This window comes from Opitutaceae bacterium (assembly GCA_041395105.1).
Lineage (GTDB): Bacteria > Verrucomicrobiota > Verrucomicrobiia > Opitutales > Opitutaceae > B12-G4.
Map to the genome: position 1 here is coordinate 114,861 of JAWLBB010000001.1, position 115,343 is coordinate 230,203.

Sequence of the window (115,343 nt, forward strand, 5' to 3'; positions counted from 1 at the left end):
TCTCCCTCGACCCCGGCGCCTACACCGTGCGGGTGACCAACAATGGAGGCACCGCGGGAGTCGGCCTGGTCGAAGTCTACGACTGGGATCTCCTGACCGGCGACAGTGAGGCCAGCGATTCCCGGCTGCTCAATATCTCCACCCGCGGCATCGTCGGCTCCGGAGAAAGCGTCATGATCGGCGGTTTTGTCATCGACGGCACCGATCCCAAGACAGTCGCGATCACGGCCAAGGGACCGAGCCTCGCCCAATACGGCATCGCCAATCCGATCTCGGACCCCTCGATCAAGCTGCGCAAGGGGGCCGACCTCGTCGCCCAGAATGACGACATCATCGCCCTGCCGACCCAGAATCGCGACATCCTGGCCCAGGGCGGAGTCCTTCCATCCGATCTCTACGAATCCGCCCTCCTCGTCACCCTCGAGCCCGGGGCCTATACGGTGGTCCTTCAGAACGACGGCCCGACCGCCGGCGTGGGCATCGTGGAGGTCTATGACTGGGACCGCGCCGCGCCCTGATCTTAGCGGTCTACCCAAATCTCGCAGAACAGGAACGCCCCGCCCTCACCGGCGGGGCGTTCCTGTTGCTCTCGGCAAAGCCGAGATGCAATCCCCGTTCAGGCCCAACTGACGAAGGACGATCCAATCTGTTCCGATGAGATCGTCAGCATATTGACTAATAGTAGAATCCGGCTAGCATTGCTCTTTCTTATGACAAGCGGCGGGCCACTGACACGCAACTTACTCGCGACTGGAAGAAGAGCCGTGATCGGTGCCGTGGCAGTGATGACGACGGCAATCGGACTTGCCGGCACCGCACCCAACCCCGCGTCGGTGAGTGTAGTCCGTTTCGCCTATGCGCGGCAGCTTTCAAACGACCTCATCGAGGCACCGATTGCGGTCGTCAGTTTTCACGTCAGACTTTCGGAATTCGCCCTGACCGAAGCTCTGCTCAGGGATTCTAAGGGCACAACCAATTTCGACCATCCGGATTCCCTCAACTTCTGGTTAACTCGGTCATTTGACCAACTGTGGGAATCCGACGATGCCTACCCTCCAGGTGTCTACAGAATCGAGTTGGGCGGAGAGTTGAAACGAGGATTCGACTTCCATCTCGATGCCGACAGATACCCTCCGATGCCCCGGATCACCAATCTGAACGAAATCAGCTACCTGACGGATCCCCTAGAGACGACAATCCGATGGGATCTCGGGGCCGACTCCTTGGAATCGGACCTTTACCAACTGAGGATCACCAATGCTTCAGGGGAAATCATCCATGAATCTCCCCTCGCTGGCCAATACTTGACCGCCTTCGACCAGAAAGACGGACCGCGAACCACCGAAAGCCTCCATGAGGAACGGCTCAGCCTTCCCCCATTCACCTACATGATCGGCCAACTCATCGTGGTTCGTTTCTCCGAATTTCCAGCACCCGACGAAAACGGAACGATCATCGCCACCGGTCGATCAGCCGTCCTGGAGTTTCATTTTCAGAGCGGATCACTCAAGCCGGTCGGTCCCGAAATCACGACCCAACTATCTGAAGTTGAAGTCATGGCGGGAGAGCCGTTCTCTCTCAGCTTTGCCACCAATTCTGACGCGACCCAACCACTCTCCATTTCTTGGTACAGAGACGGCGAAATGATCACTGATCGAGCTGACCCTTTCACCTACGAAGTCCCGATCAGCCGGATGGAGGATGCAGGATTATACCACGTGATCGTCTCCAATACGGCCGGTCAGGTCACGAGTCTTCCAGCACGCGTCAGCATCATGCCGCGACCACTTCCCTCCATTACCCGGCATCTTACGTCAATGGTGCTTGCGCCAGGCGAACCAGGCCGGCTCGGAGTCCTTGTTGATGAGACCGAAGGCGTGAGCTATGTCTGGTACCGAAACGGGAGGCTTGCCCACTGGCTCAACCAGCCATTTTTCAATATCAGCCCAAGTGATACGGCGGGTGTTGCCGACTTCAGGGTCGAGATTTGGCGGGACGGTCGGTCGCTTCCCAGTGAGGAAGCCCGAGTCATTGTGGATGACACCCTCGTCAAACCTCCGGCATCCGAAGATCGCTTGAGAAACCTGTCGCTGCGGGCCCGGGCAGGCGGGAAGGAAGGCGCTGTCATCGTCGGATTCGTCCTGGCGGGAGAACACCCGGCATCTGTTCTGATCCGGGGCGCCGGTCCTGCACTGGCCCAGTTCGGGGTTTCAGATTTCCTTGCTGACCCGGTCCTCCAATTGCGCTCGGGGAATGAAATGCTGACCGAGAATGACAACTACCGCGACATTCGATCCACCGATCTGAGTAATCTGGAGCTGGCTCTCGGCACCTTTCCTCTAGACTCGGGGGACACCGACGCGGCACTCCTGATAGCCATCCATCCGGGAACCTATACCGCCCGGATCAGTGGTCATGGAGCGGAATCGGGTATCGCAATCGCCGAGATTTTTGAAGGCGACTTCACCACGCACACCATTCTCACCAATCTTTCGGCCCGGGCGAACGTCGGTCTCGGCGAAAATGTCCTCATTCCGGGATTTGTGGTCGGAGGTTGCAATCCACAGACCTTTCTCGTCAGGGCCATCGGTCCGGGGCTCGTGCCCTATGGAGTCCAAGACACGCTCACGGATCCGATCATCACTTTGAGGTCGGCCAATTCCACCATCCTGGCAAGAAACGAGAAATGGTCCGATGCCGACAATTACAAGAAAATCGCTTCGGTGTCACAAACGATTGGAGCGTTTGCTCTCGCGAATGACAGCCAGGATGCCGCGATTCTTATCTCGCTTGCGCCCGGAGCCTACACCGCAGTGGTCTCCGGCGCCCACGGCACCGTTGGAACCGCCTTGGTGGAGGTCTATGCGGTGCCGTCCGAATGAGTCCCGAAGACCGCCATAGGGCCAACCTTGGGACTTTCAGACGAGAGGTTACGCAGCGGCAAGCTGCCACGTCCGGCCGGCTCTTCACTCGATGCGTTCATCCCAGTCATACTCCATCGACCCCTCGAGCTTGACCCCGGAGGCCTCCATCGGCTTTGGTGGAGGTTTTCGATGCTCACCCTGGCCAATGTTTCCAAGCACTACGGAGCGCGCGAACTCTTCTCCGATATCTCCCTCTTTGTCGCGCGTACCGATCGGCTGGGCCTGGTCGGGGCCAACGGGGTGGGCAAATCCACCCTCTTCAACCTGATCCGCAACGAGGAGTCCAGCGATACCGGGACGATCACCTGGGAGCGCGGATCCGACTTCGGCTTTCTTCCCCAGGAAAGCGCCCCAACCGGCGACGAGACCATCCTCCAGATCGCCACCGGTGAGCACATGATGGACCTGGAGAGCGACAATCCCGATGACTGGGACATCGATTGGACGCTCGAGCCCCGGGCCAAGAAGATCCTGGCCGGGCTCAGTTTCAAGGAATCGGACTTCGATCGACCAGCCCGCTCCTTTTCGGGCGGCTGGGTCATGCGCGCCCATCTGGCCCGGCTTCTCGCCAGCGAATCCTCGCTCCTCCTCCTCGACGAGCCGACCAACCATCTCGACCTGGAAGCCCTCCTCTGGTTCCAGGACTACCTGCAGAACTACCCCGGGGGGCTCCTCATCATCTCCCACGACCGGGCCTTTCTCAACGCCCTCTGCAACGGAATCCTCGAGCTGCGCGGTCGCCGCCTTCACCGCTACACCGGCAACTACGACGACTTCCTCATCGAAAAGGAGGCCCGAAAAAGCCAGCAGGAATCCCTCTTCAAGAACCAGCAGCGGGAAATCGCCCATCTCCAGAAGTTTGTCGATCGATTCGGGGCCAAGGCCTCCCTCGCCACCCGGGCCAAGTCCAAGGAAAAGCAGATCGATCGCCTGAAGGACGATGCCATCGATGCACCGGAGGATGATCTCCAGAAGATTCACTTCAAGTTTCCCCAGCCGATCCGCTCCGGCCTCAAGGTGATCAAGCTGGAAAACGTCCGGCAGGCCTACGGCAATCACGTGGTCTACCGCGACCTCAACTACGTGGCGGAACGCGGCCAGCGCACCGTCCTGGTGGGCCCGAACGGTGCCGGCAAGTCCACCCTTCTGAAGATCCTCGCCGGAGTCATTCCGATCCAGGCAGGCGAACGCGAACTCGGCGCCAATGTCACCGCCGGTTACTTTGCCCAGGACCGGACCGACAGTCTGAATGCCCAGGCCAACGTCCTGGAAAACGTGATGGAACTGCGGACCTCCGCCAACGATCTGACCGAGCAGAAGGCCCGCACCCTCCTCGGGGCTTTTCTCTTCCGCAAGGACGACGTCTTCAAGCCGGTCTCGGTCTTGTCCGGTGGCGAAAAGTCGCGGCTCGCCCTTGCCCGCATGCTGGTGGACCCACCCAATTTCCTCCTGATGGACGAGCCGACCACCCATCTGGACATCGCCTCGATCGACGCTCTCGTTCATGCCCTCAAGCAGTTCAGCGGCACTCTCATTTTCATCAGCCACGACGTCTACCTGATCAAGGCCCTGGCTCTCGATGTTCTGCACGTTCACTCCGGCCGCCTCACGCCCTACGCCGGCAATTACGATTACTACCTCGACAAGTCAAAGGCCACCAACGAGCGGGCCGCTCTGACCGCCGGATTTGCCGACGCCCGTCCGCCGGGGCCGGAGGTCGAGGAGAAAAAGGAGGTCCATCCCAAGGCCAACCCCAAGGAAGTCCGGCGCCTCCGTTCGGAAGTCAGCAAGCTCGAAAAGGTGGTGGCCGAACTCGAGGCCCAGCAGGCGGAGATCACGGCGTCCCTCGAAGATCCCGCCACCTACACCGAGGCGGGCAAGGCCCTTCACCTCAATCGGGAGCTGACCGCAATTGCCGATCAGATCCAGAAGGCGACGGTCGAATGGGAGGCCGCCGCCCTCAAACTCGAGCAACTGGCGGAGACATGAGGATGGGAAATGGAACTGCGTGAGTTCGCCGAGCAAGTTCTCTTCTCCACCGACCTGGAGCAGAAGCTCCTCATTCCCCGATCTGTCACGGACGACCGCCCCGGAAGCGCTCTGGCCGTTCCCGCCATGCCCGGCCGGCCCAAGGAACTGGTCTTCAAGGCCCGGGGAGAAGGACGGGATAGCTTCCCCGGATTGAACCGGTTGGAAAAGGAATCGGAACGCGGACGGCTCCTTCACTTCTTCGCCAACCACGAGTTGCTGGCCACCGAGTTGATGGCCCTCGTCCTGCTCCGATTTCCCGATGCGCCCGCCGCCTTTCGCCAGGGAGTTTTCGAGACCCTGAAGGACGAGCAGAGGCACACCCGGCTCTATCTTAAGCGGATGAAGACCTGCGGCGTCACCTTCGGCGAATTGCCGGTCAGCGGCTATTTCTGGAACTCGATAGCGACGATGGAAAACCCGGTCGACTACGTGGCCGGACTCTGCCTGACCTTCGAACAGGCCAATCTCGATTTCTGCCGCCACTATGCCGAAGGATTCCTGACGGTCGGCGACACCGTCACCGGCCGACTGCTCGACCGGATCTACCGCGATGAGATCGGCCATGTCGCCTACGGCCTGAAATGGTTCCGCCGCTGGAAAAATCCCGATGAGAGCGATTGGGAGGCGTTCTGCCGCCACCTCAAATTCCCACTCTCCCCGCAGCGGGCCAAGGGGATCGGATTCAATGTTGAGGGCCGGCGCGATGCGGGTCTCGACCCCGATTTCATCACCCGCCTCGAAGTCTTCGCCCGCTCAAAAGGGCGGACTCCGACAGTGACAATCTTCAATCCGCTCGAAGAAGGCCTCCTCGCCCGACCCGACAGCGTCTCGACCTCGAATTCCCGACAGCATCTGGTTCACGATCTCGAAACCCTGCCGCAGTACCTCTGCCGGCAGGACGATATCGTCCTGGTCAGGGAGCAACCCTCCATTGCCTTTCTCCGCACGATCAAGCGGGCCGGTTTTGCCCTCCCGGAATTCATTGAGGGCGACGGACGTCCGGAATCGCTCGAACGGACCCTGGCCGATCGCAAACTGGGCGGATTCCGCCCCTGGGCCTGGGGCCCGCACAGTCGCCGTCTTTTCGAACCCCTCTCCGGTCTGATCGGAAAGAAAGCCCGGACCCCGGCGGAATCCTTTCACGAAGGCATCACGGAGATGTATTCGAAATCCTGGAGTGCCGGCTTCCTCCGGTCGATCCTCGCTCAAACGGAGCCCGTTCCCTGGCTCTGTCCCGTCGAGGCGGTCGGGACGACTGTTTCCTCAATCGCGCAGGCCATGTCGGCGATCGCGGAAATCCGGCACCGCGGGCATCACCGGATTGTGATCAAGGAAGCCTTCGGCCTGGCCGGACGGAATGCCGTCCGCCTCTGGGAGCCGGCTCTGACCGAAGCGCAGACCCGATGGATGGGAGACGCCTTCCGGGCCGGGCTGTCCCTGGTCATCGAGCCGTGGCTTGAACGCGTCATTGATTTCTCAATACAAATGGAGGCGGAGACCGACGGACTCCGGCTCTGCGGGCATACCGGCCTGATCACTGATCATCGGGGCCATTTCCGGGGCAACTGGGCCCACCCCAGGCACCACCGCCGCCTCCCTCCGGAAGTGACCCGGGCGATTCGTGACCAGGTCGGCAACCCCGATCGGATCCACGAGCTCTTTGAGACCATTCGTCGCCGACTCGAATCCGAGGTCAAGCGACACGGCTACGAAGGTCCCATCGGGATCGACGCCTTTCTCTACCGCGCAGCGGACGGCGGAATTCGTCTCAAACCGGTCGTCGAAATCAATCCCCGGCATACCATGGGGCGGCTCACGGTGGAGTTGATGCGGCAAGTGGCCCCGGGTCGCAGCGGCTGCTTCCGGCTTTTCAGCCTGGCCGAGATGAGGAAAACCGGTTTTTCAACCTTCCCGCAGTTTGCTTGTTCGCTCGAAGAGCGGTTCCCACTGACCACGGAAGGGGAACCCAAACGGAAAATCCTGGGCGGCGCCCTCTGCCTGAATGACCCGGCGAGAGCCCGAAACCGACTGGCGGTCTTTTCCGTCGTCCGTGACCGCACGGAACTCGGGATCCTTTTCCCGGGCCTCTTCTAGGCCGGCTTCGTCCCCTTCTTGCCAAGGCTGCCCGGATGGCCGATGCTCGGATCCTCATGTCCGCCGCCCAAGCCTCCCGTCCCTCCCTCGCTGATGTCGCGACGGCTTCCGCCATCCTCGACCGGGATGAGGAGCGACCGGCGGATGAGGTGGCCCAACGGGACCGCCGGATCGGACTGCACATGCCCCTTGCGGCAAGCCGCCTGGAAGCCACTCTGGGCTGGGTTGAAGCGGTTTGCCGGGAGGATGCCGCCCTGCGCCGGCTGCATCAGCAGGTGGACCAGGGTATGGCCTGGTGCGGCACCATCATCACCGGGCTCGGGCTGTTCCTCGGCTGGAGCGCTGCCTTCGGGGTCTTCTTTTTCGATGGTTCCGGCAGGGTCAACACGATCGGGATACTCGGCGTTCTTGTCCTCCTCCCGGCCCTCTTTCTCCTGCCCTTCCTCGTCGCGGCCCTCCCCGCCAGCGTGACAACCCGCATTCCGGGTGGCGCCGCCGCCGCCGCCTTGTCCCGGGGGCTCAGTCCGGGTCGGCTCGCCGCAGGGATCGTCCGATTCCTGCCGACCGGGTTCCGGCAGACCTGGGAGCAGGTCAGCGGCCGGGCCCACCGCCAGCAGACACTTTTCAGCGCTATCCATAAATGGACCCTTCTGCGCTGGTCCCAGCTCTTTGCGCTGGGATTCCAGGTGGCTGCCCTCAGCGCCGCGCTCAGCCTGATACTCTTCACTGATCTGGCTTTTGGCTGGAGCACCACCCTGACATCGGGCGACCCGGTCGCGGACGCCGCCACGGTGCACCGGCTCACCTCAACACTGGCAACGCCGTGGGCCTGGGCCTTTGAGTCGGCCGATCCCTCAATCGGCCTTATCCTCGACTCCCGCTACTTCAGGGCGGCCGAGGCGGTCCTGAATCCCGAAGAGGCCGCCCGACTCGGGGCCTGGTGGCCGTTCATGGTCCTGACCCTGCTGGTCTACGGCCTACTTCCGAGGGTTTTCACCTACACGATCGCACGGGCCCGGCTGAGCACTGCGTGTCGGCTCACACTGACCTCCCTTCCCGGCCTGTCGCCGGTGATCCACCGCATGCACCAGGCTCACGTCCAGACCACTTCGGACGATCCCGAGACCGGGAGGTCCGGACTGTCCTCTCCTGCGCCCACCCTTTCAACGGCGAACCGGCCGGAAACCTTCGGCGCCCTGATCAATTGGAGCGCGGTTCCGGTCGATGCCCGGATGCTTGAGCGGGCGTTCGGACCCATCGCGGTTCATGCCGCCGGAGGTTCGTCTCCAACCGCCCAGGACCGGCGCCTCGGCGCAATCCTCGCCGATCAACTCGGCCACGCGACCGGTCTCGGTCTTCTGGTCAAAGCCTGGGAGCCGCCCCTGATGGAATGGGTCGACTTCCTGAAAGACCTCCGCGCCGCCCTGCCCGCCCGGACCCCGATCGTGGTCCTGCCGATCGGGGTGGATTCGGAGACCCGCCTGACGGGCGGCACCCCGGAGCAGCTCGCCATCTGGATGGCGAAGATCCGCGCGGTTGGTGACCCCTGGTTGAGCCTCGGTACCGTCCCGGAGGTAACCGTATCATGAATACACCGGTCTTTGCGGTGGTCGGTCACCCGAACAAGGGAAAGTCCAGCCTGGTCGCCACCCTGGCCCGCGACCCGAGTGTGGCCATCGGGGCCGAACCGGGCACGACCGTCCGGACACGCCGTTTCCCCATGCGGGTAGCCGGGGAAACCCTCTACGAACTGGCCGACACGCCGGGATTCCAAAGGGCGCGGGCGGCCCTGGAGTGGATGAAACGGCATGAGGACGGCACCGCTTCCCGCCCCGCCGTGGTCGAGCGCTTTGTTCGCGAACATGCCGGTCACGAGTATTTTCGTGATGAATACGAACTGCTCAAACCCATCGCAGAGGGAGCCGGGATCATCTATGTGGTCGACGGAGCCGCCCCCTACGGACCGGAGTACGACGCCGAGATGGAGATCCTTCGCTGGACCGGTCAGCCGAGCATGGCCGTGATCAACCCGATCGGGACTCCACGCTTTGTCGACGCATGGACGAATGCCCTTGGCCAGTTCTTTCGGGTGGTGCGGGTGCTTGACGTGATGCGGGCGCCCTTCGATCAGCAGATCGAGGTACTCCGGGCTTTCGGGCAACTGAAGGAATCCTGGCGGGAGCCGCTGGAACGCGCGGTCCAGGCCCTGATCGCCGACCGTGACCGGCAGCTCCAGGACTCGGCCCGGGTCATGGCCGAAATGATCGCATCCGCCCTCAGTCATCAGGAGATCCGGGACATCGCCAAGAACGACGATCCGACCCGCTACACGGCAGAACTCGAGGAAAATTACCGGGCCCATCTTCGGCGGATAGAACGACGGGCTCGGGCCGAGGTTGAGTCGATCTACGGGCATCCCGGGATCGAACGCAGCGAGGCCGAAATGCAGCTTCTCGAGACCGATCTGCTCTCAAAGGAAAGCTGGCTCGCCTTCGGATTGACCAGGCGGGACCTGGTCACGGTCGGAGCGATCGGGGGAGCCCTCCTCGGCGGTATGGCCGATGCCGCCCTCCTCGGCGCCTCCTTTCTCACCGGTTCGGTGGTGGGGGGCCTGATCGGCGGAACGCTCGGCTATCTCTCGTCCGACAAACTGGCCGAGATCAAAATCCTTCACCAACCCCTCGGCGGCCGTCGATTGCGCTGCGGTCCGACCCGCAACCTCCAATTCCCGTTTGTCCTCCTCAACCGGGCGCGGCTCCATCATGCCGTCGTGGCCGGGCGGACCCATGCCCAACGGGGCATCCTTGAAGTCGATACGAAGGATGCCGCAGCCGGAGGGCTTCTCCCGATGCTGTCCGAAAGCGAGAAGCGCGGACTGGCCGGATCTTTTGACGCGCTCCGGCGCAGCGAAGCGGGAACCGAAAAGCGGAGGGCCGCCCTCGATCGTCTATCCGCCGCCGTCGCGCAGCTCCTCGCCGTCAACCAACCGCGGAAATCCGGGCACTGACCGGTCTGCTCAACCCGCCACCGCTTCCGCCCTCGGCAGATCCTTGAACGCGGTGCCGAGCAGGCGAATCGCCTCGGCGTGGGAAGTGGTCAGGAAGAAGCGGGGATCCAGGCTGTCCCACGGGTCGTCCACCCCAATCTTTTCCACCAGATAGCCGATCGGGTGGTAGTGATCGCCATAGAGGATATGCAGGTTTCCGGATCCCTGGTCGTGGGTATTGGGCAACGCCTCGGACATCCGAAGAGCGGGGACCAATGACTTGTCCATTTCAATGGTTGCAGGCATTTTGATTCGGGTTTGAGGTTTTTTCTCTTCAACCCGCCGGACGCCGCCGCCCACCATTTTCGACGGGAGCGGAAGACCCCCGACGGCCGATAAACCAAGTGTAAAGGAAATCTCCGGAATTTCAACCCGGAGACGTTTCGAATCTGCCGAATCGAGTGGCCCGGACGATCAGTAGTGCGGTGGACGCTCATCGAAGGGAGGCGATTCCTGGCCGGTCTCACTACGTGCCGACCGCCGGAGGGTGTCCCATTCCCGGCGCATCCGATCGAGGGATTCCCGCAGTTCGAGAATGACCTTGTCCTGCTGGCCCACATGCTCCTGCAGATGGGTGAAGGCTTCCTCAAGACGGGTGATCCGTTCTTCGGTGTTCATAGGCCCGCACATTCTGGCCGAAACCGCCGCGCTGTCAGCCCGGAATTGCCAGCCATGCCTCCACCGGGCAAAGACCACCCACCGCCTCTGCCAATGCAGCAATCAGAACCCGAGAAATTCCAACTCGCCGAATTCGACGCTGAAGCGCTCGTCCCAGGGAGTGACCCGTTTGAATTCCGTCCGGCGCTCGTCACGGCTGACACCCACCCGGAAGAACAGGATGGTCCCGGCACCCGCCACCTGGAGCTCGGTCACCGGAGCCGGATAGGTCGGGTCGACCGGGTTGAAGCGGGCGGACAATTCGCCCCGGTCGATGCGTGCAACCAGGGCCGCCCGGATGTGTTCGCGCAGGCGGAGAGAAACCTCCCGGATCTCTTCTCTCTCCGAATCCATGGTGATCCACAGTTGGAATTTCCCCGCCGGATAGGGGTTATCGTCGTTGGAGACGAGCGGAACCTCGTAGACGATTGATTTCCCTTTCCGCGAGAGGACAACGGCCTCATCCAGACGGATCCTGTCTTCAAGTTTCGAACCTTTCCAGGCCTCACGTTCCCGACGGAGCCGGTCCTTTTCCCGCTCTTTCTGGAACTTCCCACGCTCTTTTTCGGTCGGTTCACGGCCATCGATCGAAATGAGGCGCTGTCGCTGATCAAAGGCCTGGGACGGATCCACCCGGATGATCCGTTCTTCGATGATCTCACCATGGATATCCTTCATCACCTGGATCTGTGTGTAGGCCCAGCGGTTGGCCTCGTCCTGCGCCTTCCGGATACCCGTGACCAGCAGCTCGGGTCCGGCAGCAATCAGGCCACCCGGGACGCCCGTCAATCCGGCCAACAGGACGAGGCGCTTGAGGAATCCGCTTCGTTTCAGCGGTTGAACAGGTTGACACGGAGTCAAAGCAGGCAGAGGAAGACGCCATCCAACAGCTTGCGCCCAAATCCCTGCAACCGGCTTGCGGTCAGAAATGTCACTACGCATCGGGCTATTCCATCGGTTCATTCTGTTGACCTCCCTCGCCTCGTGGCCGGGTCTGGCTCAGACACCGTCCATCGCCCGGGTCGGCGATGCGGTTGCTGTCGACGCGTCGAACATCTTTGTTCTCGAGCCGTTTGAAGTCAATGAAGTGCGGCCATGGACTTATGTGCGGATCGACGGCTACGAGATTCTCTCGGTCATCGACGAGGTCGATACCCGGATCGTGGCGCAACGGATGCAAGCGGACCAGCGGTTCGCGCCGCTCTTCATCCCTGACGAGCTCCGGATAAACCAGACAATTCCCAACGTTCTCGTTCTCCAGCCTCTCGACGATCGCGAAGTCATCGCCAAATTCCGTACCCGGGTCCGCCCAGGGCAGCCCATTGATTTCGCCCTCTTCGACCAGGGAGACTGCTTCCATGCCTTTGTCTCCGGAGCGACGACCGATGTGGTGGTCAAGGGACGGCGCTCCGGCGCCAACTCCCCGCTTGCCGCGCACCTCATCTCCACCTTCACCCTGGTCCGCCCGGAGCCGCCCGCATGGTATCTGGAGGGGCTCAAGTACCTGCTGCGCAACGGCAATGTGGTCGGGGACAGCCTCACGCTGCACGGCCCCCAAAGGATCGCGCCCGGTCCGGTCCCGATCGAAGCGATTCTCAAGACAACCCCGGCGGAACTGGACAGGATGCGCCTCCAGGCGAAAGAGGAACGCGACCGTTTTGAGTGGTTGTCCGCGCTTTTCATTCACTGGGGGTTTTTCAGCGACGGAGGCATCCGAAGAGAGACCTTCCTGCGCTTCGTTGGACTCGCCAGCCGACAGAGCCTTTCGGATGAAGTGCTCAAGCGCAGCTTTGGAATCGGCTTCGACGATCTTTCGTGGACCCTTCGCACCTATAAAAACGTCTGGTGGCGTTCCAGGCGGACAATCGACCTTCCGGATGCGATGAAAACCGCAGACGAATCCGCCATCGAGGTCCGGCCTGCCTCGCAGGCCGAGGTCGCACGAATCCTGAGTGAAAGCTACATCGCGCTCGCCCGCGGCGATGTGGGCATTCCTCCCGACAGGAGATACCTCGGAAAAGCCCGCGAACTGCTTACGGAAGCGCTGGGCGCCTGGGGACAAACGAACGGCATCAAGGTTGCCTTCGGTCTGCTCTATGTGGCCGAAGGGCGATCGGCCGACGCTGCCGGCACCTTTGAGGAACTGGCGTTGACCGATCCGGATCTTCGACCTCGCGCCAACTACGAAATGGCACGCCTGCGCTACCGAGCCGCCCTCCGGGAAACGAGACCCGAGGGACTTCTCGACGCAGAGACGACCCGCCACATCCTCTCGTCCCTCAACCGCGTGCTGCAGGCTGATCCCAAGATGGAGATGGCGTTCCAGCTTGCCGTCGCGCTGTGGTCGCACTCGGCGGTCGGGCCCAGCTCCGGGGATCTGGCCTTGCTGGAAAGGGGTGCCCGCGCGTTCCCCGGGAATTCGGAGCTCATCGCGTTGCTCACAGCTCTGCCTACCGAAGAACCACCCCCGGGCCGTAATCCCGAATCCGAAGAATCCGACGATCCGACTTCCGGGGACCGATTCTGAAATCCGACCGCTACCGCCAGATCCGCTCAGCAGATCCTCCCCCGCTTGGCCCGCGGTCCGTGCATGGCGGGGTTCGGCCCCATATGCCGCTCATCAACCGGATCCGAGGCGAGCTGGTATCGGGAATCGGATGACAGGCGCAACTGCTGCGAACGATTGTCCAGCGAGGCATGGACAAGGAAGAGGGTGAAGACGAGAAGATCCCCCGCCTGAAAGTCAGCGGTCAGCCATCGGCCACCGATCTTCTGCCTCAGGGTATGGGCATCCCGCGCCAGTTGACCGGTCCATTGCCTATCCGCCCGCGCATAGGCCGCAGCATTGGGCCGGTTCTCACAGTATTCATCGACATCCCGGTTCGCATAGCGCTCCTGGATCGGCATCGAAAGATGGGAATTTTCTAGAATCATCAACCCGCCCCTTTCCACCGGCACGTCGACGTAAGGGACCCAGGCGGTAAAACGATTCCGGGTGCCGCGTCCCATATACACTGAATCGCAATGGGGAAAGGTGGCCTGACCCGGAGCAGTCACCCGTGTGTTCACATTGTCGAAGTGAAGCATGGGTCCACCGAGAAACCTTTCCCAGAACTCCCGGAGACGACCCGAAAAAAGAAAGCGTTTCAGCCCGGGGTTGTCCTTCGCAAGGTCCCCATGAATCCGGGACGAAGCGTTGATCGGAGCCGTATCCAGTCCCGGCCGCACCCAGAGCGACTCCGGCGGCCGTGAGGGATCGAGCCAACCCCGATCCGCGATGCGTTCGATCATCAGCCTGCGCCCTTCAACCACCTCATCGAGGGTCCAGAACCCCCGGATGTAGAGGTAGTTGTCGCAGGTCATCCTCTGCCGCAATGCCGCGGTGTCATCGAGAATCGGGCTCGAGTCCTGCAGACCACCCAATGCGTCTTCAGCGAGGTCGAGAAGACGTCCATTGCTGCTCAAACCGTGGAGATCCCTCGGAACCCATGCGACTGAAGTTGGCCTGATCACGCGAGCCGAACCATAGGGGCGCACGTCCTGCCGGCAAACCCAAATCCCACATGCTTAGCCTGCCGGATAACCCGGGAACAATCGGGCCCCTTGGAAACGCGTGGTAGGAAAGAAGGGGCGCACAAGGTGCGCCCCTCAAGATCGATCGGCCTGTCCGCCCGAACGGCGGGACTACATTGCGTAGGAGGAGAGCACCTTATCGACCCGCCGTTTCTGCAGGCGGGCAAACTGCGGTGCGCCATGCACATAGGGGATCTCAACCTCGCCCTGGATCAAAGGAAGAGCGTAGCGATGATACTGGAAATTCATGCTGATACCGTCCTCATTGACCCACTCGGCCGGCAGTTTCTTCACCCCGTTGGCCACTTCATGCAAATCCGCCAGACCCGTCTCGCAGACGTATTGGTCCGCGTCGCCCCGCAGGAGCGTCACCATTTTGCCGGATTCTCCGCCGACCGCGGCAATAACCGCCGCCTGACCCGCCAGATAAGCCTCATCCATGTCCGTCTTCGAGGCACAGTGCGCGGCCACCCGCTGGCTGATGCCCGGCTTGGCCGACCGGGCCTTGATCCCGAGATTGGCTTCGACCAGGCCCCGCAGATAATCCCCGACTCCGCCCAGCTGAACGTGTCCGAACGCATCGGTGGCGACCGACGAGGTGGTGATATAATTGCCGTCCGTGTCAATCAGGCCTTCACCCACCACAACCATGCAGTACTTTTCCCTTTTGAGGACCCGTTGGACATCCTCGAGGAATTTCTCGGGTGAGAAGAGGACTTCAGGCAGAAGGATGATGTGCGGGGGATCGTGCGGATGGTCGCGGCGCTTCGCGAGGGAGGCCCCCGCCGCGATCCAACCAGCGCTGCGTCCCATCACCTCAAGAATGGAGACGAGGTCATGCTGGCCCATGGCCTCATGGTCGCAGGCCATTTCCTGGACGGTCGTGCTGATGAACTTGATCACACTGCCATAGCCCGGGCAGTGGTCGATGATCGGCAGGTCATTGTCGATCGTCTTCGGGATGCCGATGACCCGCAGCTCGTAGCCCTGCTCAATGGCGAGCTCAGCCACACGGGCGGCCGTATCCTGGGAATCGTTGCCGCCGGCGTAGAAGAAATAGCGGATATTATGCGCCTTGAAGACCTCGAGTATGCGCTCGTAGTCCTGCTCGTTGCGCACCTTGTAGCGACAGGTGCCCAAGGCCGCCCCCGGAGTGTAACGGAGCGCCCGGATGGTCTGTTGCGATTCATCGGCCAGATCGATGAACTCCTCGTTCAGAATACCCAGCACACCGTTGAGACAACCGTAGATCTCCTCGATACACTCATGATTCAGGGCCTCGGTGATCGCACCGGCCATACTCGCGTTGATGACCGCGGTCGGGCCACCCGACTGTCCGATCAGACAATTGCCTACTAGTTCAGTCATGATGAAAAATTGCTTTGATAAATGGAAACGAACAGAAAGGAAAACGACATCGGATTTCCATTGGCAAATCATTTCTCCCGTTCGTCCCATCTGCCCGGGGAAGCGAGCTGCCATCTCAGGTCACTGATGCATGGGAACTTACCGCGCTGCCGGTCGCTTGGCGCCGACGGTCCCGGGCGGGCCGAGGCGATCCGGCGGAGAAAAAACCGGAGGATTGACCCGCGGGAGCGCCTCGGCCATTGAACAACGCCTTATGGCCAAGGCCGAACAAACGGGAAACCTCATGGAAACCCTCGTCGCTCTCTGCAAGCGCCGGGGCATTATCTTTCAATCGTCGGAGATCTACTCCGGGATCAACGGATTCTTTGACTACGGCCCCCTCGGCGTCGAGTTGCGGCGCAATATCAAGGACGCCTGGTGGAAGGACTTCGTCCACCGCCGCGACGACATAGTCGGTCTTGACTCCAGTATCATCCACCACCCGACCACCTGGAAGGCGTCGGGCCATATCGACAATTTCACCGATCCGCTGGTCGACTGCAAGGTGTCGAAACAGCGCTACCGGGCCGACCAGCTCTTCTTCGCCCCGGTCATGGTCGATGGCACGATGATCGGTTGCGTCTCTGCAATGGAGAACGAAACCACCGGGGAGGATCTCCAGAAGGCGGCCGAAACCCTGAAAAGGAAGAAGGGCGTCCAAGGCACACTCGAGCCGGTCCGCCCCCGGGACATGACCGAGGCGACCGAGGAGGAGATCGCCCTCATCCCATCGCCGGCAACCGGGGAACCCGGCAGCCTGACGCCGCCAAGGTCATTCAACATGATGTTCCAGACCCATGTCGGGGCCTTGCGCGATGAATCCTCGATCGCCTACCTACGTCCCGAGACAGCCCAGGGGATCTTCATCAACTACAAGAACATCGTCGACACCGGTCGAGTGAAGCTCCCATTCGGCATCGCTCAGATCGGCAAGGCTTTTCGCAACGAAATCAATCCGCGGAACTTCATTTTCCGATCGCGGGAATTCGAGCAGATGGAGATCGAGTATTTCATCGCTCCGGATGCTGACTGGCAACAGATCCACCGCGAGTGGATCGACCGCAGCCGGGAATGGTTCACCAGCATCGGCATCGATGAATCCCTGCTCAGCGAATATGAGCATCCAAAGGAAAAACTCTCCCATTATTCAAAGGGCACGATCGACATCATGTTCAAGTTCCCCTTCGGCGAGCAGGAGCTTCAGGGGATCGCCGCCCGCGGCGACTACGACCTCACGCAGCATCAGCAGACCAGCGGAAAATCGATGGAGTATTTCGACGAGGTGACCAAGAGCCGGTTCATTCCGCATGTCATCGAGCCGAGCGTAGGCGTCGACCGCATCCTGCTCGCCGTCCTCTGCGCCGGCTACCGGGAAGAGGAGGTCGAAGGAGACAAACGGGTTGTTCTCGGACTAAGCCCGCGGATTGCTCCGGTCAAAGTGGCGGTTCTGCCCCTCGTCAAAAACAAGCCCGAACTGGTCACCATGGCCCGCGCCCTCTACCGGAAACTCCAGCGCCGTTACGCCGTCTTCTTCGACGAATCCGGTGCGGTCGGCCGCCGCTACCGGCGCCAGGATGAGATCGGTACCCCCTGGTGCGCTACGGTCGACTTCGAGAGTCTTGAAACCGGCACCTTCACCGTCCGTGAACGCGACTCGATGGCACAGGTGCGAATGACCGAGAACGAGTTTCTTGCGATGCTCGACGAAAAGATCGACTGAAGCCGCACATGACGAAATCACTTCTGCCCCTTGGTCAGTTCGAGACACGCCATCTCCGGGCCCGCAAGCCGCGGCTTTCTGATGCGGCCATCGTTTTTGGGGCCTATGCGACTGACCCGGAAGTGACGCGTTTCCTTACCTGGAAACCCTACAAGGAGCTGCTTCCCCTGGAGCGTTTCTTCCACCACACCATCCAGGAATGGGAGAAAGGAAAGAGCTTTGCCTATATGCTTTGCCTCAAGGAGGCCGACGAGCCGATCGGCTCGATCCACCTGAGGATCGAGGGTTTCAAGGCCCATTTCGGTTACGCCCTGGCCAAAGCCCACTGGGGCAAAGGCCTGATGACCGAGGCACTCTCCTTTCTCGTCGACTGGGCCCTCGCCCAGCCCGGCATCTACCGGGCCACCGCTTTCTGTGACACGGAGAACCCGGGGTCGGCCCGGGTCATGGAAAAAGCCGGCATGATGTTCGAAGGGGTGACCAAGCGTGGCCATATCGCCCCGACCATTGGACCCGAACCCCGCGATTGCCTGGTCTACGCCAAGGTGCGTTGATCGATAAACTTTGTAACACAAAGTTTATCGTCTTTTCCTGATTGATCCAAAATTGGGATTGCGGACGGCTGCGAGCCAATCTCAAGATCCACCCCGTGTTGCGGACCCCATTCAGATCGATTGCCGTGGTCAGCCTGGTTTTTTCCTGGCTTCTGGCTTCGATTGCGCCCGGCCTGCTTGCTCACCTTTCCGTGGGGTCGCGCCTCCTGGCCGCGGCTTCGACGCATTCCGATGAGGTGGCCGCGATCGCTCTGGCCATGATCCGCGGTGAGCTCTGCGGATTGGCCACCGAGATCGAAAAGGCCGAAGGGACACAGTCGGATACGCCGTCCGCCGCGGAAATCCCGGCCGCCAAGATCCTTCTCGGTCTGGTCGAAGGCCGGACAGAGATCTCCCTTGCTTCACGTCCGCTACGGACCGCCATCCCTGTTCCCGAGACACACGGAATTGCTCGCGGTGCTCCCCCGAAACCGCCGCCCCGAGTGATCTGACCGCGCCGTCTGCGCCGGTCTCCGCAGGTCCACCCGCGACAGGTGGACCCTTCCTGCCCGTCTGCGGCAGTTTGCTTCAACGTCCCCAGCCGACTCCCGGTCCTCCACCCGAGGAAGACGGACTTCGGGACCGGGTCCTGAATACACAACCACTACCACCATGAATTCTTTCGCTCTCTCCACCACGCTTCTCACGCTTGCCGTCTCCTTCGCCGTTCCCATTGCTGCCCAGGTCATCTCCCCAGCCGACCCGGTCGCGCTTCCCCAACTTGAAATCTGGGGACGAACCGACGTCTTCCGCCAACAGGACACTCCTTCCGCCGACGGCGGGGAATACCTCGGCCGCCTTTCCGGTCTCTCCGGCTCCCGGATGGGCGGACACGGCACTGACATCCTTATCCGCGGCCAGAAGGACGAACGCAACACCGTCCTCCTCGACGGCGCTGCCATCCAGGGCGGTTGTCCGAATCACATGGATCCGGCCACCTCCTATGCCCCGGTTGAGTTCTATGACTCCGTCCGGGTGCTGAAAGGCCCCCAGACCCTCATTTACGGACCCGGCGGGACCGGGGGCACCGTCCTCTTTGAGCGGTCGGTCAAGCGATTCGAATCAGGCGAAAGGGCACGATTGTCATTGGACACCGGATACACGGACAACGCCGACTCCTGGTTTGTTTCCGTCGACGCCGCGGCCGGCACCGAAGATTGGCAGGCCCGGATCCTGGGCACGACCCGCTCAGCCGACGACTATGTCGACGGCGACGGCAACGAGGTCCGCTCCGCCTATCGGCAGGACGGCCTTTCCTTCATCGGCGCCTATACCCCGCAGGCGGAAACGCGGATCGAAATCGGCGCCGAGCACACCCGCGCGCTCGACGTCCTCTTCGCCGGCGCTGCGATGGACTCACCGGAAAGCACCAGTGACATCTTTCGCCTGCGCCTGCGCCACCAGCCGACCGGCGGAGCGGTTCGGGCGATTGAATTCGACAGCGGCTATGCGGAGGTCGCCCACACCATGGACAACTACTCGCTGCGCCCGGCCGGCATGATGTGGATGTTCGTCCCATCCGAGACGGCGGCCTGGACGGCACGGCTCAATACCCGCATCGAGGCCGGACCCGGCGAGATTCAGACCGGTTTCAATTTCCAACAGATCCAGGCCGACGCCACCCGCTACAGCGGACCGGCGGGCACCATCCCGACGACGGTCAATTCCTATATGTGGCCGGAGGTCGAAAGACAGACTGTCGGCGTTTTCACCGAATATCAGTTCAGTCCGGACCCCGATTCGAATCTGCTCTTCGGGCTGCGAGGCGATCGGTTTGATGCCTCGGCCGGGACAACCGATCTCGATCCCCCTGGCATGATGATGAGTCCGAATAGGCTTTACCAGATGTACTACGGAAGCAGCGCTCAGCGGGATCCGGTCATTGGCCTCGGGGCTCTCCTCCGCTACGAGCGCAGGATCGGCGACAAGGGCTTCAAGGCCTACGCCGCCGCCCAACGAAGCCTGCGCGATGCCGATACGACCGAACGGTTCATCGGCACGAACAACAGTGCGCCGGCCATGCGCTGGGTCGGCAATCCCGGCCTCGAACTGGAAACCCATAATCTGGCAGAGGCCGGGCTCCTCTACGAATCCGCAAAATGGTTGATCGCCGGATCAATCCACGGGGACTGGGTCAGTGATTTCATTCTGCGCGACCGCGCCCACGGCCAAACCGCGACCGGCATCGCCGACAATGCCTCGATCTACCGCAACGTTGATGCCCGCCTCATCGGATTCGAACTCGAAGTCTCCCACAGCCTGACCGGGAACCTTCAGGCCAACGCCCGACTCGCTTACGTGGAGGGAACCAACACGACGGAGGATCGCCCTCTCGCCCAGATTCCGCCGCTCGAAGGCGCGGTTGGACTGGACTACGTGACTGAGATCTTCCGGGTCGGCGCCATGCTCCGTTTCGCCGATGCGCAGGATCGGGTCGACGACAACCCGATGACCGGCAGCGGTCTCGATGCCGGTCCCACCCCGGGCTGGGCAACCCTCGACCTCGAAGGCCGCTACCGCGTCACCGAACAAATCGAGGTCCGCGGCGGGGTGCGCAATCTCTTCGACGAGACCTACGCCATCCATGTCAACCGCTCCAACGACTTTGACGCCACCCAAGCCCAGATCAACGAGCCCGGCCGCACCCTCTGGATCGCCCTCAACCTCAGCTATTAGGCAACATCTGACCAGGCACAAAAAAAGGCCGGCCCGCCGAAGCGGGCCGGCCACAAACGAGACCCGCCCCTGCGGGAGGGAGGGAGGGGGATCGGGACGGTATCTCGAAAATGATCTGGAAAAAGAACCCTGTCGGAGGATGGTGTTCCCGGACTCGACCTGACCGGCTCAATCGATCCATTTCACCAGTCGAATCAGACTTTCCCGAAACGATCCCCAACGTGTTACAAATGTGTGAACGTTGGTGGTTATTGCAAGCCTAAGATTTTCCACTATAAGATATTCTTTCTCTCCATCGCAAAAACGTAGATCATCAAACTGACATTCGATTTCGAATTGATCATGTAAGTCATTGTTTTTATTTGGTTTATGATACAAAGTGCCTCGATGGACCACTTCCTTCATTGCGTAAACAAGCGATCTGAAACCTAGGGGAAATTCCTATACACGAATCATGGATTGGGACCTATCCAGTTACTTCCCGTCGTTTGACGGACCGAAATACCGCCAGTTCCGCGATCGCCTGAATGAGGACCTCCGGATCCTCAACCGCGCCTTCCCTCCCGAAATCCCGGGAACCGATCCGGATCTTGATCCTCTGATCGAGCGGATCCTCGGTCTGGAGGACGCATCCGTCCGGCGCTCCCATCTCTCCTCCTACCTCGGTTGCCTGACCGCGGCCGATTCGGCCCATGAGGGCTACGCCGCCGAGGAGGCGGCCCTGGCCCTTACCGGTGCCGCCATCGACAATGCCCGGACTCTCATCCTTGCCCGGATGAGGCTCCTCGATACCTCGGGCCTCCAGAAATTGATCGGCGACCCCCGTCTGGCCGATGCCGGCTACGCCCTCACCCGACTCCATCAAGCCGCCTCCCGGCGGATGAGTGAAACCGAGGAAGCCCTCGCCTCCGATCTCGGAGTGGATGGATTTGAAGCCTGGGGTCGTCTCTATGACAATCTCGCAGGCAACCTCGAGTTCGAGATGGCCCGCCCGGACGGCACCCGGGAACGTCTTCCGATGTCGCAACGCCGGTCTCTCCTTGGCCACCCGGACCGACGCATCCGCCGGGCTGCATTCGACGGGGGCAACCACGCCTGGGACCAGGTCGCCCGGGTGGCGGCCTCCGCCCTCAACAGCCTGGCCGGCACCCGGCAGACCCTGAGAATCCGCCGAGGTCAGGAACACTTCCTCGATCCCGCCCTCTTCGATGCCCGCATCAGCCCGCCGTGCCTGGATGCGCTTTTCCAGGCCCTCAAATCGAGGAGGGAAAGTGCCTGGAACATGTTGCGCTTCCGGGCAGGGCTGATGGGCCTGGAGCGGATCGCCTGGTTCGACCTTGAAGCCCCGATACCCTCTCCCGACAAAGACGCGGTGGATCTCTCCTGGCCGGCGGCCTGCGCCTGGGTGCAGGATGCCTTCGATCGGAGCTATCCCGCATTGGGGACCTTCTTTCGGGCCGTGGTGGAGAAACAGTGGATCGACTGGCAGCCACGGCGCGGCAAGAGGCCGGGGGGGTTCTGCACCTCCTCGAATCTGTCCGGCGAATCCCGCATCTTCATGACCTACAACCAGACGGTCAATGACGTCATGACCCTTGCCCACGAAGCCGGCCACGCTTTCCACAGTCATCTGTTGGCCGACAAACGGGGACTCATCCGAAGCTACCCCATGACCCTGGCCGAGACGGCCAGCACCTTCGCCGAGCAGATCCTGATTGAAGGCATCCTGAGCGACCCCTCCGCGCCGGTTGGCCGAAAACGGCAAGTCCTTGATTCCCAAGTCCGTCACGCGGTCACTTTCCTTCTGGATATCCCGATCCGGTATCACTTCGAGCGTCGTTTCCATGAAGAACGGCAAACCGGCGAGGTCGGGGTCGGCCGACTCAAGACACTTATGACCGAAACCCAGCAGGAATGGCTCGGGGACACCCTCGAACCGGGTGGCGAGGATCCCCTTTTCTGGGCCTCCAAGCTCCATTTCTTCATCACCGGCCTTTCGTTTTACAATTTCCCCTACACCTTCGGATTCCTTCTCAGCCGCAAGCTCTATGCGCGACTCATGGCGGAGGGTCCGTCCTTCCTGCCGCACTACGAAGCCTTCCTCCGCCAGACCACCGTCCAGGATGCCGACGCCCTCATCCGCAACGCCCTCGGCGAAGACCCCGCGGACCCGGCCTTCTGGGCCGCCGCAATCGACTCTCTCCAGGAGCCCTTTGAGTCTCTTCGGAGTCTGGACGGCTGAATGGAGACCACTCGGAACTCCCGTCGCGGCCGGCGTCAATTGCCAGCCGGCATTCCTTTCTTGATCAACTCCATGTAGTGGCGTTTGCGGCGGTTGAACTCGCGCTCGTTGTAGACCTCCCCAAAGAGCCACCGCAGGCCGCTCTCGAGCTCGTCCACGCTCATCCTCCTGGGCTGGAAATTGACGTCAAAGAGTGTGCAACGATCCCAATAACGTTCCCTGAGCAGACGTCCCTCGCGCTGGAGCCGGCTGTAGAGCGGCGTCCCGGGAAAGGGCGTCAGGACCGTCAGCTGCACCTCGAGAAGCTCTGATCTCACGACGAAGTCCCTCACCTCTTCGAAAATCCCCGGGTCCTGGCTGTCGAGGCCGAGGATGAAGCATCCGTTCACGCTGACTCCGTGCGCCTGGATCTTCTCAATCGCCTCCAGGTAGCGGTCGCTCCGACGCTGTTTCCAGTTCCCCGGATCGATTCCGCCCAGCGCTTCTCCCGATGGACTTTCCAATCCGACCAAAACCTGCCGGCACCCGCTCTCGGCCAGGAGATCCAGCAATTCATCGTCATCCGCAATTGAGATGTCCGTCTCGGTGAACCAGTTGATCTCGAGAGGAATCAGTTTCTTGAGGAACTCCCGACCCCATCGCTTATTGATGAAGGTGTTGTCATCGGCCAACTCAAAGAACGGCTCCGCGGCCACCTGCCTGGCGGCCAGGATCTCGGCGATGACCAGGTCGACCGGCTTCTGCTGGAATGACGAGGTGATCCGTATGCTGGCGGCGCAGAATTCACAGTTCAGCGGGCAACCGCGCGAGGTTTGAATGGTCAATCGATTGTAGGGCCGGCCGCGAAGAAGCTCGAAACGGGGTTGGGCATAGTGGTTCGCCTCGAAGACGCCGGACCTCAGGCCCTGGTAAACTCTCCCCATCCGACCCTCCCGGAAATCCTCGACCAGGCGGGGCCATGCCCCTTCCGCTCCGTTCAGCACGATGGCATCGGCATGTTCGGCCGCTTCTTCCGGCATCAGGGAAACATGGATACCCCCCAACACGACGGGCGTCCCGGCCGCACGGTAGCGATCCGCCAACGCGTAAGCTTCGTCGATCTGGGCCGAAAACGACGAGATGCCGACAAGGTCGAAAGGCTCCAATTCCTGATTCGCCGCCAACTCTCCAATTTCCCGATACGCCACTTCGACATCGGCCGGAGTCAGCGCCGCCACGGTCAATAGACCCAGGCTCGGCAACGAGGCGATCACCTTCCCCCGATTCACGAACTGGGGCAGGGTGACGCCGAGTTCGGCCAGTTCGACCGTCTTCACCCGAACCCCGCTCATTGCGATCAATCCAATCTTCATGACTTTACTCCTTTCTTCCTCCCGTCTGCCCCGCGATGAAGGTCAGCAATTGGCGAAGCGTCCTGAACTCCGCCAGTCGCTCATCCGGGAATCGAACCCCGAAACACTTCTCGACCACCGCCAGCAACCGCAGGGACGCCAGGCTGTCCAGACCCAGTGCCGCGACGAGGTCATCATCAAGGCCCACCCCGGACAGGTCCCGACTGGCAAGACCATCCAGAGCGGTCCGCAACTTCAGTTCTGTCGAATTCATGGTCATTCCCCGGCAATTCTTCCCGGCAGGACTCCACCGCTCGCCCTGAGATCAGCCCGGCGGATTTTTCCCGTCGCGGTGCGCGGAAGAGGTTGATGGAGACGAACCCACCTTGACGCCCTGAAACGAGGTGGAGCAGCGGTTCGCAGTTTCGAAAAGACATCCTGACAGATTTCGTCCGCGATCTCTTCGTCGGACGGCACCACAAACAGGACCGGCTCATCATTGCCATCGGCTCCCTTGAGGCCGGCAATGGCAATCTCCACAAAACGGGGATGATGGTAATAGGCTTCCATTTCCTCGGGATCCAACGTCTCTCCCGTCGGGGAGATGATCACATCCTTCAAACGACCCGTCAGGAAAAGACAGCCATTCTCATCGATGGCGCCCAGGTCACCGGTCCTGAGCCACCCATCCGCAAAGGCCGCATTGGAAGCCTCCGGGTCCCGATGGTAACCGCGCATCACGTTGCCTCCGCGGACCAGAATCTCGCCCGCTTCCGAAAGTCGGACCTCAACTCCGGGAAGTGGTCGGCCGACCGACCCGACCGGATCCGCACCCAGGAGGCCCAGACTGACGATGGGGCCTGCTTCAGTGAGTCCGTAGCCCACTCCGACCTGGATGCCCGCGCCCCGGATCAGTTTGACAAGATCCTTCCCAAGCGAGGCACCTCCCACAATGAGGGTATGAAAGGATGGACCGATCACACTCCGCACTGAGGCCGCTGTTTCAGCAAGGCCGTGACATCCGCCGAAGTCTTTCCTTTGGGAACAAACCTCCTCAACCAGGCACCGGACCAGCCCCGGAACGGCCAGGGCATGTGTGACCCCGTGGTCTCGAAGCGAACGCACGATCCGATTGGGAAGGGGCGAAGGTTCGTAGACAATTCTCGCGCCGCAGGCCAAGGGGGCCAGCAGACCGCCCGTCAGCTCGAAGAGGTGAGCAAGCGGAAGCATCGACAACAACGAGTCGCCGGGACCGGCGGTTCCGACCGAAAGGACGGATCGCACATCCGCCATCAGGTTCCCATGGCTGAGCTCAACCAACTTCGACTGAGCCGTCGTGCCGGAGGTGAAGGCCAGCAATGCCAGGTCCTCCGGCCATCGGGTCCTCGGCATATCCAGCCGGCCGGAGTGCGTGAGCAGCGATTCAACGGGTATCTCGACAAATCCGGATTGCCGTCGAAAGGCGCCCCTGCCCCGACCCCCGGTCACGGCGACGCGGGCCCCGACTCGTTGCACGATCGCCGGAAGTCGATCACGGGGTGTATCCATCAGCAACGGGACGGCGACCAATCCCGCCATCTGTATCGAAAAAAACGTGACAACCCAATCCGGACCTGAATCGAGCAGCATGATGACCGCATCGCCCGGATCAGCCGGTATTGAGGCCAGGAGGGCTCCCCCCCGGCCGGCCAGATCGTTAACCGAACGGTAAGTCCGGATTGATTCCGGGCGACCGGAGAGCTGGATGGCGGGTTCCTCTCCATAGGCTCCCTCGGCCAATCGGAGGAGGTCCGGCAGCACCCGGATTTCATTCAGCGCGATCATGGGATCGGAGGTCCCGACAGACACCCCAGGCGACGATGACCAGCGCCACAAATACGAGGGTGGCCGGAACCGACATGAAATATTTCAGGGGACGAAAACCAGCAGCAAGAAAGAGGCTCAGGGGCAGGAAGATGTTGCCGAAATTCATCGCCATCAGCGCCACTCTTGCCAGCAACCGACTGAGGTGGATCCGGCGCAACTCGGCCACCACGAAAAGGTTGAGCATCCCGATGCCAAAAAAGGCAATGTGTCCGAGGCGGGCAAGGCGGCGGGATGTCTCTCCATAATCACCCAACCACGCAGGGACCCTGACCGGACCATCGAAGGACCAGATACCCATCACCAGTCCCGTGCCTGCTCCGAGGACGAGGCAGAACCAGGCCACCACACGATTGAGGCGGTCATCCACCAATGCACCACAATCAGGCTGAACCACGACCGAAGCAGGGTCGCGCAGCATTGTTTCTTCCTTCGTCAGGTTCCCCACAAAAAGAACATGCGCAGTCTTGCGACCCAAGGGATCATCAACCCACCGAATCTGCGAATTCGCCTTGAATAGACCCGAATCCGGAGCGGATCAGGCGCGCTCGCGGCCAGGCTTCCAGAGGTCGCATGCCGCACCGAATACGGTCCATCGTCACCTGATTTGTCGCTTGCCGCAGGCCGGCATTTCCTCACAATTCTCCCCCTGCCCGACGGGTGATTTCCCCTTTGCAATCCACCCGTTATTCGAAACCCAACCCGATCCCAATCCCCATGCCGATCCTCCTCATCATCCTCGCCATCATCCTCCCGCCCGTTGCTGTCTTCCTCAAGTCGGGTGCCGGCAAGGACCTCGTTATCAACATCATCCTCTGCCTCCTTTTTTACATCCCGGGCATCATCCATGCCCTCTGGCTGGTGACGAAAAAGTAAGTCGCCGTCGGGTCAGACCCGGGGCTCAGGCCTTTTCCGCTGGGCGACGGTGACGGGAAGCGACGCTTCCTGACGGCCGTCAATCGCCAGATCAAGGGTGTAGCGGTCAAAACGCTCAAACTTGAGCTGCTGCAGATTGACGATCAGGTTGATGGCCATGCTGTCCCGGCTGTCCGGGACGCGCACCTCCACGCTGGCCTCGATCGAAGGCACGACCAGTTTCCCGTCCGGATCGATAAGGTTGTAGCGGATATGGTGCCGCCCTTCCTCGACCTTGGCCACCCGGAGGCGGAGCGCCACCGCGCAGTGGGCATGCACGACCGGAGCCTCGCGGGCGAATATGCCGTCAAATGCGCCGAGCAGGCTGAGTTTTCCGCCGTAGTCGGCCGCGGAGTCACAAAGGGCAAAGATTTCAAGGTGCATGAAGTGACCGGAGTCTGCCCTCATCGCGCCCCGGGTTCCAGCAAAGAACGTCCATCCGACCCAAGGAAAAACCTGCTGGCTTGCGGCGCGCCGGAAACTGGGTGATGGATGGGGCGATGTCTGTCTCGCCTCCCCAGGTCCCGCCCGGCGTTTTTGCCTACGCGAACCGATCCCATTTTGATGAACTCGACGGACTGAACGTCGTCCATCATTCACGCTACCTCAAGCAGGTGGAGCGGGCCCAGCAGGCCATGTTTGATCGAATCATGGAAACCGACGGGTTCGATCCCGAGCGCTACCCCGATCTCTATGCCGTGGTCCGCCGACTCGACATCGAGTACCTGGAATCCATCCGCAGTGTCATCGACTACACGATCCTGCTCTCCGTCGAACGGCTCGGAGAAGCTTCCCTCACAACCCGGTTCGCCTTCCGCTCGCCCGACCATGCCATCCTCTACGCCCGGGGACGCCGCACCATCTGCCACTTGAGCAGCCAAACCCATCGGCCGTCCGGTTGGTCGGCCAGTTTCCGGGAGCGGTTCAGCCGCTGGGAATGCGACGGCAGGGACCTGAAATCGTTGTGATTGACCCGAATTTTATCCGATGAACACTCCCCGACTCTCCCACCTCGACCCGAAGGATCGCCCGCTGATGGTAAACGTCAGCGGCAAGAAGGTCACCCGGCGGACCGCGCGAGCCATCGCGGAGGTCCGCCTGCCGGACGATCTGGCCCGACTCTTCGACGGGCGGGAACTTCAGACAAAGAAGGGGCCGGTCTTTCAAACGGCCAGCCTGGCCGGGGTCATGGCGGCCAAGCGCACGGCCGACCTGATCCCGCTCTGTCATCCCCTTCCCCTCGATCATTGCACGGTCGAACTGGAAATGCATACCGACGGCCGGGTGGTGATCGAGGCGACGGTTTCGACCGAATCCCGGACCGGGGTCGAGATGGAGGCATTGACCGCGGCCTCGGTGGCCGCTCTCACCCTTTACGACATGAGCAAGGCCATCGCTCCGGGTATCGTGATCGAAAGAATCGGTCTGCTCGAGAAAACCGGGGGCAAAGCCGACGTCATTCGACCGGACCTCGATCATCCCTTGATCGAACCATGAACCCGACTCGAGGAGTTGTCCTGGCCGGCGGTCGAAGCCGGCGGATGGGTGAGGACAAGGCGTCGATTGTCCTCAACGGCCGGACGCTGCTTGAGCGTTCCGTCACCCTCCTGCGCGCACTCGATCTGCCGGTTACCGTCTGTGCCCGACGGGAACAGGTTCTTCCGGACTCGGGTTTTGCACGGGTGGATGACCCGGAGCCCGGCATCGGTCCGGTTGGCGGCCTGCTGGCCGCCATGACTGCTTGTCCTGGAGAGAGCCTCCTTGTCATTGCCGTGGATCTGCCCCGCCTGGAGGTTTACACCCTTGACCGGCTGCTCGACCAGCGGGATCCCGCGTATGCCGTCACCGCCTATCGGAGTCCCGGTGACACCCGGGTCGAGCCACTCTGCGCCATCTACGAACCCGCCGCCGAATCATTCATCCGTGCCGCGGTCGCCGCGGGAAGACACAGTCTGCGCCAGATTCTTGAAGATTCCGGAAGGCTCCGGATGATTGAGGCCGCTCATCCCCACCAGTTGATCGATCTTGATACACCGGGTGCCCTCGCCAATCTCATTTCCCGTTCCGACCCGACCATGCCATGCCAACCATCCACCTGAGCATCCGTTACTTCGCCCTCCTCAGGGAGCAACGGGGTCTGTCGGAAGAAACATTGAGCACCGCGCACACCAATCCGGCCGACCTCTACGAGGCACTTCGGCAGCAACACGGTCTCACCCTGACCGCCGAAAGCCTGCAGATCGCGATCAACGACGAATTCATGCCATGGAGCACCCGCCTCAAGGACGGAGATACCATCGTCTTCCTTCCACCCATGGCCGGTGGATAATACTCAAGGGCACAGATGATTTCCTTCACCCTCTCGACCGATCCGATCGACCCCGTCCGCCTTGGGGCAGAACTGGAGAACCATGAGGCCGGGGCCCTCGTCACCTTTGAGGGGCGAGTCCGCCTCTACAACGCTCAACGCGAGGTCACCCGGCTTGATTACGAGGCCTTCGGTCCACTGGCCCTCAAGGAAGGGACGCGGATCGTCGAAGAAGCCGCGGCCCGGTTCCCCATCCTTTCCGCCGTGTGCGTCCACCGCACCGGCTCACTCGGCCTGGGGGAGTCCGCCGTCTGGGTCGGCGTGATTTCCAAGCACCGCTCCGCCGGGTTCGACGCCTGCCGGATGATCATCGACGAGGTCAAGAAGCGGGTTCCCATCTGGAAGAAAGAACACTACGCCGACGGGGACTCCGGATGGATCAAACCCGACCCCCGGCCTTAGGTCTGACCGACCCGGAATCCCGGGGCTAAACTCCCGGCTCAAAGTGCCGATAGCCCTAAACAAGCCTGAAGGCTACCCGGATGAATCACTATATCGAGAGTCTCCCCACCGTCGGTGGCCTCCCCCTGGATGCTGTCGCCGTCTTCGTACTTCTACTGGTTGGAGTCCTGGCGATCCTTATCGCGATCAAATACACGTCCCGGGTCAATCCCTACGTGCTTCTCGCCTTCCTCGTTGTCGGATCAGCCGGTGTTTTCACTTCCTGGACCTACAACCGGAACGAGCCGGCCTTTGTCTCACCGGTCATCGATATCCTCGCCAACTGGCTGCCCCAGAAAGCGCCGGAACCGATGACCTACTGAAACGAGGGACGGGTGCCATCCGTCAGTCGGCTTCCGGCCGCCCCCACAGTGTTGGCGCTGCGCCTGAAGCGCCGGACTCCGCCTTCCGGCCGGGCTCAGCCCTTTTGACGGCATTCCTGCCCTCCGGGTCGTCAACCGCCTGACGGCAACCCACGCTGAAGCCCCGGGAAGTTTCCCTGATTCGGCCTTGAGCCTCCAATCGCGCCAGGCAGGATCATGGGCAACGCATGCCGGCCCTGTCTTCGAGCCCACACCAAACCGCCTCACCACCCGATATCGACGCGTTTTTCGACGCTCTTCAGGGTGAGGGATTCACCGGTGAGATCCGTCGCGACCTCGCCACCCGGGTTGTCCATGCCACCGACAACAGCATCTATCAATTCCTCCCGGCCGCCGTTGTCCATGTTCGTTCGGCCGACGATGTCGGCCGACTGCTCCGACTGGGCTCGCAGGAGCGTTTCCGGGGCCTGAGTTTCTCGGCCCGGGGGGGCGGGACCGGGACCAACGCCCAATCCCTGACCGAGGGAATTGTGGTGGACTGCTCCAAGTTTCTCAATCGCATCCACACCATCGATTCCGATGCAGGCTGGGTCGAGGTCGACCCGGGGGTCATCCTTGACAACCTCAATTCCGCCCTCCGGCCACTTGGCGCCTTCTTCGCCCCGAATGTCTCAACTTCCAGCCGGGCCACCCTCGGCGGGATGATCTCGACCGACGCCTGCGGCCAGGGCTCCCGCATCCACGGGCGGACGAGCAATCACACCATCGCCCTGCAGATCGCGCTGGCCGATGGATCCACCCACTGGATACAATCTTGGGAACCGGAGGAGCTGAGCGGCATCCTCGCGGGACACCCGTCCCTGGCTCGAATCGTCCGGACGGTGGAGGAGGTCGTCAGAACCCGGGCCGCCGAAATTGAGCGGGTCTTTCCCCGTCTCAACCGGTTCATGACGGGCTACAACCTGGCCCATGTCCGCAGTCCGAGCGGCCGCCTCAACCTGGTGCCGCTCATCTGCGGATCCGAGGGCACTCTCGCCATGGTGGTGCGGGCGCGTTTGCGTCTGACCCCGTTGCCGCGCTTCCGGCAGGTTGTCGTCCTGAAGTACGCCCGCTTCCTCGACGCCCTCGATGATGCCGGCCCCCTCTCCATCCACCAGCCCGCCGCGGTGGAAACGCTGGATGAGAAGATCCTCGAACGTCTGCGCGAGGACGAGATTTTTCCCCGGATTCGGGAATTGCTGGGCGAGGATATCGGCCGCGGCACCGGCGCTACCAACTTCGTCGAGTTCACCGGCGATGACGCCCGGGTGATCGAGGACGCGGTTGCCCGTCTCCTGCGTGCGCTTGACGCTGCGGAATCCCCCCATCCCAAGGTGATCGGTTATCTGCGGACGAAAAATCCCCGGGAAATCGCCGATCTCTGGGAAGTCCGGAAGCGCGGAGTCGGCCTGCTCGGAAACCTGCCCGGCCGACGCAAACCCGTCGCCTTTGTCGAGGATACCGCTGTGCCTCCCGAGGAACTCGCCGCATTTGTCCGCGAATTCCGCCAACTCCTCGACCGCCACGGACTCGAGTACGGCATGTACGGACACGTCGATGCCGGCTGCCTGCATGTGCGTCCCGCACTCGATCTGGTCGATCCCGCCGACGAAGCCCTCGTCCGGACCATCTCCGACGAAGTGGTCCGCCTGGTGAAGACGCACCACGGCATCATGTGGGGCGAACACGGCCGGGGACTCCGCAGCGCCTACACCCCCGAGTTCTTCGGACCCGAACTGCACCGCGAACTGCGCCGGGTCAAGGAGGCCTTCGACCCCGACAACCGACTCAATCCCGGAAAGATCGTCACCCCGCTTTCGCGAGGTGAATCCGTCCTGCCGGTCGAGTCACCCATGCGCGGCCAGATCGACCGCACCATCCCGTCCGGGCTCCGCACGGCCTGGGAGAAGGCCTTTGACTGCAATGGAAACGGCGCCTGCTTCACCGAGTCGGTCTCCTCGGTCATGTGCCCATCCTACAAGGCAACCCGCGACCGGATCCATTCCCCGAAGGGCCGGGCCATGGTCATGCGGGAATGGTTACGGCAGGGATTGCCGGTCAAGGGGCCATTCGCCGACGAAGTCAAAGTCGCCATGGCCGGCTGCCTCGCCTGCAAGGCCTGTGTGACCCAATGCCCGATCCACGTGGACATCCCCGATTTCAAAGCGCGCTTTCAGGAAGCCTACTTCCAGGAGAACAGGCGCACGCTGCGCGACTTCATTCTCTCGAATTTCGAGCGGGTGGCCGGACTCGCTTCCGGACTGGCCCCGCTGGCACGCGGAGTCGGCCAGTCCTCCATGGTCCAGGCGCTGATGCGGAAAGTCGGGTTGGTCGATATGCCGGAATTCAGCGTACCGGCGTTGAAATCCAGGATGACGCGGGCGGGCATTTCTTTCTTCAACGGTCGATCCGGCGGCGAACTCGTTCCGCCTTCGGACCGAACCGTCATTTTGCTTCAGGATGCCTTCACCTCCCTTTTTGAGCCCGAGGTGGTGATCGACGCCTGTCGCCTGATCCGCCGGCAGGGGTGCCGGGTTTTCGTGCATCCCTTCTTCGAAAACGGCAAAGCGCTCCACATCAAGGGCTACCTCGACCGGTTGCGGCAGGTCATCCGCTCGAATCTGGAACTGCTGTGCCCCCTTCAGGACGCCGGTTTCGAACTGGTGGCGATCGAACCCAGCGTTGCCCTGACCTATCGGGATGAATACATCCGTTTCGGACCGACCGAGGCCCGCCGGCTCAAGGTGCGGACTCTTCAGGAATGGTTGCTTGCAACCGTGAATGACCCCGTGGTTTCCCTTGCCCAAGCGGCCGCGCCAAGCGCGGTCCTTCTCCCCCACTGCATGGAATCGGCGGGGGATCCTAGTCTGACATCGGCCTGGAAGACCATCTTTGCCCGTTTTGGCCTTGAGTTGAAAATCGAAAGCGTCGGGTGCTGCGGAATGGCCGGAATCTACGGGCATGAAGTCGAACACGCCGCCACTTCCCATGCGATTTTCGACCAGCAATGGCGGCCCATCCTCGATAAGGTGCCCACGGAGATCCCGATCCTCGCCACCGGGTTCTCCTGTCGTCATCAGGCCTCCCGTTGCTCGCAGGTTCGAATCCATCATCCGGTGAGTTTCCTTGCGGAAACACTTGTCGGCTGAGGATGTTCACCGTTCTCCCTGCAATCGAGATTCCCTCCAGGCGTGCGCCTGGACCCGCTCATCCTCCGATCCGGATAAAAGCAACGCCAGCCTCTCCCGGCCATCGGGCCAATCCCGTCCGCCAACGAAATCCACCCGGTCGCTTGCGCCCGTGGCATCCTCACTCCATATTCCAAAACCTCCGACCATGAGATCGTTCATTCGCCTGTTTGCCCTGGCCATCATTCTCTCCACCGCCCTCTTCTGGTTCACCCAGGGCGCCCATTCCGGCTGGACACAGCGCTATGTCACCCGGACGGAACTGGATCCGGTCACCGGGATCGAATATCCAGTCAAGGAGATGCGGTTCGTGCCCGGGGTCGACTTCCTCGGCCTGTCCGGCCTCGCTGCCGTCATCGTCTTCAGCAGCTCCTTCATGTTCCGCCGCCGAAGAGAGATCCAGCGGGAGATTCCCCTGTCGGTTGAACCCCTCAAGTCCGCCCCCCCGGCCGGCCCCATTCCTTCAACCCAAAACAACGACAACAACAACGAAACGGACGAGACTGCAGAATCAGAAGAGAAACGACTCACATGAAAACAGCCATCACCACCATTCTGGCCGGAGCCTCGCTCGGCCTGTCCCTCGCTCAAGCCGCTCCGATTGATTTCGATTTCAAGGATCCGAAGGGCGTCAACAACATCGTCTTCCAGCTCGACGCCCCCCTCGAATCAATCAACGGGACGGCGACCGGCATCACCGGAAACGTCTCTTTCGATCCGGATGATCCGACCTCCATCGCTGGAAGCATCGTCCTCGATGTCAACTCGCTGACCGTCCCCAACAGCACCATGCAGGGGCATCTTGTCGGTCCCCGCTGGTTGGATACGGCGGCTCATTCCAACATTGTCTTCGAAGCGGTAGCCGCCGCCAACGCCCGTACCGTCAACGACAGCACCGTGGTCGACCTCACCGGAAACCTGACGATCAAGGGGGTCACCAAACAGATGACGGTGCCGGTCAAGATCACCTACCTCAAGGGCAAGCTGAAAGCGCGTGGCGGGACGGACAGCGACGGCGATCTTCTCGTCCTCCGGTCCAGCTTCGTCATTCTGCGGGATGCTTTCGGGATCAATCCCGGGCAGAACCTCGACAAGGTCTCCAACGAAATCGAGCTGTCGCTGAGCCTCGTGGGAATCGCGCCCTACTGACGGAGGGCCGGCAGGAGAATCCGGATTGCAGCCGCGGCACCCTGCCGCCACGCGTCGGTCGAACGCCTCAGGAGACCGTCTCTGGGGCGAATTCGCCTCAATCCGGCGGATTCACGGCACCGGTCCGGCCGCGCGGTCAGTCACGGTCCATTGGTGGACCCGCAGGCCCAGAACCCGTTCATCGGCACCCATGCCCAGATCAATCGGCCGGAAGGAATCGCTCTTCAGGTCGAGTCGAAGGCTGTCTCCAGCCCGGGCCGGCGGGAAATCAATGATGGGGACTGAGATCCGGCCGGGCGGGGTTACGAATCCCTCGCCGAAGACGGTTTCGCCATTGAGCTGCAATTCGATCCTGGTCCCGTCGGGCGGCAAATCCTGGATGTCGAGGTCGATCCGACGGACGACATAACCGGCAGGCAGGGGCATTTCCACCCAGGCCGCGCCGTCGGTCCAGCGAAAGGGTCCTTTCTCATTGACCTCAAGATCATGGAAACCTCCCTCAACCTCATCCGCTCTTGAGGAGACGCCGATCTCGAAGGTCCCCTTCGAAGCAGGCTGATCGGAAAGCGTGATCCCATGGAGGCGGATTCCGAGACGGCGTTCATCCCCACCCCGTCCGGGAATCTCCGCCGGGACAATGGTGCCGCTGAGTATCTCCAGATCGAGTGTGCGATCGCGAAGCGATGCCGGCAGATCCACTTCGAGGCGGCCAGGGGCGGTCGCCAGAGACTGGCGATAGATCTCGGTTCCGTTGACCCGAAAGACAACCTCATCCCCCAAAGGCGGCACGTCGCGGATGTCAAAGACCAGGGATTTCGGCCAATAGCCTTCCTCCAGGGGAATCCGCAGTCGGGCGGCTCCATCGGTCCAGCGGAAGGGTCCCCATTCATTGGACTCATCTCCATGAAACCCTGCTTCCTCGACTCCGGGCACTGCGGTGTAGCCGACCCTGACATTGCCGTAGCCCAATGCCGGATCGCGTGGTGCCGATTTCGACTGATAGAGAGTCAGGAAATAGTCGGCGTGCGCAATTTCGGTCGGCGGTGGCGCCGTCGTCGGAGCAATGAAATCGAATTCCAGATGAAGACGTTCCTTATTCTCGTAAGGGATCAGGTAATCTCGATTGGTCTGGGTGAGGTAGTAAACAGTCCCGCCCGGAACGACATTTTCCTCGATAATCGTCCGAATCAAGGCGGGCATCTTCGGGTCTCCCAGGTCGACGCGAACCACCCGGAGACCCAGTCCCGGATAAAGTGGATCAAAAAAGAGCGTGATGGTGTCGGCGAAAACAAGAGCATCCGGTTCGATGCGCGCCGCGAGATCCTGAAGGAACGAATCCGACCCACGGTTCTCCTTGAAGAAAAAGAACGCCGATGACCGGGGCGCCATGACCAGTGCCAGCAACAGACAGGTCCCAAAGGCCACATAGAGACGACCGGTCCGATTCCTCAAGCGCCGGGTCAGCACCTCGAATCCCAATCCCGCCAGCAGGGCGCAGCCGAGGAGGGTGACCGGAACAAAACGCCGGATGGCCCAGGGGTGATCGGGGTAGATGCTCGGATCGTAAAGATAGAGCGTCGAGAAGCCGATCCAGATCACCAGCGGTAGGATCCAGGCCGGGTTCAACCGATTCCGGAGAAGCTGCCAGATTGCGGCTACCAGGCCGAGCAGGACGAGCAAGGCGGCCGGTTCGGAGAGGTAAGCGACCAGATTGACCAGGGTATCTTCCCGAAAACTCCGCCCTTTCAGCGGGCTGATCATATCGAAAGGCGGCGTCATCGGGCGAACAAGGTAGGCCCAGGCAATCAGAGCAAGGATCAGACCGGTCAACCCGAGAGCCACCCACCGATTCCCCATTATCCCGGTGACAAACTCGCGAATTCGCCCAAAGACGAAGAGCGCGGCCAAGGGAAGCAGGATCAGGGTCAGAACGATTATTCGCAGCAACAGAGGGGCAATGGAGTCAAAGTACTGTTCCGTGAAGACCACATAAGCGCCTGCCCCTCCAATAGCGATCGAGAGGGCCGCGCACCCTGCCAGCAGCATCAGGCGGATATCTGAGGGAAGAGCGGCCGGGGCGCACTGACCCCAGATCAACACGGCCGCCAGAGCCACGACCAGGGTCGGGACAAAAACGAGTCCATCGATCCGAATCCAGAATACCGCCCCGAGAAGGATGCCCCCCATCGCGACGACCGGCAGGCGTCGAATCAGCCAGCCTCCGGTCAGACAGAGCATGGCGGCGGCCACAAAATGCTGGGCCGAAATCTCACTCAGGGTGATCCGAGCCATCCAGAGCTGAGCCGGATTCAGCAGAAAAACCACCAACCCGACGAGCGCGGCCGGCCGGCCCAGAAACTGTCGACCCATCCGGTAGACCACCGGCACAGTCAAAGCGGCAAGGATCGGGTTGAAGCCGAGGGCTCCCGCCCTCCCGAAGACGCCGACCGATTGGGCCATCCAAATCGCGTAAATGGGAGGAAACTGCGCCTCCATCCGATGCCTCATGAAACTGAGGTTCGAGAGATTTTGAAGGTAGTATACCGGATGATACCGAACTTCGCCAAAGCTCTCGAAAGGAAACGGGATCCAAACGCTTCCGGTCCGGGCAATATGGAGGGCATGGTTGGCATAGCCTCCCTGGTCGCGACCGCCGAGAAAGGTCTCCCCGGTATAGACAAGGGACAGCACTCCGTAGGCGGCAGCCAGAAGGACAACCAGCCAGCCCATCCCGGACATTTCGAGTTTCGCCAGGTCGTCCCGCCAGTTGATACGACTGCCTGCCAGGGCCGCCACCATCCACCCGAACAGACCGAAGACCCAGGGATGGAAGAACCCGAATGCACCGGCGACAAGCATGGGAACCGTCCAGAGAGTCAGCCCGATGGCCGGCGCCAGAACGCCGCGATCATTCGGTCGGGACAGACCCAGGCGGGTGGCCAGGGCGTATCCGGACAGAAAGACGCCGGGGTACCAGCCTGCCGCCGCGATGACCCCCAACCAGTCCATCATGAACCCGCACCCCGCGGATCGGGCTGCTCAAGCATCCGGGATACCCGCCGCTTCTCCGCCTGCCAGATGGCGTGAATCACCTCAAAGTCCTCGTCCTTCGACCGACTCCTCACGCAATAATCGTAATTCGCCCATTCGCCCAGTTCCGAAAGGGCCGTCCGGAGTCGACGCTCGATCTCTTCTTCGGGATCCGTGGCACGTCCGCGCAGACGCAGCCGCAGTTCATCGAGGTCCGGCGGCATCAGAAACACCGTGACCAGGCGCTGGCGCAGCAACGCATTGGAGTCCGCTGCCCTCCTGAGGCTGGAAGCCCCCTGGACATCGATATTCATGCACAAGTCGATGTTGTGCATCAGCTTGTCTTCAACCACCCGGCGAAGGGTCCCGTAGCGGTTGTCGTGCACCCTGGCCCACTCGAGAAAAGCGTTTTCCTCGACGAGACGGTCAAACACTTCGTTGGTGAAGAAAAAATAATCGCGCTCATGCACTTCGCCCGGTCGGGGCTCCCGGGTCGTTGAAGTGACCACCCGTTCCACCCCGGGGCAGGCGGCGACCAATCGTTCACAAAGGGTGGTTTTCCCCGATCCGGCCGGTCCGGACAGGACAAGAAGGAGAGCCGGGGGGATTTCAGTCGGAGGATTGTCCACGATCGGGATCCGGGGAATCTTGAGTCAGTAGGTCAGAGCGACAATCAATAGAACGAGCCCATAGGTCGCGGTGATCATCCCGACCAGCCTCGGCCGGCTGCCGGTCGCAAAGAGCCAACTGAAGAAATCGCGAGTCCGGTAAGGGGCAACCGCGAGATAGAGCGCCAGGAAAATGGCCAGATAGACGACCGAAACGAGAAAGAGTCGTTGAGGAAGCTGATACTGCATGAAGGCCGAATTCAGGATGGCATCCGCCGTCAGGAGGGTGAGCGCCGCCGTTCCCCGGACCGCCAGAAAGTCAGGGACATACCGAAAGGACAAGACCGCCAGCGCGGCAAAAGCCACGAAAAGAATGGTCCGGTAGCGGCCAAAATCGGCCTCACCCAACTGGGTGATCCGGTAAAGGGTCCAGATCGCGGCGATCGTCACCGTCACGTAGGCCGCGCGGCGCGAACGAGGGAAGGTGCGCAGAACCGAGCTGATCACTTTGCCGTTCCAGAGGAGGGCTGCACCGGCCGCCAACAGGGCTAGACCGGTGAGGAGAGTTGTGAAAAAGAGGGACATGAATGAAATGAGAAAGTCAGAGATCGACCCCAGTCAATTGGACCGACCCGTAAAGCGAGCTGGTGGAAGCCCGCTCGATGCGGATCGGCACCAGCGACCCGATCAGGCGGTCATCCGCATCAAAATGAACCACGCGGTTGCCTCGAGTCCGACCCATGTAACGACCATGACGCTTGCTCGGGCCTTCGACGAGAACTTCCTGCACCGACCCGATGAGAGCGGCATTGCGCTGGCGTGAACGGTCGGCCAGGAGGTCGAGAAGGACCTGGTTGCGGGCCGTCTTGACCTCTTCATCAATCTGGTCGCCCATCACCTCGGCCGGCGTGCCCGTCCGGACGCTGTAGCGGAAGATATAGGCCATGTCATAGTTGACCTCCTCAAAGAGCCGGCGCGTCTCCTCGAAATCTTCGTCAGTCTCTCCCGGAAAGCCCACAATCACGTCGGTGGAAAAGTAGATGTCCGGCACCGCCTCCCGCAATCGCTCGACGATCTCGAGGTAGAGCTTCCGGGAATAGGGCCGGTTCATGGCCCGCAGGATGCGGTCGGATCCGGATTGGACCGGGAGGTGTACATACTCGCAGACTTTGGACAGGTCACGAATGGCCTCGACCAGGTCCTGTCGGAAACCGCGGGGATGTGGTGAAGTGAAACGGATCCGCTCGATCCCCGGCACCTCCTGTATCCGCTCGAGCAACTGCACAAACGGACTCCTGCCGCCGACCACCGGGATGATGGACCGGCCGTAACTGGTCACAATCTGCCCGAGCAGGGTGATCTCGCGGGTGCCCGCCCCCGCCAGTTCCTCCACTTCATCGACGATCGCCCCGATCGGTCGGCTCCGTTCCGGCCCCCGCGTCTTTGGCACGATACAGAAAGTGCAGGCCATATTGCAGCCCTGCATGATCGAGACATAGGCACTTACCTGGCCGTCCGGATCCAGATGATCACGGATCGTGTCCTGTGACCCTTCCTCGGCCTCAAGGTCGATCAGCGTGCTTGGCCGCGGACCCTGTCCGTCGAGAGTCGCCACGATTTGATCGAGATGATCCGGCACCTGGTGAAACTTCTGGGTTCCCACGATAAGGTCGAGGTCGGGCAGGCGATCCATCAACTCCGATCCCCGGTTCTGTGCCATACAACCCATCACTCCGACGATGAACCGCGGGTTCTTCCTCTTGCGCGCCGTCAGGTAGCCCGCCTTGCCGATCGCCTTCTGCTCCGCCTGATCCCGCACGCTGCAGGTGTTGAGCAGGACAATATCCGCCTCCGCCTCGTCTCCGACGATCGCATATCCCCGGCTGCGCAGCATGGCCGCAACCGCTTCGGAGTCGCGCTCGTTCATCTGGCAGCCGTAGGTTTTGATGTGAACCCGGTTCATGGGAGGAAAGGCCAAGGCATAGGCACGGCCGGAGGCAGGTCAAACGCGAATGGATCACCCTGTCGCCGGAAAGGGACTGGTGGCTTTATTTCGATGGATTCCGGACGATAGACGTCTCCATGACGGCCGAAGAGCTCAAAGACCGGACCAAACGTGCCCTTTCACGGATGAATGAAATCTACGGATGCCCCGTCTTCGATGAATGGGCGCTTGTCGTGGTCGCCCAGGGTAAGGGTCAAGTCATGCACTACGACGGCCCTCGCGCCGATGTCTTCACGGTTGCTTTCTCCCGGGACATTGCGCTGCTTCGCCAGCAACTCGAAGGGCGGACCTACTTCGCCGGCGAGTTCGAGTTCATCACCGACGGCCACGGGACCCTCTTTGACGCCTTCGTCAAGGTCTCCGACTCCGCCTTCCTGATCTGCAACAATACGCAGGTCGCCATGAGTCGCATCCGGGGCAACACCCAGTGGCTGAAAGCCCAGGTTCCCTTTGCCGGTCTCTGCGCCCGCATCAGCGAATCACCGCTCGAGATAGTCGACGCCGCGGCGTGAGCAGGGCATGATATCCGTCGTGCGGCGCCGAAGATTCGGCGTTCACGAGAGCGCACCCCGGTAGAGAAAGACGCCGTAAGCCAGGATCAAGGCGATCCCCAACCATCGGGGTACCCGGCCGAAGGTGGCGAGGACCCCGAAGTGGAGAACAGCCGCGCCGATCAGAAGGATCATACCCGGTGCAAAAACCCCGGGCAGGCGAATCGGATGGAGAACAGCCGCCACCCCGAGACAGAGTGGAATGCAGATATGGCCGTCGCCAATCTGGGAGGCATAGACGACATCCGCCTGCCGCTTCCACCCATAATAGACCGCGAGTGTTGCATTCGGCAGGACCATCAACCAGCCGGTCATCCACCCCAGTTGATCCTCACCCAGCCAGGGAACTTGCAGGCCGGAGAGCCAGGCCACCAGCCAATCGAGACTGGTCACCAGGAGGAATGCGCCCACAAGCAGGAGAGTCACGTCAACCGCCAGTAAGGGGCTGATCCCCCGACGTTCCGCCACGTTGGTCTTCATCACGTCATAAACATGGAAGACCTGCCAGAAGAGGAAAATCAGGATGAGGACGATCCCGTCTCCCAGGTCCAGCGACCCGTCCCGACCGAGCGCCCAGGTGGTCCCGGAAAAGAAGATTACCGCCAGAGCGGTCAGCAGAAGCGACAGTCGATTGACCTGCTGGGCGCGCTTCTCCCGAATCCGCCTCCGTTTTCCGTCCACCACGGTCAGGCCCCAGATCGCGGCCGGTATTCCGATCAGGAGGGTCAGATTGGTCACGTTGTTGACCAGGCAGTTTACGACCACCTCGCGCCCGCCGTGACGCTGCGAAGCGACCACAAAAACAAAGATCAGATTCCCCAGGCCCGAACTGTAGGGCATGATGAGCGTGCCGAGGGCCGTTCCCTCAAGACCCCGTTCCATCATCGTTTCGGTCCGCCAGATCATCAGCGCGGTTGCTCCGAAAAAGAGCAACAGGTAGACCAGCGGAAGGCCGGCGCCAATCCGATCGATTTCTGCGGTCAGTAAACTCACCCATCTCCTAAACGACCGCGGAAGGATCCGGCTTAGCCGGAACTGTGCAGACGAACAACCTCAGTCGCCAAGGTCGAGGTCGACCCAGACAAGATGGTGATCGGAAACCTCGGTCCAGGCCGACTCCGGTTCCTCCCGCCGAGGCCAGAATACCCCGCTGGCCTCCACCTCCAGACCGACCGATGGGAGGACATAATCCACCCGCAGGTTTCCCGAGTGGGCATCGGGAAAGTCGGCCGTGTCAAAGGCCGGATCACCCCGGTGACTTTCGTTGGCCCGCCGCTGCTCATCCGCCGCTTCCACCGCCCCGCCACTGCGGGGCGCAATTCCTCTCATGACCCGGGGGTGTTCGAGCAACCTGCCGATGGCGTCATTCACCGAATCTCCGTCGAACGGATCCGCGTTCATGTCGCCCAGAATCACGAAATCCGCCCCCTCGGCCAGCCCGCCCGCGCCGCCCAAGTCATCCCGAATATAGGTGTCCCGACCCGGTGTCAGGTAGTCGGCCCAGAAACGGATCTCATCGTGATTGCGCTTTCCGTTGCGATCTTCCGGCCCGTCAAAAACCGGAGGGGTCGGATGAGACACAAGAAGATGCACCACCCGGTCATCGATCCGCACCGGCAGATCCCAGTGGCTCTTTGACGAAAGTCGCAGAACCGCAAGAGCCGCCTCCGAGTAAAAGGAATACCCGGACTCAGGATCGACCGGCAGAAGAGCTCCCGGCATGTCTTTCCAGAGAAAGTTCTGAAAGGTGCGGATGCCTTCCAGATCGATCGGATAGCGTGAGAGGACGACCATCCCGTACTGTCCGGGAAAAACACCCCAGCCGAATGAATCATTTCCAGGAGTGAGTTTCCCGTCTCCATTCAGATCCACGCCGGTCGGGACGCCGGTATTGACCGCCGCTGCAAAGTGATAGGGGTAGTCAATCGGCTCTTCCCCACCCTGCCCGATACCCAGGTAATGGGTCTGAAAACCCGCCAAGGCGATGCCATCCGGATCATGATCGAATTCGTTGATCAGGACAATGTCCGGCCGCACCCGCTGGAGGATGGCCGCGACTTTCTGAGCCTGGTCATTTCCTGGCACCGAAAGATCCCTGATCAGTTGACCTTCCTCAGCCCGATTGAGCGACGCATTGAAGGTCGCCACCCGGACGGTCGCGTCAGCCGGATGAGCGAACTGGGAAAACAGACCCAGACAAAGAACAGTAAGCCTCCGCATCACCGCCGATTCAAGGCCCGCGGCCACCCCAAGCCAAGACCAAACCAACCGGGACAAGCCGACCCGGCGCAGATCCAGTCTCTCCTCGAACGGATGATCAGGGATGCTCCAGAAACAGAGCCGACTTTCACCGACTCCGTGAGAGGGTGATATCCGACCGGATACGGTTCCCAATGCTGCGCAGATTCTGGATCAGCCGTGCAGGAAATTAGCCCAACTTATTGCTTGCCCCCCCATAAAATAGGCTAAAGCCGAGGTCATAGGGAAATGAGGCTACCCCACCATCAGCTCGGTCTTGCCCGCGGAGTCTTTGTTCGCCGCGTGCACCGGCAACCGGTTCCCCCAGTCGGCGGTCTGGCTGGCCACTGCCTCGTGCCGGCCGCGTTTTGCCAGTCCACCCGCGCCGGGCCCCCACCCGGCAGGTTCCCTTCCTACTGCTTCCCGAATGCTTCCTTCAGGTCCCAGGCGCATCTATCCGGTCGTCCCACCGTCCTGTGGAAGCTCGATCCACAACCTGACCCCATCGAATAACCAATGAAGCTCCCAAATCGTTCATTACTCATCGTCGTACTCGCCATTCTTTCCGTGGCGGTCGCACCTCTTCGCGCCCAAATCGATGACGCCGGCATCGATGATCTTGCCAGGGACAGAGCTTCGCTGGAAATGGTCCTGCAATTGCTGCGTTCCGAAGGAGTCGGCGCCATCAATCTTGATGGCCTGGCGGCGCTGAAGCTTCGCCTGGCCAACCGACCGATCCCCGACGTTCGAGACGTTCAGGGACGCGTGGACCTCGCGCGCGCCTGGAAACTGCTGGCCGCGGTCGATCACCAGCTTGAAGGAGACACGCCCGATGTGCTGGAGACCCTTCGTATTGCCTACAACCTGAACCCGGAGGATCGGGAAGTGAGCCGGGAACTGGCCCATATCCAGCGCAAAGTCGACGCGGTACAGGAACGGTTGGATGAGGCCGCTCGTCTCCGCGAAGCCACGGCAAGAGGAAACTGAAGCAAGCGAGGACTGAATCAATGACACGCAGGACGCTCGATTCCCGCCTGGTTCTTGTGGCTGCTCTTCTGGTGTTCCTCCCGGAAGCGACGGCGCAGGTCATGGACAATCCCGTCGCCATCCCAGTGACTGTGCACGCCCAGTTCACCAGCAGTTCCTCTCAGACCCTCACCCTCACCTGGTATGGAGAAACTTCACTGCAGAGCGGCGACGGATCGGACGATGTCACTTGGAGCAGCAACGGCTCTGGGACCACCCAGACCGACCCGCAGAAAATCGACGTGCGCCCGGGCAAAACCTATGACTTGAGGTTGTCTGGCAGCGCAAGCATCACCGGCTACACTGTTGAATTGGCGGGTCCTCCCGGTTATGACTTTTTCATCTCCGAGATCTCCAATTCCGATCCCATTAACCGCCCTTTGGTTTCGTCCGGAGCGACCTTGGATGACCTCAATGAGGACTTTGATGACTACAAGATCATGGTGCAGCCCTCGGGCTATGCCGGTGATCTGATCCCGTTTGCCCAGTCGACTTCTTGGACGACTGACAAGCTGGTTTGGAAAGTCGGCATGGGGCAGCTGAAGAATGGCTCCGCCGCAGGCGCCATCTCGATTGGCGCCGAGGAGTTTGCTTCAATCAATTTCCAGCCCTCCGATCTCTACTACTCCGCCCCGTCCACCGAGGTCTCGGTCGTCTTTTCAGGCGGCGTGCTGCGCCAGGTCAATGCGCCTCAGGGGTTGGCCGACATCGTGACGGTCAATTCGACGACCTACGAGATCCGCTACTATTCCTGGAAAGATGTGGGACCCTTCAGCGGTGGCATCTACACTCTCGTCGGGTCGCCCAACGCGGTGGCCACCTACCGTATTTACAAGGCCGCGACCAACAATATCGAAATCAAGAAGTCAGTCGATTCAGACTACTGGATCACACGGTTGAACTGGGTTTACCTCCTGGATTCCTGGGAGATGCACGACTGGACAAAGAACGCCACTCCCACCGGCAACGCGATGCGCAAGGTCATCACGACCAACTCCACGGCCGGCAGCACCAAGACCACGGTTGTCTCCGAATACGGACGAAATCTTAATGCAGGTGGCGATTACAGTTTTTCCGGTTATCAATCCACACCGTCACGTCGCACACGCAAGACCTACACCAACTATGCCTGGGGTTGGGAGTTGACCAGGCTCGAGGAAGGTTGGGACGGGACAAGCTCGGCGCTGCGGACCACCGACTTCGAATATTACACGAGCATTTATGACGGACTGGGCCACTACCGCCAACTCAAGAAGGTGGTTTTTCCGGACGGTGGCTACAAGCGTATGGTGTACGAGGATACCTTTGAGAGGATCGGACTGGTCAAGGAGATCTATGAGCCGTTTGAGGATGCCAATGAGGGAAAGAAGACGGTCTATGTCTATGGTCCGGACTTCTCGGGAGATCGGATGCTTCCGACCTCGATCATCACCCGGGTCAAAGACAGCGGTGGCGACTACCAGAAAGTGGGTGAGCGTTCGATCGCCTACAACACCTCCGCCATCACCAGAAATGGCGAACCAGTCCGCCAGGAAACGATCACCGATTACGCCTCTTCCTCACTGACCGAAGTTACCGTAAGGCAAGTCTACCAGGAAGACGCGTCCGATGCCTACCTGCGGGGGCAGCCTTATTCGATCAGGAATCCGGACGGCACCCAGGTCTCGTTCGCCTACTACACGACGGCGATCTATGAGTACTATGAGGGCGCCTATGTCTGGCGGACCTACTACGTGAAGGACTCGGTGCTGGGCAACAGTTCCAGCCCGTCTGGTGAGACCAGCAGTGCGCTCTCTTCATTGAATGGCGAAACGATCGAGGCGATTTATGTGATCGAGAAGAAATCGACCCAAAGCGGATCCTGGTTTGATGTCGGTGGGGTAGAGGCAGCCAACCGCCTTAGCCTCAATACCACCGGCACAAGCTTCGAACTGGCCTCGGCCAGCAGCTATGGCTATGACAATGCGGGACGCCCGACCGTGAAGAAGGTGCTCACCTACGCCAATGGAGCGCTGCAGGCTACCAATACGGTGTATGAGGCCACCTACGTATCCGGTGAGTTGTTCACCGAAACGGACGAGGTGGGCAATCTCAAATCCTATTGGTTTGACCGGCAAGGTCGGGTGGAGGAGATCAAGACCGAAGGCTATTCCCTGGACTCGGGAGCGGGCACGCCCGAGGTGGACGATGTCTGGAATAGCTTCCGATTCGACGGTGCGAACCAGCGGATACGGGCCGAACGCGGTGACAGCGGCGGCTCGGAAGCGGTGGTCAGTTCCTGGACCTATGATGTGGCTGGTCGCCTGACGTCAAAAACCCTGGACTGCTGCCGCACGGTCAGTTTCCAGTATCCGGCCGCCGATCAGATCAAGACGATCAACCCGGACGGCGGTTACAAACTCGAAGACTTTTTCAGGGACGGGTCACTCGACAGTGTCACCGGCGATGCCCAGCCTCCCCGGTATGTCCGAAGCCGCTTCGCGGCCAACCAGATCGAAGCCTGGACTGCCCTGAAAAGTTTCACGGTGGGTACCTATGAAGATGGCTGGCGCATCGAACGCTTCGATTGGCTGGGCCGCGCCGTTGAGGTCGAAGAGCCGCTGTGGAACGCCAGCGGTGGGCACCCATCTCGCCTCACCAATATTGAGTATGCGAATGGGCGCCAGAAGCGCACCTACCAAGAGTATGAAATTTGGGAGGAGGAGAATGAAGAATACGTTCTGAGCTCATCGGGCTACCCGGCTCTCTTCGAATACGACGGTCTGGGCAGGCTCAAGCGCACTGCCCTGGACGCGAACAATAACCAGGCCATCGATCTTGCCACCGACAAGCAGATCGCCGAATCAAGGATTGATTTCGTAGAGGATGCCAGCGGCTACTGGTGGCAATCCACGCGTAACTATGCTTACCCGACCGCGTCCAGCTCCACCGCTGAACCGGTCAAGGAGGAGAGGATCAGGCTGGCACCCGACGCCAACTCGCTGGGACGGATGATGTCGATTGATCTGCTGGGCGACGAAGATACGGGCTCCAATGGTCGACCCAGGGCCACGAGCATCCTGGCGGTTGATCGCACCAAAGCGCTGGTGACCGAGACCACCTCGTTCGATCCTTACCCCACAGGAGATCGGGTGCGCGTCTTCAAAGCCGGGCTATTGGTCAAGGACACCGATCCGGCCGGAACCAAGGTCGAGATCGACTACGACAACCTGCGCCGCCGCTACAGCACGACCGAACGCGGTTCGGTCAAGACGCTGCTGACCTACGAAAGCGGCAGCATGGACCGCGTGCGCTACATCACCCGGGACTACGGAGCGGGTACCCTGACCGTCCGGGAGAATGTCTACAACTCAACCACCGGGCGCCTCGACCGCCACATCCGCCGAAACAAGGTTTACGGTACGGAGCGATCTGAGAACACCTATTACACCTATACCAAGCAAGGACGGGTCGATTACCAGTACGGCGACGGCGCCTTCCCGGTTGACTACGTCTACAATGCCTACGGTCAATTGGTTGAACTGCACCAATACCGCAACACCTCGGGCACGAACAAGACCACGGTCAAGATGCTCTACGACGATGAAAGCGGCCTGCTCAAGGAGAAGCGCCACTACTCGACCTCGAGCGCCTACAAAGCAACGAAGTACGAATACAACGATCAGGACAAGGTGAGCAAGCGCATCTGGGCGCGCTCCAGCGGCGGGACGCTAAAGACCACCTACTGGTATGACACTACCGAACGCCACCTGGTGAAGGAGGACTACTCGGACACCACCCCGGACGTGACCTACACCTACGACCGGATGGGACGGGTTGAAACGGTAATCGATGCCGCGGGAACGCGCAAGTTTCTGCGCGACAGTACCTACGGCAACCTGATCACCCTGGAGGAGGATCTTGACATCTCGGGCTCGGGCAAGTTTGGTAACCTCACTGTGCGCTACCCCACCGAAGACGGCTCAGGCACCACCGTCAAGGCCCGGCCCAAGGGTGTCGAGTTGGGCACGGGCACCGGTGGCTCGTTCTCTGCCTATCAGAGGCAGCACTACGGCTATGAAACGACCGGCGGACGCATTTCCCATGTCGGGACCTGGACCTCGCAATACAACTGGTACCGCCAGTACGATTACACCTATCACACCGACAGCAACCTGATGAAGGATACGACCTACAGTATCCACTACAAACGTTCAACCGAGTACGAGTCATGGCGAAACAACCGCTCCCGCCAAAAGACGGAGTTTCTCCAAGGCAGCACGCTTACCGTCAAATCCGACTTTACCGTGCCAGTCTTCACCTGGCAGGATCAGATCGAGAAGTGGCGATTGAACGGAACTGCGGCGACCGATGAGTTGACCGATCACTACGGCTGGTCAAATACGGCCGATGTCAAGCAGAAGTACGACCTGAAGGGCCAGGTCATTGAGCGCGACTATGATTGGATCGGAAGCAGCGCGGAAGACACCTACACTTGGGATTCTGCGGGCAATCCGACCAGTTTCGACGGGAAGGGCTATTCGGCCAATGGCCTCAACCAGATCGAACCCACCGGGGGAGGCTCAAGCGATTTCGTCTACGACGACGACGGCAACCTGACCGGTGATCTCGAGTGGACCTACACCTATGATGCGCAAAACCGGTTGACCAGGATGGTCTCCAAGTCGGGCAACGCGGTCCATCCCAAGCGCCTGGAGTTTGACTACGACTACCTGCACCGACGCATCGAAAAGCGCGTCTACAACGCCACCAGTGGCGGCACCCTGACCTGGCAGCGCCGCTTCGTCTACGACGGCAGCAACGTCATTGCTGAAGTCGACGCCAGCCAGAACATGGTGCGCTCGTTCCACTGGGGTCTGGACCGCGCCTCAAGTCTGACTGCGACCGGCGGCCTGGAAGCCCTCTTGCTGATCACCCGTTGGGACGGCCAACATGCCTACTGGCCGGCCTATGACCTGCAAAGCAACGTGGTCGGGCTGATTAATCGTTCCCAGGCGTTTGAGGCCGCCTACCAATACGACAGCTTCGGAGCGGCCACCAAAGTCGGATCCCTGGCCTACAACCACGCCAACCCCTTCCGCTTCGCCACCAAATACACTGATGACGAAAGTGGGTTGGTGTATTTCGGGCACCGCTACTACAACCCGAAAACAGGGCGATTCATCAACCGGGATCCCATCGAGGAAATGGGTGGCTTCAACCTCTACCGATATACCAACAACGATGCCATCAATCGGTGGGATTACCTAGGATTGAATCCGACACTAGAGCCCATCAATAAGGTTCCAATAGCTCTTGACGAATTTGTCGTAAACAGTAGCGATTCACCGCCCGTCAATTCCTCGCCCTACCAGCTGGGCGTGATCGGTGAGCCCGGTATCTCCGACTTCGATGATCTGTATCGCGCCGCAAATGGGGACCCTGCGGGTTTTGTTCCAAACAACGAGAAGGACCAAAAGGATCAGTGGTCGAAAGAGGACTGTGCGAAATTGAAGTCTGATATTAGTCGGATGAACTCCGAACTCGGACAGCTACTCCAGAACAACGGCGGCCAAAGTTTCCTAACCAGTAACCGCGAAGCGTATGTAAACACTCAGATGTATGGTTCGCCGAATGGAATGACTGCGAGCGACGTTGTCTCTCTCGCGAGCGATTCGCTTACAATATCAGGTGCGGCAATTATGCCAACGAGGTTCAAAGGTGGTGGCCAAGTTGTCGGAGTTGTGTCGCACGTAACTAACTACGGTTTGGCGGGATACCACTACCAGGAAGGCAATTATGGCATGGCACTAGCCCATGGCGTCGCTGGAGTTACTGACTACTTGAGTATCCTTTCGAACGAAGTTAAGCCGCTACAGGTGCCGATGGCTGTTATCGACGTTGGTAAGGCTGGCATTGCAACAGCTTCCATTGCTGGTGGACAGTACTACCGCAACAAGATGGATAATATCAATCGAGAGGGTATCGGAAGCTACTTCGACGCGATGCAGGGCTCAGAAACCCGCCGTCGCGCAGCGATATCAGAAAGCCAAAAAACGTACAATGAGAACTGCAAGTAAATGGGGGTTCGCAGCGTGCGTTTTCTTGAGGGTCTGCTCTGTTGTGATATTGGCCTTCACCGCAAGATCTCTGGTTTTAGATATAAGAATTTTTATGCATTCGAATAGTATATCGATTCATTTTGTTGAGACGGTTTTGGCACTGATTATTGGCATAGCACTCTACGTTTCAGCACCATCTTTCGCGAAGAGAATCGATGGAATGATAAAGGATTGATCCAACATCTGGATACGCTCAACTTGCGTTCAACTCCTGCAATGCGGCACCAGCTCACCCGCTGCCGCGTGCTCGGGGCTGAAGCCCTCCCGCCAGCAAAATGCTGTCAGGCCTGTTGCTGTCTGCGCTCGGCACAGCCGCCCAACTTGGTCGGCTTCCACGCCTCTCTAGATAATTAGTGCCCCACCCGTCAGGGCAGCAGCACCCAGCCCGCCAGCCGTTCCGCCTGTCACGCTGGCTGCTCGCTTCCCTTCCTCCCCGGGACCCGCCCCGCGAGCTTTCGTCACTTCGTGCCGACACGGGGCACCCGATCCCTGTCCTCCCACACACAGTGTGGGGGCTCCGAGGCGCAGGCCGTATGTCGTGGCCGGTGCCTGGAACGCTCGCCAGCCCCGGCCGTCGATTCGCGTCTCCACCTACGCCGCCAAACTAGGCCGCGCGCGGCCGTCGAACAAGTGCCGGCGCTTCACGGCGGAGCCGCGAATCGCCAGCTCGGCGGCTGCGGCGTCCAGCCAATGGCCCCGCCACACGGCCCACGCCTCTACGCCCTTACGGTATGAACCGGAGAGATCGGTAACAGATAGTCCAAAGACATCGGTAACACTCCGAAAAGGGCGTTATGCCCTGGAAAGAAGTAGAACCGATGGACGAGAAACTGAAGTTTGTGACCCTGGCTCGGACGGGTCGCTTTACGCTGAGCGAGTTGTGCCGGGACCATGGCATCAGTCGCAAGACCGGGCACAAGTATCTGGCGCGTTACGCCGAGTCGGGTGCGACTGGGCTGCAGGAGCACAGTCGGCGTCCGAAGAGTTCGCCTGCCTCGACCGACGCGGCGGTGGAGGCGTTGATTGTGAAGGAGAGGCGAGGGCATCCGAGCTGGGGTCCGAAGAAGCTGTGGGTGATCCTGCAACGCGATCACGGCATCGAACAACCGCCGGCGCGCAGCACGATTGGGTTGATCCTCAAGCGGCATGGGTTGAGCCAACCGCGCGGCCGTGCGCCCGGGCTTTACCGGGTCGCCTGCGAGCATCTTACCGAGCCGACCCGGCCCAATGAGGTGTGGACGGTGGACTTCAAGGGATGGTTCCTGTGCGGTGACCGGCAGCGGTGTGATCCGCTTACCGTGTGCGATCGGTTCAGCCGCTACGTGATCGCCTGCCATGCCTGTCCCAACCAGCAGTATGCCCGCACCCGGCGCGTCTTCGCCCAAATGCAGCGCTACCACGGTCTGCCCGATATCATCCGGGTGGACAATGGCGCGCCGTTCGCCTCGGTGGCTTGGGGAGGGCTCTCGCGTTTGAGCGTGTGGTGGATTGAACACGGCATCGAGGTGGAGTTCTCACCCCGTCCAGCCCTCAGGAAAACGGCTCGCACGAGCGCATGCATCGCGATCTGAAGGCCGAGGCAACTCGTCCGCCTTCGGCCAATCTGAGCGCCCAACAGAAACGCTTCCAGCGCTGGCGATACGAATACAACCATATCCGTCCACACGAGGCACTGGACATGCTCACACCCGCCGATGTCTACCGCCCCAGCGCCCGACGCCTGGGTGAAAAGGTCAAAATCACCTATCCGCACGACTACGTCGTGAAGACGGTCAGACTCCGGCCATATCAGCCATGAAGGGCACGCCTATTACCTGGGCGATATCTTTGCCGGCTGCCGCGTCGGGTTGTTTATCAACGAAGAAGAAGTGATACAACTGCACTACGCGAACCTTCATCTGGGCAACCTCACCCTCAACGATGGGGCGGATCCATTCCGGCCTGCGGCCTACATTACCCGCCCCATCGAAAACCCTCGACTCCCCAAATCCAAGAAGAGAACAACAAGGAAAGTGTAACCTATGTCCTTGGACGATGTGTTACCGATGTCCGTGTCGCACATTACGGACTGAAGGGGGATCCTATAGGGTCAGCCCTAACTTTTTGCTGTCCACCCGAGCGAACTCTTCTTTTGGCCTCGATCGTGTACGGGAACCAAGTCTCCGATCTGTGGCGGGTCTAGATGTCCAGGGGGTCCAAGTTTCCTTGATTCTGTGCAGCCTACAAAGCGTTTCCCTTCCCTTCCATGCCCCGGGATGTCTTGTGAGAAATCCAAAACCGGACTTGCCGTCCCCGTTTTGACCCTACTTCATGACCCCACCTTCGAACGTCCGGCTCCGGAAACGCCGGCGGAGCAGGGATCGGCCCTGGCGTCGTGGTGCTTCCTTCGACCGTTTGCTGATGGTGCTCGGCTGCACGGTATTGATGGGATCCGGGTGATCTCGAACTCGATGCTCAACCGGCACCCCCCTGCCCCGGTTCGAACCGGTGTCGACACGACCGATTGACAAACCATCCAATTCTGCTACCTTCATGTTATGAAATCCCATATCAGTGCTACTCTGGACAGAAAACTCCTCGAAGACCTGAATCGTTTCGGGAAGCAGGAACGTCGCTCCCGGAGCCAGATCATCGAAATGGCGCTGGATGAGTTCTTGCGAAAGCGAAGCGCCGCAGACGACGCGATCGTCACCTCCGGTGGGCGCTTTGAGGGCGATTTCAGCAGGGAGGACACGTATGCGCGTTGAGGAACTGTCCGGCCGCCTCCTCGTGGACACGAACGTGCTCATCTACGCCACCCTCAGGGGCGACCCACGGCACGACCAGGCACGGGAGGTTCTGGCCCAGCGCCACCGCCCCGGAGTGGAGATGTTCGTTTCCGTGCAGAATCTGGCCGAGATGTATCCGAACCTCACCGGCCCGAAAAACCAGCCCCCGGACAGCCCGACCCTCGCACGCGACAAGATCGTTTCCCTGTCCCGGCTTCGTGGCCTGACCGTTCTTCCCCTTACCCTGGAGAGCGTGCATGACGCGCTCGACCTCTGTGTGAAAGGAAGCGCGACCAGGCAGAGCTATTTCGACCGCCAGCTGGCCGCCCTGATGCTGCGCGAGGCAATCCCGGTTATTCTTACTGAAAACGTGAAGGATTTCCTTTCCATCGATGGACTCACCCCCATCAACCCGTTTGCGTAAGTCGCCGGCTCTTCAATCAACAATTTCATCGACTCCCGGCGACCAATGGACCTCGCGATGGCGATTCGCAATTGTCGTTGACCATCCCCATGCAGGGACCCGTTCGACGGGTGTTCATCTTGAACAGTAAACAAAACGTAGCATGGACGGGTTTGTTCCGGGATCAAAAACCAAACGTAGCCTCCTACGGTTTGTTCTGTGGACCTTTGGCGCGGGGGCCGGATGTCCGGCCTACCCACCGGCGGGCGGGATCCGCGAATCGAACGGGATCAGTGCCCGGTCGCAACCCGGGCACCCTTGGGCTGGCCGATGTCCTGGAGCAATTCACCGAACCAGGGCAGGTCGATGTCGAAGGGTTTGCCGCCCTTGATCCGCTCGAACTCGATCGCCCGGAGGACATTATTGCGATCCTCGTCGTGGCCGATGACTCCGCCCTCATGCCGGAAAGCGCATTCGACGGCCAGATCGGTGCAGCTCTTGATCAGGCGGAGGTCGTCGGCATTGGCCGGAGCCGCCCGCGAATAATAGCCGCTCTTCTGAATGAGGGTCTTCTCGGCGCCGAGCATGTCGGCGAACTGCTTGCCGAACCAGGCACCTGGATTGACCGCGTCCAGCTTGACGTGACCAAAGGCATCGCGGGGCACTTCCTTGCCCGAAGCCTCCATTTCCTTGACGATATCGGCCACCCCGGCGCCTTCACTGATGAAGATGTTCACGTTGTCGGCCTCGTCCATGACCTTCCGCAGGCGTTCGGCCTCCGCTTCGATATCGATGCTCATTTCCGGGATGTAGATCCCATGCACATCAAGACGCAGGCGGGAGAGTCCGATGGCAGGTGCCATTTCCCGGGCACCCTGCATCTTCCGGTAGGCGGCGGCGGTGGCCGCGGTCAACCAACCGCAGGAGCGGCCCATGACCTCGTGCACAATGAGCATGCGGGGATTGGCGTTGTGCTCCGCCACCACGTTCTGGAAGTAGCGGGCCCCCTCCTCCGCCGCGGTCCAGGCGCCGAGGCTCTGGCGAATGGGAATGACGTCGTTGTCGATCGTCTTGGGCAGGCCGATGACGGTCAGGTCGTAATTGTTGTTCCTGAGGAAGGCCGCCAGGTCGGCCGCCGCGGTGTTGGTGTCGTCTCCGCCAATTGTATGCAGAATATCGATACCATCCTTGACCAGCTGGTCGGCCGCCACCTTCTGGGGGTCCTGGCCCTCCGTGATCAGACCGCGCTTCAGGCAGTCCTTCACATTGGTCAGTTTGACCCGGCTGTTGCCGATCGGGCTGCCTCCGAACTGGTGGAGGATCGCCGCCTTCCCGCGGATCTCCGGGGTGACCGAAATACTGTCGCCCAGCAGGAGGCCCTTGTAGCCGCTGCGGTAGCAGAGGATTTCGACCTCGGGCGCGATTTCCGTGTAACGCTCGATCAAACCGCCGACGGCGGAGGACAGACAGGGGGCGAGACCGCCCGCGGTGAGGATGCCGACTTTCTTAACACTCATGGTAGATCAAAGGTGGATTCCGGATCGGTGCCTGAAGCACCGGTCCGGGAAGCTAGAAAGACCTCTGAGCGAGGTCCATCCCGAATCCGCAAATCCGTGGAATTCCCGAACCGGCAGACCCCTGTTCAATTACGTGAGTGCAGGTCGGGATCTCCCCTGAAGGTGCTCCCCTTCCTCTTCTTCTCCTGTTCCTCAAGGTAGACCTGCCGGTCGTAGAACTCTTCATAGAAGATCTCGGCTGATCGGCCGATCTCCTCGATCATCGAATCGGTGGCCCCTTCGAACCAGACATCGAAATCGGCGAAAAGCGACTGCGACTCATCCGGGTTGAAATAGGCGGCAAACGGTCGCTCGCCGAGACCGACGACGGCGGAAAAGACACTGCTCCGGTTGCTGACCACCAGGCAGGGGGGAAACGGCACCTGCGACTCACGGTACTCGGCGTGGCGTCCGGTCCCGGGTTCTCCGATCCCCTCCAGAGTCAGAAACGTCTCGGCCGCCTCGAGGAACCGGCTCAACTCCTGATCGGAAAAGTCGACCGGCAGTGCCCCGCCCATCCCCCAAAGCAGGATGGGACCCTCACGGTCCGCCTCGATCCGGAAGACGGCGAAGGGTTCGTGGAAATGTACGAGGTACTCCGTGTAGTCATCCGGCCAGTATACTCCCAGACCGAACTTCTGAGGCTCCTTGGCTGCCATGGCCGGGACTCAAGAGGCCGCCGGGAGAGATGGAAAGCGAATTCCGCCGGGGTAAACGGCGGCACTCATTGCGGCTTGCCCGGAGGGGGCAGTTGAAGGGGGTCAATGCCCTCGCGGACCATGACGGTGGCAAACACCTTGGGGACATACATCTGGGTCTCGGTCGGGAGGTGATCGACGATACCCTCGTAGCTCGTCGTCTTGTGTTTCCTGAGAAGCCGACCGACCCGTCCCTCGCCTGCATTATAGGCCGCCACCGCCAGCGGCCAGGAGCCAAGCTGTCGATGGAGGATCCCCAGGTACCGGGCGGCAGCCCGCGCACTTCGCTCGGGGTCCGTCCTCTGATCGGGCCGCGAGGTCTTCATGCCGAATCGCTCCGCCGTCGCCGGCATGAACTGGAAGAGGCCGAGGGCGCCCACCGGACTCTTCGCCTTCGGGTTGAAGGACGACTCGACTTCGGCCAACCAGACCCACTCCGGAGGTATGCCTTCACTCGCGAAAATCGGTTTGAGTCGCGGCACCAGCAGGGTGGCATTCTTCGGCACGGGCCGGGCCTCAATCCTGGACTTCCAGTTTGCGAAGGTCCGGGCTGTCCGGACCGCTTCGCGATCCTGCGGAGCGGCCACCGGCGGGGCAGTCCGGGGCGGCGTGACCAATCCGGGCCCGGCCGGACCCTGGCGGACCGGCGCCGATTCTCCGAGCACGTAGTAGAGGGCACCCTCCGCCATCTCCAGATAGTCGAGCCTCTCTGCGAGCCAGTCCGCGTAATCCTCGCCGCCGGGAATCGTTCGCAGCCACTCAAGGGCCTGTTCCGCTTCGGGCCGAATCCAGGCCCAATCCGCGAGGGAATCCGATTGCAGGGTGGATTCGATCTGGTGCCAGAAGAGGTCCCATTCCTCCTTCGTCGGGAAGCGCACGGATTCCTTCAGGGCCGGCGGTGCATAATCATCAAAGAGTTGCTGGCCGGTCTCGAACCAGGCATCGAGATCGACCGATCCCTCATCCGATCCGGGTTGGGCGAAGGCACAAAGGGGCAGGCCGACGAGGATCAGAGCCCTCAGGAGCCGTCTGCCGGCCATCGACGGGGGCACCACCGGCCCCTCAGGATCCGTTGGCCTCATCATAACCCCGCAGGTAGAGGTCACTCGCCAATCGGTGCATTGCCTCGAGGGTCTCCGGATTGATCTTCTTCCATCCCTGTCCCTTCAGAGTGATGCGGATCTCCAGCCCGTCGGCCTGTCCGCCGTCGGTCTGGTCGGAGGCGAAACTCTCCAGGGAATCGACCCACCCGAAAAACTCCGTCAATTGCCGACGATCGAGCCAGGTGTGCGCCAGTCGGCGTTCGCTTCCTCCGCGACAATCACTGATGATGACTTCGCCGCCGGCATTGATCGCGACAATATCACAGAAGCCGGCAATCCCGCCGGTCCGTTCCCAGGAAAGAACGGTCGCCGGAGTTTCGGGATCCCCTTCAAACGACACGGACCGACTGTAGGCACGCACAAACTCGGCGATCATCCGCTGCTCCACCTCCACGGCCACCTCCGTGCCGTTTCCCCGGAAATCGATTTCGCCTGCCTCGGTCGCCGCCCGAAACGGAGCGAACCGGGCGACCAGCTCACCGATGCCCCACTCACGATCAGCGGAACGATCTCGCACGGTCAGCTTCGGGCAACCCCTCAGGCCAACCGCCAGGCCGCGGCTGCCGATGGTTGAGGTGGCAAAACTCGATTGGGTGTCTTTCCAGATGGCCAGGGTGGTCCCGATGTCGGGCAGAGGTGCCGCCACCAGGCGAATCCGTTTCAGGCTTTCATCCGTGCGAAAACTGAAGCGCTGCCCTTCCGCCTCAAGAGTGACCGCATAGCCCGGGGTCAGCACCTGTGCGCAAATCTCACCCTCGGCCGGAAAGCCAAGGCAGGCGTCGGGCCAGACCGAATCCGCCGCCTCGACCACGCTGACATCGCTTTCCCTGAGCCCGAGTTGACCGCTCAGGATAAGCGCCAGGTCCTCTGCCGCCTGTTCCACAGGACTCAACGCTTCCGGAAGCTCCAACACCTCAACCGGTGCTTCCTCGACGACCTCCGGCTCGGGAACCGGCGCCACAACGGGTTTCTCGATTGTCTCGACCGGCGACCGCGGGGGCGGATTCGGCACCGCGACCACCGGTTCCGGCTGAGGTGTCGTGGTACAACCCGCGAAAACCCCAGCGAACAGTATCGCTGCGATTGACAGGAAGACCGGGACACCCTTGCGGGGTTCCCAGGAGAGCAGAAGGGTAAATCGGAACATGGCTGGGGCGAGCCGGCCGCAGGCGGGTCACGACTCCAGCCGGTCAAAAGAACCGGCAGTCTGATCGATAACCCGCGGCTCGACTCAGGTCAAGCGGAGGGAGACATCCCGGAGGCTTTTCAGGCGGCCCGAGAGACCTCGATCAGAAGAAAGTCAGATACTCCTTCTCTTCCGCCATCCGCTTGATTATCAGGGCCAGCTCCATCGCGTGGTAGTCACCCCACATCGACGACTCGCCGCAGGGTACCTTCCGGCCCTTCGGCTGGTAATCCCATCCATTCGGCCGGTGATAGATTGAATGCAGGATCAGTCCCTGGTGCCTCGGGTCGGTCGAGAGATAGGGCTCGTCAAAAAGAGTGTCGGCCACGGTCAGGCCGGCGTTGAGATAATGAGTTCCCCGGGCGTCCCCCTTGCCGGTCAGGTAATTCCCCAGGCGGATCAATCCCTGAGCCGCGATGGCCGAGGCCGAGCTGTCGACCGGCTCCCAGGCATTGTAGGGGTCCGCCTTCTTTTTCCTGTAATCGCCCAGTCGGTGCAGATTGGGGGCCCCATCATCCCAATAAGGGATCCCGTCCAATGCCGTGTAGCCGTCGATGAAATGGTCCGCCGCCGCAATGGCCGTGCGCAGAAAGAGTTTTTCCACCGCGGCTTTTCCGCCGACTTCCTTGAGTTCGGCCGCCTTGATGGTCTGAAGGAATTCCAACTGTTCCGGATAGCCGGTGATGATCCAGGCCGCACCCCGGGTCCACGTGCTGAAAGGTGTGTAGCCCTGTTGCGTGCTCGGGCAACGGTAACGCCCGTCATTGCGATTGAAGATCGACTCATGAACGACCCGGCCAGAGACATCGTAGGCATCCCGTCCCTCGCCAAAATAGACATTGAACCGGCTGGTGGTCCGGGCGTGCTCGACCGCCCGGTGCAGCAGGTTGATCGGCCTGTCGCCTTCACCCATCAGGGCATGGCCCAGTTGATGGGCCAGGACCAGCGCCCGCATCGAGCGGATGGTGTCCGAGAACAGGGAATGGGGACCGTTGAAGGAGTAGACATAGCCGGTGCCGTAAGCCGTCGTCGACCAGCGGGAGGCCTGCACCGCCCCGGAGACCTTCAGGGCCAGCTCGTAGAAATTGAGTTCCTCCTGGTTGAAGGGCAGACGACCCTCCAGCATCAGCCGCCGCAGGTTCCCATAGGTCGAAACGTTGTTGAACCCGTGGTCGTGAACCCCGATATGGGATACATGGGAGGCCATGTGCCCCACCGTGCCCGCCCGCCCGATCTTCAGTGCGGCCTCGTCACCGGTGGCATCAAACTGGAGTATCGCACAACCGAACTGGAAGCCCTGCGTCCATTCCGTCCACCCCTGCGAGGTGTATCGCCCCCGAACCGTGAAAACCGGGGTTCCTTTCGATGGATCCCAGGTTTTCTGGATCAGACGGATCTTCTCCGCCGAGAGATCGAACAGGCGATCGATCTTGCGGGACAGCTTCTTGGGTTTCAGACCGGCTTTGATTCTCATGAGTCGTTCAGGAAAATCCGTCCGCAAGGGTTTGTCCACCCAGAACCCGATGGAGAGGCCGGGCTCAAGACCGCCCCTTGCGCGGTCGAAATAGAAGGCTGAACATGAATCTGCAGACGTGCGACGACGACTCCCCGGTTCCTCTCGAATCCAGTCCTCCCCAGAAACACGACTGAACGAGATGTATCCGGTTTATTCTGAATTCTACCCTCGCATCGAGCGGTTTTTCACTCCGGATCAACCTGGCCATCCCATGGCCCGATCGGTTCTGGAGAACCGGTGCCCGGGGACCGCCTGGGTCGATCATCCCCACCAGCCCACCACCGCCCTCGTGGCGCTTGATCACCGGTTTCTGATCGCCGGCCGGGACATGACCTCCGGCTTTCTCACCTCGGTGGTCGAACGCCTCCGCCGGGAAAACCGGCTTCACCTCGTGTGGTCCGACACCCTCCGGCGCCGCCTGAAGCCACCGCCGTCGCGGTCCCTCGAAATCGAACGAAGGGAACTCCGGGATCGCGATCGGACCATCCCGTTCGCGCCGCCCGCAGACAACGAAGTTCGGGTCTGCAAGATCACCGCGGACCTCGCCCCTCACTGTCAATGGACCCACGAAATGGAACGCATTTTCGGGGGACTCCGCCGATTCTTCGTGCACGGCCTCGGATTCTGCCTGATCCGCGGCGAGTCGATCCTGGCCGAAGCCTATGCCGCATTCTGGGGCGACAGCCAGGTTGAGATCGCCGTTGTCACCGACCAGCGATACCGGCGCCAGGGTCACGGCCTGCGGGTCTGCAGGGAACTGATCGAAGCCTGTGAAGCCATGGGATTCGAAACCTACTGGAGCTGCGACAACCGCAATCAGGGGTCAATCCGGCTGGCCCAGCGTCTGGGTTACCGATCCTCCAGGAGCTATCGGCTGCTTGAATACCCCGCCATCCAACGGAGCGCGCCGCCGGTGGCGACCTTCCGATGACCGAGTGGTCCCCAAACCTTCCGGCTCCCCTTCGCTCTCACAAATCGGCGGTCGAGAATGTCTCGTGCGGAAGAAGCAGCCGCCGCAGCTGAAGGGCCACCTTTTCCGAATCTGCCAATTCTTCCCAGCTGTCGAGAAGCCTTCGCATCTCGCCCGGCCGGTCTGTGATCAGGTTGTCCACACCCATCTCGATCATGCGGAGGGCCAGTCTCGGGTCGTTGACGGTCCAGACATGCACCTCGGCCCCCCTGCGGTGAATCGACCGGACCAGTCCGGCCGTCATCTGTGCCGCGTTCATGCTGAAGGCATCCGCTTGCGCCGTGTTAAGCTGTCCCAATGATCTGAATACGATATAGCCGATCCCGACCTCGGGAAATTCCGCCGCGAATGACCGCAGGGGCTCCCAGTCAAGGGACATGACCAGGCACTGGCCGGTGAAGGCTTCCGCCCGGAGGATCCGGCCCACCTTTCCGGCCAATGACGGGTCGACCCGGTTGTACTTGAGCTCGATGTTCAGGCGAAGCCGGCCCCGGCAGACGGCGATCGCCTCCTCCAGGGTCGCCACCGGCTCGCCCGCAAACTCGGGCGAAAACCGGCTGCCCACATCGAGAGTCCGCACCTCTTCGAGCGTAAGTTCGGCGACTTTGCGGGAATCGCCTCCGACCCGCATGAAGTCACCGTCGTGCTGGAGAATCACCGCTCCGTCCAGCGTCGTCTGTACGTCGATCTCGGCATAGTCCGCCCCGTCCTCGATTGCCTGCCGCAGGGCACTCAGGGTGTTTTCCGGTGCTTTCTGCGAGCTGCCACGGTGCGCGGTGATAAGCGGTGCTTTGCCGGGTTTGATCTCATCGACAAAGCCCCCGGTCCAGATGCCCGCACCGACCAGGATAATCAGGGCAAGAACCCACGCGGCTTTGCGGGCGCCCTTCGGCCTCACCCGTTCCAACCAGGCCGGAAGTGGTTTCGCCACCGGGCAATCACCATCATGAACCCGCTCCTCATAAGCCGCGAGGACAAGCAGAGCCAGACCGACCTTGTTGATGATCAGGAGGATCAAACCGATCAGCGACAGCAATCCCAGCGCGGTCAGGACGACGGCCAGCGTCCAGCCCAGGCCACCGAGCTCGGTCCCCAGAAGGGCTGAGGCCACCCAGCGAACGAGGGCGGTCAGGAAGAGGAGCAGCAGGCCGAGCAGAAGATTCCACAGGCTGATGACGAGAATTCCCGCCCAAACCGTTCCCTTCGATCGGCGCCAGCTTATGGCCAGGGCGTGCAGTGGCCGCTGACCCTCGAAGACGATCAGGGGAACGGTATGCAGCCAGCGGACAAAGAGGCCAACGGCAGCCAGCAGCCAGGGCACAGTCCAGATGGCGGCCGCGACGAGCGCCGCGTACCACTCCGACGGATGCATGGCCAGGTAGAAATTGATGTCGTGGGCGCCGAGCCAATGCGACTTGATCCATAGGCACCCGCCCAGCCAGGGCAGGAGGCCCGTCCCGTAGATCAGAACCTGGATGATCCCCAACCGTGCAAGGGCCGGAAGGTGGACCAGGCTCTGCCAGACACTGGCCTCTGCCGCATCGGCCGCTTCCTGTGAGAAGCGCCTGATGATCACGAGCAGGCCTGCATATTCCGTGTACAAAAGGGTGACGGCCGATCCGGCGATCACGAGCAGGAAGATCATTCCGGGAACCGAAAGGAAGAAGGCGACCATCTCGGTGTTTCCGATCGTTGTGCCCCCGCTGGCGGCGACCAGCCGGTTGGTCAACCAGGTTGTGCCGGGCAGGAAGAGGGCAAGTCCCAGAATTGAGAACCAGGCCTCATAGAGAGACACCGGACCGATCAGTTGCCGACGGCGTCGGAGAATCCACTTCAGATTGGCCGTCACCTTTCCCAACGTTTCGCCAAAAACCGAAAGGGATGAGAAAAAGAAACGGCGCATGTTTTTCCGATGACGGATCCGGCTGAAAAGGGCAAGGCTTCCTCGGATCCGGAAATGCCAAGGTGGGATCCGACCATTGCTTCACCCAACCGGAATCGATTACGCTGACGATCCGATGCCCATGCTGCCGAACCTTCTCCTTGTGGCCCTGCTCGCAGCGGCACCTCTACCGGCGCCCGCCGGCCAGGTTGAGATCGTCGCCCCTCGGAGTCCCCAGATTCAACACGGAATCGGTAAGCTTGAAGCGGCCGTGACAGGCTCCGGAGCCGAATTCGGAACCGTGCAGATCGAAATCGATTCAGGACGCCTCGGACCCGAGTCATTCGAACTCGCCCGAGCACCCGGAAGTCTCTCCCTCACGATCAACGCGGGCGGTCCGACCGGAGCGATGTATGGCCTTCTCGATCTGGCTGAGAGAATCCGGGGGCACCTCTCACTGGAAACGATCGAGACCCAAACCCAGTCACCCCGCTTCCCGTTCAGGGCGATCAAGTTCAACCTGCCTTGGTTCGCCTACCGGAGCAACGACGCCATCACCCTCCACTACGACGCCTGCCGGGATCTCGGCTACTGGGAGGCGTTTCTGGACATGATGGCCGAGAACCGTTTCAACGCCCTCACCCTCTGGAATCTTCATCCCTGGCCTTACCTGGTCCGCCCGACAAATTTCCCCTATGCCAATACCTTCTCCGATGAAGAGATGGCGGAATGGCGCACCCTTTATTCCGGGATCTTTCGCCTCGCCCGGGACCGCGGTATCGAGACCTACCTGGTCAACTGGAACATCTTTGTCTCCGAGGGTTTCCGCGATCACCACGGACTTGACCGGCTCGGCAACATCTCGGTTGAGCGGGGGATCCGTCCGGAAATCGCCGAACTGGCGAGGCAATACAACCGGGAAGCCGTCACCCAGGTGCTCAATGAGTATCCCGACCTGACCGGCATAGGCCTCAGCCTGGGTGAGGCCATGGGAGGAATGACCGCTCCCGATCGCGAGCGGTGGATTCTCGACACAATCATCGCCGGGATCCGGGCTGCCGATCGGCCGACCAAACTGATCCACCGCGTGCCCTTCTCCGCCGGGCTGAGCAACGGAGGTTCCACCAGCCGGACAACGGAGGAAATCACCCGCCGAGCCCTCGAGGGGATCGAGGGGATCACCCCGCCGATCTGGGTCGAGGTGAAGTTCAACTGGTCGCACGGCCACTCCACCCCGAAACTGGTCAAGACCCACGGTGGTGAACTCAACGACACCTACTGGAATCCTGCGCCGGAGAATTACCGGATGACCTGGATGATCCGCAATGAGGACTTTTTCATGCTGCGCTGGGGTGTTCCCGAGTTCATCCGCAGCCACATCGCCCTGAACGGACAGGAATACGTCGGCGGCTACTTCGTCGGTTCCGAAACCTATATTCCGGCCGTCGACTACTTCACCCGAGATCTCGAGAAACGGCCCTGGCGTTACGCCTTCGAAAGGCAGTGGCTTTTCTACAAACTCTGGGGCCGGCTCCTTTACGACCCGTCCACTCCCGACGCGGTCTTTGAGGCGGATTTCACCCGTCGCTACGGCGACGCCGGGCCCGCTCTTTTCAGGGCAATCCGTCTCGCCAGCCGGATGCCTCTTCACCTCGCATCCTTTATCGAAATCAACAACGACAAGTCTCTCTACAGCGAGGGATTCCTCGCGCGCGATCGGGAGGACTCCTCCGAATTCCTCGACCTCGATCTGATGCTCAGAAAGGGAACCCTCGATCCCGATCTGGTCTCCCCCTCCGATTATGCCAGGGCCCTCCACGATGGTCAACCCGTGGCCGACGCCAGGACGACACCCCTAGAGCTGGCCGATCAACTGGAGGCCGAAGCGTCCGAAGCCATGGATTGGATCGCCGGGATCGAATCAGGCGGCGACGAGGCCCTTCGCCAGGAGTTGACCGACATCCGGGCCTGGTGCGGACTGGGCCGCTACTTTGCCGAAAAGCTGCGGGCGGCGGTCGAGCTCGCTTCGTATCGACTGGATGGAGACGGCACCCGTCGGACCGCGGCCCGGGATCACATCCTGAAAGCCATCGCCCACTGGGAATCGGTCATCGAGGTCACCCTCCCCGTTTATCGCATCGTACCGCTGACCCATCTCCACCAACACGAGAACAACCTGTTCCACTGGCTGACGCTCCGCGACGAAGTCCACGCCGACCTCGATCTGATCGAACGGGAGCCCTGAGCCTCGGTCAATGCCCGAGACGGCCGCGCTGCCTCCGCATCTTCATGAAGTCATGGTAGGCAACGGCGGGATCGCCGTAGTTGCGTGCCTGGTCCCCCAGATCCCGCCCGCGGGCCAGGTAGATGTGATGGACTTCCCGGGCCGACTCGCTCAACACCGACGCCGAGCTGATGTAACGCATGGTGTAGCCGCACCGGCGTTTGGCGCTCGTGTTGGCGGCACTGCCGTGCATCAGACGACCGTCATGCAGGCTGGCGTGGTTGGGTTCGAGAATGACCGGGACCTCCTCGAATGGCCTCCGGTCCGGATCCACGATTTCGGTTGAAAAAACGTTCTTGGATTCATCGACCGGTTCATAGTCGGAAAAGCCCTTGCGCCCGATGCGATGGGTCCGCGGCTTCACAAACATGCAGCCATTTTCCTCGGTTGACGGATCAATCGCCAGCCAGACGGTGACCACCTCCATCGGTTCGAGCATGCCTTTCCAGTAAAACGAATCCTCATGCCAGGGCACCTTCCGGCCGTCTCCCTTCGGCTTGCAGATGAAATGACTGGCAAACAGGGCGATGTCCGGTCCCAGGATCGGCTCCACCAGATCGAGGACTTCATCGGCAAAAAGCCACTCGAAGAGGGCCGGATCGGTGAAATGCGGCACGTCCATCGCTTCCGGGCGCACCCCCGCGGGAAGGGCCGCCAGCTTCGCCTCAAAATGGTCTTTCAGCTTCCCGAACTTTTCGTCCGGGAAGATCTTCGAGGGATAGACGAGGTATCCCTCGTCCATGTACTGATCCACCTGCGCCCGGTTGAGGCGGTGGTGGGGTTGGATTTCGTATTGGGCCAATGAAGTCATGGGGCAATCGGAGAAGCCGCCCACTTTGCCCGTTTGGCCGCCGACGTCAATTCCCGGCCAACACTAACCCGGGTTCTCTTCCGCCTTGGCCTCGAGCTCCTCCCAGCGCTCAAGGGCGGTGTGAAGTTCGGCCTCGATGGCCTCCAGACGGGCCTTCAATGACGGAACGGCTTCCGGCTCATCCTGGTAAAGGAGCGGATCCCCCAGCCGGACCGTCCCTTCCCGCTGTTCCCGTTCGAGCGCCTCAATTCTGGAGGGTAGGGCTTCAAGTTCGCGCTTTTCCAGGTTGGTCAGACGGCGCGCCTTCGACGGTGCAGGCGTCCGGGCCGGCTTCGGCTCCGCCTTCTTCGCGGGCACCGCCACGGCCGGTCGCTGGCGGACCCAATCCGCGTAGCCACCGACATACTCCCCAATGCGTCGATCCCCTTCGAAGACCAGGGTGCTCGTGACCACGCTGTCGAGGAAATCACGATCATGACTGACCAGCAGAACGGTCCCCTGGTATTCGACGAGAAGGTCCTCCAGCAGGTCCAGCGTCTCCAGGTCGAGATCATTCGTCGGCTCATCGAGAACAAGCACGTTGGCCGGCTTGGTGAAGAGACGGGCCAGCAGGAGCCGGTTTCTCTCTCCGCCCGAAAGGGCACCGGCCGGAGAACGGGCCCGGTCGGGAGTAAAAAGGAAGTCCCGCAGATAACTCATGATATGCTGGGTCTTCCCTGCGATCGTAACCGTGGTGGCCCCATCGGCAATATTGTCCACCACCGTCATCGAGTCATCGATCTGATCCCGCATCTGATCGAAATAGGCGACTTCAAGCCTGGTCCCGTGCTCGATCGTCCCGGCAGTCGGCTGCAGGCGGTCGAGGAGGAGCTTGATCAGGGTCGTCTTGCCCGAACCGTTGGGACCGATCAGGCCGATCTTGTCGCCGCGGGTGATCAGAGTGTTGAATCCCCGGATGACCTCGGTGCCGTCAGGGTAGGCGAAGGAAACATCCTTGGCCACGACGACCTTGACCCCGGTCTTCTCACCTTCGTCGAGTCGGAGGTTGACGATCCCGGAACGGACCCTTCGGGCTTCGCGCTCCCGCCGCATCGCCATCAGGGCACGAACCCGGCCTTCATTGCGGGTCCGCCGGGCCAGGGTTCCCTTGCGGATCCAGGCTTCCTCCTCGGCCAGCTTCTTGTCGAAGACAGCGTTTTGACGGGACTCGGCGGCCAGAACCGACTCCTTTCGCTCCAGGTAAGTGTCGTAGTCGCAAGCCCAGTTGGAGACCCGGCCCCGATCCAACTCAACAATGCGGGTTGCCAGGCGTCGGAGGAAACTCCGGTCATGGGTGACAAAAATCAGGGTGATCCGCTCGGTCAGGAGGAAATCCTCCAGCCAGAGAATGGCCTCGATATCGAGATGATTGGTCGGTTCGTCGAGGAGGAGCAGATCCGGTTGGGCCGCCAGGGCACGGGCCAGCAGGACCCGCCGCTTCAGTCCACCGGAAAGCGAGGCAAAGGGCGTCAGCGGCGGTAGTTGCATGCGCTCAAGCAATCGATCCAGGCGGATATCCCGCTCCCAGGATTCCTCGTGGAGATGGGAGGGCTCAGGCGCGGTGGCAACCACTTCGTGCACCGTGCCGTCGACACCCGGGGGTATATCCTGAGTGAGAAGTGCGGCCCGCGTTCCGGGGTGGCGGTAGATATCGCCTCCATCTGGTCCGATCTCCCCCGCAATAACCTTCATGAGCGAAGACTTTCCGGTCCCGTTGCGACCGAGCAGGCAGATCCGTTCCCCCTCGTCAATCTGCAGGTTGACCCCGGCAAACAGAGGGGGCCCGCCAAAGGCGAGATGGACATCGTTGAGACCGAGGAGGGGCATGGAGCCCGCCAAGATGGCAAAAACCCGATGCGGAGCAAGGTCGCATGAGTCCTTGCCTGAGACTGTGCGAACGGACCCCGGCTGCCGCGGCCACGACCGGAGCCCGGAGATGGGCAATCGTATCGCTTCGAAGAAATTATCCCGGCGACGGCTTGCCGGTTGCCTCCAACTCTGTCTGCCTGTCCGGAACCCGCTGCCCGCGCGCGCCGCAAACGTGGGCAGCTCACCCAAACTGCGGTTCAACCCCAAATCCAACTCCTCCCTGCCATGAGTGCCAAAATAATCCCAATGATTCCATGCAGTGTCGCCGGACCGATCGGCGTCAAACATCTCCCCCGCCTCTGGCTCAAGGTCTCGCTCGAAGCCACCGGAAAACTGCATCCCGATTATCCCGGCATCGGACAAGGCTTCGATATGATGGTGATCAGCGGACTTGGTCTGACCGCGGACGCCGTCCGTTCATTCATCGCCGCGAAGCGCCCGACCTACGCGGCTTTCGAAGCCTGGGTCAAGGCCCAGCCGGGAGTGAAGCTCGACCGGGCCTCGGTCTACCAGCTGAACCAGTCCATCATGGGCTACCACCACGACGACGAAACCCGCCAAGCGATCCTCAAAGCCGCGGGCTATCCCGACAATGGCTCCGTGTCCGGCAGTGCGGTGGAATTGAACGCGCTCGACGACTGGGCCGCCTTTCATGCCTCGGAGTTGAAATAGACCCGGCCCGGGCCCGAAACGGGTTCTTCAGAGCCCGTCAGGTTCCTGATCCCGCTCGAGGCGCAGACCGAGGCTGACCACGTCATCCTCATGAAATCCCAGACTCCGGTAGAACGCGACGACCTGCCGGTTGCCTGATCGCACCTGGAGATTGATCTTCGGACATCCCGCATTCCGAAGCAGTCCGGTGGCCACCTCCATCAATCGCCGCGCCAGACCACGATGCCGCAAGGTAGGGGAGACCGCCAAGTAGTTGATCCACCCCCGGTGGCCCTCATAGCCGGCCATGCAGGAGCCGACGATCCGTCCGTCAAGCAGCCCGACCAGAAACCATTCGGGGTTCACTTTGAGCTTCCGGGCGATATCCCGGCGCGGATCATTGTGGGGGACCACCAGGCCGCAATCCACCCAAAGCGCCACGACCGCTTCCTCCTCTCCGGGGGAAAAGGGCCGGATGACCCACCGGTCCGGTTCGTTCGCCCCCCGGGTCACAAATCGATCTCCAGTCCGACCGGGCAATGATCGGAACCCATGACGTGCGGCAGGATCCAGGAGCGGTCCACCTTTTGTATTAGACTTTTGGATACGCACCAGTAGTCGATCCGCCACCCGATGTTCTTTTCGCGCGCCCCCGCCCGGTAGGTCCACCAGCTGTAGTGGCCGCCGGAAGTTTCCTGCGCACGAAAGGTGTCGACAAAGCCGGCCTTGAGCAACGCGTCGAAACCCGCCCGCTCCTCGTCGGTGAACCCGCTGTTCCCGCGGTTTTCCTTCGGCCGGGCCAGGTCGATTTCCCGATGAGCCACATTGAGGTCACCACAGAAGACGACCGGTTTGCTCGCTTCAAGCCGTAGCAGGTATTCACGGAAGAGCCGGTCCCAGGTCTGGCGGTAGTCGAGCCGGGTCAACTCGCGCTGGGAGTTCGGGGTATAGCAATTGACGAGGAAGAAATCCGCAAATTCCGCGGTCATCACCCGCCCCTCGCGGTCGTGTTCCGGTTCGCCCATCCCCAGGGTGACCGCCAACGGCTCCCTTCGCGTCAAGATGGCCGTCCCGGCGTAGCCGGCGCGATCCGCCGGGTTCCAATACTGCCGATACCCGGCCGGCAGGAAAAGTGAGTCGACCTGGTCGGGGCGCGCCTTGACTTCCTGAAGACAGAGCACATCCGGCGCTTCGGCGGCCAGGGAATCCAGGAATCCCTTCTTGAGGACGGCCCGGATCCCGTTGACGTTCCAGGAAAGCAGGCGAAGGCGCTCCACCCGGCCTTTGGCTGTCTTGCGTTTCATCGGATCGGAATCGGTCTTCAGGCCGGCCCGCCTCGGCGGGCCAGGAAACGCCGGACCCATTGGACAATGATCGTCACGAGAACCACGATGACGACGGCGATGAGGGCCCGCCCCAGGCTTGAACTGTAGAAGGCGCTGCCCAGGACAATGAACCCGGTCGCAATCAAGACCTGGGTGCTCCAGGAAATGAGAAAATAGGTGGTGAAGGGAACCTCGATCAACCCGAGAAGATAGCTCTGGAGGAAAAACGGAGGACCCGGCATCAACCGCAGGAACAGGGTGAGGCGGACATGGTCGGTCGCCGCGACGGCGGGGATTTTGTAACGGGTCCGCCGGAGGAGTCGTTCGATCAGGCCGCGAAACCATTTGCGGGCCATCCAATAGGTGAAGGTGATGTTGACGGCCAGGCCCAGGGCGGTCCCGGTCACGCTGATCGAAAGGGGAAAGACCGCTCCAGCCGCCAGATAGAAGGCACTGACCGGCAATCCGACCGCCGGAAGAAAAGCCAGAGCGGTGAAAAACGGAACCGGTCCCTGTTCACGAACCAGAGCGGTCACGTGTCGGGCCCAGTCCCCGAGAGCCGCCCGGTATTGAAAGGCAAGCCAGGACGCCACCGCCAGCACGGCCAACAGGATCAGGACTGCCGTCAACCGGACCGGGGTTACCAGCGACTTCCTTTCGGTTTCATTCTCCACCTGAACCGAAGCGAGTCGGCAACCGGGGCCGGCGTCAAGAGCGATGGTCCGGCCTGCGCTTTCAGTTGCTGGAATCCCCTCAGACAGACCACGCTTGCCGGTGGCAGACGAATCTGCTCCCGTTTGCAGCGATGCGCCTCGTCCCACGTCCGCTGGGGGAACGGATTCCCAACAAACTGCACGCCGTTTCCTGCAGTCTTCCCACCATGGGTGACGTTGTCGGTTACGAGACCAAGCAGCCCGAGATCATCGCGCAGATCTGTTCCGGCTACCCCCGTTTCGTCGTTCATGACCTCATCCGCGAAACGACCAATCTCTGGCGAAAACGCCTTGGACTCGATTCCGAGGCGTTCTGGCTGACCGCCTCAAGACAGGTCGCCGGGGAATTGGTCGCCTGGCTGACTCCCGCCGAAGCCCGGGTGATCGACCACGACGGGATCTGGGGTGTCGCCCATCCCGGCGAGGTCTCCCTCATTCTGAAAGCCCGCCAGTTCCTCCAGCACACCGGAGGTTTTCTTTCATCCCGCCAGGCCGAGGATCACCTCGTCGCTGCCGGGATGATCAACCGGACACACGAAGACGCCATCGATGAGGATCCGGATTCCCGGATCCGCCGGAGTCTGGCCCGCGAATTCCATCATTCTGATGCCGATACGATCGTGTTGACCAATAGCGGCATGAATGCGGTTCATCGCGCGTTTCACGCCGCTTCCGCCCGGCAGCGGGCCCGGGGCCGCACCGTCTGGATCCAGTTGGGCTGGCTCTATCTTGATACCATGGCATTGATGGAGAAGCTGGGGAACGGGCCCGCAGAACACCGGGTGATCCTCAGAGTCGACGATCTGGCGGCATTGCGGGAGGTCGTCCGCGAATGTGGCCCGCGCCTGGCCGGACTTGTGACCGAAGCCCCCTCCAACCCGCTCATCCAGACCCCCGCCCTGGCGGAAGTCGCGGATCTCATCCACTCGGCCGGGGGATTGATGATTGTCGATCCATCCGTTGCTTCCGCCTACAACGTCGATGTCTCACCCTATGCCGATCTGCTGGTGACCAGCCTGACCAAATACGCCGCATGGGAAGGCGATGTCATCGCCGGCGCTGTTCTGTTAGCCGAATCCTGTCCCGACCGGGAGCAATTCCTCAAGGTGCTGACGAGGGAGCGGGCGCCCCTTTACCACCGCGACGCGGCCCGATTGGCGCACCAGGTCGACCAGGCACCTTCGGTAGTGCGCCTCATCAACGAGCAGACCCGCGAAGTTGCCCGGTTCCTGTCCTCCCACCGCTCGGTCAAACGTGTCTTCTGGGCGGAGAGCCCGGAGGAAGGCGATCGCTTCAGCCGGATACGCCGGCCGGATGGCGGACCCGGAGCTCTTCTGACCATCGATCTGGATGTCCCGCTCGAATCCTTCTACGACCGGGTGGTTCTCTCCAAGGGACCCAGCTTCGGCATCACCACCTCGCTCCTCTGCCCTTTTCTCTACCTGGCGCATTACGACCTGGTTTCCACCGAACGGGGCCGCCAATACCTTCAGGCCAATCGAATGAATCCGGAACTGATCCGGGTCTCGGTCGGCACGGAACCGTTGGATTCCATTCTGTCCGCCCTGGACGAGGCTCTCTGAAGAGCGGATCAGTTCCGGACTCCGCGGGCGGCTTTCCGGGCGATTGAGACAAGCAGGGCCAACCGACGGACGGGTCCGGCCTCGAGATGAATCGGTCGGCGTTCCAGCCGCAGACCGTCGCCTTCCACGACCAGAAGACCCCAGCCCTGTGGCGGCGCGTAGCCGGCCGCGAGCTCTTCGGTCAGGACCAGGTAGCAGAAGTCGGCGCTCCGGTAGCGCACGATCCGGTCGAATTTCGTTCCTCCGTAAAGGCGACGGCTGAGCGCTTCCGCCTCCCTCCTAACCTTATGGATCGGGCCATGCTGGAAGCCGTCCAGATCAAGAGAATCGTATTCCGGAAAGAGGGTCTCGCCGTGCCTGAGGTTGGGCAGATGCCGGGCGAGCAGGGACTCAAGTCGGCGTTGCCGGCTGAGCAGATTGGAGAGGCGTTGCCGGGTGGCCGCCTCTGCATTCGCGTCCTTGCGCAGATCCGGCCTGGCCTGTTTGCATTCAAATACCGCGGATTCACCGGGATCGGCCGATCCGGACCGGGGTCTGCGACAGGCCGCCAGATCGGCCCGAAACGGCGACCCGGGCAGACGGACTTCCTCGCCCAGAATCGCAAATCCCGCCCTTTCCGCCCAGCCGGCGGCCCGTTGTTTGAGATCCCTGTGCCGCTCAGATTCACCACCCGCCACAACCGCATCTCAGCCCGGAGGCGCCAAGGCGGCAAGACCGGATTCCCCATCCCGAACCGTTAGCGGGAACGCGCATCGCCCGACCGGCTCAAGGATCCGGAACCGCCATCGGGCGCGGTGACCCGCCGCGTCAATAGGCATTGCCATCACCTGTATTCGCTCTCACGATCTCCAACGATGAAAAAGCTTACCAAAACCTCCATCTCCCTCGTTATTGCTTTCAGCGCCTCGCTGATGCTCGCTGCTTGCGCAAAGAAGGAACCGGCCACCGCATCCGAGGCGGCTTCCGATGCGGCTGCCCAGGCAGAATCCATGGCCAACTCGGATGAAGCCAAAGCGGCCCAGGCGGCGGCCGAAAAGGCAGCAGCAGACGCCAAGAAAGCAGCGGATGATGCCGCCAAAGCCGCTCACTGATTGACCCGATCAGAACAGAGTGTGTCTAGAAAACGGATGCCCGCTCCAGTGGGCATCCGTTTTTCTTGTACCCGGAGACTCGCGAATCGAAGGCATTTCCCGCAGCACAATATGGCATTGATTTGACCCGCAACCGCAGTCAGGATGGCAGCGATGAAATCGCCAACCAGATTGCTGACCTGTTCCCTGCTTGCCTCATCCACCATGCTTTTCCTTGGTGCATGCGCCAAGAAAGAGGAGCCGACCCCACCCGCCCAGGCTGTCGAAAAAGCCGAGGAAGCCGCACCGAAAACGGAAAAGACGTCAAATGAGTCGATGACGGACTCGTTGACAAAGACGGCTTCCGCCCTCACCGCGTCCGACGACACCCGTAAGGCCGCCGAGGAGGCTGCCGCAAAGGCTCAGGCTGATGCCGAGGCGGCCGTTGCCGAGGCGGAGGCACAGGCCAAGGCAGCCGCCGATGAAGCCGCCGCACAGGCCAAAGCCGCCGCCGCCAAAGCAGAAGAGGATGCCAAGGCCGCTGCGGCCGAAGTCGAGGCACAGGCCGCTTCGCTGCAGGCCCAGGCAACCGAATTGCTCGCCAAGTATTCCGGCGAAATCGAGGCCATTCAGGCCAATGCATCCAAACTGGCGGACCTGATTGAGGCCAACGCCGAGGTTCTTCCCGCGGATGTGATGACAAAGTACAACGAGCTCAAGGAAATTGTCCCGGAGGTTTCCTCGATGGTCGATTCACTCAAGGACTACAAGGGCACGGACCTCGAAGGCCTCGTCTCGAAGATCCAGGCCGATACCACCAAGGCCCAGGGACTCTACGCGGATATCATGAAGATGATGCCCGAAGGACTCTCCCTCCCCTCCATCAAGATGCCCTGAACCCGGGCGCGGCCAACAATCTGATTCAAGATTCCTGATACCACCATGAAAACATTCCTCAAGTCCATCATTGCCTGTCTGACCCTGTCGCTCGTCGTCCTCGGATCCACCGGTTGCTCCAAGAAGCCCAAGGGACCGAGTCCCGAGGAGATCGCTGCCGCCCAGGCCGCCGAACAAGCGGCCGCGGAAGCCGAAGCCAAGAAAGCCGCCGAAGAGGCCGCTGCCGCCGCAGCCGCAGCCGCAGCCGCCCAGGCGGAAGCCGAGGCCAAAGCACGGAAGGAGGCGGAAGCCGCTGCCCTCGCTCTGGCCGCTGCCCAAGCCGAAGCAGAGGCCAAGGCCGCTGCGGAAGCCGCCGCCGCCAAGGCGGAAGCGGAGCGGAAGGCCCAGGAAGAAGCCAAGGCCGCCGCTCTGGCCGCCGCCAAGGCGGAAGCCGAAGCCAAGGCCAAGGCCGAGGAGGACGCACGCAATGCGATGATCGCCAAAGCGGCCGCCCTCTACGAGGAGAACAAGAAGGCTGCCGACGCTTTCCGGTCAGATATGGCCGACCTCAGCAACCTGATCGATCGCAATGCCGACACGGTCAAAGTCCAGGTGGCCGACAACCTTCTGGAAATGCGGGCCCTCATGCCGGGCCTGGTCGCCAAATTCGAATCGCTCAAGAATTTCAAGGGCGGCGACCTCGATGCCACCGTCGCCGCGATTCAGGCCGAGTTCGACCGGACGAACACGCTCTACAAGGAAACGATGGATCTCCTTCCCGAGGAGCTCAAAGCCCAACTCTGATCCAACCGGACGTGAGGTTCGCCGAACACGGCGATTTCATCTGATCCCGGGACAGTCTTCAGGAGGCCGTTTTCGCCGCGTGGCGAAAACGGCCTTTCCTTTTGGGCGCCCGGATACGATCGCAAACCGCCCGCGAGGAGAAAACTCGCTTTCACGCGAAAGGAATCCTACAAGAATCAGCCCATGGCATTCTCTCTGAAAAGTCCCCTCGGTGTCGGGATCCTTTCGGCCGGGTTCACCCTCACCCTCTGTCTTGGGTTGGGCTACGTTCTGCTGGCCCGAAGCGAGAAGACTGCGAGCGAAACACGGGCCAGGGAACTCGAGGCGCTCCAGACACGTTACACCGACGAATTCCGGACATTCGCCGACCGGCTGCTCATGACCGTGGAGTCGACCGACCGGAAGCTGTCGGAGGCCATGACCTCAAACGAGGACACTCTCTTCCTCAACGATGCCGAACAGCGGAGTTTTGAGCAGGAGCGGATCGACGCCCTCGCCGACGCCGTATCCACCCGCCTGACCGAGGCCGCAAAAGGGGACGACAGCGAGGTCAATCAGGTGGTCACCCGGGTTTCCGAACGGATCAATCCGATCCTCAATGAAATCTCCCAGACCGGCACGATGACCCGCTCCGATATCCAGCTCTACACTCACCGCATATCGGAACAGATCGCCACCGTCCTGCGCGAAGAGATCGAAGCCAAGCAGCAGTTGAACAACAACCTTCTCGTCTCCACCGGAATCGCCCGCGATTCCCTCGCCCTCTCCGGCGAAATGGCGGCTCTCTACGTCAGCTCGCTCAAGGATGAAGGGATGATCTCCCGCCTGCTCATGCTCCCGGTCGGCCTGGTTCAGGACGCCGCCAGCCTGAGCATCGTGGGCAGTTCGGACCGGAAGAAAGCCGAGGAAAAAATCTTCTCTGAACTGGCCTCACTCCAGGACCGGCTGACCGAAGTGGAACAGTCGATGCCGGTCGTCCTCGACATCTCCCCGCCCACTGTGGTCGTTCCTGCGCCGACTGACGGAAAGTAGCCCACCGTTTCTTTACCTTGGGCCACATTGATTGGCCTAGGGCGAATCGGATTGCCTGTGCTCCGCTCCGTTCGGATCCCGCCGCAGCTGAGGCCGGGATCGGTTTTCCGGGCGGGTATCGTGACCTGGCGCTTATCCGAAGTGTTGCGGGATCGAGTTTTGGGTTGGCAGGAATCAGACACTCCGTCTATTTCTGGCTGGACCCAACACCTGTTGGGTATTCTGGCTGCTCTCACCTCAAGCCTCCTTTTCCCATGTCAGGTCCCAAAGCATTCATCACCGAGGATTTCCTCCTTCAGTCTGAACCTGCCCGCCGGCTCTACCACGACTACGCCCGGGACGAACCCATCTTCGACTACCACTGTCACCTCCCTCCAGAGGAAATCGCCGCCAATCGACGTTTCGAAAATCTCTACGACATATGGCTGGCCGGGGACCACTACAAATGGCGGGCAATGCGGGCCAACGGCATTCCGGAACGATTCTGCACGGGAGACGCCGCCCCCAGGGAGAAATTCATGGCCTGGGCTCGAACCGTGCCCCATACCCTGCGCAATCCACTTTACCATTGGTCGCACCTGGAGTTGCAGCGCTATTTCGGCATCGACCTGCCAATCAATGAATCGACCGCCGATGAAATCTGGGATCGCGCCAATGAACAGCTCGCCGCTCCCGATTTCTGCGTCCATGGCATTCTGAAGAAATTCAAGGTGAGGGTGGTCTGCACCACCGACGACCCCACCTCGACCCTCAAGTCCCACCAGGCCATCCATGAATCCGGTCTGTCCACCCGGGTCTATCCGGCCTTCCGGCCCGACCAGGCCCTGCGGGTCGACGATCCGGCCGGTTTTGTGGCCTGGTCCGGGAAACTGGCCGAGGTCAGCGGGATCGAGGTCGACACCTTCGCCGGATTTCAGAAGGCGATCCGCCAACGCCACGATTTCTTCCATTCGATCGGTGCCCGCCTTTCCGACCATGGCCTGGCCAACTGCCCGGGCGGATCCGGAAGCGAGGTCGAGGCCGCCGCCATTTATGAGCGGACCCGCAACGGCCAGGCCGCCAATCCGGCGGAAAAGGAGGCGTTTTCCTATGCCATGATGCTCTTCTTCGGACGGCTCGATGCGGAAAAGGGATGGACCAAGCAGCTCCACCTCGGTGCCCTCCGGGCCAACAACACACGACTCTTCAAGTTGGCCGGCAACGACATTGGAACCGATTCCATCGACGACGCCCCCCAGGCCCGCTCCCTCAGCCGCTACCTCGATCAACTCGATTCCGAAGGCAGCCTGCCCAAGGTCATTCTCTACAATCTGAATCCGGCCGACAACTACCTGCTCGCCTCCATGATCGGTAATTTCCAGGACGGATCTTCCGCGGGTCGCATCCAGTTCGGGTCGGGCTGGTGGTTTCTCGATCAGAAGGAAGCCATGGAGTGGCAGATCAACGCCCTCAGCAACAACGGGCTTCTCAGCCACTTCGTCGGCATGCTGACCGACTCCCGCAGCTTCCTCTCCTATTGCCGCCACGAGTACTTCCGGCGGGTCCTCTGCAATCTGGTCGGTGGCGATATGGCCCGGGGCGAACTGCCGGAAGATTATGAACTGGTCGGCGGCATGATCCGCCGTATCTGCTACGCCAACGCGGCCGGCTTTTTCGGAATGGAAGCGGGTCGCGGCTGAGGAGTCGATGGGGAGAGGAAGGTGCGCCCGACCACGGACAAACCTGCAGGAGAGGCTTTAAGCCTCGATTCGACGGTTGAGCGACCGGACATCGAGGCGTAAAGCCTCTCCTACAAATCGGAAACTGCGGCCTGTTACCTGTATTGGTGCGGACCGAAATCGGCCTCGTAGAAAGGAGATCGGACCCGTCCAGGCTGGCAGATGGCGTCGAGACGCGCCCGATCCTCTCCAGTGATCTCAACGTCGAGGGCCTTCAGGTTGTCCTCGAGCTGCCCCACCGTTCTCGGGCCGATGATCGGCGAAGTCACCCCCCGCTGCTGACCCACCCAGGCCAGGGCCAATTGAGAGAGCGGCACGCCTTTTTCCGCGGAAAGGGATTGAAGATCACCGATCACCTCCCAATAGGCCTCGTTCAGCCGCTTCTTCATCGGTTCGGTCTGGTCCTTACCCCCAAAACGGCTGCCCTCCGGCAGGGGTTGACCCGCCTGGTACTTGTCGGTCAGCAACCCCCCGGCCAAAGGACTCCAGGGAATGATGGCCAGGCCAAATGTCTCGGCCATGGGGATCAATTCCCGTTCCACCCGGCGATCGAGCAGATTGTAGGGTGTCTGCTCGCAGACAAAGCGGTTCAGGCCGAGTTCCTTGGAGATCCACAACGACTCGACCACCTGCCAGGCCGCGTAGGTGCTGGTTCCGACATAGCGGACCTTTCCCGCCCGGATCAGGTCGTCGAGGGCCCGGAGGGTCTCATCGATCGGGATGTCCGATTGGGGACGGTGGATCTGGTAAAGGTCGATATGGTCGGTCTGGAGACGTCGAAGGCTGGCCTCGCATTCCGCGATGATGTGCCGCCGGGAATTGCCCTCCATGTTCGGATCCTCGTCCGACATTCTCCCGTGTACCTTGGTGGCCAGGAAAATCCGGTCGCGCTTGCCGTTGCGCTTGAGGGCCTCCCCGGTCAGCTCCTCACTGCGCCCTCGGCTGTAGACGTTTGCTGTATCCAAAAAATTAATACCCGAATCGATCGCCCGGTCGATGATGGCCCGGGATTCCTCCGGCCCGGTTCTCCACCCGAACATCATGCACCCGAGGCAGAGGGGACTGACCTTGACCCCGGTCCGGCCGAAATTGCGATAGAGTTGCTTCATGATCTCGTTCCTCTCCTGCTCGAATTCTCGACAGGAGGCCGAGTCTGCGAATGATCGGACGAATTGTCAAAGCCATGATCGTCCTGTTAAAAGAACCCGGCCACCTGATTCCCGCCCAGGTGGACCGACTGCACGCGCTGGCCGGACCGCGACCGGTCCGGATCACCCCGGACCTTGACCCGCTGGCCGACGACTTCGACCGAATCGAAATCCTGGCCGGATTCCTCGGCCCCAACCACCTGGCCCGCCTCCCGGCTCTCCGCTGGGTCCAGGTCTGGTCGGCCGGGGTCAACAATCTGGTCACGAACCCGTCGGTCATGGCGGCCGACTATACCATCACCACGACCTCGGGCATCCATGCCATTCCGATGGGGGAACAGATTCTCGGCTACATGACCGCCTTCGCGCGCGGTCTGCCCCGGGCCATGCGCGCCCAGGTCCGCGGAGTCTGGGACGATGATCCCTGGGCGCAGATCTCGGAGCTGCACGACCGCACCGTCCTCATCCTCGGCGCGGGAGCGATCGGTTGCCGGACAGCCGAGCTCTGCCTCGCCTTCGGCATGAAGGTGATCGGAGTCCGGCGGGACCCGGTCAAAGATGCCGAACCCCGATTTCCCGTCCACCCCGTTTCCCAGTTGGATGAGCTGCTCCCGCAGGCCGACTACCTGGTCAACGCCCTGCCCCTGACCGCCGGGACCCGAAACCTCATCGACTCGGCCGCCATCGCCCGCCTCAAACCGGGAGCCTTCTTCATCAATATCGGACGCGGAAAGACGGTGGACGAACCTGCCCTGATCGAGGCCCTCCGGTCGGGTCACCTTGGCGGAGCCGGGCTTGATGTCTTCACCGAGGAGCCCCTCCCCGCCGCCTCCCCCCTCTGGACGATGGAGAATGTCATCATCACCCGTCACTACGCGGGCTCCTCACCCCGGTATGACGAACGGGCGATGGAGCTGTTCCTCGAGAATCTCGAGCGCTTCATCTCCGGGAAGTCCCTGCGCAACCAGGTCGACCGCCATCGGGGGTATTGACCGGACCCACTCCTCATGTCCGGCCGGGCCCTCTTCAAGGAAAGCGATCTCTACCCGCCGCTCCGGGATTTTCTCACATCTCAGGGCTACCGGGTGCGGGCCGAGGTTGGCGGCTGCGATGTGACCGCCACCCGCGACGGCCTCCTCGTCGTCATCGAGCTCAAGCGTGCCCTCACTCTCGATCTTCTGACCCAGGGTCTCCATCGGCAGAAGATGGCGGACAGTGTCTACCTCGCGGTTCCTGCGCCCGTGACTGACCTCCTGCGCAGAAGACACCGCGCCGTCTACCCCGTGATCAAGCGGCTCGAGTTGGGCCTGATCCTGATCAACCTCGACTCCGCCGTCCCGGTGCAGGTGGCCTTCCATCCGATCCCGACGCCGCCCCGGAAGAACACGAAGAAGCGACTGGCCCTGGTCCGGGAGCAGGCCGCCCGAAGCATCGATGGCAATCAGGGCGGAACCCGGGGGATCCCGCTCCTGACCGCCTATCGCGAAAACGCCCTGAAGATCGCCCTCCTCCTGCGCGAGAACGGACCCTCCCGTCCACGCGACATCCGCGGTCAGGGCGGCGGTTCCCGCACCCTCGCCATTCTCAGTCGGAACGTCTACGGTTGGTTCGAACGCCTGGATCGCGGCCTCTACGGTCTGTCCGCCGGAGGTCAGGCGGGGCTCGAAACCTACCGTGAGGTGGTCGCGCTGCTCGGAGACAGTCTGAAGACCGGGAGCAAACCCACGGGGACCGCGCCGGCTCCGGGGGTCACAAAAAAGCCCGGCCGAAGGGGCCGGGCCTTGAAGAAGCAGTCGATGATCAAACTGCCGGTCAATTCCACTCCAGAACGAAGCGGGTGAAGTAAGTCGTATCCATCTTCTTGAGATCGCCGTTGGGCCGACTGGTGTAGTCGTTGGCCAGGCCGACCTGGATCCTCCACTTGTTGCCGGTTCCGATGGGCATTTCATAGACGGACTCATGGAAAAACCGGTAGTTGCCGAAATCCTCGAACGCCGGATTCCAGGTGATGACGGTCTTGATCTTCCCGACCCCGGTGAAGGTGTAGGTGTTCAGGAATACGAAATCGAGACCCGGGACATCGTTGGTCGTTCCGTCCTTGAAGGATTCATACCGGTAAGCCAGACCACCGCGCAGTTCCAAGCGCCATGCCTCGGTATCCTTCCAGACATAGCCGGCACCACCAGCCGTGGTTGAGCGAAGATCGAGGTTTTCTGCGTCGTCCGATTCCAGTTCGGTGCGGACATACCAGTTCAGGGTCTTGGAGAGGCTGCGGGAGTAGTCCACCCCGCCCTTGAGCTCGTCGGCGGTCAGGTTGTCGTTTTCTTTCGAATAGTCGTAGCTGCCGTAGAAGGTCAGCTTGTCATCGGGACCCTTCAGGGTGGCGTTGAAGTTGGCAAGGACGGCAAAACGATCGTTGTTGCCCGACTTCCCGGACATGCCGAGCGCGGCGCTGTAGGACCAGTTCCGGGCCATTGCCTTTTCCTGCGGGCTTTGGTCACCGGTGCGCCAGACGGCCTCGACCCCGGGAACGGTGGTGGTCAGGTCGGCTCCGTCAGCCGCAACCTTGAGTCCGTCGATCGACGTCGTCACGGTCCCGAAGACGGTTGACGGTCCCGTCTGCACGTAAACGGGCTCGGTTGTGACGATCTCCGTCACCTGGGCCTGTTTGACCTTGAGTTCGCCCGCATAGGCGGTGCTCAGGGTGATTTCTCCTCCTTCGATCCGAACGATCTGGCCGTTCAGGATGGATCCGTCGGACAGGGTCAGGGTATCGGCCCCCGCCTGCGCGAGGAAAAGGCCGGTCACCGATAGCAGCGCAGCTGCGACGGTCAGGGATTTCGTGGTGTTCTGGTTCATAGCAATTTGAGATTTCCAATGAGTGGTCCCGTCGTCATCAGCAACCCTGATGCCCGATCCCGACCGCCCATCAAGCGAGCGATAACACAGACGGTTCCGCGGGTGTCTAGCTGAAAATCAACCGTCCATGCGGGCTCTCAGTGCTCGACTCCTCCGGAATGACGGTGTCGGATGTCCGCTGGAAATCCTGAATCATGAAAGCACCGACCTACAATCAACTGGTCAGCAAGCTGCAACGGATCAACTGCCTGGAATCGGTCGTCTCGACGATGTCCTGGGATGAACAGGTCAATCTGCCGCCGGCCAGTTCGGATCGGCGCGGCGCCCAGATGGCTCTCCTGGCCGAACTCCATCATCGCGAGGCCGCCGATCCCGTCATTGGCGATTGGCTGGCTCAGCTCGAGTCCGGTTCCGCGGGATCTCTTGATGAGGGTGAACAGGCCGTCGTCCGGGAAGCCCGCCGCCAATTCGACCGCATCGCCCGACTTCCGGCGGAGTTCGTGGCCCGGAAGGCGGTTCTCGACACCGAGGCTTTCCACGCGTGGGAGCTCGCGAAGCGACGATCCGATTTCCCGGCCTACCGTCCGTTTCTCGAACAGCAATTGGCCCTGGCCAAGGAAGAGGCCGGCTATCATGGATTCGAGGGGTCTGCCGCCTACGATTTTCACATCGACTCCCATGATCCCGGGATGACCGCATCCCGGATCGACCCGCTGTTCAGGGAATTGCGCACCGGTCTGCTGCCACTGGTTGAAGAGATCCTGGCTTCCCCGGTCAAGGCGGACGCGTCCGCCCTGGAAGGGCTGAGCGTGGAAGGTCAGCGGTTGTTCCTCCGCGAAGTGACCGGGCGGATCGGTTTCGACTACCACCGGGGCAGAATCGACACCTCGTCACATCCATTCTGCGGCGGCGACGCCGCCGATACCCGGATGACCACCCGGTTCGTCGCCGGTGAACCTCTGGAGGCGCTCTTCAGCTCCATCCACGAGACCGGGCACGCCCTCTATGAGCAGGGCTTGCCGATTCAGCACCTGGGGACCGCCCTTGGGACGGCGGTCGGCATGGCCATCCACGAGAGCCAGAGTCGACTCTGGGAAAACCAGGTCGGGCGAGGAAAAGCCTTCTGGCGTTTCTTCGAACCGAGATTTCGCGAGATCTTCGGGTTGAGCACGGACCGGATCAGCTCCGGACAGCTTCTCCTTGCGGCCAACGCGGTCAGGATCCATCCGATCCGAACCGAATCCGACGAAGTCACCTACAACCTGCATATCATGCTGCGGTTCGAGCTCGAAAAGCGCCTTTTTGACGGGGATCTCGAAGTCCGGGATCTTCCCGAGGCCTGGAACAGCCTTTCGAGCGAGATTCTCGGACTCCGTCCGGCCAACGATGCGGAGGGGGTTCTTCAGGATGTTCACTGGTCCGGAGGCGATTTCGGGTATTTCCCGAGCTATTGCCTGGGCAACATGATCGCCGCCCAGCTCTGGGAAACCGTCCGGAGTGAGTTGCCCGACTTGGATTCCGGGTTCGAGCAAGGCGACTTCAGTGCCCTCCTCAACTGGCTGAGGGAGCGCATCCACCGGCAGGGACAGCGCTTCGGAACCGACGAGTTGGTCCGCCGGGTTACCGGCCACGAGATCAGTCCCAAGCCGCTCCTTTGCTACCTTGAGGAACGCTATCTGCCGCTCTATCGCCCGACCTGAGGAGATTCGCCCGGCTACTCGGCCACCGGGGCCGGCAACGTATTGCGAAGCGCGGTCGCGCGGCTGGCCCAGATACCGACGGGCGAGAGCTCCTCAATCGAATCGAGGTATCCGCGGGCCTTCTCATTCTCGCCGGCTGCGATGGCGAGGGAAGCGAGATGATACCAGGCTTCCGAACGGATTGCTTCCGGTGCTGAGGTATTTTCGGCCAACCCAAGGAGGATGGGCTCACCCTTCGACTGCAATCCAAACTGGATGAGGGAAACGCCCTGACCCAGGCCGGCCCGAAAGGCCAGGACAGGCAGCTCCAGATCACTGGCCGCCTCCTCATAAAGTCCGGCCGCCTCATTGTAATCGCCACGTGCGTAAGCGGAATCAGCCAGGCTCAGGAGCGCCGCGCCCGCCAGAGGATGGCCCCGATGCGATTCGGCGAAGGCCTTCTTCGCCTCGTCCGTGGTCGCCTCCGCATAGGCTTCGCGGGTCGAGGATTCCTGATGGGCGGAAATGATCCGATAGAGCTGCAGGCCGACCACGATGACCAGGGCCAGAATGATGGCAGTCAGGATCGTTCGACGGTTGGCCTGCCAGAAATTGATCACCCATGTCTCGAAATCGAGACCGCTTTCGCTGGCCTCGGCATCGATGAGGTTGCGGTCGTCGGCGGTATTCTTGCCTCTTGCGGGTGGTTTCTCAGCCATGGGAATCGGTTGTTGTCTGGGATTTCCGCCAATCGGACGCTGGCGAAAGAAAAACCGTTCTTTGTAGCGCGCCCCGGGAAAGTTTAAAGCGAAAAGAGCGAGATTCCGGATGCCTCACTCCGGACCGATCAGTCAAAGACCACCGTCTTGTTGTTGTAGACGAGGATCCGGTGCTCGAGATGAGACCGGAGCGCGGCAGCCAGGACCAGCTTTTCCAGGTCCCGTCCATTTCGGATGAGATCGTTGACCCCATGGCGGTGGGTGACCCTGGCCACGTCCTGGACGATGATTGGCCCGTCGTCCAGGACCGGAGTCACGTAGTGGGCGGTGGCACCGATCAGTTTGACCCCCCGATTGTAGGCCTGATGGTAGGGTCGGCCGCCGGCAAAGGCCGGAAGAAAGGAGTGGTGGATATTGATGACCGGGCATCCAACCCGTTCCAGAAAGTCAGCCGACAGGACCTGCATGTAGCGGGCCAGGACGACCAGATCCACCTTCAGATCGTGGAGCAGGGCGAGTTGACGTGCCTCTGCCTCCGCTTTCCGTCCTTTCTCGACCGGAACGAGGTGGAAGGGCAATCCGTAGCCTTCGGCCGCCCCGCGAAGCGCTTCATGGTTGGAGAGAACCGCCACGATCTCCGCCGGGAATTCACCGGCTTTCCAGCGCAGGACCAGGTCGTGAAAACAATGATCGAAACGGGACACCATGAGGGCGACCCGACTCCGGCACTCGGCATTGGCGACCCGGACTTCCATCCCCAGCCCCCGGGCAAAGGCCGAGAAAGCCGCTTCATCGGACCTGACATCGCCGGCAAACGACCATTCGATACGCTGGAAAAACACCCCGGCTTCCTGGTCCCGATGCTGGTCCGCGTGGATGATATTGCCCCCATGCTCAAAGATCCACCCGGCCACCCGGGCAACGATCCCGGCCTGGTCGGGACCAAAGAGCAGGGCGATCAGCGTTTTGTCACAAGTCGACATGCCGTTCAAACAACGTTTCCCGCGTAAGACTGGAGGGAGCGCACCGTGATACGCTTCTCCTTCATCGCTTCGATCCCGTTGAGGGCAGCCTGGGCCCCTGTTATTGTCGTCATGATGCAGACATTGTGGGCACAGGCGACCGACCGGATGACATTCTCATCCCGACGCGGATACATTCCGGAGGGGGTATTGATGATCAGATGGATCTGACCGTTCTTGATCATGTCGACGACATTCGGACGGCCCTCGGTCAACTTGTGCAAGGGGTGAACCGCCACCCCGTTGTCCTTCAGGGTCCGGGCGGTTCCACTGGTCGAGTAGACATCAAATCCCAAGGCCTCCAGCCGACGGGCCAGATTCACTGCCCGGTCCTTGTCCGCGTCTTTCACGCTCAGGAAGACATTGCCCTTGGTCGGCAGGGCCGGCTTGGCCGCCATCTGGGTCTTGGCGAAGGCGATCCCCAGATCCTCGTCCATACCCATGACCTCGCCCGTGCTGCGCATTTCCGGACTGAGCAGGATGGGGGCTCCCGGAAAACGCACAAACGGGAACACCGCCTCCTTCACACACCAATGCTTCGGGGTCAGTTCGCGGGTGAAACCCAGATTCTCCAGGGTCTCTCCGGCCATTACCTTGGCCGCCAGCTTGGCCAGGGGAACCCCGATGGCCTTGCTGACAAAAGGCACGGTCCGCGAGGCCCGAGGATTGACCTCGAGGACATAGAGCTCGTTGTCCTTGATCGCAAACTGGACATTCATCAGACCGATCACGTTGAGCTCGCGGGCCAGCGCGTAGCTGGCGGTACGGACCCGCTCGAGGATCGGTTTCTCCAGGGTGTGCGGCGGCATGACCATGGCGGCGTCTCCGCTATGGACGCCGGCGAACTCGATGTGCTCGAGCATGCCGCCCACCACGGTAGTCGTGCCGTCCGAGATACAGTCAACATCCAGCTCGATCGCATCCTCCAGGAACTTGTCGATCAGAACAGGCTTGTTCGGGGAAACCTCGAAGGCCTCCCGGACGACCCGCTTGAACTCGTCCGGCTCGTAAACGATGAACATCCCGCGTCCACCCAGGACGAAGGACGGACGCAGCAGTACCGGAAATCCGATCTCATTGGCGAACTCAAGGGCTTCCTCCTCGGTCATGGCCGTGCGATTGTCTGGCTGCTTCAGACCGATCTTCTGCAGGATGGCCGAGAAGATCCTCCGATCCTCCGCCGCATCGATGCTCTCCGGGCTTGTCCCGATGATGTTGACTCCATGGGCCATGAGGGCAGTCGCCAGATTGAGCGGCGTCTGACCCCCGAACTGCACGATGGCTCCCCAGCAGTTTTCCCGACGGTAGATCTGAAGAACGTCCTCCAGGGTGAGCGGTTCGAAATAGAGCCGGTCGGAGGTGTCGTAGTCGGTCGAGACCGTCTCGGGGTTGGAATTCACCATGACCGTCTCAATTCCCATCTCGTCGAGGGCGAAGGACGCATGGACGCAGCAGTAGTCAAACTCGATGCCCTGGCCGATCCGGTTGGGGCCGCCCCCCAGAATCATCACCTTCCGTCGATCCGAGGAAATGACCTCGTCCTCATCGCCGTAGGAGGAATAGTAATAGGGGGTGAAGGCCTCGAATTCGGCCGCACAAGTGTCGACGAGACGGAAGGTGGTCCTGGGACCATGGGCTTCCCGCCATGCATGCATCGTCTCATAATCCGTCTTGAAGAGGACCGCCAGCTGGGCGTCGCTGAAGCCCTGCTCCTTGGCCTCCAGGACGAGATCGCGAGGCACCGTCTCCAGCGTATGAGACGCCAGAATGTCTTCCATCTCGTGGATCTGCCTGAGCTGGGCCAGGAACCATGGGTCGATGAAGGTCAGGTCGAAGATCTCCGCGTCACTGAATCCCGCCTTGAAAGCGAGGCGGATATAGAAGATCCGGTCGGCATTGGGCTTGCCCAGTCTGGCCCGGATCACGTTGGAATCGGTGATCTCGAGTCCGCCCAGACGGCCGCCTCCTCCCAAACCACGGGCACCGATCTCAAGCGACCGGAGTGCCTTCTGCAGGGATTCCTTGAAGGTCCTCCCGATGGCCATCGCCTCGCCCACCGATTTCATCGACGACGTCAGCGTGGTGTCGGCACCCGGGAATTTCTCGAAGGTGAACCGTGGGATTTTCGTCACCACATAATCAATCGTCGGCTCGAAGCTGGCCGGGGTTTCGCGGGTGATGTCGTTCTGGATTTCGTCGAGAGTGTAGCCGACCGCCAGCTTGGCGGCGATCTTGGCGATGGGGAATCCGGTCGCCTTCGACGCCAGGGCCGAACTGCGGGAAACCCGCGGATTCATCTCAATGACGACCATCCGGCCGGTCTGGGGATCCACCGCAAACTGGATATTGCTGCCGCCCGTCTCGACTCCAATTTCACGAATGACGGCAAAGGAGGCGTCACGCATCGCCTGGTATTCCTTGTCTGTCAGGGTCAGGGCCGGGGCCACCGTGATCGAATCTCCGGTGTGCACGCCCATCGGGTCAAAATTCTCAATCGAACAGATGACGACGCATTGATCCTTGTGATCGCGCATCACTTCCATCTCGTATTCCTTCCAGCCGATCAGGCACTCCTCGATGAGGACCTCATGGACAGGGGAGACGTCGAGTCCGTTCTCCACGATCTGCTCGAACTCCTCGCGATTGTAGGCGATGCCGCCGCCCTGGCCTCCAAGGGTGAAACTGGGGCGGATGATCAAGGGATAGAACCCGATCTCATCGGCAGCCTCGCGAGCCGCATCCATCTTGCGCACGGTGCGGGACTTCGGGGTATCCAGCCCGATCTTCGCCATGGCCTGCTTGAACAGCTCACGGTCCTCCCCCTTGCGGATCGCCTCCTTCTTTGCCCCGATCATCTCGACCCCGTACTTCTCCAGGATTCCGGCATCGGAGAGTTCCAGGGAGAGGTTCAGGGCCGTCTGTCCGCCCAGAGTCGGCAGGAGGGCCTCGGGCCGTTCCGCCGCGATGATCTGCTCGAGCATGTCCACCGTCAGTGGCTCGATATAGGTCACGTCGGCAAACTCGGGATCGGTCATGATGGTCGCCGGGTTGCTGTTGACCAGAACCACCCGGAAACCCTCCTCGCGGAGGGACTTGCAGGCCTGGGTGCCGCTGTAGTCGAATTCGCAGGCCTGACCGATCACAATGGGGCCTGAACCGACGATCAGGATGGTTTTGATGTCCTTACGTTTGGGCATGGGTACGCGGGCGCCAACTTTCTTGCACAGGCGCCCGGTGGGGCAAGCGCTATCTGGATGAACCGCGCGTTTGCGAGCGGCCGTTCCGGAAAAACCCGACTTCAGTCCGTCGGGTTTCCTGTCCTGCCCATCAACCCGCCGCGGGGGCCGCGGCCGGGGCGCCGATCCGGGATGGATCGCATTTGAGGATCTGCGCCGCCTGCTCAACGTCGTTGCGGCAGGTATGGAGGACCATGCTGATGTATTCGCGCTCCTGCCCGCTCACGTAGTCGTCAAGGGACGGCCAGTCCGAGAGGTCGCGCAGGCGCTGGGGCAGTTGACGCGACGAGATCAGACGGGATTCCGAAGCGGCGACGACCTTGGAAACGACCTGGTTGAACTCGGCCAGGTTGCCTGGCCAGTAATACGAGGTCATCGTATGCAGGGCATCCTTGGTGAACTCGATCTGGTTGCCCTCGAAGAGCGGATTGGCGCACTGGGCGAGGAGGGCCTTGATCAGGAGAGGAATATCCTCGGTCCGATCCCGCAGAGGCGGTACAATCAGCGGGAGAGCCGCCACCCGAAAGAACAACTCATCATTGAAACGCCCCTCGTCCACGAGCTGTTCCAGGTCGACTGTCGAGGAACAGATGAGACTGAACTCCGCCGACCGTCCACGCAGGACGCTGACCAGTTCGGTCTGAAAAGCTTCCGGCAGGGATTGCAGATTCTCCAGATAGAGGGTGCCGCCGCTGGCTTCCCCGATCCACGAACCTCCGCAGCCATTCTCGCCGAGCAACCCGGCGCGGAAGCCTTCATCCGAACTCAGGGAGCAATCGATGCGCACGAGCGGTGCTTCATCGGGATGGCGTGCAGCGTGGATGACCTCCGCGATGGTTCCCTTGCCACAACCGATTTCTCCCTGCAGAAGAAGCGGGGTCCGGCTGTCCACCAGCTTTCGAATCTGTTGCACCAGACGCCGAATGGCCGGACTGCGGCCGACGATGCGACTCTCGATTTCGTCGCCGGCAGCCGACTGGATCGCGCCCGAAGCGCGGCTGCGGGTGGCCTCCCGGAACTCCAGCGCCCGTTTCAACGTCTTGATCAATTCGTCCACCTTGAACGGCTTCTGCAGGTAATCAAAGGCGCCGTACTTCAGCGCCTGGATGGCGCTGTCCGTGCTCGCGTAGGCCGTCATGATCGTGACAACCGCGGTCGGATCATAGATCTTGAGGTTGCGCAGGAGGGTGATCCCGTCCATCGGCTTCATGTCGATGTCCGCCAGGACCAGATCGAACTTCTCCGCCTTGTAGCGGGCCAGGCCCTTCTCCCCGTCCGTGGCGAAGGCGGTCGAAAAGCCGGTCGGCTCGATGACCGCCTCCAGCATCTCGTGGATTGAGACGAGATCATCAACTATCAGGATCGAAGGCATCGGTGAGATTCTGTCGGCTCTTTCCAGCGGGACGATGATTCAGGCGACCGGACCGTTCCGCCGCTCAGAGACCGCCGGCGACCGAGGACAACTGGAAAATGGGCAGGAACATCGCCATGACGATGCCGCCGACAACCACGCCGAGGAAGACAATGAGCATCGGCTCGATCAGCGAAGTGAGTGAGGCAATGATGGTTTCGGATTCCGTGTCATAAAAATCGGCGATCTTCTCCATCATTCCGTCCACATTGCCGGTCGCCTCTCCCGCCTTGACCATGTGCTTCATCATCGGCGGGAAGAAGGTGTTGGTAGCCAGGATTTCCGAGACCTGACCGCCGGCACTGATATGCTTGGATATCTCGCCGCAGGCCACTTCGATCTGCACCTTGTTGCTGCTCGAGGCCACGATTTCCAGGGTGCGCAGGATGGGCACGCCACTGCGCATGAGGGTGGCGTAGGTGCGGCAGAATCGGGACAGGGCGATCTTGAGCAGGAGATTGCCGAAAATGGGCACCCGCAGCAGCATCCGGTCCTTCACCGTGCGGCCTTTCGGCGTTTTGATGAAGCGCAACCAAAGCTTGTAGGCCACAAAACAGACCGCCGCCAGATAGAAGAAATTGCCCTTCAACCAGTCGCTCAGGTCGATCAGGGCCTGGGTCGGCGTCGGCAGCTTGGCTCCGAAATCCTGGAACATCTCCGCAAAGACCGGGATGACGAAAATCAGCAGGACGTTGACCAGAATGATGGCCAGACCGATGACGGCAATCGGGTAGGTCATGGCCGATTTGACCTTCTTGACCAGTTTGACCGTCGATTCGAAGTATACGGCAACCTTGCCGAGAATCTCAGCCAGACCGCCGCTGGCCTCACCCGCCTCGATCATCGAGATGAAGAGCGGCGGGAAACAATTCGGATACTTCCTCACCGAGTCCGAAAACGAATTGCCCGCTGCGATATCGTTGCGGACGTCGCGGATGATGACCTGAAAGACCGGGTTTTCCGTCTGTTCCTGCAACGCTTCCAAAGCGTTCACCAAGGGCAGACCGGCCTCGAGCATCGAGGCGAGCTGCTGGGTGAAGACCGCCAGATCCTGCAGCTTGAGCTTGTAGGTCTTGGAGCGCTTCTGAACAGCCTTCTGCTTGGCCAGCGCCTGCGGCGTGCGGCTGGAACTGCGGCCTGCACTCTTGCCGGAGGAGGATGAGGCGGTAAGAACGTTGGATGAAGTCGAGAGAAAGGCCATGAGATCTGAGCTGGTTTGACTGAAGATCCCGCCCCGGGAACCGATCCGGGACGCAGTGGCGGCGTCATCCCGAAGGTTCCGAACGAGAACTAATGCTTGACGGGATCTCCATCGGAGATGTAGTCCGCTTCTTTAGTCCGACCGCCCTGCTTTCGGGGGAAAACCCCTTCACCGGGACAAGTTGACCTCTCGAGAGCAGATACGGTAGGATTCGCCAGTCCCCCTTGGGGTTCTCGCGCCAGTCGTTTCGTCGAGTCACTCGGGTCTCTGAGACCCGCATTTCTCCACGGATCGGCAGGAAACAGTGAGTTCAGGATCAATATTCAGGCATCCATGATGTAATGGCAGCATAGGGCTCTTCCAAAGCCCTCGTGAGAGTTCGAATCTCTCTGGATGCACCAGTTTCGAGTGATCCTCCCCCTCCCTGCATGAACCTCATCCTCTTTGAGCCCGAAGAACTCGGACACCCCCTGCCCCTGAAGGACCCGCGGGCGATTCACGTCATCAAGGTCCTCCGAAGAGCCCCCGGGGAGCCGTTCGACGCCGGATTGATCAATGGTCCCAGGGGAAAAGCCTGCTTCCACACGCGTTCCGATGCAGGTCTCGAATTGGAGTTCACACCGGCGGCGGCCCCCGCAGATTCCGAGCCGATCACGCTCCTCGTCGGCCTGCCCCGGCCCCAAACCGCCCGGAAAATCCTCCAGGAGGCGACTTCAATGGGGGTCCGGACAATCCATTTCCATCTGACCGCCCGGGCTGACCCCGGCTATGCCCGGAGCACCCTCTGGACCTCGGGCGAATACCGCCGCCATCTCATCACCGGCGCCGAACAGGCTTTCACCACCCGGCTCCCTGGCCTGACCCACGGGCGCCCGCTCGAGGAGGTGCTGGCGGCACTCGACGATGCCCCCACCCGCCTCGCTCTCGACAACTATGAAGCGGCCGGACCTCTTTTCGATGCACCGCTCAATGGCGGCCAGACGGTTCTCGCCGTCGGGTCCGAACGCGGATGGGTCCGAGCCGAACGCCAGGCCCTTGTCAGCGCCGGTTTTCAGCTCGTCCACCTCGGCGAACGGGTCCTGCGTACCGAGACCGCCGTCGTGGCGGGTCTGGCCATCCTCAGAGCGCGGCTGGGACTGTAGATCGAAGTCATGAAGTGCTTCGAGCGGCAGGCCAGGGTCGGCCTGGCCCTCCCCGGCTTTGTCGAAGCAAGCCCAATTCGTCAATGGCAGAACGCCGCGTCCCTGACGCGCCGTGGAGCAGCCGGTTCAACTGCAGGGTTCCTGCCTCGCTATGCCCCGACCACCCGTCAACCCACCCTCCGGAACAGACAACAGGTCGGCTGGTCGCGGCCTTTTCCGATGCGCCTTTCCAACTGCCAGCCCTTTCCGCCGGGCTCGCGCTGTCCCGGAACTTCCAAAACCAGGAGACTGTGCTCCCGGGCAATCCCTTTTTCGCCAAGCAGCCCGAAGAGCGGTCCGAGCACCCGATCCATTTCCGTGAACGGAGGATCCGCGAAAATGATGTCAAAAAACCCGTCCGGACCCGGCCGCCACTTGAGGACATCGGAAGGGACGATCGTTCCGCTTCCGGAAGGTCGTCCCAGACTCTTTTCCACCGCCGCCAGATTCTCCTTCAGGCAGCCAAGCGCGCCCCGGTCCCGCTCAACAAAAACGGCCGAATCCGCCCCCCGGCTGAGCGCCTCCAGGCCGTAGGACCCGGTCCCGGCGAAAAGATCGAGCACCCGGGCACCCACAATCACCGGACCGAGACTGGAAAAGACCCGCTCCCGCAGGCTGTCCATGGCGGGACGGATCGCCCCGCGGGCCGGAACCCTCAACGGAATCCCCCGGGCTCCTCCTCCCGTCACCCGCATGGACTCAACCCTGATTCCGGCCGGATAATGCCGCTTACAATTTCATCTCTTTCTTTGACCACTCTGGCAGGCAGGCCTAAGGGAAGAGAGGGAGGATATCGAGATGAATTCGATTCCGCCCACCCGAACGACTCTTGCCAAGGCCCATTTCCACTTCTCAGCGTCAGCTTTCGGACCGGCTCCGCATCGCCGCCGTCCTGCTGGGCCTCGCCTGCCTGGCTTCCTTGGGTCGCGCCCAGGTGGTCAACATCTGGCCGATCTTTGTGGGCGAGGGAAAAGACGGCACCGCCCCGGCTTTCGGACAGGATTTCTCCGGCTGGAACGCAGCCGGACCGCTGGTTTTCCATGAAAAAGTGGGCGGCATCGATACCCGTGGAATCCGCCCCCTGCATGTCCGTTTCCAGGACCCGGTTTCCGGCCATGTCCGGGGCCACGTCCTTTATCCGGTTTTCAATTACCGGATCGAGGAGGACTACTTCAACTGGAACCTCTTCTACCTGCTCAATTACAAATCAGACCAGGAACCCGGTATTTCCGAATTCAATCTCTTCCCTTTCATCTTCTACAAGAAGACCCCGAATCCGGAGAGCTCCTATTTCGGTATCTTTCCGATCGCCGGGGATGTGAAGCGACGATTTGCGCAGGGGAAATTCAGCTGGTTCCTCTTTCCCCTCTACGGTCGTTTTGAGAAGGGCCTCGTCACCACTCTGACCACCCCCTGGCCTTTCATCAAGACGGTCTACGGAGACGACAATCACGGCTTCGAGCTCTGGCCCCTCGCCGGTTCCCGCCACAAGGAAGGCGACTACCGCGAGAAGTTCATCCTCTGGCCGTTCATCATCACCCGCGATCAAAAGCTCTGGCTCGAAAAACCCGAGGAAACCCGGATCTACTTTCCCTACTTTCGCCAGACCACCGCCCGGTATGACAACAGGTCGTATTTCTGGCCCTTCATCGGACGCACCTACAGCACCGTCCCCCGCTACGTCGACAAGCGCTATTTCTGGCCTTTCCTCGTTCAAACCCGGGGCGATCACATTTACGTCAATCGCTGGGGGCCCTTCTACACCCACTCCATCCGCAAAGGGGTCGACAAAACCTGGGTCGCCTGGCCCCTCTTCCGCCACCAGTCCTGGACCGAAAGCAACCTCGACCAGACCAAGACCCAGTTCCTTTACCTCCTCTACTGGAACCTGACCCAGAGACGTGCCGGCGAAGCGGAGGGTCCGGTCGCCCGCCGGACCCATGTCTGGCCGCTGGCCAGCCGCTGGGATAACGGGGCCGGAACCCGGCAGTTCCAGCTCTTCAGTCCACTGGAACCGTTCTTTCCATTCAATCGCGCCGTCCGGTCGCTTTACAGCCCGCTCTTCGCGGTTTACCGGTCCGAACAGATCGGCGATGACTTCTCCCGGCACAATCTGCTCTTCAATTTCATCACCTACCGGCGGGAAGCCGATAGGGTTCAAACCGATATCGGCCCCCTCGCCGGGTGGGGACATCACGAAAACGGCTCGCATTTTTCCCTGCTCAAGGGCTTCTTCGGCTACGAGAGGCAGGAAGATCGCCGCCGGTTTCGGCTTTTCTGGATTCCGATCGGAAGATCAACGCCCGCCTCCTCCCATCCATGAACCAGGTTACCCGAGCTCTCGAATCGATCGGTGACACCGTGATCCTCGCGGTGCGGACGCTCGGGTATCTGGGGACCCTGCCGCGTCAATTCCACCGTCTCATCGACCAGGCCTACCTGATCGGCTACACCACGCTTCCGATCGTTGTCATCCTGAGTTTCTTCATTGGCAGCGTCCTCGCCCTTCAGACCGGCTACAGCCTGAAGGCTTTCGGGGCCCAGGATTTCATCGGCGCCGTGGTCGGCCTCTCCATGGCCCGCGAACTCGGCCCAGTCATGGTCTCCATCCTTCTCGCCGGGCGGGTGGGCTCGGCCGTGACCGCCGAACTCGCCTCGATGCAGGTCTATCAGGAAGTCGATGCCCTCCGGACCATGAACATCCCGCCGGAGCGGATTCTCGTTCTTCCCCGGATCATCGCCGTCCTCTTCATGATGCCCGTCCTGACCATTGTCGGCAATGTCGTGGGCTGGATCGGGGGCGCCGTCGTCGCCGTCTACGTCCCGCTGGTCGGAACCGGCTGGGACGCCTACTTCCAGAGCCTGCGCGCCACCGTGGGCTTCCGGGACATCAGCGACGGCCTGATCAAAGCGGAAATCTTCGGATTCTTCGTCATCCTCGTCGCCTGCCAGATCGGTCTCAATACCCGCGGCGGCCCCCGGGAGATCGGGAGCTCCGTCACCCGGTCGGTGGTCGTTTCCCTCATCCTGATCCTCGTGCTGGACTATTTCGTGACCCGCGCCCTGCTCTGATGACGACCGCCACCGACACGAAACACCCCAAGCCCGCCGGCCGGGCCGTCGGGCTCGAAGTCTCCGGCCTGAACAAGGTCTACGGCGACCACACCGTTCTGACCGACATCAACCTGACCGTCGCGCCCGGCGAGGTATTCGTGATCATGGGACCCAGCGGTTCCGGCAAGAGCGTCCTGCTCAAACACATGATCGGCCTCGAACAACCGACCTCGGGTACCGTGACCATCGACGGCCAATCCGTGGCCGACCCCGCCACCCTGACCGACCTCCGGGCCACCCTCGTTTTCCAGGCCGGCGCGCTCTTCAACTCGATGAGCGTCTTCGACAACCTCGCCCTCTACCCGACCGAGCACCGGATCGGCGACCGGGAAAGCATCCGGGAAAAAGTGATGGACACCCTGCGCATCCTCTCCCTCGAGCAAGCCGCCGGCAAATTCCCCTCCGAACTGAGCGGCGGCATGCGCAAGCGCGTCGCCATCGCCCGCGCCCTCGTGATGGAGCCCCAGCTCATTCTTTACGACGAACCGACCAGCGAGCTCGACCCGATCATGGCCGCGACGATCAGCGAGATCATCGCCTGCCTGCGCGAACAGACCCACATCACTTCGGTCGTCGTCTCCCATGACCGCGACCTTTCCCTGACCGTCGCCGACCGGGTCGCCCTAATGCAGGATGGAAGAATCCATCTGGTGGATACGCCCGAGGGCTTCCGCAAGTCGACCGATCCGGTGGTCACCGAATTTCTCAATCCAAAGATCGATCTCGCGAATCCGCGATACAAAGCGAAGGAATAATCCATGAGCACCAGCATGCAATCCGTCCGCGTCGGCCTCTTCTTTCTTCTCGGCCTCGCCCTCATCTGGGTTGTCTTCGAGGCCCTCGGCCACAAACCGGTCTTCGGCGACAAGGGCTACGAACTGGTCGGCCGCTTCCAGAGCCTCAAGCAGCTGAAACCCGGAGACGAGATCCGCATGGCCGGAGTCAAGATCGGCACGGTCTCCGCCACCCGCCTCGGGGAGGGCGCGGTCGAAGCCGTCCTGACCATCGACAGCGGGGTCTCCATTCCCGCCGATTGCGTCGGCCAGATCGCGGCGGCCGGCCTTCTCGGCAACAGCTACCTCTCCCTCAACCTCGGGACGTCCTCTCTCGGGGCCTATAAACCCGGCGATACCCTTCAGACGATCGAAGCGATCGACTTGAATGATGTCCTGACCAAGATCGGCCGCTTCAGCGAGAAGCTCGACGGCATGATGGACAATCTCAGCACCGGGCTGGGTGGATTGACCGGCGGCGATGGAGCCGGCCTCTTCGCCAATCTCAATGGGATGGTCGAGGACAACCGGGAAAACCTCACCGCCGCCGTGGCCAACCTCCGCGAGGTTTCCGAGAAGATCAACCAGGGAGAAGGCACCGTCGGCCGGCTCCTCAATGACCCGGCGCTTTACGACCAGGTCCTCGCCGCGATCGAGGACATCCGGCAGGCTTCCGAGAACGCCTCAAAACTGACCGCCGATGCCGCCGACATCTTTGCCACCATCCGCGAAGGCAAAGGGGTGGTCGGCACCCTCGTCTACAATGAGGAGACCCGGGCCCAGATCGAAGCCACCCTCTCCAACGTCCGCGAAATCACCGACAAGCTCAATTCGGGTGAGGGCACCCTCGGAAAGCTCATCGCCGACGGCTCACTCTTCGACGACGCCAAGAGCACCCTGCAGAAAGTGGATACCGCCCTCGACAGCTTCAGCGACCAGGGACCGATCACCGCGGTCGGCGTCGGCGCCCAGGTGCTCTTCTGAGCGAAGGATCCGAACCGCCGCGCCGCGCCGTCACTCGATCCCCGATTTTGCGCTCCCGCCTTCGGCCTTAACGTAGAGGCCGTCGAAGGCGACGGTCCAGGTCTGCCCACCGTTGCTTGAGGACTCCCAGAGTTGGCGGACACTGCCGTCGTCATTCGGCGTCCAGGTAATCCGGTCAACGACAGTCGCGCCCTCCGCATCGAGACGCCGGCCCTCCAGCACCATTTTCCCGTCGACCAGCCCGCCTTCGAGCAGGAGAACGAGCCCGGAGTTATCCACCCAGAACTGCTTCCAGGTATCCGTGGTCGAATCATGGATATTCGTGCTGGTGCCATTGTAGCCACCGGTCCCGGTCCAGGTTTCCCGCAGGGCCCGACCCCCGACTATCGACTCGATCCGGTTGTGACCGGCCACTTTCCCATTGGCCGTGACCTCCCACTCGCCGATCCAGAAGTCAAACTGACGTGCCTTCTCGACGGGCGGCTCGGCGGGACCCTCCGCCTTGAGGATGACCGCAAGGAGCAGGAAGAGGGAAAGCGAAGCCAGGAAACAGCAGAATCGGGGTATTCGCATGGGGCAACCGGGGTTGGAGAACGAAATGAACCCGCCCGCGCAGCTGACGTCAACCCTTGAGCCTCCGGCCGGGAAGGCAGAATGGGGCCCCGGGTTGCGATCGGCCGTTTGTTGGGAAATAAATGACACTCCACGTCCCTCACACTCAGATGATCCGAACATCCGCCATTTTCCTGCTCTTCCTCGGCGCCGCCCTGGCTGCCTGTGCCAAGACTTCCTCCAAGACCCAGGGGGCCGGTAAGGACGGGAGTCTCGACGGCCTGGCTGTCGCCACCTTCGCCTCCGGCTGCTTCTGGTGCGTCGAGGCGATCTACGAAAGCGTCAACGGCGTCCATGAGGCCGTTTCGGGATATTCCGGGGGAGAGAGCAAAGACCCGAGCTACCGGAACAAGGGAGGGCACGCCGAAAGCGTCCAGGTCTATTATGATCCGAAGGTCGTCAGCTTCGCTGACCTGATCGAGGTCTATTTCAACTCCCAGGACCCCACCCAAGTCAACGGCCAAGGCAACGATCGGGGCGCCGCCTACCGTTCGATCATCTTCTACCGGACACCGGAGGAGAAGCAGATCGCCGAGAAGGCCAAGGCGGACCTGGCCGCCTCAGGGAAATACGACCGGCCGATTGCCGCGGAGATTCAGCCTTTCGTCCACTTCAAGGAAGCGGAGGATTACCATCAGGATTTTGAACGCAACAACCCGGACAATCCCTACGTGCAAAACGTCTCAATCCCCCGCCTCGAACGATTCAAGCAGCAGTGCCCGGCACTGATCAAGAAATAGCCCACTGCCGCCGCACCTCTCCCACCGCGGCAGCCTGCTGGTCAGGCAATGAGCTCCAATTGCCCTCGATCGAGATGAGTCGCTCATAACCGGCCGCCTTCAGCGCCGCCATGAACGGACGGAAATCGTCACCTTTGACCCCGGGCACCGTCCGTTCGGCTTTCTCTGCCAGATGGGCATGGTGCAGGAGGTGTCCAAACCGGCGGATCTCGTCGGGAGATTCGTCCTCCCGGAGCATGTGATAGAAGTCCGTCAGCAACCGAATGTGCGGATGATTCACCGCGTCCACCACCTGCGCCCCGTCCGCCAGCGAATTGATGAAATTGCACTCTGTCCGGCTGAGCGGCTCGATCACCACGGTGACCCCGTGACGCTCGGCCAGGGGTACGATCCGCCGGTTCGCCTCGATGAACTGGGCCAGCCCCTCGTCACGGGACAGCCCCTCGGGCAGCTTCCGGGCGCCGCCGCTGCCGAAAACAATCACCCCGATGCCGACCTGTGCCGCGCGCCGAAACGCCGTGTCGGCGTACCGTTCCAGGCGTCCATAATCGATGGCCGGACCCGTCACCCTCAGGTCGGCCGGCAGGAAGCAATTGGCCGCCGGGATCGGGAGAGCCAGCGACGCCGCCAGCCTCCGGTTGCTCTCAAAGACTTCGTCCGGTTGATCCGGCTTGAGGAACGACTGAACATTGGCCTCGACGTAATCAAAGGCCGGATGGGGGATCATCGCCAACGCCTCCGGCGACATGCAGATGCCGATTTTCATTGAGTGGATTGGGTAAAGAGCTCGGAGAAGATCTGCCGGATTCTCCACGGCTGGCCAGGGACGACCAGCCCTACCGATTGGCCAAGACCTTTGATTCTTATGTTCTTTGCAGTTCTCCCCTTAAAATTGCCCGATGGCCATCCGCAAAGTCCTTACTTCTCGACCAGGTTGGCCGCGATATAATCGTAGCTCTTCTTCAGTGACACAAAGGGATCGCCCGGGCAGGTGTCCTGTTCGACGATGAACCATTCGCAGCCCGCCTTTTCTGCCGCCGCCACGATACGCTTGAAATCGAGGTTGCCGTAACCGATCTCGGCAAAGACCGGCTTGTTCTCCGGCAGGTAGCCGTAGTCCTTCAGGTGAATGAGGGGCAGGCGACCGGCCAACCGGTTGCACCAGTCCACCGGGTCGCCACCGCCATACTGCACCCAGTAGGTGTCGATCTCCCCGACCAGGTTCTTCGGGTCGGTCGTCGCGTAAATCGTCTCGAGCAGGGTCTTCCCCCCGACCCGGAGAAACTCAATCGCGTGATTGTGGTAACCGAGCACCTGACCCGCCTCACGGAGAACCGCACCCGCCTTGTCCAGATCGGCCGCGAGGGAACGCACGTGCTCCGGATTGGAGAACTCCACCCCCGCCGGATAGGGATAGGCCGTGTACTTGCAGCCGAGCTTCTTCAAGCGCTCAACCACCACTTCGGGAGTCTTGCGGATGATGTCGCCGTTCTCGTGGGTGGCGCAGCAGGTCAGGCCTTCACCCTCGAGAATCCTGACAAGTTCGGCCTCGTCGATCGGTCCCATTCCGCTGACCTGGACCGACGTGTATCCGATCTCCCGGATCTTCTTCATCGATGCCGCGATGTCGGCCGGGGTCCTCGTGAACTCCCGAATGGTATAGAGTTGGGCGGCGACTTGATTGAGTTTCATGATAATGGGTTTCTGATTAAGTGTCTGGGAGTTTTGGCAGGAGAGGCTTTACGCCTCGATTACCCACCGGTTCGAGGCATAAAGCCTCTCCTGCAGGTAACTCCGGCCTTGGTCCGGTTCAGGAGGTGAATGACTTGGACATGTCCGCGGCGACCGACTTCTTCACCTTTTTCTTGCGGCGGGGTTTTGACTCGGCGATCAGCTTCTTCAAACGCTGCTCGTAAGCGCGACCGTTGAGCGGGAGTTCCACCGTCTTGCCGGTGAAGGCGGAGTGCAGAATGGCATTGCCCAGTTCAACCGAGTGGATGCCTTCGACCGCTGGGGCTAGGAGTTGTTTTCCATCGAGGATGGCATCGACGAAATTCTGAATGATCTCATTGTGCTGTCCGCCGTTACCCTTGACCGGGATGGTGATGTCCCAGGTATCCGGTTTGCCGAACAGCGTGTCCGACGTCCGGCTGAACTCGGAGGCGGGGATGACGTTGCGGGTAAAGGAGATCCCCCGTTCATCGATGACCACCCGCCCGCGTTCCGCCGCGATCTCGAGGCGGTTCGTGCCCGGGGCTTCACCGGTCGAGGTGATGAAAACGCCGGTCGTCCCGTCGTTGTATTCGAAGTAGGCGGTCACATCGTCCTCGACCTCGATCTGGTGGAAGCGGCCGAACTGGCAAAAACCACGGACCCGGTCCGGCATCCCGAAGAGCCATTGGTAAAGGTCGAGATTGTGCGGGCACTGGTTGAGGAGCACGCCGCCCCCCTCGCCGGCCCAGGTGGCCCGCCAACCACCGGACGCGTAATAATTCTCCGGACGGAACCAGGTGGTGATGATCCAGTTGATCCGGCGAACCTTGCCCAGTTCCCCGCTGCGGATCATCTCGCGGACCTTGGTGTAGTGGGGATCCGTCCGCTGATTGAACATGGCCGCGAAGACCAGCTTCTTGTCCGTATAGGCGGCGATCAGCCGCTCGGCATCCGCCTTGTGCACGGAAATCGGCTTCTCGACCAGGGTGTGCAGACCGGCTCTGAGTGACGCCGCACCGATGGTGGTGTGATCGTAGTGCGGGGTCGCCACGATGACCGCGTCGACCTCGCCGGAAGCGATCATCGCATCGGCCGAGGCAAAATGCCTGAGCTCGGGAAAAGGCTTCAGGCGGTCGGGATCGGTATCACAGACCGCGACCAGGGTTGCCCGGTCGATTCTCCTGTCGAGGATACTCCGGGCATGAACCGAACCCATATTGCCCAGACCAACGATGCCGAGTCTTACCTGCTTCATGAGGGAGAAAAGTGCGAAAACCGGGATTCAGTTCATCTGAAAACCACGGGCAAACACGTGTGTGAGTTTCCATCGGCAGAGTCAACTGGATTCACCTGTCCGTCTCAAGCGGGCCGGGAGTATCCGTGAAGGGCGTGCCCCCCGCACTTTGACCTTCTTACTTCCTCCGTTTTGCTGCAGACTGTCCCCATGCCTCGCCCCAACACACTCAAGGCGGATTTCTGCATCGCCGGAGGCGGTATGGCCGGAGTCTGTGCCGCCCTGGCCGCCGCCCGAAACGGCGCCTCCGTGGTCCTGATCCAGGACCGTTCCGTCCTCGGGGGCAATGCCTCGTCAGAGGTTCGGATGCACGTGGTCGGGGCCGACTGTTCGGGCGGCAAGCCCGGCGCGCGTGAGTCGGGCATCATCGAGGAATTGCGCCTGGAGGATGCCTTCCGAAATCCGCACCGCTCCTATTCGCTCTGGGATCTCCTGCTCTACGAGAAGGTTCACCTCGAACCGAAAATCACCCTGCTCCTCGACACCGTCTGCACCGGTTGCGTGACGACGACCCGTGCCTCCGGCCTCAAGGTCATCGAATCGGTCGAAGCCCATCGGGAATCGACCGAGGATCATTTCACCATCGAGGCCGCCTTCTTTGCCGATTGCACGGGGGACGGTCGCCTCGGACTTGAGGCGGGTGCGGATTTCACAATGGGGCGGGAAGACCGGGCCGCCTTCGGTGAAACCCTCGCCCTCGAGCAGGCGGACCGCCAGACCCTGGGCAGTTCCATCCTCTTCACCGCCCGGCGCCATGCCGCACCCCAGCCCTTCGTGGCCCCTTCCTGGGTCCGCTCTTTCAAGCAGAGCGACTTCGTCCACCGCGCGTTTGATGGCTACGAATATGGCTACTGGTGGTCGGAATGGGGCGGTCAGCTCGATACGATCAAGGACAATGCGGCGATCCGCCACGAACTGCTGCGAATCGCCCTGGGCATCTGGAACTACATCAAGAACTCCGGCAACCACCCCGACTCTGCCCATTGGGCCCTGGAGTGGGTCGGAGCCATTCCCGGAAAACGGGAATCCCGGCGCTTCCTCGGCCGCCATATCCTGACCGAACACGATGTGCTGAAGGGAGTGACCCCGCCCGATCAGGTCGCCTATAGCGGATGGGCCATCGACCTGCACCCCCCGTCAGGCGTCGATGTCCCGGAAGAGCCGCCCTACACCCCCACCCGGTTCCCCCATCTCTTCGGAATCCCGGTCGGCTGTTACTGCTCCCGCAATGTGGGCAATCTCTTCATGGCCGGACGGAATATCAGCGCCACCCACGTCGCCTTCGCCAGCACCCGGGTCATGGGCACCTGCGCCATCGGGGGTCAGGCGGTCGGCACCGCCGCCGCCCTCCTGCACGGATCCGGCAAACAGAGCCATCTCGAGCTGACCGCCGGCAGCCCGCAGATCCACGCCCTCCAACAACGCCTCCTGCGCGACGACGCCTTTCTTCCGGGAATCGTAAGCGAAGACGAAACGGACCTCGTCCGCACCGCCGTCATTCGCAGTCCCGATTCCGCGCCCGGGATGGAATGCCGTTCCCTCACCGATGGCGTCACCCGCAGGCTGAAGGCCGCATGGGGAACCTGGGCCTCGGACTCTGCGCATCACTTTGAGTCGGCCGGACTCCCCGCTTCCATTGAGATCACCCTCGCCCGGGAAAGCCGGATCCGGACAATCGAGATCACTTTCGATTCCGGCTTCGAACGGCCCCTCGCGATCACTCCAAGCGACTGGTTCACCGCCAGGATGACGCGCGGACCGCAGCCCGAACTGGTCCGGGACTACCGGATCCGCGTGGACGGGCAGGTCGTGATCGAGGAGGTTGGCAACTTCCTGCGCAAGCGTGCGCACCGGTTGAAGGAGACCGTCACCGGGTCGGTCATCCGCATCGAACTCCTGGCGACGCACGGACTGCCGGTGGCGCGGGTCTTCGAAGTCCGGGCCTATGGTTGAGACCTCGTGCAGAGAGGTGCCCGAATGGCGCCAGGCCAACGCTTCGACGGACGGCCCAGCGGTCCGTCCCTACCTGTTTGGCGGTCGCGCTGGGGCACGACCCTCCACTGAAACCTGGTTGAGGGACACGAATCAGTTGTTGGGGATCTGGTATGGCCAAGAACCTGTAGGAGAGGCTTTACGCCTCGATCCTAAACTGCCTGGACAAGAATCGAGGCGTTAAGCCTCTCCTACCCAACCCGCCGGATCCTATTGGCGGTCGCGCTGGGGCACGACCCTCCATCTGAAACCTGGTGGAGGGACACGAATCAAATGTTGGGGTTCTGGTATGGCCAAGAGCCTCTAGGAGAGGCTTTACGCCTCGATCCTAAACTACCTGGCCTTCCGGGCACGGGCTTTCTTCTTCGCCGGTGTCTTCGATTTCCTGGTGGCTGCTTTGGCGGATTTCTCCGCCGCGTAGCGGGCCCGCAGGCGCAGTCCGTTCAAGCGGATGAAACCGGTGGCATCGTTCTGGTTGTAGCTGCTGGCCACGCCTTCCATCGAGGCAATCTCGGGATCATAAAGCGAGAAGACCGACTTCCGTCCGCAGGTGATGACGTTGCCCTTGTAGAGCTTGAGCCGGACCGTCCCGGTAACGCTTTTCTGACTGTCGTCCACCAAGGCCTGGAGCGCCTCCCGCTCGGGCGCAAACCAGAAGCCGTAGTAGACGAGTTCCGCATACTTCGGAATGAGCGAATCGCGCAGGTGCATGAGGTCACGATCCATGGTCAAGGTCTCCATCTGCCGGTGGGCATGCAGGAGGATGGTGCCGCCCGGAGTCTCGTAGACCCCCCGGCTCTTCATCCCGACAAAGCGGTTCTCCACCAGGTCGACGCGGCCGATTCCGTGTTTGCCGCCCAGGCGGTTGAGCGCGCGCAGAACACCGGCCGGTGTCATCCGCCGACCGTTGACCGCCACGCAATTCCCGCGTTCGAACTCGAGCTCGACATACTCGGCCTTGTCCGGGGCGTCTTCCGGAGAGACCGAGAGCTTGAACATGCCCTTGTTCTCCGGAGTCGTCGGGTCAAACCAGGGATCCTCGAGGATGCCCGCCTCATAGGAAATGTGGAGGAGGTTGCGATCCATCGAATACGGCTTGGACGCACTCGCTTCCACCGGGATCTTCTGGTCCTGGCAATACCGGATCATCTCGGTCCGACCGGGGAAATCCGCCCGGAAGGCATCGATCTTCCACGGTGCGATGACCTCAAGTTCGGGCGCGAGAGCCGCATAGCTCAGCTCAAACCGGCATTGGTCATTGCCCTTGCCCGTGGAACCGTGAGCCACCGCGTCCGCCTTCTCCCGCCGGGCCAGGTCGATCTGCGCCTTCGCGATAAGCGGGCGCGCGATCGACGTGCCAAGCAGGTACTGACCCTCGTAGATCGCGCCGGCCCGCATCATCGGATAGATGTAGTCGGCGGCGAATTCTTCGACCAGATTGAGCGTGTAGTGCCGGGTGGCCCCGGTCCGGCGGGCCTTGGTCGAAAGCCCCTTGAGTTCCTCCTCCTGGCCGATGTCGGCCGCAAAGGTGACGACTTCTGCGCTGAAATGATCCTTCAGCCAGTGAACGATGACGGAGGTGTCGAGACCACCGGAATAGGCGAGTATGATTTTCATGGTTCGAATTGTTTAGCGAAAGACTGGATGTAGGGCAGATGATCTGAACTCCAAAATAGCCTTGGAGATGTAGTCACGGCAGTCTCTTGCCGTGGATGGATGTTGGTGCGCCCCAAGAGACTGGGGCGGCTACACCTTTCGACATCATTGTCAACCGGACGAGGCCAGCGCGGCGATGATCGCCTTCTGGGTGTGAAGCCGGTTCTCGGCCTGGTCAAAAACGATGGAACGCTCGCTGTCGAGCACCTCCTGCGTGACCTCCTTGCCCGCGTAGGCCGGCAGGCAGTGCATGAAGAGCGCACCCGGCCGGGCCACCCGGAACAGATCGGACGTCACGGAATAGGGCCGCATCCGCTCGATGCGCTCCTTCTCCTCCTTCTCCATTCCCATGCTGACCCAGACATCGGTGTAGAGGACATCGGCATCGCGAGCCGCCTCGACCGGGTCGGTCGTGAAATGAAACCGCCCGCCCACGCCCCTCTCCTCCAGCAGGCGACGGATTTCCGGTCCCGGTCCGAAGCCTTCCGGCCCGGCCAGGCTGATCTCCATCCCGAAGAGGCCGGCTCCCAGTATCCAGGAATTGGCGACGTTGTTCGCGCAGTCGCCGAAGAAGGCCACCTTGCGGCCTCGCAGGGACGCGGCCAGATCGCCGTCACCCGCCCAGCATTCGGCCGCGCTGAATGCGTCGGTGAAGAACTGGCAGGGGTGCAGAAGATCGGTCAGGGCATTGATGACCGGCATGGATCCGAAGGAGGCCAGGTCCTCGACATCCTTTTGATCGAAGGTCCGGACGACCAGTCCGTGGAGATAACGGGAGAGCACCCTGGCGGTATCCGCAACACTCTCGCCCCGACCCAACTGGATATCATTGCGACTGAGAAAGATCGGATTGCCGCCGAGTTCATGGATGGCCACCTCGAAAGACACCCGGGTCCGCGTGCTCGACTTGGCAAAGACCATGCCCCAGGACTGGCCCTTGAGCGGAGCCGAGCCGTCGCGGCCGCGCGTCGATTTGAACCGCCTTGCGGCACGGAGCAGATCGGCGGCTTCGTCCGGGGTGAAATCGGTTTCCTTGAGGAGGTGCTTCATTGCGATGGGAATTCGGATGGAATGCGAAGGCCGGGGGCGCCGCCCCGGACCGGTCAGGCGTTGCCCTTCTCCAGAACGCCGGTCAGGATGGCGACCGCTTCGTCCAGCTCGCCGCGGGTGGCGATGAGCGGAGGGAGGAAGCGGATGACATTGCCTCCGGCCGTCGGCACGAGCAGGCCCGCTTCCCGCAGGGCGGCATGGACCGGAGCCGGATCCTCCTTGAGTTGGAGGCCGATCATGTAGCCAAGTCCACGGACAGCGACAAGGCGGTCGGGAAAACGGTCGCAGAGCGCCTGCAACTGTCCGAGAAGATGGAGGCCATTTTCCCGGATCTTCTGAAGGAAGTCGTCCGCATCCACAATATCGAGGACGGCAAGGGCCGCCGCGCAGGCCAGGGGCGTGCCGCCGAAAGTGGTCCCGTGGGAACCGGGGGTGAAGAGATCGGCCGCCTTTTCGCCGGCCCAGATCGCCCCGATCGGAAAACCGCCGCCCAGCCCCTTGGCCATGCCGATCGCATCGGGCCGGACACCCGAATGCTCGAAGGCGAAAAACCGGCCCGACCGGCCCACCCCGCACTGCACTTCGTCGAGGATGAGAAGAAGATCGTGCTGATCACAGAGGCGGCGGATGCCGTGGAGGAATTCCGGTTCACAGGGGTGAATCCCGCTCTCACCCTGGATCGTCTCGAGGAAGATGGCGGCCGTGTTTGGTCCAATCAGGCGCTCGAAGCTCTCGAGATCATTCAGGCGGCCGAAGGAGAAACCCTCCAGCAGGGGTCGAAACCCCTTCTGGATCTTTTCCTGCGGCGTGGCACTCATCCCGCCGAACGTCCGGCCGTGAAAGGCATTCTCCGCGCAGATCACCCCGGTGCAGACCCCTTCCTGCCCGGTTTTGCGCAGACCGTGGAGGCGGGCCAACTTGAGCAGGGCCTCATTCGCTTCAGCCCCGCTGTTGCAAAAGAGAACCCTTCCCGGACCGGCTTTCTGGACAAGCCTCCGGGCCAGTTCCCCCTGGGTGGGATTGCGGAAGAGATTGCTGACATGGACGAGTTCGCCCGCCTGCCGCCGGACCGCCTCGACCCAATGGGGATGGCCATGCCCGAGAGCGGTCACCGCGATGCCGGAGGTGAAATCCAGAAACTTTTTCCCGCGATCGTCCCAGACCCGGGTCCCCTCGCCCCGGACCAGGGTGAGCGTGGCACGCCCGTAGTTGCGGATCACATACTGATCGTAGAGCGAGGCAATGGCAGTTTCGTTCTGGGTGCTGCCGGCGAGGGTTTGCGGGTTCATTTTTGCATGGGGTTCCGGACGCGGGTTCCGCGGCTATTCCTGGACGATTTCCGTTCCAATTCCTTTGTCGGTGTAAATCTCGAGCAGAAGGCTGTGCGGCATCCGACCGTCGATGAAGTGGACCCGGTGGACGCCTTCCTGGAGCGCCCGGACGGCGCTGTGGATCTTGGGCCGCATGCCACGGTCGATGATTCCCCGGGCCTTGAGTCCCTCAACCTCGGGTTCCTTGACCGTGGAGATCAGGGTGGAGGGGTCATTGTGATTTTCGAGCAGACCGGGCACGTCGCTGAGGTAGACCAGTCGCCGCGCCCTCAGGGCCACCGCGATGCGGGAAGCAGCCAGATCGGCATTGACGTTATAGGCCTTCCCGTCCCGCCCGAGGGCGACAGGCGAAATGACCGGCACGAAGCCGTCGGCAATCGCCTTCTTGATCAACTTGACCTTCACCTCGACCACGTCGCCGACATACCCGAGATCGACCGGACGACCGTCTTCGTCAACCGTCAGTTTCTCGGCGACCAGTAGGGTGTCGCCCGGCATGCCGAGGGCCTTCGCCTTGCGATCGGCGATCATCCGGCAGACGTCCGGATTGACTTCGGTATCGAGGGTTTTCTTGACCACCGCCATGGTCGCCTCGTCCGTGACCCGCATGCCGTTCTGAAAAACGGGCGTAAGGCCGGATTCCGCCATGGCCCGGCTGATCGATTTGCCTCCGCCGTGCACGACCACCGCATGGATCCCGACCGCCGCCAGAAACGCAATATCCCCCGCCACCCGCGACCGGACCTCCGGATCGGGATCATCCATGAAACTGCCGCCATATTTGATGACAAAAATGGCATCCCGAAATGACTGGATATAGGGGAGGGCCTCGAGAAGGACCCGTGACTTGGCGATCTGCTCGGAATAAGGCATCGATTCAGGGCTCGGGGTGGAATTCAATGCGGTTGGGGTTGGGGTTGGGTGACTGGTCCGCTTCACTCGCTCTTGTTGAAATTGACATAGCCGTCGGTCAGATCGGAGGCGAGCAGCCGAAATCTGCCGCTGCCCAGGTTGAGCCGGACGGTGATCCGGAACCTCCGTTTCGCGACGATGGCCTTCCACTCGGGCTTGCGGGCAGGCTGGGGTTGTCCACCGACGACCGCGGGAACATCCTCATAATCGATGTCGAGTTTGTCTTCCTCCAGGGCGGCACCGGAATAGCCGGCGGCATCGGCGAGCCGGCCCCAGTTGGGGTCTCCGCCGAACCACGAGCTCTTGACCAGCAGGGAGTTCCCGATCGCCCGCGCGACCTTTTCGGCATCGTCCGCACTGGCCGCCCCCTCGACCATGACTTCGACCACCTTGGTGATCTTCTCGCCGTCCGATACGATCATGTCCGCCAGCGCATCGCAGGCCCGGTGAATCGCCCCGGCCAACACGGCCTCACCCGCTTCGTCGATCACCTCGAAGCCGCTCCTTCCATTGGCCAGGACCAGAACGGTGTCATTGGTGCTCATGTCGCCATCCACCGTGATCGCGTTGAAAGTCACCTTGACCACCTGGCGCAGGATCCGGTCGAGAACCTCGGTCGGGGCCTTGGCATCGGTGGCCACGAAGGCCAGCATGGTCGCCATGTTCGGCTGAATCATGCCCGCTCCCTTGGCCATGCCGGCCACGGTGAAGGATTGGTCGCCGGCCTTGACCCTTACGGTCACCGTCTTCTCACGGGTATCGGAGGTCAGAATGGCGTCGGCCGCCCGCTGGCCCTGTTCCGGCGCGGTCGACCTGGCCAAACCCGCCGACCGGATGCCCGGAAGGATGCGGTCCATGGGCAGCAGTTCGCCGATTCGTCCGGTCGAACAGACAAAGAAGCTGCCGGCCGGGGCGCCGACCGTTTCTTCGGCACAACGGGCCATCTCCAGTCCATCCTCCACCCCCTGGGCCCCGGTGCAGGCATTGGCATTGCCACTGTTGGCGACGATCCCGTGGAACATGCCGCCTTTCTTCAGGAGATCCTGGCAGATCCGAACCGGTGGCGCTTTGACTGCATTGATGGTGAAGACACCCGCCGCCGTGCAGGGATCGGGCGAATGGATCAGCGCAAGGTCGAGCCGATCATTCTTCCTGGCGCGGATGTCGCAGGCCGCGGCGGCCAGTTCAAATCCCGCGACATCGGTCAACCCGGGGGTGTGGGTGGAGACTTCGTAATCGGCCATGATTCTAGAGAAGCAATCCTTCTGTTTCCGGAAGATCAAACCAGAGGTTCATGATCTGCACCGCCTGCCCGCTGGCACCCTTCATCAGGTTGTCGATGGCAGAGGTGATGATGAAATTCCCGGTCCGGGGATCGTGGGTGGCGGCCATGTCGATCCGGTTGGTGCCCACCACATCCTTGGTGTCGGGCGTCGATCCCCGTTCCAGCCGCTGGACGAAAGGCCGGCCGCGATAGGTCCGTTCCCAGCAGGCTTCGAGGCTTTCGAGGGTCTGACCCGCCGCAGCCGGAACCACGATCGTGGTGGCGATGCCGCGCCGCATCGGAGCCAGGTGAGGGGTGAACTGGATGACGACCGGTCCTTTCCGGGCCAGGCCCATCTGTTCCTCGATCTCGGCCAGATGCCGATGCCTGACCAGACCGTAGGCCTTGGCACTTTCGGTCCGTTCGCAGTAGAGGTAATCCTCGGCCACTTTGCGACCCGCTCCGCTGACCCCGCTGAAGGAATTGACCACCACTGAAGCGGTGTCCACCAGTCCGTCTTGTATGAGGGGGAGAAGCGGGACCAACACACTCGTCGGGTAACAACCCGGGGCCGCCACTAGGGGCCGCTCCCTCCAACTCCCGTCCGCCCATTCGGGAATCACGTAGCTTGCCCGGGGCAACAGTTCCGGGTCCGGATGGGCTGCGCCGTAATACTCGCTGTAGACTGCCGTATCCGAAATACGGAAATCGGCGCTCAAATCAATCACCCGCCTGCCCGCGTCGACCAGGGGCCGGGCGAAGCTCGCGGCGGCGCCGTGGGGGAGCGCCAGAAAGAAGAGGTCGATGTCGTCCCGGGCGGCCAGTGCTTCGGCCTCCGAGGGATCAAAGACCGCGTCGGGTGCCAGACCCCGCATGGCCGGCATCACCGATTCCAAGGACTTGCCGGCATGCTGCCGGGAGGTGATCGCTTTCAGGTTGACCGCCGGGTGCCTGAGCAGGAGCCGGACCAGGACTTCACCGGAATAGCCGGAAGCGCCGATGATACCAACGTTCATGACGTAAAGAGCGGGAGATGAATCAAATGAATGGGGGAAAACTCAGGATTGGAAAAGACAACGCCCTCTGCGGCCGAGGCCGGAGAGGGCGGAAAAACGGTCCAGTGGCGAAGCGCCCGATCAGCGCTTGGAGAACTGGAAGCGCTTGCGGGCCCCCGGCTGGCCTGCCTTCTTGCGCTCCTTGGCTCGAGGATCTCGGGTCAGAAGACCCGCCTTCTTCAGATCACCACGCAATTCGATATTGTACTTGAGCAGGGCCCGGGCGATCCCGTGCGAGATTGCTCCGGCCTGACCATTGACCCCGCCGCCGGTGACCGTGGCACGAACGTCGAACTGCTCACGCAGATCCGTCAGGACCAACGGCCGCACGGCATTGCGCCGAAAGGCTTCATGTCCAAAATAGGTGTCGAACTCCTTGCCATTGATCTCGATCTTGCCCGTCCCGGTCGTGATCCGGATGCGGGCAGTGGCGGTCTTCCGACGGCCCGTGCCGATATAGGTGATTGTCTCAGTCGCCATGGGTGCTTGCTAGAGGGAAATGGTTTGGGGATTCTGGGCAGCGTGGGGATGCTCCGGCCCGGCATACACTTTGAGCTTGGAGAGCATCTGGTTGGCCAGCCGATTCCTCGGCAGCATGCCCTTGACCGCGTGCTCGACGACGAATTGCGGCTGCCGGGCCTTCATGTCAGCCACCGACCGGTGCTTCTCTCCCCCGACGAAACCCGAAAAGAACATGTAGTCCTTCTGCTCCTCCTTCTTGCCCGTCAAAACGATCTTGTCGGCGTTGATCACGACGACGAAGTCGCCGGTATCGACATGAGGGGTGTAGGAAGGCTTGTTCCGCCCGCGGAGAATATTGGCCACCTTGACCGCCATGCGGCCGAGGACCTGGTTCGACGCGTCAACCACATACCACTGCGGTTTCACGTCTTCTTTCTTGGCAAGAAAAGTCTTCATCGGAGAAAAAGAGGAGCAGGAAGACTCTTTCCAACCCGCGTGTCAACACCGGAAAGAAGGAGAGTCCACCGAAAATGCAAATGCTTCCGGGTTGGGGAAGAAATGGATGGAGAGGACACACCCGCTTCGCTCAAGAACGGAAGAATCGAAAGGGTCAGACGAGAGATGAGTGATGCGTCTCGAATCCACCGAACGACGTTCGACTGTCATCGCCCTGAAACCGAAAACAAAGCCTGAGGAGAGGTAGGAGGGGGTTTACCCCTCGATCAACCGCTGGATCGAGGGATAAACCCTCTCCTACCGAGCAACCGACGCATCGAGCCTTACTCCGTGCGACAATTGCCAAAATGACACGCGGCAGCCTATCCGCCTCCCAGACGAAAAGCGCCCGCCTCTTTCCGGAGGCGGGCGCCGTCAAAACGGGTTGGGGGAACCTCTGCCGAACTCAGCCCCCGAAGCTCACGCCCAGGGTGAAGTAGAAGTGGTTGTCCTCCAGATCATCGATCGTGTGGGTTGCCCAGTGGACACCGGCGCTGATCGCGGTGCTGTCATTGAGCTGGTAGGGAACGACCGCATCGACTCCATAATAGGAATAGCTGTCGCCCTCATTCGGACTCACATACCCGTAGGTGGCCGTGAGATCAAGGGAGGTTCCGGCATCTTCAAACGGGATGCTGTACCCGATGGAGGCCTGGAGGGTCCAGGTCTCGAGGTCGAAGTCATAGTATCCGTAGATCCCGGGTGTCCAACCTTCGAGGTCCCAGTTCAGGCCGACATAGGCCTCGAGGGTATCGTCGACTTCGTCCAGCGGGTAGTAGTAATAGGTCGCACCCACGTCGAGACCGAGGTTGTCGCTGATGGTGAAGCTGTAACCGACGTACACGTCCCATTCGTCGATGTAGCCCTCGGAACTGCGATTCTCCATCGGAAGCGCCCCCCAGATGCCGACGTAGAGATCGTCAAATCCCAGTTCGACGGACGGGTGGAAGGTATTGTCCGCCAGCTTGATACCACGGAAGACATACTCCGATCCGACCGTCATGTCACCGGATATGGAGAATGCCGCGAAGGAAGTACTACCCATCCCGACTACCGACGCCAGGAGGCACGAGGCTAATAGTTTTTTCATAACTGTTGTTTTCTTATCTTGTTTGTTTGCTAAGTCATTCGGAGCTTGCCCGAATTACCGCGAAATAAAGTTCCCAGCCAGCCGTCAGCAAGTCCAATCATGGGCATTGGAAGCGCTCTCCATCCGGTCCGGTGACTTGAAATCGGCGATGACCATCGGCGCACCATAAAGCCGTTTTCATGCCATGACCGTAAAAAAAACCACCTTTTCCTGGAGCTGCTCGATCGGGGCAATTCTCGGATTTCTCGGCGTTCTTGCCGGAGCCTTCGGCGCCCACGCCCTCAAGCCCGGTCTGATCGAGAGAGGGATGCTCGAAGTCTGGCAAACGGCCGTGCTCTTCCATCTCCTCCACGCCATCGCCCTCTGCGCCCTCGGCTGGACCGTCAGCCCTTCCCGGCGGACCTCAAGGGCCGGCCTGATCGCGACCTCCTGGACACTCGGGATCCTTCTCTTCTCCGGTTCTCTCTACCTTCTTGCCCTCGGAGGCCCGCGTTTACTGGGACCGGTCACACCGATCGGCGGCCTCTTCCTGCTCTCCGGCTGGGCCCTCGCCGTGTTCCTGCGTCCCGCGACCCGAACGGCATCGTGACTACGCCAGCGCCCATGCCGATCCCGGGCGCCCTGCGCACCGTTCTTGAGGAGGTGGCTCGGAAAGGCCGCCCTCTCCTGGTCGGAGGTTGCGTTCGGGACTGGTTGATCGGGCTCGAGCCCAAGGACTTCGATATCGAGGTCTACGGCACCGGGTGGGAGGAACTCGAAGCCGTCCTGCAGCGGCATGGGCCTGTTCAGATGGTCGGCCGCAGCTTCGGGGTCATGAAACTCAAGCTCGGCCACGAATTTCATGATTTCAGCCTCCCACGACGGGAGTCGAAGCTGGGACGCGGGCACCGCGGATTCCAGGTCGAGGCCGATCCCGACCTGAGCGAAGAGGAGGCCGCCGCACGAAGGGATTTCACCATCAATGCCCTGATGTACGATCCCTTGACCGATCGGGTCATCGACCATTTCAACGGTCAGGAGGATCTCAGGAACCGTATCCTTCGCCACACCGGTCCCGCTTTTGCCGAAGATCCACTCCGGGTGCTGCGGGGGTTCCAGCTGGCCGCACGCTTCACCTGCACGATGTCTGCCGAGACGATCGTCCTCTGCCGATCGATTATTGATGAGTTCAGGACACTGCCGGTCGAACGAGTCTGGGCGGAGTGGGATAAATGGGCAGTTCAGTCGGTCAAGCCGTCGCTTGGCCTCCGGGTCCTCCGGGAAACCGGATGGATCGCCCACTTCCCGGAGATCGCCGCCATGGATGGGGTTCCCCAGGACCCGGAATGGCACCCTGAAGGGGATGTGCTCACCCACACCGCCTATTGCCTCGACGCCTTGGTGGAAAGTCCTGAGTGGAAGCTGGCCCCTCCCGAGGATCGGCGGATCCAGGCCTTTGCCGTTCTGGCTCACGATTTCGGCAAAGCCACCACCACCGTCCAGGGCGAACGACACGGCAGGATCCGCTGGATCAGTCCCCGCCACGATGCCGTCGGCGGTCCCCTGACTGTGCAGTTCCTTGAAGGGATCGGTGCGCCCAACGCCGTGATCGAGGCCGTCCCGCCTCTCGTCGAGCAGCACCTCTTCCACCTGTCCTGGACCGGAGAGGGTCCAAGCCCGGCCAGCATCCGCCGCCTGGCCCGGCGACTGGCTCCGGCCACCATCGAGCAACTCTGCCGGGTCATGGAAGCCGACAGTCGGGGACGGCCGCCTCTCGACCCCGCCGAGACCGAGGACCGGATCCGGATCCTTGCTCAAGCCTCCGAACGGATGCATCTCGAACAGGACGCCCCCCGCCCCATCCTGCACGGACGCCACCTGATCGAGCTCGGCCTGAAACCCGGCACGACTTTCGGGCCGATCCTGAAGGAAGCCTTTGAAGCCCAGCTCGACGGCGCGTTCGAGGATCTCGAAAACGCCCGCAAATGGCTGGAGAATCACCTGAAATCCAGCTAACGTCCCATCTTCCATCTTCCATCTTCCATCTTCCATCTTCCATCTTCCATCTTCCATCTTCCATCTTCCATCTTCCATCTTCCATCTTCCATCTCCCATCTCCCATCTCCCATCTCCCATCTCCCATCTCCCATCTCCCATCTCCCATCTCCCATCTCCCATCTCCCATCTTCATGACCCAACTCGAACAACTCCGCCAGTTCACGACCGTTGTCGCCGACACCGGTGACTTCAAATCGATCAAGCAGTACGAGCCGCGCGATGCGACGACCAACCCGAGCCTCATCCTCAAGGCGAGCGAGATGCCCGACTACGGAGAGCTGGTCGACCGGGCGGTCGCGGACAACCGCGGCAGTTCCCTTTCCGGTCCGGCCCTCACGGATCATATCATCGATGATCTGCTGGTTCTCTTTGGCTCCGAGATCCTCAAGATCATTCCCGGCCGCGTTTCCACCGAAACCGATGCCCGCCTCTCCTTTGACACCCAGGGCAGCATCGACAAGGCCCATGCCCTGATCGAACGCTATGAAAAGCGCGGCATCTCGCGCGATCGCATCCTGATCAAGATCGCCTCAACCTGGGAAGGTATCGCCGCGGCCGAAGTGCTCCAGAAGGAGGGCATCCACTGCAACCTGACTCTCCTTTTTTCCCTGGCCCAGGCGGTTCGCTGTGCCGAAGCCAAAGTCACCCTGATCTCGCCCTTCGTCGGCCGCATTCTCGATTGGCACAAGGCAAAGACCGGCAAGGATTTCGCACCGGCCGAGGATCCGGGCGTACGGTCGGTCCAGGAGATCTACACCTACTACAAGAAGTTCGGACACCAGACCGAGGTGATGGGTGCGAGCTTCCGCAACAAGGGTGAGATCCTCGAGCTGGCCGGCTGCGACCTTCTGACCATCAGTCCCGACTTGCTCGGTGAGCTTCAGGCCTCCTCCGAATCGGTCACCCGCAAGCTCGATCCCGAGGTCGCCGCCAAGGCGGACCTCAAGGAGATCTCTCTCGACGAAAAGGCCTTCCGCTATCAGGTCAATGAAGACGCCATGGCCACCGAAAAACTGTCCGAAGGCATCCGCAAATTCGCCGCCGACATCGTCAAGCTCGAGAAGATGATCGAGAAGAAGATCGGGTAAAGGAAAGAGGACTCCATCGGAAGCGGGTCCAGCAACAGCGCTATGTCGCCGTTCCGACCGCCATGTCCTGCGCTAAGCCCCTTCCCTTACTGAGATTCTCTGCAATTCAACTCTTCCGCTTCTCGAAGAGCCTTCGTTACCTTCGTTCCTTTGCAGTTCAACTCTTCCCACCTTCACTCAAGGTGGAGTTCCTGTGGGCCGAGCTCCAATGTCCCGCTCTCCAGGATTC

101 protein-coding genes and 1 tRNA gene (2 of these 102 cut by a window edge) are annotated in these 115,343 nt (G+C 61.4%); 52 read left to right on the forward strand and 50 right to left on the reverse strand.

Annotated features, from left to right (window positions below; all coding sequences use genetic code 11):
- The 6 genes from R3F07_00495 to R3F07_00520 form a co-directional block, all read left to right on the forward strand.
- A protein-coding gene (locus R3F07_00495; GenBank protein MEZ5274838.1) for an immunoglobulin domain-containing protein crosses the window boundary here: on the forward strand, positions 1–518 show its 3' portion. Its footprint begins 739 nt before the window's first position; only the last 518 of its 1,257 coding nucleotides appear in the window; its start codon lies off the left edge, out of view; it ends in the stop codon at positions 516–518.
- A 267-nt stretch (positions 519–785) separates the two neighbouring features.
- Complete coding sequence (locus tag R3F07_00500; GenBank protein MEZ5274839.1) at positions 786–2,882, forward strand: hypothetical protein; 2,097 nt, start codon at positions 786–788, stop codon at positions 2,880–2,882.
- Positions 2,883–3,053: 171 nt separating this feature from the next.
- The gene (locus R3F07_00505) at positions 3,054–4,913 is read left to right on the forward strand and encodes an ABC-F family ATP-binding cassette domain-containing protein (GenBank protein MEZ5274840.1); all 1,860 of its coding nucleotides are present in this window, start codon (positions 3,054–3,056) and stop codon (positions 4,911–4,913) included.
- Between the two features lie 9 nt (positions 4,914–4,922).
- Positions 4,923–7,049, forward strand: a complete 2,127-nt coding sequence (locus tag R3F07_00510) for a DUF455 family protein (protein MEZ5274841.1) — start codon at positions 4,923–4,925, stop codon at positions 7,047–7,049.
- A 56-nt stretch (positions 7,050–7,105) separates the two neighbouring features.
- A complete protein-coding gene (locus R3F07_00515) occupies positions 7,106–8,638 on the forward strand; it encodes a DUF2868 domain-containing protein (GenBank protein MEZ5274842.1) in 1,533 nt (510 codons plus the stop codon).
- Entirely contained in the window at positions 8,635–10,056 is a 1,422-nt protein-coding gene (locus tag R3F07_00520; GenBank protein ID MEZ5274843.1) for a GTPase/DUF3482 domain-containing protein, read from the forward strand. The genes R3F07_00515 and R3F07_00520 overlap by 4 nt, the downstream gene beginning before the upstream one ends.
- Before the next feature lie 9 nt (positions 10,057–10,065).
- On the opposite strand, the gene R3F07_00525 is transcribed toward R3F07_00520, so the two are convergent.
- The 3 genes from R3F07_00525 to R3F07_00535 form a co-directional block, all read right to left on the reverse strand.
- A complete protein-coding gene (locus R3F07_00525) occupies positions 10,066–10,341 on the reverse strand; it encodes a hypothetical protein (GenBank protein ID MEZ5274844.1) in 276 nt (91 codons plus the stop codon).
- Between the two features lie 168 nt (positions 10,342–10,509).
- On the reverse strand, positions 10,510–10,713 hold the full coding sequence (locus R3F07_00530) for a SlyX family protein (protein MEZ5274845.1): 204 nt from the start codon (positions 10,711–10,713) through the stop codon (positions 10,510–10,512).
- Positions 10,714–10,815: 102 nt separating this feature from the next.
- Positions 10,816–11,613 carry a hypothetical protein gene (locus R3F07_00535; protein ID MEZ5274846.1) on the reverse strand — a complete coding sequence of 266 codons (798 nt, stop codon included), beginning with the start codon at positions 11,611–11,613 and terminating at the stop codon, positions 10,816–10,818.
- A 67-nt stretch (positions 11,614–11,680) separates the two neighbouring features.
- Between R3F07_00535 and R3F07_00540 the strand changes: the two genes are divergently transcribed.
- Positions 11,681–13,279, forward strand: a complete 1,599-nt coding sequence (locus R3F07_00540) for a hypothetical protein (protein ID MEZ5274847.1) — start codon at positions 11,681–11,683, stop codon at positions 13,277–13,279.
- A 26-nt stretch (positions 13,280–13,305) separates the two neighbouring features.
- On the opposite strand, the gene R3F07_00545 is transcribed toward R3F07_00540, so the two are convergent.
- Both R3F07_00545 and R3F07_00550 read right to left on the reverse strand, forming a co-directional pair.
- The gene (locus R3F07_00545) at positions 13,306–14,217 is read right to left on the reverse strand and encodes a phytanoyl-CoA dioxygenase family protein (GenBank protein ID MEZ5274848.1); all 912 of its coding nucleotides are present in this window, start codon (positions 14,215–14,217) and stop codon (positions 13,306–13,308) included.
- Positions 14,218–14,436: 219 nt separating this feature from the next.
- Positions 14,437–15,693: a 6-phosphofructokinase gene (locus tag R3F07_00550; protein ID MEZ5274849.1), complete on the reverse strand. Its 1,257-nt coding sequence runs from the start codon at positions 15,691–15,693 to the stop codon at positions 14,437–14,439.
- 253 nt (positions 15,694–15,946) lie between these two features.
- Between R3F07_00550 and R3F07_00555 the strand changes: the two genes are divergently transcribed.
- From R3F07_00555 to R3F07_00575, 5 genes are all read left to right on the forward strand, one after another.
- Positions 15,947–17,452 (forward strand): glycine--tRNA ligase, encoded by a 1,506-nt coding sequence (locus tag R3F07_00555; protein MEZ5274850.1) that lies wholly within the window; start codon positions 15,947–15,949, stop codon positions 17,450–17,452.
- Positions 17,453–17,460: 8 nt separating this feature from the next.
- Positions 17,461–18,006: a GNAT family protein gene (locus R3F07_00560; protein MEZ5274851.1), complete on the forward strand. Its 546-nt coding sequence runs from the start codon at positions 17,461–17,463 to the stop codon at positions 18,004–18,006.
- Between the two features lie 95 nt (positions 18,007–18,101).
- Positions 18,102–18,497, forward strand: a complete 396-nt coding sequence (locus tag R3F07_00565) for a hypothetical protein (GenBank protein MEZ5274852.1) — start codon at positions 18,102–18,104, stop codon at positions 18,495–18,497.
- Between the two features lie 160 nt (positions 18,498–18,657).
- Positions 18,658–20,721: a TonB-dependent copper receptor gene (locus R3F07_00570; protein MEZ5274853.1), complete on the forward strand. Its 2,064-nt coding sequence runs from the start codon at positions 18,658–18,660 to the stop codon at positions 20,719–20,721.
- A gap of 454 nt (positions 20,722–21,175) precedes the next feature.
- A complete protein-coding gene (locus R3F07_00575) occupies positions 21,176–22,963 on the forward strand; it encodes a M3 family oligoendopeptidase (protein ID MEZ5274854.1) in 1,788 nt (595 codons plus the stop codon).
- Between the two features lie 35 nt (positions 22,964–22,998).
- Here R3F07_00575 and R3F07_00580 read toward each other — a convergent pair whose 3' ends face one another.
- The 4 genes from R3F07_00580 to R3F07_00595 are packed head-to-tail and all read right to left on the reverse strand — an operon-like array spanning position 22,999 to position 26,578.
- Positions 22,999–24,315 carry a radical SAM protein gene (locus R3F07_00580; protein ID MEZ5274855.1) on the reverse strand — a complete coding sequence of 439 codons (1,317 nt, stop codon included), beginning with the start codon at positions 24,313–24,315 and terminating at the stop codon, positions 22,999–23,001.
- Positions 24,316–24,319: 4 nt separating this feature from the next.
- Positions 24,320–24,568, reverse strand: a complete 249-nt coding sequence (locus R3F07_00585) for an acyl carrier protein (GenBank protein MEZ5274856.1) — start codon at positions 24,566–24,568, stop codon at positions 24,320–24,322.
- Positions 24,569–24,570: 2 nt separating this feature from the next.
- On the reverse strand, positions 24,571–26,118 hold the full coding sequence (locus R3F07_00590; protein ID MEZ5274857.1) for a class I adenylate-forming enzyme family protein: 1,548 nt from the start codon (positions 26,116–26,118) through the stop codon (positions 24,571–24,573).
- Positions 26,102–26,578, reverse strand: coding sequence for a hypothetical protein (locus R3F07_00595; GenBank protein ID MEZ5274858.1), 477 nt, complete (start codon positions 26,576–26,578; stop codon positions 26,102–26,104). The genes R3F07_00590 and R3F07_00595 overlap by 17 nt, the downstream gene beginning before the upstream one ends.
- A gap of 296 nt (positions 26,579–26,874) precedes the next feature.
- Here R3F07_00595 and R3F07_00600 point away from each other — a divergent pair, with 296 nt between their 5' ends.
- On the forward strand, positions 26,875–27,033 hold the full coding sequence (locus R3F07_00600) for a YqaE/Pmp3 family membrane protein (GenBank protein MEZ5274859.1): 159 nt from the start codon (positions 26,875–26,877) through the stop codon (positions 27,031–27,033).
- Positions 27,034–27,045: 12 nt separating this feature from the next.
- On the opposite strand, the gene R3F07_00605 is transcribed toward R3F07_00600, so the two are convergent.
- Entirely contained in the window at positions 27,046–27,456 is a 411-nt protein-coding gene (locus tag R3F07_00605; protein ID MEZ5274860.1) for a hypothetical protein, read from the reverse strand.
- Positions 27,457–27,572: 116 nt separating this feature from the next.
- On the opposite strand from R3F07_00605, the gene R3F07_00610 reads away from it, so the two are divergent.
- From R3F07_00610 to R3F07_00650, 9 genes are all read left to right on the forward strand, one after another.
- Positions 27,573–28,040 (forward strand): hotdog domain-containing protein, encoded by a 468-nt coding sequence (locus R3F07_00610; GenBank protein ID MEZ5274861.1) that lies wholly within the window; start codon positions 27,573–27,575, stop codon positions 28,038–28,040.
- Positions 28,041–28,059: 19 nt separating this feature from the next.
- The gene (moaC, locus tag R3F07_00615) at positions 28,060–28,569 is read left to right on the forward strand and encodes a cyclic pyranopterin monophosphate synthase MoaC (GenBank protein MEZ5274862.1); all 510 of its coding nucleotides are present in this window, start codon (positions 28,060–28,062) and stop codon (positions 28,567–28,569) included.
- Positions 28,566–29,171 (forward strand): molybdenum cofactor guanylyltransferase, encoded by a 606-nt coding sequence (locus R3F07_00620; protein MEZ5274863.1) that lies wholly within the window; start codon positions 28,566–28,568, stop codon positions 29,169–29,171. Before moaC ends, R3F07_00620 begins: the two co-directional genes overlap by 4 nt.
- Complete coding sequence (locus tag R3F07_00625) at positions 29,153–29,401, forward strand: MoaD/ThiS family protein (GenBank protein MEZ5274864.1); 249 nt, start codon at positions 29,153–29,155, stop codon at positions 29,399–29,401. Before R3F07_00620 ends, R3F07_00625 begins: the two co-directional genes overlap by 19 nt.
- A 15-nt stretch (positions 29,402–29,416) precedes the next feature.
- Positions 29,417–29,842, forward strand: a complete 426-nt coding sequence (locus R3F07_00630; protein MEZ5274865.1) for a molybdenum cofactor biosynthesis protein MoaE — start codon at positions 29,417–29,419, stop codon at positions 29,840–29,842.
- 80 nt (positions 29,843–29,922) lie between these two features.
- Complete coding sequence (locus tag R3F07_00635) at positions 29,923–30,204, forward strand: hypothetical protein (protein MEZ5274866.1); 282 nt, start codon at positions 29,923–29,925, stop codon at positions 30,202–30,204.
- Positions 30,205–30,431: 227 nt separating this feature from the next.
- Positions 30,432–33,392, forward strand: coding sequence for an FAD-binding and (Fe-S)-binding domain-containing protein (locus R3F07_00640; GenBank protein MEZ5274867.1), 2,961 nt, complete (start codon positions 30,432–30,434; stop codon positions 33,390–33,392).
- Between the two features lie 187 nt (positions 33,393–33,579).
- Positions 33,580–33,966, forward strand: coding sequence for a hypothetical protein (locus R3F07_00645; GenBank protein ID MEZ5274868.1), 387 nt, complete (start codon positions 33,580–33,582; stop codon positions 33,964–33,966).
- Positions 33,963–34,580 (forward strand): YceI family protein, encoded by a 618-nt coding sequence (locus tag R3F07_00650; protein ID MEZ5274869.1) that lies wholly within the window; start codon positions 33,963–33,965, stop codon positions 34,578–34,580. Before R3F07_00645 ends, R3F07_00650 begins: the two co-directional genes overlap by 4 nt.
- Positions 34,581–34,691: 111 nt before the next feature.
- Here R3F07_00650 and R3F07_00655 read toward each other — a convergent pair whose 3' ends face one another.
- From R3F07_00655 to miaB, 4 genes are read right to left on the reverse strand one after another with little or no spacing between them, the layout of a single operon-like run.
- Complete coding sequence (locus R3F07_00655) at positions 34,692–37,592, reverse strand: hypothetical protein (protein ID MEZ5274870.1); 2,901 nt, start codon at positions 37,590–37,592, stop codon at positions 34,692–34,694.
- Positions 37,589–38,239 (reverse strand): guanylate kinase, encoded by a 651-nt coding sequence (gene gmk, locus R3F07_00660; GenBank protein ID MEZ5274871.1) that lies wholly within the window; start codon positions 38,237–38,239, stop codon positions 37,589–37,591. Before gmk ends, R3F07_00655 begins: the two co-directional genes overlap by 4 nt.
- A gap of 24 nt (positions 38,240–38,263) precedes the next feature.
- Positions 38,264–38,803, reverse strand: coding sequence for a hypothetical protein (locus R3F07_00665; GenBank protein MEZ5274872.1), 540 nt, complete (start codon positions 38,801–38,803; stop codon positions 38,264–38,266).
- Between the two features lie 16 nt (positions 38,804–38,819).
- Entirely contained in the window at positions 38,820–40,181 is a 1,362-nt protein-coding gene (gene miaB / locus R3F07_00670; GenBank protein ID MEZ5274873.1) for a tRNA (N6-isopentenyl adenosine(37)-C2)-methylthiotransferase MiaB, read from the reverse strand.
- 119 nt (positions 40,182–40,300) lie between these two features.
- Between miaB and R3F07_00675 the strand changes: the two genes are divergently transcribed.
- Positions 40,301–40,735, forward strand: coding sequence for a hypothetical protein (locus R3F07_00675; protein MEZ5274874.1), 435 nt, complete (start codon positions 40,301–40,303; stop codon positions 40,733–40,735).
- Between the two features lie 42 nt (positions 40,736–40,777).
- On the opposite strand, the gene R3F07_00680 is transcribed toward R3F07_00675, so the two are convergent.
- Both R3F07_00680 and R3F07_00685 read right to left on the reverse strand, forming a co-directional pair.
- Positions 40,778–41,767, reverse strand: a complete 990-nt coding sequence (locus tag R3F07_00680) for a sodium:calcium symporter (GenBank protein ID MEZ5274875.1) — start codon at positions 41,765–41,767, stop codon at positions 40,778–40,780.
- Between the two features lie 60 nt (positions 41,768–41,827).
- Entirely contained in the window at positions 41,828–42,994 is a 1,167-nt protein-coding gene (locus R3F07_00685; GenBank protein ID MEZ5274876.1) for an endonuclease/exonuclease/phosphatase family protein, read from the reverse strand.
- A gap of 534 nt (positions 42,995–43,528) precedes the next feature.
- On the opposite strand from R3F07_00685, the gene R3F07_00690 reads away from it, so the two are divergent.
- From R3F07_00690 to R3F07_00715, 6 genes are all read left to right on the forward strand, one after another.
- Positions 43,529–43,999 carry a hypothetical protein gene (locus R3F07_00690; protein MEZ5274877.1) on the forward strand — a complete coding sequence of 157 codons (471 nt, stop codon included), beginning with the start codon at positions 43,529–43,531 and terminating at the stop codon, positions 43,997–43,999.
- A 20-nt stretch (positions 44,000–44,019) separates the two neighbouring features.
- Positions 44,020–50,097 carry an RHS repeat-associated core domain-containing protein gene (locus R3F07_00695; GenBank protein ID MEZ5274878.1) on the forward strand — a complete coding sequence of 2,026 codons (6,078 nt, stop codon included), beginning with the start codon at positions 44,020–44,022 and terminating at the stop codon, positions 50,095–50,097.
- Positions 50,098–50,933: 836 nt separating this feature from the next.
- A complete protein-coding gene (locus R3F07_00700) occupies positions 50,934–51,710 on the forward strand; it encodes a DDE-type integrase/transposase/recombinase (protein MEZ5274879.1) in 777 nt (258 codons plus the stop codon).
- Positions 51,695–51,937: an integrase core domain-containing protein gene (locus R3F07_00705; GenBank protein MEZ5274880.1), complete on the forward strand. Its 243-nt coding sequence runs from the start codon at positions 51,695–51,697 to the stop codon at positions 51,935–51,937. Before R3F07_00700 ends, R3F07_00705 begins: the two co-directional genes overlap by 16 nt.
- Before the next feature lie 739 nt (positions 51,938–52,676).
- The gene (locus R3F07_00710) at positions 52,677–52,886 is read left to right on the forward strand and encodes a ribbon-helix-helix protein, CopG family (GenBank protein MEZ5274881.1); all 210 of its coding nucleotides are present in this window, start codon (positions 52,677–52,679) and stop codon (positions 52,884–52,886) included.
- Positions 52,876–53,331 carry a PIN domain-containing protein gene (locus R3F07_00715; GenBank protein ID MEZ5274882.1) on the forward strand — a complete coding sequence of 152 codons (456 nt, stop codon included), beginning with the start codon at positions 52,876–52,878 and terminating at the stop codon, positions 53,329–53,331. Before R3F07_00710 ends, R3F07_00715 begins: the two co-directional genes overlap by 11 nt.
- A 269-nt stretch (positions 53,332–53,600) precedes the next feature.
- Here R3F07_00715 and R3F07_00720 read toward each other — a convergent pair whose 3' ends face one another.
- The 5 genes from R3F07_00720 to R3F07_00740 all read right to left on the reverse strand — a co-directional run bounded on the left by R3F07_00720 (position 53,601) and on the right by R3F07_00740 (position 59,327).
- Positions 53,601–54,827, reverse strand: coding sequence for a pyrophosphate--fructose-6-phosphate 1-phosphotransferase (locus tag R3F07_00720; GenBank protein ID MEZ5274883.1), 1,227 nt, complete (start codon positions 54,825–54,827; stop codon positions 53,601–53,603).
- Positions 54,828–54,952: 125 nt separating this feature from the next.
- A complete protein-coding gene (locus R3F07_00725; GenBank protein ID MEZ5274884.1) occupies positions 54,953–55,525 on the reverse strand; it encodes a hypothetical protein in 573 nt (190 codons plus the stop codon).
- A gap of 65 nt (positions 55,526–55,590) precedes the next feature.
- Positions 55,591–56,649: a lytic transglycosylase domain-containing protein gene (locus R3F07_00730; GenBank protein ID MEZ5274885.1), complete on the reverse strand. Its 1,059-nt coding sequence runs from the start codon at positions 56,647–56,649 to the stop codon at positions 55,591–55,593.
- Complete coding sequence (locus R3F07_00735) at positions 56,627–57,679, reverse strand: hypothetical protein (protein MEZ5274886.1); 1,053 nt, start codon at positions 57,677–57,679, stop codon at positions 56,627–56,629. The genes R3F07_00730 and R3F07_00735 overlap by 23 nt, the downstream gene beginning before the upstream one ends.
- Positions 57,680–57,956: 277 nt before the next feature.
- Complete coding sequence (locus tag R3F07_00740) at positions 57,957–59,327, reverse strand: glycosyl hydrolase (protein ID MEZ5274887.1); 1,371 nt, start codon at positions 59,325–59,327, stop codon at positions 57,957–57,959.
- Between the two features lie 253 nt (positions 59,328–59,580).
- On the opposite strand from R3F07_00740, the gene R3F07_00745 reads away from it, so the two are divergent.
- The gene (locus R3F07_00745) at positions 59,581–60,300 is read left to right on the forward strand and encodes a GNAT family N-acetyltransferase (GenBank protein ID MEZ5274888.1); all 720 of its coding nucleotides are present in this window, start codon (positions 59,581–59,583) and stop codon (positions 60,298–60,300) included.
- A 37-nt stretch (positions 60,301–60,337) separates the two neighbouring features.
- Here R3F07_00745 and R3F07_00750 read toward each other — a convergent pair whose 3' ends face one another.
- Complete coding sequence (locus R3F07_00750) at positions 60,338–62,242, reverse strand: glycerophosphodiester phosphodiesterase family protein (protein ID MEZ5274889.1); 1,905 nt, start codon at positions 62,240–62,242, stop codon at positions 60,338–60,340.
- Between the two features lie 115 nt (positions 62,243–62,357).
- On the opposite strand from R3F07_00750, the gene R3F07_00755 reads away from it, so the two are divergent.
- Positions 62,358–64,466, forward strand: coding sequence for a hypothetical protein (locus R3F07_00755; GenBank protein ID MEZ5274890.1), 2,109 nt, complete (start codon positions 62,358–62,360; stop codon positions 64,464–64,466).
- Between the two features lie 7 nt (positions 64,467–64,473).
- Here R3F07_00755 and R3F07_00760 read toward each other — a convergent pair whose 3' ends face one another.
- Together R3F07_00760 and R3F07_00765 are read right to left on the reverse strand one after the other, a co-directional pair.
- A complete protein-coding gene (locus R3F07_00760) occupies positions 64,474–65,316 on the reverse strand; it encodes a phytanoyl-CoA dioxygenase family protein (protein MEZ5274891.1) in 843 nt (280 codons plus the stop codon).
- Positions 65,317–65,379: 63 nt separating this feature from the next.
- Positions 65,380–67,182, reverse strand: coding sequence for an ATP-binding cassette domain-containing protein (locus R3F07_00765; GenBank protein MEZ5274892.1), 1,803 nt, complete (start codon positions 67,180–67,182; stop codon positions 65,380–65,382).
- A gap of 267 nt (positions 67,183–67,449) precedes the next feature.
- Here R3F07_00765 and R3F07_00770 point away from each other — a divergent pair, with 267 nt between their 5' ends.
- Positions 67,450–67,896, forward strand: a complete 447-nt coding sequence (locus R3F07_00770; protein ID MEZ5274893.1) for a DUF5069 domain-containing protein — start codon at positions 67,450–67,452, stop codon at positions 67,894–67,896.
- Positions 67,897–67,923: 27 nt separating this feature from the next.
- Here R3F07_00770 and R3F07_00775 read toward each other — a convergent pair whose 3' ends face one another.
- Genes R3F07_00775 through R3F07_00785 form a run of 3 tightly spaced genes read right to left on the reverse strand, consistent with a single transcriptional unit; the run spans position 67,924 to position 69,874 of the window.
- Complete coding sequence (locus tag R3F07_00775) at positions 67,924–68,388, reverse strand: GNAT family acetyltransferase (GenBank protein MEZ5274894.1); 465 nt, start codon at positions 68,386–68,388, stop codon at positions 67,924–67,926.
- A complete protein-coding gene (locus tag R3F07_00780) occupies positions 68,385–69,179 on the reverse strand; it encodes an exodeoxyribonuclease III (GenBank protein ID MEZ5274895.1) in 795 nt (264 codons plus the stop codon). Before R3F07_00780 ends, R3F07_00775 begins: the two co-directional genes overlap by 4 nt.
- A 17-nt stretch (positions 69,180–69,196) precedes the next feature.
- Complete coding sequence (locus R3F07_00785; protein MEZ5274896.1) at positions 69,197–69,874, reverse strand: VTT domain-containing protein; 678 nt, start codon at positions 69,872–69,874, stop codon at positions 69,197–69,199.
- 131 nt (positions 69,875–70,005) lie between these two features.
- Between R3F07_00785 and R3F07_00790 the strand changes: the two genes are divergently transcribed.
- On the forward strand, positions 70,006–71,496 hold the full coding sequence (locus tag R3F07_00790) for a PLP-dependent transferase (protein ID MEZ5274897.1): 1,491 nt from the start codon (positions 70,006–70,008) through the stop codon (positions 71,494–71,496).
- An 8-nt stretch (positions 71,497–71,504) separates the two neighbouring features.
- Here the strand turns inward: R3F07_00790 and R3F07_00795 are convergent, their stop codons facing one another.
- Complete coding sequence (locus R3F07_00795; GenBank protein ID MEZ5274898.1) at positions 71,505–72,173, reverse strand: hypothetical protein; 669 nt, start codon at positions 72,171–72,173, stop codon at positions 71,505–71,507.
- 177 nt (positions 72,174–72,350) lie between these two features.
- Between R3F07_00795 and R3F07_00800 the strand changes: the two genes are divergently transcribed.
- From R3F07_00800 to uxaC, 5 genes are all read left to right on the forward strand, one after another.
- Entirely contained in the window at positions 72,351–72,587 is a 237-nt protein-coding gene (locus R3F07_00800; protein ID MEZ5274899.1) for a hypothetical protein, read from the forward strand.
- Positions 72,588–72,740: 153 nt separating this feature from the next.
- Positions 72,741–73,463 carry a hypothetical protein gene (locus R3F07_00805; protein MEZ5274900.1) on the forward strand — a complete coding sequence of 241 codons (723 nt, stop codon included), beginning with the start codon at positions 72,741–72,743 and terminating at the stop codon, positions 73,461–73,463.
- A 45-nt stretch (positions 73,464–73,508) separates the two neighbouring features.
- Positions 73,509–74,246, forward strand: coding sequence for a hypothetical protein (locus R3F07_00810; protein MEZ5274901.1), 738 nt, complete (start codon positions 73,509–73,511; stop codon positions 74,244–74,246).
- 183 nt (positions 74,247–74,429) lie between these two features.
- On the forward strand, positions 74,430–75,278 hold the full coding sequence (locus R3F07_00815; GenBank protein MEZ5274902.1) for a hypothetical protein: 849 nt from the start codon (positions 74,430–74,432) through the stop codon (positions 75,276–75,278).
- Between the two features lie 254 nt (positions 75,279–75,532).
- Complete coding sequence (uxaC, locus tag R3F07_00820; GenBank protein MEZ5274903.1) at positions 75,533–76,957, forward strand: glucuronate isomerase; 1,425 nt, start codon at positions 75,533–75,535, stop codon at positions 76,955–76,957.
- A gap of 134 nt (positions 76,958–77,091) precedes the next feature.
- On the opposite strand, the gene R3F07_00825 is transcribed toward uxaC, so the two are convergent.
- Positions 77,092–78,105, reverse strand: coding sequence for an aldo/keto reductase (locus R3F07_00825; protein MEZ5274904.1), 1,014 nt, complete (start codon positions 78,103–78,105; stop codon positions 77,092–77,094).
- 50 nt (positions 78,106–78,155) lie between these two features.
- On the opposite strand from R3F07_00825, the gene R3F07_00830 reads away from it, so the two are divergent.
- Positions 78,156–79,136 carry a D-2-hydroxyacid dehydrogenase gene (locus R3F07_00830; GenBank protein MEZ5274905.1) on the forward strand — a complete coding sequence of 327 codons (981 nt, stop codon included), beginning with the start codon at positions 78,156–78,158 and terminating at the stop codon, positions 79,134–79,136.
- Positions 79,137–79,151: 15 nt separating this feature from the next.
- The gene (locus R3F07_00835; GenBank protein ID MEZ5274906.1) at positions 79,152–79,985 is read left to right on the forward strand and encodes a DUF2161 family putative PD-(D/E)XK-type phosphodiesterase; all 834 of its coding nucleotides are present in this window, start codon (positions 79,152–79,154) and stop codon (positions 79,983–79,985) included.
- Here R3F07_00835 and R3F07_00840 read toward each other — a convergent pair.
- Positions 79,957–81,003 (reverse strand): DUF481 domain-containing protein, encoded by a 1,047-nt coding sequence (locus tag R3F07_00840; protein MEZ5274907.1) that lies wholly within the window; start codon positions 81,001–81,003, stop codon positions 79,957–79,959. The two genes, R3F07_00835 and R3F07_00840, sit on opposite strands and share 29 nt — an antisense overlap.
- 194 nt (positions 81,004–81,197) lie before the next feature.
- Here R3F07_00840 and R3F07_00845 point away from each other — a divergent pair, with 194 nt between their 5' ends.
- Positions 81,198–82,703, forward strand: coding sequence for a carboxypeptidase M32 (locus tag R3F07_00845; protein ID MEZ5274908.1), 1,506 nt, complete (start codon positions 81,198–81,200; stop codon positions 82,701–82,703).
- A gap of 14 nt (positions 82,704–82,717) precedes the next feature.
- Here the strand turns inward: R3F07_00845 and R3F07_00850 are convergent, their stop codons facing one another.
- The 5 genes from R3F07_00850 to R3F07_00870 form a co-directional block, all read right to left on the reverse strand.
- Entirely contained in the window at positions 82,718–83,401 is a 684-nt protein-coding gene (locus R3F07_00850) for a tetratricopeptide repeat protein (protein MEZ5274909.1), read from the reverse strand.
- A 128-nt stretch (positions 83,402–83,529) separates the two neighbouring features.
- Positions 83,530–84,384: a formyltetrahydrofolate deformylase gene (gene purU, locus R3F07_00855; protein ID MEZ5274910.1), complete on the reverse strand. Its 855-nt coding sequence runs from the start codon at positions 84,382–84,384 to the stop codon at positions 83,530–83,532.
- Positions 84,385–84,389: 5 nt separating this feature from the next.
- The gene (gene carB / locus R3F07_00860; protein ID MEZ5274911.1) at positions 84,390–87,620 is read right to left on the reverse strand and encodes a carbamoyl-phosphate synthase large subunit; all 3,231 of its coding nucleotides are present in this window, start codon (positions 87,618–87,620) and stop codon (positions 84,390–84,392) included.
- A gap of 130 nt (positions 87,621–87,750) precedes the next feature.
- Positions 87,751–89,031: a response regulator gene (locus tag R3F07_00865; protein MEZ5274912.1), complete on the reverse strand. Its 1,281-nt coding sequence runs from the start codon at positions 89,029–89,031 to the stop codon at positions 87,751–87,753.
- Between the two features lie 64 nt (positions 89,032–89,095).
- Entirely contained in the window at positions 89,096–90,271 is a 1,176-nt protein-coding gene (locus R3F07_00870) for a type II secretion system F family protein (GenBank protein MEZ5274913.1), read from the reverse strand.
- Positions 90,272–90,598: 327 nt separating this feature from the next.
- On the opposite strand from R3F07_00870, the gene R3F07_00875 reads away from it, so the two are divergent.
- Together R3F07_00875 and R3F07_00880 are read left to right on the forward strand one after the other, a co-directional pair.
- Positions 90,599–90,672, forward strand: a tRNA-Gly gene (locus R3F07_00875).
- 27 nt (positions 90,673–90,699) lie between these two features.
- Positions 90,700–91,413 carry an RsmE family RNA methyltransferase gene (locus R3F07_00880; GenBank protein MEZ5274914.1) on the forward strand — a complete coding sequence of 238 codons (714 nt, stop codon included), beginning with the start codon at positions 90,700–90,702 and terminating at the stop codon, positions 91,411–91,413.
- 167 nt (positions 91,414–91,580) lie between these two features.
- Here the strand turns inward: R3F07_00880 and R3F07_00885 are convergent, their stop codons facing one another.
- Positions 91,581–92,147, reverse strand: coding sequence for an RsmD family RNA methyltransferase (locus R3F07_00885; protein ID MEZ5274915.1), 567 nt, complete (start codon positions 92,145–92,147; stop codon positions 91,581–91,583).
- A 134-nt stretch (positions 92,148–92,281) separates the two neighbouring features.
- Between R3F07_00885 and R3F07_00890 the strand changes: the two genes are divergently transcribed.
- From R3F07_00890 to R3F07_00905, 4 genes are read left to right on the forward strand one after another with little or no spacing between them, the layout of a single operon-like run.
- The gene (locus tag R3F07_00890; GenBank protein MEZ5274916.1) at positions 92,282–93,775 is read left to right on the forward strand and encodes a hypothetical protein; all 1,494 of its coding nucleotides are present in this window, start codon (positions 92,282–92,284) and stop codon (positions 93,773–93,775) included.
- Positions 93,772–94,524 carry an ABC transporter permease gene (locus tag R3F07_00895; protein MEZ5274917.1) on the forward strand — a complete coding sequence of 251 codons (753 nt, stop codon included), beginning with the start codon at positions 93,772–93,774 and terminating at the stop codon, positions 94,522–94,524. The genes R3F07_00890 and R3F07_00895 overlap by 4 nt, the downstream gene beginning before the upstream one ends.
- The gene (locus R3F07_00900) at positions 94,524–95,321 is read left to right on the forward strand and encodes an ATP-binding cassette domain-containing protein (GenBank protein MEZ5274918.1); all 798 of its coding nucleotides are present in this window, start codon (positions 94,524–94,526) and stop codon (positions 95,319–95,321) included. Before R3F07_00895 ends, R3F07_00900 begins: the two co-directional genes overlap by 1 nt.
- Before the next feature lie 3 nt (positions 95,322–95,324).
- Entirely contained in the window at positions 95,325–96,323 is a 999-nt protein-coding gene (locus tag R3F07_00905) for an MlaD family protein (protein MEZ5274919.1), read from the forward strand.
- 30 nt (positions 96,324–96,353) lie between these two features.
- Here R3F07_00905 and R3F07_00910 read toward each other — a convergent pair whose 3' ends face one another.
- Positions 96,354–96,896: a hypothetical protein gene (locus R3F07_00910; protein MEZ5274920.1), complete on the reverse strand. Its 543-nt coding sequence runs from the start codon at positions 96,894–96,896 to the stop codon at positions 96,354–96,356.
- A gap of 149 nt (positions 96,897–97,045) precedes the next feature.
- On the opposite strand from R3F07_00910, the gene msrA reads away from it, so the two are divergent.
- Positions 97,046–97,675 carry a peptide-methionine (S)-S-oxide reductase MsrA gene (msrA, locus tag R3F07_00915; protein MEZ5274921.1) on the forward strand — a complete coding sequence of 210 codons (630 nt, stop codon included), beginning with the start codon at positions 97,046–97,048 and terminating at the stop codon, positions 97,673–97,675.
- On the opposite strand, the gene R3F07_00920 is transcribed toward msrA, so the two are convergent.
- The 3 genes from R3F07_00920 to R3F07_00930 form a co-directional block, all read right to left on the reverse strand.
- Positions 97,665–98,441 carry a sugar phosphate isomerase/epimerase family protein gene (locus R3F07_00920; protein ID MEZ5274922.1) on the reverse strand — a complete coding sequence of 259 codons (777 nt, stop codon included), beginning with the start codon at positions 98,439–98,441 and terminating at the stop codon, positions 97,665–97,667. The two genes, msrA and R3F07_00920, sit on opposite strands and share 11 nt — an antisense overlap.
- 152 nt (positions 98,442–98,593) lie before the next feature.
- Positions 98,594–99,367 (reverse strand): sugar phosphate isomerase/epimerase, encoded by a 774-nt coding sequence (locus R3F07_00925; protein ID MEZ5274923.1) that lies wholly within the window; start codon positions 99,365–99,367, stop codon positions 98,594–98,596.
- Positions 99,368–99,485: 118 nt separating this feature from the next.
- Complete coding sequence (locus tag R3F07_00930) at positions 99,486–100,643, reverse strand: Gfo/Idh/MocA family oxidoreductase (protein ID MEZ5274924.1); 1,158 nt, start codon at positions 100,641–100,643, stop codon at positions 99,486–99,488.
- 189 nt (positions 100,644–100,832) lie between these two features.
- Between R3F07_00930 and R3F07_00935 the strand changes: the two genes are divergently transcribed.
- Positions 100,833–102,635 (forward strand): FAD-dependent oxidoreductase, encoded by a 1,803-nt coding sequence (locus R3F07_00935; protein ID MEZ5274925.1) that lies wholly within the window; start codon positions 100,833–100,835, stop codon positions 102,633–102,635.
- A gap of 372 nt (positions 102,636–103,007) precedes the next feature.
- Here R3F07_00935 and R3F07_00940 read toward each other — a convergent pair whose 3' ends face one another.
- The 9 genes from R3F07_00940 to R3F07_00980 form a co-directional block, all read right to left on the reverse strand.
- Complete coding sequence (locus R3F07_00940; GenBank protein MEZ5274926.1) at positions 103,008–104,291, reverse strand: argininosuccinate synthase; 1,284 nt, start codon at positions 104,289–104,291, stop codon at positions 103,008–103,010.
- Positions 104,292–104,441: 150 nt separating this feature from the next.
- Positions 104,442–105,380, reverse strand: coding sequence for an ornithine carbamoyltransferase (gene argF, locus R3F07_00945; protein MEZ5274927.1), 939 nt, complete (start codon positions 105,378–105,380; stop codon positions 104,442–104,444).
- A gap of 53 nt (positions 105,381–105,433) precedes the next feature.
- Entirely contained in the window at positions 105,434–106,669 is a 1,236-nt protein-coding gene (locus R3F07_00950) for an aspartate aminotransferase family protein (GenBank protein MEZ5274928.1), read from the reverse strand.
- Positions 106,670–106,702: 33 nt separating this feature from the next.
- Positions 106,703–107,584 carry an acetylglutamate kinase gene (argB, locus tag R3F07_00955; protein MEZ5274929.1) on the reverse strand — a complete coding sequence of 294 codons (882 nt, stop codon included), beginning with the start codon at positions 107,582–107,584 and terminating at the stop codon, positions 106,703–106,705.
- A 62-nt stretch (positions 107,585–107,646) separates the two neighbouring features.
- Positions 107,647–108,867 carry a bifunctional glutamate N-acetyltransferase/amino-acid acetyltransferase ArgJ gene (gene argJ, locus R3F07_00960; protein ID MEZ5274930.1) on the reverse strand — a complete coding sequence of 407 codons (1,221 nt, stop codon included), beginning with the start codon at positions 108,865–108,867 and terminating at the stop codon, positions 107,647–107,649.
- A gap of 4 nt (positions 108,868–108,871) precedes the next feature.
- On the reverse strand, positions 108,872–109,903 hold the full coding sequence (gene argC / locus R3F07_00965) for an N-acetyl-gamma-glutamyl-phosphate reductase (protein ID MEZ5274931.1): 1,032 nt from the start codon (positions 109,901–109,903) through the stop codon (positions 108,872–108,874).
- A 120-nt stretch (positions 109,904–110,023) separates the two neighbouring features.
- On the reverse strand, positions 110,024–110,422 hold the full coding sequence (gene rpsI / locus R3F07_00970) for a 30S ribosomal protein S9 (protein MEZ5274932.1): 399 nt from the start codon (positions 110,420–110,422) through the stop codon (positions 110,024–110,026).
- 9 nt (positions 110,423–110,431) lie between these two features.
- Positions 110,432–110,860, reverse strand: coding sequence for a 50S ribosomal protein L13 (rplM, locus tag R3F07_00975; protein ID MEZ5274933.1), 429 nt, complete (start codon positions 110,858–110,860; stop codon positions 110,432–110,434).
- Positions 110,861–111,305: 445 nt separating this feature from the next.
- Positions 111,306–111,989 carry a TorF family putative porin gene (locus R3F07_00980; protein ID MEZ5274934.1) on the reverse strand — a complete coding sequence of 228 codons (684 nt, stop codon included), beginning with the start codon at positions 111,987–111,989 and terminating at the stop codon, positions 111,306–111,308.
- A gap of 184 nt (positions 111,990–112,173) precedes the next feature.
- Between R3F07_00980 and R3F07_00985 the strand changes: the two genes are divergently transcribed.
- The 3 genes from R3F07_00985 (at position 112,174) to tal (ending at position 115,114) form a co-directional block, all read left to right on the forward strand.
- Positions 112,174–112,578, forward strand: a complete 405-nt coding sequence (locus R3F07_00985; GenBank protein ID MEZ5274935.1) for a DUF423 domain-containing protein — start codon at positions 112,174–112,176, stop codon at positions 112,576–112,578.
- Positions 112,575–113,984, forward strand: a complete 1,410-nt coding sequence (locus R3F07_00990; protein MEZ5274936.1) for a polynucleotide adenylyltransferase — start codon at positions 112,575–112,577, stop codon at positions 113,982–113,984. Before R3F07_00985 ends, R3F07_00990 begins: the two co-directional genes overlap by 4 nt.
- A gap of 173 nt (positions 113,985–114,157) precedes the next feature.
- Positions 114,158–115,114, forward strand: coding sequence for a transaldolase (tal, locus tag R3F07_00995; protein ID MEZ5274937.1), 957 nt, complete (start codon positions 114,158–114,160; stop codon positions 115,112–115,114).
- Between the two features lie 173 nt (positions 115,115–115,287).
- On the opposite strand, the gene R3F07_01000 is transcribed toward tal, so the two are convergent.
- On the reverse strand, positions 115,288–115,343 hold the end of the coding sequence (locus R3F07_01000; protein ID MEZ5274938.1) for a molybdenum cofactor biosysynthesis protein. It continues 442 nt past the right edge of the window; the window shows 56 of its 498 coding nt (coding positions 443–498); the start codon falls outside the window, past its right edge; the stop codon is at positions 115,288–115,290.

Excerpts from the sequence above, each read along its gene's own strand:
- R3F07_00595 (MEZ5274858.1), bottom strand. The coding sequence starts at position 26,578 with ATGCTGCGCGACCCTGCTTCGGTCGTGGTTCAGCCTGATTGTGGTGCA.
- R3F07_00800 (MEZ5274899.1), top strand. The coding sequence starts at position 72,351 with ATGAAAAAGCTTACCAAAACCTCCATCTCCCTCGTTATTGCTTTCAGC.
- R3F07_00865 (MEZ5274912.1), bottom strand. The coding sequence starts at position 89,031 with ATGCCTTCGATCCTGATAGTTGATGATCTCGTCTCAATCCACGAGATG.
- R3F07_00650 (MEZ5274869.1), top strand. The coding sequence starts at position 33,963 with ATGAAAACAGCCATCACCACCATTCTGGCCGGAGCCTCGCTCGGCCTG.
- R3F07_00725 (MEZ5274884.1), bottom strand. The coding sequence starts at position 55,525 with ATGGCAGCCAAGGAGCCTCAGAAGTTCGGTCTGGGAGTATACTGGCCG.
- R3F07_00905 (MEZ5274919.1), top strand. The coding sequence starts at position 95,325 with ATGAGCACCAGCATGCAATCCGTCCGCGTCGGCCTCTTCTTTCTTCTC.
- R3F07_00540 (MEZ5274847.1), top strand. The coding sequence starts at position 11,681 with ATGTCACTACGCATCGGGCTATTCCATCGGTTCATTCTGTTGACCTCC.
- R3F07_00500 (MEZ5274839.1), top strand. The coding sequence starts at position 786 with ATGACGACGGCAATCGGACTTGCCGGCACCGCACCCAACCCCGCGTCG.
- R3F07_00815 (MEZ5274902.1), top strand. The coding sequence starts at position 74,430 with ATGGCATTCTCTCTGAAAAGTCCCCTCGGTGTCGGGATCCTTTCGGCC.
- R3F07_00585 (MEZ5274856.1), bottom strand. The coding sequence starts at position 24,568 with ATGAATTCGACAGAACTGAAGTTGCGGACCGCTCTGGATGGTCTTGCC.
- R3F07_00590 (MEZ5274857.1), bottom strand. The coding sequence starts at position 26,118 with ATGATCGCGCTGAATGAAATCCGGGTGCTGCCGGACCTCCTCCGATTG.
- R3F07_00655 (MEZ5274870.1), bottom strand. The coding sequence starts at position 37,592 with ATGATGGACTGGTTGGGGGTCATCGCGGCGGCAGGCTGGTACCCCGGC.
- R3F07_00950 (MEZ5274928.1), bottom strand. The coding sequence starts at position 106,669 with ATGAACCCGCAAACCCTCGCCGGCAGCACCCAGAACGAAACTGCCATT.
- R3F07_00635 (MEZ5274866.1), top strand. The coding sequence starts at position 29,923 with ATGAATCACTATATCGAGAGTCTCCCCACCGTCGGTGGCCTCCCCCTG.
- carB (MEZ5274911.1), bottom strand. The coding sequence starts at position 87,620 with ATGCCCAAACGTAAGGACATCAAAACCATCCTGATCGTCGGTTCAGGC.
- R3F07_00570 (MEZ5274853.1), top strand. The coding sequence starts at position 18,658 with ATGAATTCTTTCGCTCTCTCCACCACGCTTCTCACGCTTGCCGTCTCC.
- R3F07_00555 (MEZ5274850.1), top strand. The coding sequence starts at position 15,947 with ATGGCCAAGGCCGAACAAACGGGAAACCTCATGGAAACCCTCGTCGCT.
- R3F07_00750 (MEZ5274889.1), bottom strand. The coding sequence starts at position 62,242 with ATGCGCCGTTTCTTTTTCTCATCCCTTTCGGTTTTTGGCGAAACGTTG.
- purU (MEZ5274910.1), bottom strand. The coding sequence starts at position 84,384 with ATGTCGACTTGTGACAAAACGCTGATCGCCCTGCTCTTTGGTCCCGAC.
- R3F07_00505 (MEZ5274840.1), top strand. The coding sequence starts at position 3,054 with ATGCTCACCCTGGCCAATGTTTCCAAGCACTACGGAGCGCGCGAACTC.
- msrA (MEZ5274921.1), top strand. The coding sequence starts at position 97,046 with ATGATCCGAACATCCGCCATTTTCCTGCTCTTCCTCGGCGCCGCCCTG.
- R3F07_00700 (MEZ5274879.1), top strand. The coding sequence starts at position 50,934 with ATGCCCTGGAAAGAAGTAGAACCGATGGACGAGAAACTGAAGTTTGTG.
- argB (MEZ5274929.1), bottom strand. The coding sequence starts at position 107,584 with ATGCCTTATTCCGAGCAGATCGCCAAGTCACGGGTCCTTCTCGAGGCC.
- R3F07_00840 (MEZ5274907.1), bottom strand. The coding sequence starts at position 81,003 with ATGAACCAGAACACCACGAAATCCCTGACCGTCGCAGCTGCGCTGCTA.
- R3F07_00530 (MEZ5274845.1), bottom strand. The coding sequence starts at position 10,713 with ATGAACACCGAAGAACGGATCACCCGTCTTGAGGAAGCCTTCACCCAT.
- rplM (MEZ5274933.1), bottom strand. The coding sequence starts at position 110,860 with ATGAAGACTTTTCTTGCCAAGAAAGAAGACGTGAAACCGCAGTGGTAT.
- R3F07_00910 (MEZ5274920.1), bottom strand. The coding sequence starts at position 96,896 with ATGCGAATACCCCGATTCTGCTGTTTCCTGGCTTCGCTTTCCCTCTTC.
- R3F07_00640 (MEZ5274867.1), top strand. The coding sequence starts at position 30,432 with ATGCCGGCCCTGTCTTCGAGCCCACACCAAACCGCCTCACCACCCGAT.
- R3F07_00770 (MEZ5274893.1), top strand. The coding sequence starts at position 67,450 with ATGAGTGCCAAAATAATCCCAATGATTCCATGCAGTGTCGCCGGACCG.
- R3F07_00730 (MEZ5274885.1), bottom strand. The coding sequence starts at position 56,649 with ATGATGAGGCCAACGGATCCTGAGGGGCCGGTGGTGCCCCCGTCGATG.
- R3F07_00900 (MEZ5274918.1), top strand. The coding sequence starts at position 94,524 with ATGACGACCGCCACCGACACGAAACACCCCAAGCCCGCCGGCCGGGCC.
- R3F07_00850 (MEZ5274909.1), bottom strand. The coding sequence starts at position 83,401 with ATGGCTGAGAAACCACCCGCAAGAGGCAAGAATACCGCCGACGACCGC.
- R3F07_00560 (MEZ5274851.1), top strand. The coding sequence starts at position 17,461 with ATGACGAAATCACTTCTGCCCCTTGGTCAGTTCGAGACACGCCATCTC.
- R3F07_00740 (MEZ5274887.1), bottom strand. The coding sequence starts at position 59,327 with ATGAGAATCAAAGCCGGTCTGAAACCCAAGAAGCTGTCCCGCAAGATC.
- R3F07_00830 (MEZ5274905.1), top strand. The coding sequence starts at position 78,156 with ATGATCGGACGAATTGTCAAAGCCATGATCGTCCTGTTAAAAGAACCC.
- R3F07_00685 (MEZ5274876.1), bottom strand. The coding sequence starts at position 42,994 with ATGCGGAGGCTTACTGTTCTTTGTCTGGGTCTGTTTTCCCAGTTCGCT.
- R3F07_00760 (MEZ5274891.1), bottom strand. The coding sequence starts at position 65,316 with ATGACTTCATTGGCCCAATACGAAATCCAACCCCACCACCGCCTCAAC.
- R3F07_00605 (MEZ5274860.1), bottom strand. The coding sequence starts at position 27,456 with ATGCACCTTGAAATCTTTGCCCTTTGTGACTCCGCGGCCGACTACGGC.
- R3F07_00515 (MEZ5274842.1), top strand. The coding sequence starts at position 7,106 with ATGTCCGCCGCCCAAGCCTCCCGTCCCTCCCTCGCTGATGTCGCGACG.
- moaC (MEZ5274862.1), top strand. The coding sequence starts at position 28,060 with ATGAACACTCCCCGACTCTCCCACCTCGACCCGAAGGATCGCCCGCTG.
- miaB (MEZ5274873.1), bottom strand. The coding sequence starts at position 40,181 with ATGAACCGGGTTCACATCAAAACCTACGGCTGCCAGATGAACGAGCGC.
- R3F07_00625 (MEZ5274864.1), top strand. The coding sequence starts at position 29,153 with ATGCCAACCATCCACCTGAGCATCCGTTACTTCGCCCTCCTCAGGGAG.
- R3F07_00780 (MEZ5274895.1), bottom strand. The coding sequence starts at position 69,179 with ATGAAACGCAAGACAGCCAAAGGCCGGGTGGAGCGCCTTCGCCTGCTT.
- R3F07_00520 (MEZ5274843.1), top strand. The coding sequence starts at position 8,635 with ATGAATACACCGGTCTTTGCGGTGGTCGGTCACCCGAACAAGGGAAAG.
- R3F07_00805 (MEZ5274900.1), top strand. The coding sequence starts at position 72,741 with ATGAAATCGCCAACCAGATTGCTGACCTGTTCCCTGCTTGCCTCATCC.
- R3F07_00835 (MEZ5274906.1), top strand. The coding sequence starts at position 79,152 with ATGTCCGGCCGGGCCCTCTTCAAGGAAAGCGATCTCTACCCGCCGCTC.
- R3F07_00870 (MEZ5274913.1), bottom strand. The coding sequence starts at position 90,271 with ATGGCCTTTCTCTCGACTTCATCCAACGTTCTTACCGCCTCATCCTCC.
- R3F07_00895 (MEZ5274917.1), top strand. The coding sequence starts at position 93,772 with ATGAACCAGGTTACCCGAGCTCTCGAATCGATCGGTGACACCGTGATC.
- R3F07_00755 (MEZ5274890.1), top strand. The coding sequence starts at position 62,358 with ATGCCCATGCTGCCGAACCTTCTCCTTGTGGCCCTGCTCGCAGCGGCA.
- R3F07_00525 (MEZ5274844.1), bottom strand. The coding sequence starts at position 10,341 with ATGCCTGCAACCATTGAAATGGACAAGTCATTGGTCCCCGCTCTTCGG.
- R3F07_00695 (MEZ5274878.1), top strand. The coding sequence starts at position 44,020 with ATGACACGCAGGACGCTCGATTCCCGCCTGGTTCTTGTGGCTGCTCTT.
- R3F07_00575 (MEZ5274854.1), top strand. The coding sequence starts at position 21,176 with ATGGATTGGGACCTATCCAGTTACTTCCCGTCGTTTGACGGACCGAAA.
- R3F07_00940 (MEZ5274926.1), bottom strand. The coding sequence starts at position 104,291 with ATGAAAATCATACTCGCCTATTCCGGTGGTCTCGACACCTCCGTCATC.
- rpsI (MEZ5274932.1), bottom strand. The coding sequence starts at position 110,422 with ATGGCGACTGAGACAATCACCTATATCGGCACGGGCCGTCGGAAGACC.
- argJ (MEZ5274930.1), bottom strand. The coding sequence starts at position 108,867 with ATGGCCGATTACGAAGTCTCCACCCACACCCCCGGGTTGACCGATGTC.
- argF (MEZ5274927.1), bottom strand. The coding sequence starts at position 105,380 with ATGAAGCACCTCCTCAAGGAAACCGATTTCACCCCGGACGAAGCCGCC.
- R3F07_00510 (MEZ5274841.1), top strand. The coding sequence starts at position 4,923 with ATGGAACTGCGTGAGTTCGCCGAGCAAGTTCTCTTCTCCACCGACCTG.
- R3F07_00825 (MEZ5274904.1), bottom strand. The coding sequence starts at position 78,105 with ATGAAGCAACTCTATCGCAATTTCGGCCGGACCGGGGTCAAGGTCAGT.
- R3F07_00845 (MEZ5274908.1), top strand. The coding sequence starts at position 81,198 with ATGAAAGCACCGACCTACAATCAACTGGTCAGCAAGCTGCAACGGATC.
- uxaC (MEZ5274903.1), top strand. The coding sequence starts at position 75,533 with ATGTCAGGTCCCAAAGCATTCATCACCGAGGATTTCCTCCTTCAGTCT.
- R3F07_00665 (MEZ5274872.1), bottom strand. The coding sequence starts at position 38,803 with ATGTCCCTCTTTTTCACAACTCTCCTCACCGGTCTAGCCCTGTTGGCG.
- R3F07_00645 (MEZ5274868.1), top strand. The coding sequence starts at position 33,580 with ATGAGATCGTTCATTCGCCTGTTTGCCCTGGCCATCATTCTCTCCACC.
- argC (MEZ5274931.1), bottom strand. The coding sequence starts at position 109,903 with ATGAACGTTGGTATCATCGGCGCTTCCGGCTATTCCGGTGAAGTCCTG.
- R3F07_00610 (MEZ5274861.1), top strand. The coding sequence starts at position 27,573 with ATGTCTGTCTCGCCTCCCCAGGTCCCGCCCGGCGTTTTTGCCTACGCG.
- R3F07_00935 (MEZ5274925.1), top strand. The coding sequence starts at position 100,833 with ATGCCTCGCCCCAACACACTCAAGGCGGATTTCTGCATCGCCGGAGGC.
- R3F07_00925 (MEZ5274923.1), bottom strand. The coding sequence starts at position 99,367 with ATGAAACTCAATCAAGTCGCCGCCCAACTCTATACCATTCGGGAGTTC.
- R3F07_00765 (MEZ5274892.1), bottom strand. The coding sequence starts at position 67,182 with ATGCCCCTCCTCGGTCTCAACGATGTCCATCTCGCCTTTGGCGGGCCC.
- R3F07_00710 (MEZ5274881.1), top strand. The coding sequence starts at position 52,677 with ATGAAATCCCATATCAGTGCTACTCTGGACAGAAAACTCCTCGAAGAC.
- R3F07_00690 (MEZ5274877.1), top strand. The coding sequence starts at position 43,529 with ATGAAGCTCCCAAATCGTTCATTACTCATCGTCGTACTCGCCATTCTT.
- R3F07_00745 (MEZ5274888.1), top strand. The coding sequence starts at position 59,581 with ATGGCCCGATCGGTTCTGGAGAACCGGTGCCCGGGGACCGCCTGGGTC.
- R3F07_00705 (MEZ5274880.1), top strand. The coding sequence starts at position 51,695 with ATGCATCGCGATCTGAAGGCCGAGGCAACTCGTCCGCCTTCGGCCAAT.
- R3F07_00600 (MEZ5274859.1), top strand. The coding sequence starts at position 26,875 with ATGCCGATCCTCCTCATCATCCTCGCCATCATCCTCCCGCCCGTTGCT.
- R3F07_00620 (MEZ5274863.1), top strand. The coding sequence starts at position 28,566 with ATGAACCCGACTCGAGGAGTTGTCCTGGCCGGCGGTCGAAGCCGGCGG.
- R3F07_00675 (MEZ5274874.1), top strand. The coding sequence starts at position 40,301 with ATGACGGCCGAAGAGCTCAAAGACCGGACCAAACGTGCCCTTTCACGG.
- R3F07_00790 (MEZ5274897.1), top strand. The coding sequence starts at position 70,006 with ATGCGCCTCGTCCCACGTCCGCTGGGGGAACGGATTCCCAACAAACTG.
- R3F07_00985 (MEZ5274935.1), top strand. The coding sequence starts at position 112,174 with ATGACCGTAAAAAAAACCACCTTTTCCTGGAGCTGCTCGATCGGGGCA.
- R3F07_00880 (MEZ5274914.1), top strand. The coding sequence starts at position 90,700 with ATGAACCTCATCCTCTTTGAGCCCGAAGAACTCGGACACCCCCTGCCC.
- R3F07_00980 (MEZ5274934.1), bottom strand. The coding sequence starts at position 111,989 with ATGAAAAAACTATTAGCCTCGTGCCTCCTGGCGTCGGTAGTCGGGATG.
- R3F07_00715 (MEZ5274882.1), top strand. The coding sequence starts at position 52,876 with ATGCGCGTTGAGGAACTGTCCGGCCGCCTCCTCGTGGACACGAACGTG.
- R3F07_00920 (MEZ5274922.1), bottom strand. The coding sequence starts at position 98,441 with ATGAAAATCGGCATCTGCATGTCGCCGGAGGCGTTGGCGATGATCCCC.
- R3F07_00630 (MEZ5274865.1), top strand. The coding sequence starts at position 29,417 with ATGATTTCCTTCACCCTCTCGACCGATCCGATCGACCCCGTCCGCCTT.
- R3F07_00930 (MEZ5274924.1), bottom strand. The coding sequence starts at position 100,643 with ATGAAGCAGGTAAGACTCGGCATCGTTGGTCTGGGCAATATGGGTTCG.
- R3F07_00720 (MEZ5274883.1), bottom strand. The coding sequence starts at position 54,827 with ATGAGTGTTAAGAAAGTCGGCATCCTCACCGCGGGCGGTCTCGCCCCC.
- tal (MEZ5274937.1), top strand. The coding sequence starts at position 114,158 with ATGACCCAACTCGAACAACTCCGCCAGTTCACGACCGTTGTCGCCGAC.
- R3F07_00885 (MEZ5274915.1), bottom strand. The coding sequence starts at position 92,147 with ATGCGGGTGACGGGAGGAGGAGCCCGGGGGATTCCGTTGAGGGTTCCG.
- R3F07_00580 (MEZ5274855.1), bottom strand. The coding sequence starts at position 24,315 with ATGAAGATTGGATTGATCGCAATGAGCGGGGTTCGGGTGAAGACGGTC.
- R3F07_00550 (MEZ5274849.1), bottom strand. The coding sequence starts at position 15,693 with ATGACTGAACTAGTAGGCAATTGTCTGATCGGACAGTCGGGTGGCCCG.
- R3F07_00810 (MEZ5274901.1), top strand. The coding sequence starts at position 73,509 with ATGAAAACATTCCTCAAGTCCATCATTGCCTGTCTGACCCTGTCGCTC.